Origin of the sequence: Achromobacter marplatensis (genome assembly GCF_002209535.1) — a bacterium.
GTDB lineage: Bacteria > Pseudomonadota > Gammaproteobacteria > Burkholderiales > Burkholderiaceae_B > Achromobacter > Achromobacter marplatensis.
In genome coordinates, this window is sequence record NZ_NJIG01000003.1 from 450,700 (window position 1) to 564,668 (window position 113,969).

Annotated in this window: 98 protein-coding genes, 1 tRNA gene, 1 pseudogene and 1 riboswitch (2 of these 101 only partly in view); of the genes and pseudogenes, 46 read left to right on the top strand and 54 right to left on the bottom strand. The window is 66.2% G+C overall.

All coding sequences use genetic code 11. The features are described from left to right. Both aceF and aceE read right to left on the bottom strand, forming a co-directional pair. Positions 1-646, bottom strand: partial view of a dihydrolipoyllysine-residue acetyltransferase gene (gene aceF, locus CEY09_RS09085; RefSeq protein ID WP_088588380.1) — the beginning only. Its footprint begins 1,028 nt before the window's first position; only the first 646 of its 1,674 coding nucleotides appear in the window; it begins with the start codon at positions 644-646; its stop codon lies beyond the left edge, outside the window. Positions 647-658: 12 nt separating this feature from the next. Next, the gene (gene aceE, locus CEY09_RS09090) at positions 659-3,367 is read right to left on the bottom strand and encodes a pyruvate dehydrogenase (acetyl-transferring), homodimeric type (protein ID WP_088588381.1); all 2,709 of its coding nucleotides are present in this window, start codon (positions 3,365-3,367) and stop codon (positions 659-661) included. 436 nt (positions 3,368-3,803) lie between these two features. On the opposite strand from aceE, the gene CEY09_RS09095 reads away from it, so the two are divergent. The 4 genes from CEY09_RS09095 to CEY09_RS09110 all read left to right on the top strand — a co-directional run bounded on the left by CEY09_RS09095 (position 3,804) and on the right by CEY09_RS09110 (position 9,269). Further along, entirely contained in the window at positions 3,804-5,558 is a 1,755-nt protein-coding gene (locus CEY09_RS09095; RefSeq protein WP_006227407.1) for a PAS domain-containing sensor histidine kinase, read from the top strand. Then, positions 5,555-6,181 (top strand): response regulator transcription factor, encoded by a 627-nt coding sequence (locus CEY09_RS09100; protein ID WP_006219003.1) that lies wholly within the window; start codon positions 5,555-5,557, stop codon positions 6,179-6,181. Before CEY09_RS09095 ends, CEY09_RS09100 begins: the two co-directional genes overlap by 4 nt. Continuing rightward, positions 6,178-7,029: a bifunctional methylenetetrahydrofolate dehydrogenase/methenyltetrahydrofolate cyclohydrolase FolD gene (gene folD, locus CEY09_RS09105; RefSeq protein WP_006227406.1), complete on the top strand. Its 852-nt coding sequence runs from the start codon at positions 6,178-6,180 to the stop codon at positions 7,027-7,029. Before CEY09_RS09100 ends, folD begins: the two co-directional genes overlap by 4 nt. Before the next feature lie 173 nt (positions 7,030-7,202). Further along, the gene (locus tag CEY09_RS09110; RefSeq protein WP_088588382.1) at positions 7,203-9,269 is read left to right on the top strand and encodes a M3 family metallopeptidase; all 2,067 of its coding nucleotides are present in this window, start codon (positions 7,203-7,205) and stop codon (positions 9,267-9,269) included. 42 nt (positions 9,270-9,311) lie between these two features. Here the strand turns inward: CEY09_RS09110 and CEY09_RS09115 are convergent, their stop codons facing one another. Further along, entirely contained in the window at positions 9,312-10,052 is a 741-nt protein-coding gene (locus CEY09_RS09115) for a methyltransferase domain-containing protein (RefSeq protein ID WP_175216725.1), read from the bottom strand. A 285-nt stretch (positions 10,053-10,337) separates the two neighbouring features. Between CEY09_RS09115 and CEY09_RS09120 the strand changes: the two genes are divergently transcribed. Both CEY09_RS09120 and CEY09_RS09125 read left to right on the top strand, forming a co-directional pair. Continuing rightward, on the top strand, positions 10,338-10,952 hold the full coding sequence (locus tag CEY09_RS09120) for an SCO family protein (RefSeq protein ID WP_088588383.1): 615 nt from the start codon (positions 10,338-10,340) through the stop codon (positions 10,950-10,952). Positions 10,953-11,088: 136 nt separating this feature from the next. Continuing rightward, positions 11,089-11,340 (top strand): GlsB/YeaQ/YmgE family stress response membrane protein, encoded by a 252-nt coding sequence (locus tag CEY09_RS09125; RefSeq protein ID WP_088588384.1) that lies wholly within the window; start codon positions 11,089-11,091, stop codon positions 11,338-11,340. Between the two features lie 175 nt (positions 11,341-11,515). Here the strand turns inward: CEY09_RS09125 and adeC are convergent, their stop codons facing one another. From adeC to CEY09_RS09140, 3 genes and pseudogenes are all read right to left on the bottom strand, one after another. Further along, complete coding sequence (gene adeC / locus CEY09_RS09130) at positions 11,516-12,991, bottom strand: AdeC/AdeK/OprM family multidrug efflux complex outer membrane factor (protein WP_088588385.1); 1,476 nt, start codon at positions 12,989-12,991, stop codon at positions 11,516-11,518. Beyond that, positions 12,991-16,170 carry an efflux RND transporter permease subunit gene (locus CEY09_RS09135; RefSeq protein ID WP_088588386.1) on the bottom strand — a complete coding sequence of 1,060 codons (3,180 nt, stop codon included), beginning with the start codon at positions 16,168-16,170 and terminating at the stop codon, positions 12,991-12,993. The genes adeC and CEY09_RS09135 overlap by 1 nt, the downstream gene beginning before the upstream one ends. 14 nt (positions 16,171-16,184) lie before the next feature. After that, positions 16,185-17,360 (bottom strand): annotated as a pseudogene (locus CEY09_RS09140) (efflux RND transporter periplasmic adaptor subunit). A gap of 285 nt (positions 17,361-17,645) precedes the next feature. Between CEY09_RS09140 and CEY09_RS09145 the strand changes: the two are divergent. Beyond that, positions 17,646-18,551: a LysR family transcriptional regulator gene (locus CEY09_RS09145; RefSeq protein WP_006227398.1), complete on the top strand. Its 906-nt coding sequence runs from the start codon at positions 17,646-17,648 to the stop codon at positions 18,549-18,551. An 87-nt stretch (positions 18,552-18,638) separates the two neighbouring features. On the opposite strand, the gene CEY09_RS09150 is transcribed toward CEY09_RS09145, so the two are convergent. The 9 genes from CEY09_RS09150 to CEY09_RS09190 all read right to left on the bottom strand — a co-directional run bounded on the left by CEY09_RS09150 (position 18,639) and on the right by CEY09_RS09190 (position 28,298). Next, complete coding sequence (locus CEY09_RS09150; RefSeq protein WP_088588387.1) at positions 18,639-19,370, bottom strand: pseudouridine synthase; 732 nt, start codon at positions 19,368-19,370, stop codon at positions 18,639-18,641. Between the two features lie 37 nt (positions 19,371-19,407). Further along, entirely contained in the window at positions 19,408-20,907 is a 1,500-nt protein-coding gene (locus CEY09_RS09155; protein WP_088588388.1) for a M81 family metallopeptidase, read from the bottom strand. 25 nt (positions 20,908-20,932) lie between these two features. Beyond that, a complete protein-coding gene (locus tag CEY09_RS09160; protein ID WP_035214086.1) occupies positions 20,933-21,568 on the bottom strand; it encodes an ANTAR domain-containing response regulator in 636 nt (211 codons plus the stop codon). Between the two features lie 2 nt (positions 21,569-21,570). After that, the gene (locus CEY09_RS09165) at positions 21,571-22,734 is read right to left on the bottom strand and encodes a transporter substrate-binding domain-containing protein (protein ID WP_088588389.1); all 1,164 of its coding nucleotides are present in this window, start codon (positions 22,732-22,734) and stop codon (positions 21,571-21,573) included. 61 nt (positions 22,735-22,795) lie between these two features. Next, entirely contained in the window at positions 22,796-23,509 is a 714-nt protein-coding gene (locus CEY09_RS09170) for an ABC transporter ATP-binding protein (protein WP_088588390.1), read from the bottom strand. After that, the gene (locus CEY09_RS09175) at positions 23,506-25,323 is read right to left on the bottom strand and encodes a branched-chain amino acid ABC transporter ATP-binding protein/permease (protein ID WP_088588391.1); all 1,818 of its coding nucleotides are present in this window, start codon (positions 25,321-25,323) and stop codon (positions 23,506-23,508) included. Before CEY09_RS09175 ends, CEY09_RS09170 begins: the two co-directional genes overlap by 4 nt. Continuing rightward, positions 25,316-26,149, bottom strand: coding sequence for a branched-chain amino acid ABC transporter permease (locus CEY09_RS09180; protein ID WP_088588392.1), 834 nt, complete (start codon positions 26,147-26,149; stop codon positions 25,316-25,318). Before CEY09_RS09180 ends, CEY09_RS09175 begins: the two co-directional genes overlap by 8 nt. Positions 26,150-26,204: 55 nt before the next feature. Beyond that, on the bottom strand, positions 26,205-27,371 hold the full coding sequence (locus tag CEY09_RS09185) for a substrate-binding protein (protein WP_088588393.1): 1,167 nt from the start codon (positions 27,369-27,371) through the stop codon (positions 26,205-26,207). A 36-nt stretch (positions 27,372-27,407) separates the two neighbouring features. Continuing rightward, positions 27,408-28,298: a nitrilase family protein gene (locus CEY09_RS09190; protein ID WP_088588394.1), complete on the bottom strand. Its 891-nt coding sequence runs from the start codon at positions 28,296-28,298 to the stop codon at positions 27,408-27,410. A 365-nt stretch (positions 28,299-28,663) separates the two neighbouring features. On the opposite strand from CEY09_RS09190, the gene CEY09_RS09195 reads away from it, so the two are divergent. The 4 genes from CEY09_RS09195 (at position 28,664) to CEY09_RS09210 (ending at position 31,714) form a co-directional block, all read left to right on the top strand. Next, a complete protein-coding gene (locus CEY09_RS09195) occupies positions 28,664-29,284 on the top strand; it encodes a chorismate--pyruvate lyase family protein (RefSeq protein WP_088588395.1) in 621 nt (206 codons plus the stop codon). Between the two features lie 75 nt (positions 29,285-29,359). Then, the gene (locus CEY09_RS09200; RefSeq protein ID WP_088588396.1) at positions 29,360-29,908 is read left to right on the top strand and encodes a hypothetical protein; all 549 of its coding nucleotides are present in this window, start codon (positions 29,360-29,362) and stop codon (positions 29,906-29,908) included. 50 nt (positions 29,909-29,958) lie between these two features. Further along, positions 29,959-30,594 (top strand): hypothetical protein, encoded by a 636-nt coding sequence (locus CEY09_RS09205; protein ID WP_234818256.1) that lies wholly within the window; start codon positions 29,959-29,961, stop codon positions 30,592-30,594. Next, complete coding sequence (locus CEY09_RS09210) at positions 30,587-31,714, top strand: hypothetical protein (protein WP_088588398.1); 1,128 nt, start codon at positions 30,587-30,589, stop codon at positions 31,712-31,714. The genes CEY09_RS09205 and CEY09_RS09210 overlap by 8 nt, the downstream gene beginning before the upstream one ends. Before the next feature lie 3 nt (positions 31,715-31,717). Here the strand turns inward: CEY09_RS09210 and CEY09_RS09215 are convergent, their stop codons facing one another. From CEY09_RS09215 to CEY09_RS09230, 4 genes are all read right to left on the bottom strand, one after another. Beyond that, a complete protein-coding gene (locus CEY09_RS09215; RefSeq protein WP_006227384.1) occupies positions 31,718-33,169 on the bottom strand; it encodes an MFS transporter in 1,452 nt (483 codons plus the stop codon). Between the two features lie 7 nt (positions 33,170-33,176). Next, positions 33,177-33,881: an SDR family oxidoreductase gene (locus CEY09_RS09220; protein WP_088588399.1), complete on the bottom strand. Its 705-nt coding sequence runs from the start codon at positions 33,879-33,881 to the stop codon at positions 33,177-33,179. A gap of 114 nt (positions 33,882-33,995) precedes the next feature. Beyond that, positions 33,996-34,595 (bottom strand): TetR/AcrR family transcriptional regulator, encoded by a 600-nt coding sequence (locus tag CEY09_RS09225; protein ID WP_088588400.1) that lies wholly within the window; start codon positions 34,593-34,595, stop codon positions 33,996-33,998. A 105-nt stretch (positions 34,596-34,700) separates the two neighbouring features. After that, entirely contained in the window at positions 34,701-35,237 is a 537-nt protein-coding gene (locus tag CEY09_RS09230; protein WP_006227381.1) for a YaeQ family protein, read from the bottom strand. A gap of 646 nt (positions 35,238-35,883) precedes the next feature. Here CEY09_RS09230 and CEY09_RS09235 point away from each other — a divergent pair. Next, complete coding sequence (locus tag CEY09_RS09235; protein WP_088588401.1) at positions 35,884-36,546, top strand: LysE family translocator; 663 nt, start codon at positions 35,884-35,886, stop codon at positions 36,544-36,546. Positions 36,547-36,999: 453 nt separating this feature from the next. Here CEY09_RS09235 and CEY09_RS09240 read toward each other — a convergent pair whose 3' ends face one another. The 5 genes from CEY09_RS09240 to ggt form a co-directional block, all read right to left on the bottom strand. After that, on the bottom strand, positions 37,000-38,868 hold the full coding sequence (locus CEY09_RS09240) for a dipeptide ABC transporter ATP-binding protein (RefSeq protein ID WP_088588550.1): 1,869 nt from the start codon (positions 38,866-38,868) through the stop codon (positions 37,000-37,002). Positions 38,869-38,882: 14 nt separating this feature from the next. Further along, complete coding sequence (gene nikC / locus CEY09_RS09245) at positions 38,883-39,761, bottom strand: nickel transporter permease (protein WP_006227378.1); 879 nt, start codon at positions 39,759-39,761, stop codon at positions 38,883-38,885. Then, positions 39,758-40,702: an ABC transporter permease gene (locus tag CEY09_RS09250; protein ID WP_006227377.1), complete on the bottom strand. Its 945-nt coding sequence runs from the start codon at positions 40,700-40,702 to the stop codon at positions 39,758-39,760. Before CEY09_RS09250 ends, nikC begins: the two co-directional genes overlap by 4 nt. Before the next feature lie 138 nt (positions 40,703-40,840). Continuing rightward, positions 40,841-42,355 carry an ABC transporter substrate-binding protein gene (locus CEY09_RS09255; RefSeq protein WP_088588402.1) on the bottom strand — a complete coding sequence of 505 codons (1,515 nt, stop codon included), beginning with the start codon at positions 42,353-42,355 and terminating at the stop codon, positions 40,841-40,843. 35 nt (positions 42,356-42,390) lie between these two features. Next, positions 42,391-44,019 (bottom strand): gamma-glutamyltransferase, encoded by a 1,629-nt coding sequence (gene ggt / locus CEY09_RS09260; protein WP_088588403.1) that lies wholly within the window; start codon positions 44,017-44,019, stop codon positions 42,391-42,393. Between the two features lie 101 nt (positions 44,020-44,120). Here ggt and CEY09_RS09265 point away from each other — a divergent pair, with 101 nt between their 5' ends. Further along, a complete protein-coding gene (locus CEY09_RS09265) occupies positions 44,121-45,023 on the top strand; it encodes a LysR family transcriptional regulator (protein ID WP_088588404.1) in 903 nt (300 codons plus the stop codon). 3 nt (positions 45,024-45,026) lie between these two features. Here CEY09_RS09265 and CEY09_RS09270 read toward each other — a convergent pair whose 3' ends face one another. The 4 genes from CEY09_RS09270 to CEY09_RS09285 form a co-directional block, all read right to left on the bottom strand. After that, positions 45,027-47,198, bottom strand: coding sequence for a phosphocholine-specific phospholipase C (locus tag CEY09_RS09270; protein WP_088588405.1), 2,172 nt, complete (start codon positions 47,196-47,198; stop codon positions 45,027-45,029). Positions 47,199-47,233: 35 nt separating this feature from the next. Beyond that, entirely contained in the window at positions 47,234-47,419 is a 186-nt protein-coding gene (locus CEY09_RS09275) for a hypothetical protein (RefSeq protein WP_006227372.1), read from the bottom strand. Between the two features lie 20 nt (positions 47,420-47,439). Then, positions 47,440-49,413, bottom strand: a complete 1,974-nt coding sequence (locus tag CEY09_RS32385; protein ID WP_175216726.1) for a LamG-like jellyroll fold domain-containing protein — start codon at positions 49,411-49,413, stop codon at positions 47,440-47,442. Positions 49,414-49,675: 262 nt separating this feature from the next. Beyond that, positions 49,676-51,643, bottom strand: a complete 1,968-nt coding sequence (locus CEY09_RS09285; protein WP_006227370.1) for a PhoX family protein — start codon at positions 51,641-51,643, stop codon at positions 49,676-49,678. A gap of 196 nt (positions 51,644-51,839) precedes the next feature. Between CEY09_RS09285 and CEY09_RS09290 the strand changes: the two genes are divergently transcribed. Then, complete coding sequence (locus tag CEY09_RS09290; RefSeq protein ID WP_088588406.1) at positions 51,840-52,283, top strand: general secretion pathway protein GspC; 444 nt, start codon at positions 51,840-51,842, stop codon at positions 52,281-52,283. Between the two features lie 61 nt (positions 52,284-52,344). Here the strand turns inward: CEY09_RS09290 and CEY09_RS31905 are convergent, their stop codons facing one another. Then, positions 52,345-52,575 (bottom strand): hypothetical protein, encoded by a 231-nt coding sequence (locus tag CEY09_RS31905; protein ID WP_143219547.1) that lies wholly within the window; start codon positions 52,573-52,575, stop codon positions 52,345-52,347. A gap of 42 nt (positions 52,576-52,617) precedes the next feature. Between CEY09_RS31905 and gspG the strand changes: the two genes are divergently transcribed. From gspG to gspN, 8 genes are read left to right on the top strand one after another with little or no spacing between them, the layout of a single operon-like run. Then, the gene (gspG, locus tag CEY09_RS09295) at positions 52,618-53,046 is read left to right on the top strand and encodes a type II secretion system major pseudopilin GspG (protein ID WP_035214085.1); all 429 of its coding nucleotides are present in this window, start codon (positions 52,618-52,620) and stop codon (positions 53,044-53,046) included. Next, a complete protein-coding gene (gene gspH, locus CEY09_RS09300; protein WP_088588407.1) occupies positions 53,018-53,506 on the top strand; it encodes a type II secretion system minor pseudopilin GspH in 489 nt (162 codons plus the stop codon). Before gspG ends, gspH begins: the two co-directional genes overlap by 29 nt. Further along, complete coding sequence (gene gspI, locus CEY09_RS09305; RefSeq protein WP_006227366.1) at positions 53,493-53,894, top strand: type II secretion system minor pseudopilin GspI; 402 nt, start codon at positions 53,493-53,495, stop codon at positions 53,892-53,894. The genes gspH and gspI overlap by 14 nt, the downstream gene beginning before the upstream one ends. After that, a complete protein-coding gene (locus CEY09_RS09310; RefSeq protein WP_088588408.1) occupies positions 53,891-54,523 on the top strand; it encodes a PulJ/GspJ family protein in 633 nt (210 codons plus the stop codon). The genes gspI and CEY09_RS09310 overlap by 4 nt, the downstream gene beginning before the upstream one ends. Next, positions 54,520-55,473 (top strand): type II secretion system minor pseudopilin GspK, encoded by a 954-nt coding sequence (gene gspK, locus CEY09_RS09315; protein ID WP_088588409.1) that lies wholly within the window; start codon positions 54,520-54,522, stop codon positions 55,471-55,473. Before CEY09_RS09310 ends, gspK begins: the two co-directional genes overlap by 4 nt. Further along, positions 55,470-56,471, top strand: a complete 1,002-nt coding sequence (gene gspL / locus CEY09_RS09320) for a type II secretion system protein GspL (RefSeq protein ID WP_234818257.1) — start codon at positions 55,470-55,472, stop codon at positions 56,469-56,471. The genes gspK and gspL overlap by 4 nt, the downstream gene beginning before the upstream one ends. Continuing rightward, a complete protein-coding gene (gspM, locus tag CEY09_RS09325; protein WP_088588411.1) occupies positions 56,468-57,055 on the top strand; it encodes a type II secretion system protein GspM in 588 nt (195 codons plus the stop codon). Before gspL ends, gspM begins: the two co-directional genes overlap by 4 nt. After that, positions 57,055-57,813 (top strand): type II secretion system protein N, encoded by a 759-nt coding sequence (gene gspN, locus CEY09_RS09330; protein WP_088588412.1) that lies wholly within the window; start codon positions 57,055-57,057, stop codon positions 57,811-57,813. Before gspM ends, gspN begins: the two co-directional genes overlap by 1 nt. A 27-nt stretch (positions 57,814-57,840) precedes the next feature. Here gspN and gspE read toward each other — a convergent pair whose 3' ends face one another. Together gspE and gspD are read right to left on the bottom strand one after the other, a co-directional pair. Further along, positions 57,841-59,268, bottom strand: a complete 1,428-nt coding sequence (gene gspE, locus CEY09_RS09335; protein ID WP_088588413.1) for a type II secretion system ATPase GspE — start codon at positions 59,266-59,268, stop codon at positions 57,841-57,843. Further along, the gene (gene gspD, locus CEY09_RS09340; RefSeq protein ID WP_088588414.1) at positions 59,265-61,652 is read right to left on the bottom strand and encodes a type II secretion system secretin GspD; all 2,388 of its coding nucleotides are present in this window, start codon (positions 61,650-61,652) and stop codon (positions 59,265-59,267) included. The genes gspE and gspD overlap by 4 nt, the downstream gene beginning before the upstream one ends. Before the next feature lie 177 nt (positions 61,653-61,829). Here gspD and gspF point away from each other — a divergent pair, with 177 nt between their 5' ends. The 11 genes from gspF to CEY09_RS09395 all read left to right on the top strand — a co-directional run bounded on the left by gspF (position 61,830) and on the right by CEY09_RS09395 (position 72,091). After that, the gene (gspF, locus tag CEY09_RS09345; RefSeq protein WP_006227358.1) at positions 61,830-63,035 is read left to right on the top strand and encodes a type II secretion system inner membrane protein GspF; all 1,206 of its coding nucleotides are present in this window, start codon (positions 61,830-61,832) and stop codon (positions 63,033-63,035) included. A gap of 156 nt (positions 63,036-63,191) precedes the next feature. After that, positions 63,192-63,737, top strand: coding sequence for an RNA polymerase sigma factor (locus CEY09_RS09350; RefSeq protein ID WP_006227357.1), 546 nt, complete (start codon positions 63,192-63,194; stop codon positions 63,735-63,737). Continuing rightward, positions 63,734-64,405: an anti-sigma factor gene (locus tag CEY09_RS09355; protein ID WP_006227356.1), complete on the top strand. Its 672-nt coding sequence runs from the start codon at positions 63,734-63,736 to the stop codon at positions 64,403-64,405. Before CEY09_RS09350 ends, CEY09_RS09355 begins: the two co-directional genes overlap by 4 nt. A gap of 59 nt (positions 64,406-64,464) precedes the next feature. Next, positions 64,465-65,397 carry an alpha/beta hydrolase gene (locus CEY09_RS09360; RefSeq protein WP_088588415.1) on the top strand — a complete coding sequence of 311 codons (933 nt, stop codon included), beginning with the start codon at positions 64,465-64,467 and terminating at the stop codon, positions 65,395-65,397. 67 nt (positions 65,398-65,464) lie between these two features. Then, the gene (locus CEY09_RS09365) at positions 65,465-66,397 is read left to right on the top strand and encodes an acyl-CoA desaturase (RefSeq protein WP_088588416.1); all 933 of its coding nucleotides are present in this window, start codon (positions 65,465-65,467) and stop codon (positions 66,395-66,397) included. A gap of 2 nt (positions 66,398-66,399) precedes the next feature. Beyond that, the gene (locus CEY09_RS09370) at positions 66,400-67,665 is read left to right on the top strand and encodes an NAD(P)/FAD-dependent oxidoreductase (RefSeq protein WP_088588417.1); all 1,266 of its coding nucleotides are present in this window, start codon (positions 66,400-66,402) and stop codon (positions 67,663-67,665) included. Further along, positions 67,662-68,438: a DUF1365 domain-containing protein gene (locus tag CEY09_RS09375; RefSeq protein ID WP_208625056.1), complete on the top strand. Its 777-nt coding sequence runs from the start codon at positions 67,662-67,664 to the stop codon at positions 68,436-68,438. Before CEY09_RS09370 ends, CEY09_RS09375 begins: the two co-directional genes overlap by 4 nt. Then, on the top strand, positions 68,435-69,709 hold the full coding sequence (locus CEY09_RS09380; RefSeq protein WP_088588418.1) for an SAM-dependent methyltransferase: 1,275 nt from the start codon (positions 68,435-68,437) through the stop codon (positions 69,707-69,709). Before CEY09_RS09375 ends, CEY09_RS09380 begins: the two co-directional genes overlap by 4 nt. Then, positions 69,706-70,473, top strand: coding sequence for a DUF1295 domain-containing protein (locus CEY09_RS09385; protein WP_175216727.1), 768 nt, complete (start codon positions 69,706-69,708; stop codon positions 70,471-70,473). Before CEY09_RS09380 ends, CEY09_RS09385 begins: the two co-directional genes overlap by 4 nt. A gap of 11 nt (positions 70,474-70,484) precedes the next feature. Further along, complete coding sequence (locus CEY09_RS09390) at positions 70,485-71,567, top strand: SAM-dependent methyltransferase (RefSeq protein ID WP_088588419.1); 1,083 nt, start codon at positions 70,485-70,487, stop codon at positions 71,565-71,567. Then, positions 71,564-72,091 carry a lipocalin family protein gene (locus CEY09_RS09395; protein WP_088588420.1) on the top strand — a complete coding sequence of 176 codons (528 nt, stop codon included), beginning with the start codon at positions 71,564-71,566 and terminating at the stop codon, positions 72,089-72,091. Before CEY09_RS09390 ends, CEY09_RS09395 begins: the two co-directional genes overlap by 4 nt. A gap of 51 nt (positions 72,092-72,142) precedes the next feature. On the opposite strand, the gene CEY09_RS09400 is transcribed toward CEY09_RS09395, so the two are convergent. From CEY09_RS09400 to CEY09_RS09410, 3 genes are all read right to left on the bottom strand, one after another. Next, positions 72,143-72,481: a P-II family nitrogen regulator gene (locus CEY09_RS09400; RefSeq protein ID WP_006227347.1), complete on the bottom strand. Its 339-nt coding sequence runs from the start codon at positions 72,479-72,481 to the stop codon at positions 72,143-72,145. Between the two features lie 118 nt (positions 72,482-72,599). Further along, positions 72,600-74,666: an NAD(+) synthase gene (locus CEY09_RS09405; protein ID WP_088588421.1), complete on the bottom strand. Its 2,067-nt coding sequence runs from the start codon at positions 74,664-74,666 to the stop codon at positions 72,600-72,602. Positions 74,667-74,741: 75 nt separating this feature from the next. Next, positions 74,742-76,106, bottom strand: a complete 1,365-nt coding sequence (locus CEY09_RS09410) for a mechanosensitive ion channel family protein (RefSeq protein WP_006227345.1) — start codon at positions 76,104-76,106, stop codon at positions 74,742-74,744. 148 nt (positions 76,107-76,254) lie between these two features. Between CEY09_RS09410 and argH the strand changes: the two genes are divergently transcribed. Both argH and CEY09_RS09420 read left to right on the top strand, forming a co-directional pair. Next, positions 76,255-77,670 carry an argininosuccinate lyase gene (gene argH, locus CEY09_RS09415; protein WP_088588422.1) on the top strand — a complete coding sequence of 472 codons (1,416 nt, stop codon included), beginning with the start codon at positions 76,255-76,257 and terminating at the stop codon, positions 77,668-77,670. A 375-nt stretch (positions 77,671-78,045) separates the two neighbouring features. Beyond that, positions 78,046-80,064, top strand: coding sequence for a PEP/pyruvate-binding domain-containing protein (locus CEY09_RS09420; RefSeq protein WP_088588423.1), 2,019 nt, complete (start codon positions 78,046-78,048; stop codon positions 80,062-80,064). A 114-nt stretch (positions 80,065-80,178) separates the two neighbouring features. On the opposite strand, the gene lpdA is transcribed toward CEY09_RS09420, so the two are convergent. The 9 genes from lpdA to cadR all read right to left on the bottom strand — a co-directional run bounded on the left by lpdA (position 80,179) and on the right by cadR (position 90,566). Next, a complete protein-coding gene (gene lpdA, locus CEY09_RS09425) occupies positions 80,179-81,582 on the bottom strand; it encodes a dihydrolipoyl dehydrogenase (protein WP_006227342.1) in 1,404 nt (467 codons plus the stop codon). 2 nt (positions 81,583-81,584) lie between these two features. Beyond that, entirely contained in the window at positions 81,585-82,928 is a 1,344-nt protein-coding gene (locus tag CEY09_RS09430) for a dihydrolipoamide acetyltransferase family protein (RefSeq protein ID WP_088588424.1), read from the bottom strand. A 1-nt stretch (position 82,929) separates the two neighbouring features. Then, positions 82,930-83,973, bottom strand: coding sequence for an alpha-ketoacid dehydrogenase subunit beta (locus CEY09_RS09435; RefSeq protein ID WP_006227340.1), 1,044 nt, complete (start codon positions 83,971-83,973; stop codon positions 82,930-82,932). 2 nt (positions 83,974-83,975) lie between these two features. Further along, positions 83,976-85,208, bottom strand: a complete 1,233-nt coding sequence (locus CEY09_RS09440; protein ID WP_006227339.1) for a 3-methyl-2-oxobutanoate dehydrogenase (2-methylpropanoyl-transferring) subunit alpha — start codon at positions 85,206-85,208, stop codon at positions 83,976-83,978. 204 nt (positions 85,209-85,412) lie between these two features. Next, positions 85,413-87,806 (bottom strand): TonB-dependent siderophore receptor, encoded by a 2,394-nt coding sequence (locus CEY09_RS09445; RefSeq protein ID WP_088588425.1) that lies wholly within the window; start codon positions 87,804-87,806, stop codon positions 85,413-85,415. Between the two features lie 61 nt (positions 87,807-87,867). Continuing rightward, complete coding sequence (locus CEY09_RS09450) at positions 87,868-88,839, bottom strand: FecR family protein (RefSeq protein ID WP_088588426.1); 972 nt, start codon at positions 88,837-88,839, stop codon at positions 87,868-87,870. Continuing rightward, the gene (locus tag CEY09_RS09455; RefSeq protein ID WP_088588427.1) at positions 88,836-89,348 is read right to left on the bottom strand and encodes a sigma-70 family RNA polymerase sigma factor; all 513 of its coding nucleotides are present in this window, start codon (positions 89,346-89,348) and stop codon (positions 88,836-88,838) included. The genes CEY09_RS09450 and CEY09_RS09455 overlap by 4 nt, the downstream gene beginning before the upstream one ends. 99 nt (positions 89,349-89,447) lie before the next feature. Further along, complete coding sequence (locus CEY09_RS09460; RefSeq protein WP_088588428.1) at positions 89,448-90,041, bottom strand: nitroreductase family protein; 594 nt, start codon at positions 90,039-90,041, stop codon at positions 89,448-89,450. A gap of 90 nt (positions 90,042-90,131) precedes the next feature. Continuing rightward, the gene (cadR, locus tag CEY09_RS09465; protein ID WP_006224078.1) at positions 90,132-90,566 is read right to left on the bottom strand and encodes a Cd(II)/Pb(II)-responsive transcriptional regulator; all 435 of its coding nucleotides are present in this window, start codon (positions 90,564-90,566) and stop codon (positions 90,132-90,134) included. A gap of 131 nt (positions 90,567-90,697) precedes the next feature. Between cadR and CEY09_RS09470 the strand changes: the two genes are divergently transcribed. After that, positions 90,698-93,043, top strand: coding sequence for a heavy metal translocating P-type ATPase (locus tag CEY09_RS09470; protein ID WP_377785545.1), 2,346 nt, complete (start codon positions 90,698-90,700; stop codon positions 93,041-93,043). Between the two features lie 49 nt (positions 93,044-93,092). Here CEY09_RS09470 and speG read toward each other — a convergent pair whose 3' ends face one another. Together speG and CEY09_RS31910 are read right to left on the bottom strand one after the other, a co-directional pair. Further along, a complete protein-coding gene (gene speG / locus CEY09_RS09475) occupies positions 93,093-93,677 on the bottom strand; it encodes a spermidine N1-acetyltransferase (protein ID WP_006224082.1) in 585 nt (194 codons plus the stop codon). 20 nt (positions 93,678-93,697) lie between these two features. Beyond that, on the bottom strand, positions 93,698-93,994 hold the full coding sequence (locus CEY09_RS31910; protein WP_143219548.1) for a hypothetical protein: 297 nt from the start codon (positions 93,992-93,994) through the stop codon (positions 93,698-93,700). Between CEY09_RS31910 and CEY09_RS09480 the strand changes: the two genes are divergently transcribed. Next, positions 93,993-95,489, top strand: a complete 1,497-nt coding sequence (locus CEY09_RS09480) for a M81 family metallopeptidase (protein ID WP_088588430.1) — start codon at positions 93,993-93,995, stop codon at positions 95,487-95,489. The genes CEY09_RS31910 and CEY09_RS09480 overlap by 2 nt on opposite strands. Before the next feature lie 32 nt (positions 95,490-95,521). Here CEY09_RS09480 and CEY09_RS09485 read toward each other — a convergent pair whose 3' ends face one another. Further along, positions 95,522-96,226, bottom strand: coding sequence for a riboflavin synthase (locus CEY09_RS09485; protein ID WP_006224085.1), 705 nt, complete (start codon positions 96,224-96,226; stop codon positions 95,522-95,524). A gap of 112 nt (positions 96,227-96,338) precedes the next feature. Further along, positions 96,339-97,775: an aldehyde dehydrogenase family protein gene (locus CEY09_RS09490; RefSeq protein ID WP_167390054.1), complete on the bottom strand. Its 1,437-nt coding sequence runs from the start codon at positions 97,773-97,775 to the stop codon at positions 96,339-96,341. A gap of 272 nt (positions 97,776-98,047) precedes the next feature. Between CEY09_RS09490 and CEY09_RS09495 the strand changes: the two genes are divergently transcribed. After that, complete coding sequence (locus CEY09_RS09495; RefSeq protein ID WP_088588431.1) at positions 98,048-98,851, top strand: FadR/GntR family transcriptional regulator; 804 nt, start codon at positions 98,048-98,050, stop codon at positions 98,849-98,851. 27 nt (positions 98,852-98,878) lie between these two features. Here the strand turns inward: CEY09_RS09495 and CEY09_RS09500 are convergent, their stop codons facing one another. Next, positions 98,879-99,088: a hypothetical protein gene (locus CEY09_RS09500; RefSeq protein ID WP_006224088.1), complete on the bottom strand. Its 210-nt coding sequence runs from the start codon at positions 99,086-99,088 to the stop codon at positions 98,879-98,881. Positions 99,089-99,368: 280 nt separating this feature from the next. Here CEY09_RS09500 and xth point away from each other — a divergent pair, with 280 nt between their 5' ends. Both xth and CEY09_RS09510 read left to right on the top strand, forming a co-directional pair. Then, complete coding sequence (gene xth / locus CEY09_RS09505; RefSeq protein WP_006224089.1) at positions 99,369-100,151, top strand: exodeoxyribonuclease III; 783 nt, start codon at positions 99,369-99,371, stop codon at positions 100,149-100,151. Positions 100,152-100,218: 67 nt separating this feature from the next. Beyond that, positions 100,219-100,294 (top strand) — tRNA-Ala (locus tag CEY09_RS09510). A gap of 70 nt (positions 100,295-100,364) precedes the next feature. Here CEY09_RS09510 and CEY09_RS09515 read toward each other — a convergent pair. Then, positions 100,365-101,816, bottom strand: coding sequence for a sodium:solute symporter family protein (locus CEY09_RS09515; RefSeq protein WP_088588432.1), 1,452 nt, complete (start codon positions 101,814-101,816; stop codon positions 100,365-100,367). Between the two features lie 104 nt (positions 101,817-101,920). Then, a riboswitch (TPP riboswitch) is annotated at positions 101,921-102,028 on the bottom strand. Between the two features lie 108 nt (positions 102,029-102,136). Here CEY09_RS09515 and CEY09_RS09520 point away from each other — a divergent pair. The 3 genes from CEY09_RS09520 (at position 102,137) to CEY09_RS09530 (ending at position 105,835) form a co-directional block, all read left to right on the top strand. Then, on the top strand, positions 102,137-102,919 hold the full coding sequence (locus tag CEY09_RS09520) for a 3-oxoacyl-ACP reductase (RefSeq protein ID WP_088588553.1): 783 nt from the start codon (positions 102,137-102,139) through the stop codon (positions 102,917-102,919). 5 nt (positions 102,920-102,924) lie between these two features. Beyond that, entirely contained in the window at positions 102,925-104,211 is a 1,287-nt protein-coding gene (locus tag CEY09_RS09525) for an LLM class flavin-dependent oxidoreductase (protein WP_088588433.1), read from the top strand. A 487-nt stretch (positions 104,212-104,698) separates the two neighbouring features. Then, entirely contained in the window at positions 104,699-105,835 is a 1,137-nt protein-coding gene (locus CEY09_RS09530; protein WP_167390040.1) for a porin, read from the top strand. Between the two features lie 125 nt (positions 105,836-105,960). On the opposite strand, the gene CEY09_RS09535 is transcribed toward CEY09_RS09530, so the two are convergent. Beyond that, the gene (locus tag CEY09_RS09535) at positions 105,961-106,158 is read right to left on the bottom strand and encodes a hypothetical protein (protein ID WP_088588435.1); all 198 of its coding nucleotides are present in this window, start codon (positions 106,156-106,158) and stop codon (positions 105,961-105,963) included. A gap of 162 nt (positions 106,159-106,320) precedes the next feature. On the opposite strand from CEY09_RS09535, the gene CEY09_RS09540 reads away from it, so the two are divergent. Further along, positions 106,321-106,959: a TetR/AcrR family transcriptional regulator gene (locus CEY09_RS09540; RefSeq protein ID WP_088588436.1), complete on the top strand. Its 639-nt coding sequence runs from the start codon at positions 106,321-106,323 to the stop codon at positions 106,957-106,959. A gap of 12 nt (positions 106,960-106,971) precedes the next feature. On the opposite strand, the gene CEY09_RS09545 is transcribed toward CEY09_RS09540, so the two are convergent. After that, positions 106,972-108,024, bottom strand: coding sequence for an Lnb N-terminal periplasmic domain-containing protein (locus CEY09_RS09545; RefSeq protein ID WP_088588437.1), 1,053 nt, complete (start codon positions 108,022-108,024; stop codon positions 106,972-106,974). Continuing rightward, entirely contained in the window at positions 108,011-108,694 is a 684-nt protein-coding gene (locus CEY09_RS09550) for a MarC family NAAT transporter (RefSeq protein ID WP_088588438.1), read from the bottom strand. Before CEY09_RS09550 ends, CEY09_RS09545 begins: the two co-directional genes overlap by 14 nt. Before the next feature lie 102 nt (positions 108,695-108,796). Here CEY09_RS09550 and CEY09_RS09555 point away from each other — a divergent pair, with 102 nt between their 5' ends. Further along, positions 108,797-110,179 (top strand): lysozyme inhibitor LprI family protein, encoded by a 1,383-nt coding sequence (locus tag CEY09_RS09555; protein ID WP_088588439.1) that lies wholly within the window; start codon positions 108,797-108,799, stop codon positions 110,177-110,179. Here the strand turns inward: CEY09_RS09555 and CEY09_RS09560 are convergent. Together CEY09_RS09560 and CEY09_RS09565 are read right to left on the bottom strand one after the other, a co-directional pair. Continuing rightward, positions 110,176-111,561 (bottom strand): amidase, encoded by a 1,386-nt coding sequence (locus tag CEY09_RS09560; protein WP_088588440.1) that lies wholly within the window; start codon positions 111,559-111,561, stop codon positions 110,176-110,178. The two genes, CEY09_RS09555 and CEY09_RS09560, sit on opposite strands and share 4 nt — an antisense overlap. Further along, on the bottom strand, positions 111,558-112,907 hold the full coding sequence (locus CEY09_RS09565) for an MFS transporter (RefSeq protein ID WP_088588441.1): 1,350 nt from the start codon (positions 112,905-112,907) through the stop codon (positions 111,558-111,560). Before CEY09_RS09565 ends, CEY09_RS09560 begins: the two co-directional genes overlap by 4 nt. 141 nt (positions 112,908-113,048) lie before the next feature. Between CEY09_RS09565 and CEY09_RS09570 the strand changes: the two genes are divergently transcribed. Beyond that, positions 113,049-113,969: the 5' portion of a LacI family DNA-binding transcriptional regulator gene (locus CEY09_RS09570; protein ID WP_035212922.1), read on the top strand. The gene runs 123 nt beyond the window's last position; only the first 921 of its 1,044 coding nucleotides appear in the window; it begins with the start codon at positions 113,049-113,051; its stop codon lies off the right edge, out of view.

A 113,969-nucleotide genomic window follows, 5' to 3' on the forward strand; every position in this document is an offset into this window, starting at 1 on the left:
CCGCAGCTTCGGTCTTGGCGGCCGGAGCCGCCGCGGCGGCAGCGCCTTCCACCACGACCACGACCGAGCCCTTGGCGACCTTGTCGCCGACCTTGACCTTCACTTCCTTGACCACGCCGCCTTGCGAGGCCGGGATCTCCATCGAGGCCTTGTCGGACTCGACGGTGATCAGGCTTTGCTCGGCCTTGATCGTGTCGCCGACCGCGACCATGACTTCGATGACTTCCACTTCCTTGAAGTCGCCGATGTCCGGCACTTCGATCTCGATCGGGCCGCTGGCGGCAGCCGGCGCGGCGGCTTCGGCACGGGCGGCCGGCGCGGCAGCAGCGGCTTGCTTCGGCGCTTCCTTGGCCTCGGCCTTGGGCGCTTCCTTGGCGTCCGCCTTGGGCGCCTCGGCAGCGGCGTCAGCCGCTTCCACTTCCAGCACGACCGCGCCTTCGGCGACCTTGTCGCCGACCTTCACGGTAATGGACTTCACCACGCCGCCTTGCGACGCGGGGATCTCCATCGAGGCCTTGTCGGATTCGACGGTGATCAGGCTCTGTTCGGCCTTGATCGTGTCGCCCACCGCCACCAGCACTTCAATGACTTCCACTTCCTTGAAGTCGCCGATGTCGGGAACCTTGATTTGCACGATGTTGCTCATGTCTCTTTACCCTCAGGCGTATTGCGGGTTGGCTTTGTTCGGATTGATGCCGTACTTCTTGATGGCTTCAGCCACCTTGGCAACCGGCACCTTGCCCTCGTCGGCCAACGCGCGCAGCGCGGCGACGACGACGAAGTGGCGGTCCACTTCGAAGTGCTCGCGCAGCTTCGAGCGGAAATCCGAGCGACCGAAACCATCGGTGCCCAGCACCTTGTATTCGCGGCCCTTGGGCACGAACGGACGGATCTGGTCGGCAAAGAGCTTCATATAGTCGGTCGACGCGATGATCGGGCCTTCCGTCTTGGCCAGCTGTTCCGTGACGTAAGCGACTTGCGGCTTCTTCTCGTCGGGGTGCAGCATGTTGTGGCGTTCGACGTCCAGGCCGTTGCGGCGCAGTTCGGTGAAGCTGGTGACGCTCCACAGATCCGAGGCCACGCCCCAGTCGGCTTCCAGCAGCTCTTGCGCAGCCATGACTTCGCGCAGGATCGTGCCCGAACCCATCAGTTGCACGCGGTTCTTGCCCTTGCCATGCGACTTCAGCTTGTACATGCCCTTGATGATGCCTTCCTCGTCGCCCTGGGTCAGACCGGGCTGCGGGTAGTTTTCGTTCATCACCGTCAGGTAGTAATAGACGTTTTCCTGGTCTTCCACCATGCGCTTCAACCCATGCTGGATGATCACGGCCAACTCATGGCCGAACGTCGGGTCGTAGGACACGCAGTTCGGGATGGTGGACGCCAGGATGTGGCTGTGGCCGTCCTCGTGCTGCAGGCCTTCGCCGTTGAGCGTCGTGCGGCCGGCGGTGCCGCCCAGGAGGAAGCCGCGCGCCTGCATGTCGCCCGCTGCCCAAGCCAGGTCGCCGATGCGCTGGAACCCGAACATCGAGTAGTAGATGAAGAACGGGATCATGATGCGGTTGTTCGAGGAGTACGACGTGGCCGCCGCAATCCACGAGCTCATCGCGCCCGCTTCGTTGATGCCTTCCTGCAGAAGCTGGCCGTCGGCCGCTTCCTTGTAGTACATCACCTGGTCCTTATCGACCGGGGTGTACTTCTGGCCTTCCGGCGCGTAGATGCCGATCTGGCGGAACAGGCCTTCCATACCGAAGGTGCGCGATTCGTCGGCCAGGATCGGCACGACGCGCGGGCCCAGTTCCTTGTCACGCAGCACCTGGTTCAGGATGCGCACAAAGGCTTGGGTGGTCGAGATCTCGCGGCCTTCGGCGGTGGGCTCGAGCACGGCCTTGAAAGCATCCAGCGCGGGCGCCTTGAGTTGCTCGTCAGCGCGGGCGCGACGGCGCGGCAGGTAGCCGCCCAGCTCGGCGCGGCGCTCGTGCAGGTACTTCATTTCCGGCGAATCTTCGGCCGGCTTGAAGTACGGCAGGTCCGCCAGTTGGTCGTCGGGGATCGGGATGCCGAAACGGTCGCGGAATTCACGGATCGACTCCAGTTCCAGCTTCTTTTGCTGGTGAGTCGGGTTCTTGGCCTGGCCCACGTGGCCCATGCCGTAACCCTTGATGGTCTTGGCCAGGATGACGGTGGGTTGACCGGTGTGGCTGGTCGCGGCGTCGAACGCGGCATACACCTTGTGGGGGTCATGACCGCCACGGTTCAGGCGCCAGATGTCCTCGTCGCTCATGCGCGACACGGCTTCCAGCAGCTTGGGGTGCTTGCCGAAGAAGTGTTCGCGGACGAACTTGCCGTCGTTGGCCTTGTACGCCTGGTACTCGCCGTCCACGGTGTCTTCCATGATCTTGCGCAGGATGCCTTCCTTGTCGTGCGCAAGCAGCGGATCCCAGTAGCCGCCCCAGATCAGCTTGATCACGTTCCAGCCCGAACCGCGGAAGTCGCCTTCCAGTTCCTGGATGATCTTGCCGTTGCCGCGCACCGGACCGTCCAGGCGCTGCAGGTTGCAGTTCACCACGAAGATCAGGTTGTCGAGCTTTTCACGGGCCGCCAGGGCGATGGCGCCCAGCGATTCGGGTTCGTCCATTTCGCCGTCGCCGCAGAACACCCAGACCTTGCGGTTGCTGGTGTCGGCGATGCCGCGGGCGTGCAGGTACTTCAGGAAGCGGGCCTGGTAAATGGCCATCAGCGGGCCCAGGCCCATCGACACCGTCGGGAACTGCCAGAAATCCGGCATCAGCTTCGGGTGGGGATAGGACGACAGGCCCTTGCCGTCCACTTCCTGGCGGAAGTGGTTCAGCTGGTCTTCGGTCAGGCGGCCTTCAAGGTAGGCGCGGCCATACATGCCGGGCGAGGTGTGGCCCTGGAAGTAGACCAGGTCGCCGCCGTGGTTTTCGTCTTCAGCGTGCCAGAAATGGTTCTGGCCGCAACCGATCATGGTGGCCAGCGAGGCGAACGACGCGATGTGGCCGCCCAGGTCGCCGCCGTCCGGCGGATTGTGCTTGTTGGCCTTGACGACCATGGCCATGGCGTTCCAGCGCACGTACGAACGGATGCGCGATTCCAGCTCCAGGTTGCCCGGGTGCGCGGGCTCCAGGCCCGGGGGAATCGTGTTGACGTAAGCGGTATTCGGCGAGAACGGGATGTGGGCGCCGGAGCGACGGGCTTCGTCGATCAGGCGTTCCAGCAGGTAGTGCGCGCGCTGCGGCCCTTCGCGATCAAGGACTGCCGCCAGGGCTTCGAGCCACTCCTGGGTTTCAAGGGTGTCTTCGTCGTTGGCAGCCTGCGGGGCGCCAGCCTGGGCGAAAGAGGACATCGTGTGTCTCCTGTTGGGGTTCGTTCGTGACCACACCCGCTTATCTACTCGCGGACTCTGCATGGTAGCCGGGATCATCCGGGCTACCATGTCAGGCATGGGTCGGGGTGTTTTTCTAGAGACCTGCTTTGGGTCGGTTCCCTATCAGCCGGCATTCTAAGAAAGAAGATTAACCGCTCGCAAGGAAAATTTCATGTTGCGGTACGGCATTTCATAATGCGAAATGTTGACCACAAGCTGAATGTATCCTGACTGCAAGCCGATTTTCTCGCCTCGGCCGCGCCAAGGGAAAAATATGCCCGCCCGCGGCACCAAAAGCGCCCAACGAGCGCCGTGTAGGGGTAATTTTTATGCCTTACACCAAAAGCCGGGGTTGATTCCCGGCAATTCCATGCCAACCCGCACTAAAATGCGCGGTCTATCTGGCCCGAATTCCATGTCCAGCGCGCCCAAGTCCAATATACCTACGCCGTTCCACGATCACGCCCGCACCCGCCGCCGCGGCGTGTATTGGGTCACGCCTGCCATGGTGCTGATCCTGTACATCTGTGTGATGGGGGTGTTCTTCTGGCTGCAACGCATCCATGACGATAGCGTCATGTTTGTGACGATCGACCAGGAAATGCGTCAGCAACGCCTGATCTGGGTGGTGCTTGCCCTGTCCTGCGTGATCGTCATCAGCCTGCTGATGCTGTGGCGCTATACCCGCTTCCGTTCCTCCGCAGAGGCCGCGCTGATCGCCGAAACGGGCTTTCGCCGCGCCATGGAGAACTCGATGTCCACCGGCATGCGCGTGCTCGACATGGAAGGCCGCATCGCCTACGTGAACCCGGCGTTCTGCCGCATGATCGGCTGGAACGAGGCCGACCTGATCGGCCGCAGCCCGCCCTTCCCCTACTGGGTGCCCGGCCGCCACGAACAGCACCAGCACACGCTGGACGTGCTGATGTCGGGCAAGACGCCCAGCAGCGGCCTGGAAGTCGAAGCGCAGCGCCGCGATGGTTCGCGCTTCACCGCCCGCATGTATGTGTCGCCGCTGCTGGACCCCAACGGCAACCAGATCGGCTGGATGACGTCCATGACGGACATCACCGAACCCAAGCGCATCCGCGAGGCGCTCACCGCCGCGCACGAGCGCTTCATGACGGTGCTGGAAGGCCTGGATGACGCCATTTCGGTGACGGCCGACACCCATGACGGCCTGGAGCTGCTGTTCGCCAACCGCACCTACCGCCGCGTGTTCGGCGCGCAGACGGGCGGCCACGACGAATTGCTGGCCGGCCGCCGCGGCCGCTTCACCGACGAATCGGTGGAAGTGTTCGCGCCCTCCGTGCAGCGCTGGTTCGAAGTGCACCACCGGATGCTGGCCTGGACCGACGGCCGCCGGGTGCGCATGCAGGTCGCGCGCGACATCACCGAGCGCCGCGGCCACGAAGAGGCGTCCCGCGTGCAGCAAGAGAAGATCCAGCTGACCAGCCGCCTGACGACGATGGGCGAAATGGCCTCATCGCTGGCGCACGAACTGAACCAGCCGCTGACCGCCATCGCGAACTACAGCATGGGCGCCGTCGCCCTGGTCAAGGCAGGCCACACCAGCCCCAACATGCTGCTGCCGGCGCTGGAAAAAGCCGCCTCCCAGGCCGAGCGCGCCGGCAAGATCATCAGCCGCATCCGCGAATTCGTGAAGCGCAGCGAACCGCGCCGCCAGCGCGTGGCCATCGGCCGCATTGTCGACAATGCCATCGGTTTTGCCGAAATCGACGCCCGCAAGCGCCGCATCCGCATCGACAGCTTCGTGCCCTCGAACGCCCCGGATGTGCTGGCCGACCCGATCCTGATTGAGCAGGTGCTGCTGAACCTGCTGAAGAACGGGCTGGAAGCCATGGAAAAGAGCGAGTCCGACGAGCTCAAGGTGGCGGTCATCCTGCACGATCAGCACATCGAAGTCGCCGTGGTGGACCGCGGCCATGGCCTGGCCGAGCCCGAGCGCCTGTTCGAACCTTTCTTCAGCACCAAATCCCAGGGCCTGGGCATGGGGCTGAATATCTGCCGTACCATTATCGAATCGCACCACGGCCGCCTGTGGGCGGACCCCAACCCCGCCGGCGGTACTATTTTCCGCTTTACCCTGCCCTGCGCTGCGTCCCAGACGCAGGCCCAGAATGATCAGTCCGAGGAGTTGCACGCATGAACACGCCCCACCTGTCGAGCACGGTATTCATTGTTGACGACGACGAAGCGGTCCGCGATTCGTTGCGCTGGCTGCTGGAAGCCAATGGCTACCGCGTTCGCGCCTATGCCAGCGGCGAATCCTTCCTGGAAGACTACGACGCCAGCCAGATCGGCGTGCTGATCGCCGACGTGCGCATGCCGGGCATGAGCGGCCTGGAACTCCAGGAACAACTGATCGCCCGCAACGCGCCTCTGCCCATCGTGTTCATCACCGGCCACGGCGACGTGCCCATGGCTGTGTCCACGATGAAGAAAGGCGCGGTCGACTTCCTGGAAAAGCCCTTCAACGAGTCCGACCTGCGCGAGATCGTCGCACGCATGCTGGAACAGGCCACGCAACGCGTCAGCAAGCACCAGGCCCAGAAGGATCACGAAGCCATGCTGGCGCGCCTGACCGCGCGCGAGCAGCAGGTGTTGGAGCGCATTGTCGCCGGCCGCTTGAACAAGCAGATCGCCGACGACCTGGGCATCAGCATCAAGACCGTCGAGGCGCATCGCGCCAACATTATGGAAAAACTGGAAGTGACTACCGTTGCTGATTTGATGAAAGTGGCCTTGGCCAAACCCGAGGCCCACGCATGACCGCTAGGATTATCGATGGCGCAGCACTGTCGCTGCGCATTCGCGAAGAAGTCGCCCAGCGCGTCGCCGCCCTGGCCGCCAAGGGCACCCGCCCCGGCCTGGCCGTGGTGCTGGTGGGTGCGGACCCCGCGTCCCAGGTGTACGTGCGCAACAAGGTTGCCGCCTGCGAGAAGGCCGGCCTGCATTCCGTCAAGGAACAGTACCCCGCCGAGATGACCGAGGCCGAACTGCTGGCCCGCATCGCCGTCCTGAACCAGGACCCGACGATCCACGGCATCCTGGTGCAATTGCCCCTGCCCAAGCACATGGATTCGCACAAGGTCATCGAAGCCATCGCGGCCGAGAAGGATGTGGACGGGTTCCATATCAGCAACGCCGGCCTGCTCATGACCGGCCAGCCGCTGTTCCGCCCCTGCACGCCGTACGGCGTGATGAAGATGCTGGAATCGGAAGGCGTGACGCTGCGCGGCGCTGAAGCCGTGATCGTCGGCGCCAGCAACATCGTCGGCAAGCCGATGGCCATGCTGCTGTTGCAAGCCGGCGCCACCATCACGATCTGCAATTCCAAGACGCGCGACCTGGCGGCCCAGACCCGCCGCGCCGACGTCCTGGTGGTTGCCACGGGCAAGCCCGGCATGATCGACGGCTCCATGATCAAGCCCGGCGCGGTCGTCATCGACGTGGGCATCAACCGCGGTGACGACGGCAAGCTGTGCGGCGACGTGGACTTTGCTTCCGCCCGCGAAGTGGCCGGCGCCATCACCCCCGTCCCCGGCGGCGTGGGCCCCATGACCATCGCCATGCTGCTGGTCAATACGGTTGAAGCCGCGGAACGGGCTGCCGCCTGATCCCCGCCGGGCTGTCCGGGCGGCTCCCGCCCGGACGCGCCCCTGCCGCCCCCTTGGGGCGCCCTTGCGCCCTTGCATTCGGGCGGATCGCCCCTACCTGATCCCTATGACCTCCGTCGGCGCCCGGGTGCATGCCCCGCGCGCCGCCCGCTATTGCTCACGCCGGTAACACCATGACCCAGAACCCCCTGCTCGCTCCCGTCTCCGATCTGGTCGACTATGCGGCCGTCAAGCCCGGGCATATCGTGCCCGCCATCGAGGAATTGCTGGGCATCGCCCGCCAGGCCGTCGACCACGCCGCCGATGCCGCGCTGGCGCCCACCTGGGAAGCCGTGGTGGAACCGCTGGACACCGCCTCTGAGCGCCTGTGGCGCGCCTGGTCGGTGGCGGGCCACCTGAACGCCGTCGTCAACACGCCAGAGCTGCGCGAAGCCTATAACGCCGCCCTGCCGCTGATCACCGAGTTCTCGACCTGGGTCGGCCTGCACGAAGGCCTGTACCAGCAATACCAGCGCCTGGCCGCCGCCCCCGATTTCGCGTCGTGGTCGCCGGTGCGCCGCCGCATCGTCGAGATGGCGCTGCGCGACTTCCGCTTGAGCGGCGTCGAACTGCAGGGCGCCGACCGCGAGCGCTACGCCCAGATCTCTGACCGCGAAGCGCAGGCCTCGCAGAAGTTCTCGGAAAACGTGCTGGATTCCATCGACGCCTGGTCGCTGCTGGTCGAAGACGAAGCCCGTCTGGCCGGCATCCCGGCCGATGTCCTGTCCGCGGCCCGCGCCGCCGCCGAGGAAGACGGCAAGCCGGGCTGGAAGCTGACGCTGAAGATGCCGTGCTACCTGCCCGTCATGCAGTACGCGCAAGACCGCTCGCTGCGTGAAGCGCTGTACCGCGGCTATGGCACCGTGGCGTCCGAACATGGCGACGGCCAGTTCGACAATTCTCCGCTGATCGAAGAACTGCTGTCGCTGCGCGCCGAAGAATCCGGCCTGCTGGGCCTGGGCACTTTCGCCGCGCTGCGCCTGCAGACCCGCATGGCCCGCGACGCCCGCGAAGTGACCGTCTTCCTGCGCGACCTGGCCGCCCGCGCCAAGCCTTACGCCCAACGCGACCTGTCCGAACTGACCGCCTACGCCACCGGCGAACTGGGCCTGGACGGGCTGCAGCCCTGGGACGTGGCCTTCGCCTCGGAGCGCCTGCGCGAATCGCGCTACGCCTATTCCGAAGACGAGGTGAAGCAGTACTTCACCGAGCCGCGCGTGCTGGCAGGCCTGTACGAAGTCATCGAAAAACTATTCGACGTGCGCCTGACGGAAACGCCGGTGTCCACCTGGCACAGCGATGCCCGCGGCGTGCGCGTGGAAAGCCCCACGGGCGATCTGATCGGCTACCTGTACCTGGACCTGTATGCGCGCTCCGGCAAGCAAAGCGGCGCCTGGGTCGACAGCGAGCGCACGCGCCGCGTCGTGGCTGGCCGCGTGCAGACGCCGGTGGTCTACCTGACCTGCAATTTCTCGCGCCCCAATGGCGACCGCGCCGCCGTGCTGACGCATGACGACGTCATCACCCTGTTCCACGAAACCGGCCACGCCTTGCACGCACTGCTGTCCGAAGTGGACGAACCGGGCGCCGCGGCGTTCGCCAGCGTGGAATGGGACGCCATCGAACTACCGTCGCAGTTCATGGAGAACTTCTGCTGGGAATGGGCGGTGGTGCAAAAGCTGTCGGCCCATGTGGACACGGGCGAAGCGCTGCCGCGCGCGCTCTACGACCGCCTGGTGGCTGCCCGCAACTACCAGAGCGGCATGCAGACGGTGCGCCAGATCGAGTTCGCCTTGTTCGACATGCTGATGCACGACCGCGCGAAGGGCGCCACCATCGCCGAAGTGCTGGCGCTGCTGCAAGAAGTGCGCCAGGAAGTGGCGGTGCTGTTCCCGCCGGCATGGCATCGCTTGCCGCACGCCTTCTCGCACCTGTTCGCAGGCGGCTACGGCGCGGGCTACTACAGCTACAAGTGGGCGGAAGTGTTGTCCGCCGACGCGTACGAAGCCTTCGAGGAAGCGGCAGCCAAGCAGGCCGGCAACGCCCTGGGCACGCTGGATCCGGAAACCGGCGCGCGCTTCCGCCGCGAAGTGCTGGCCGTGGGCGGCTCGCGTCCGGCAGCGGAATCGTTTGCGGCCTTCCGCGGCCGCGCGCCGCGCATTGACGCCCTGCTGCGCCATAGCGGCATGAGCGGCAACTAGAGCCCGCGTCTTTCCCTGGAACGGCCCGCCGAGTGGGGGCCGTTATTTTTCGTCCGCCGGCTTGCGCGCCGATACAACCAGCCAGCGTCCGTGCACCGACTGCCTGGACGCCGCCTGCTTCCAGAAATCACGGATTTCCTCGGTTTCCGCGCGCTTGATCCGCTGCCGGTAGTACAACTGCGACGGCACGGCCAGCAAGTGCTCGATCCTCCGCTTGGGCTTGACCTCGTCGACCTCGTGCAGCGTGATGTCCACGAAACCATAGTGCGACAGCAGCAGATGCAGTTGCGGAAAGCTCCAAGGGAAATACGTGATGTAGTCCGCACCGCGCTGGCGGCCCACCATGGGGCGGAAGCCCGAATGGAACCCGCGTATCAGGAACTGAAAGCGCGAGCGCAGATTCCAGGTGTTCGGCGTGGTGAGGATCAACGTGCCGCCAGGACGCAGCGCACGGTGCAGGCTCTGGACCAGCACGCCCGGATTGGTCAGCAGGTGGATGGCCTCGCAGCAGACGGCTGCGTCGTACTCCTGGGCGACAGCCAGCGGCGTTTCCAGGTCGTGTTCGGTCACGGAACGATAGCCCGCGCTTGCCGGCGGAAACTCCCACAGCCCCACGCCGTCCAGCACCACCTGCCGGCCACTGGCGCCCGGCAGCGTGTCGCCCAGCCAGCCCAGCCCGCAAGGCGCGTCCAGCACCCGATCGGCGACCCGGCTACGCAGGATGTCCACCACCACCGGGTAATACGGATAGTACGGATAACGAAGGGCGGTGCCCACGGCCATGTCCACGTTCGAAGCTTCCCTGAAACACTGCACTGACAAGGCCCTGAATGTAGTGCGCCGGTATGGCCCGGCGGGGCGAATTTGCCAGTTCTCCAACAATATTCAGACAAAGCTTCACAAGTCGGCGCGTGCCCTTTCTCGCACCAGAAGTTTGCGCCAGGACAAGAAGCGTGCTGGCGGCACCGCGCCAGCGGCTGGGGGGGGCGCCGCCCTGCCCGGGGCTTGCGGGTAGAATCGACAGGTTTGCCGGGCTTTCCCCTTCCAACCCTTTCGGCCCCTGGACTTATGCGACACCTCATTACCGGCCGCGCCTGGCGTGGCTTGCTGCTGGCCTTGTGCGTATTGCTTGCCGCGTGCGGCGACCGGAATGTCGACTGGACCCTCTACAACGTCAAGGGCCACTTGCCCGACCTGAAATTCTCGTTGCCCGGCGCGGGCGGCAAGACGGTCAGCAGCGACGACCTAAAGGGCAAGACAGTGCTGCTGTTCTTCGGCTACGCCAGTTGCCCGGACATCTGCCCCACCACCATGGCGCAGTTGACGGCCGTGCTGCAGAACCTGGGCGACAAGGCCCGCGACGTGCGCATCCTGTTCGTCAGCGTGGACCCGCACCGCGACACGCCCGACATCCTGCAGGCCTACGTCAATGCGTTCAACAACAACGCCATCGGCGTGACCGGTGACGAAAAACAGATCGCCGACCTGGCCCGCCGCTACCGCGTCGCCTACCAGATCGAAAAGCCCCGCCCCGGCGACGACGCCGACATGTACGAAGTGACGCACAGCCGCGGCGTGTACATTTTCGACAAAGAGGGCCGCGCGCGCCTGCTGGCCTCGGACACCGACAGCATCGAAGCCCTGACCAAGGATGTACGCCAACTGATCGACCTGACCTCCTGACCCAGGGCGGGCTGCAACAATGCGCCGCAACATGTTGCGGGCGTGCGCCACATACCAGTTGTTACAGCGGGGCGATTCGGAGCGTGAGTATCATCAGTGCACATTGCCCCTTTTCCCCCTAGTAAGGAGTACGCGCATGAGCTTCATCATCATGATCATCGTCGGGTTCATCGTGGGCCTGATCGCCCGGGCCATCATGCCCGGAGACCAGAACATGGGCATCATCATGACCACCATCCTGGGCATCGTGGGCGCTGTGGTCGCCGGATTCCTGGGCCAGACGATGGGCTGGTACGCGGAAGGCGAACCCGCCGGCTGGATCGCATCGGTCGTGGGCGCCATCATCGTGCTGTTCGTGGTTGGCATGATCGCCAAAAAGCGAGCCTGACGTTCCGCTAGGCAAGCATCAAAGAAAACGGGCCGATCTTTCGATCGGCCCGTTTTTTCTTGGCTATGCGGCGGTGGGTTCCTAGCCAATTCGGCCATTGCGCCATCGCCGTTTGATGGGTTGCGCGCGCTGGGCAAGCGAGTGCTTCGCCATGGGCTCTCGCGCTTCACCCATCCTACGAACCGGTGGCCGGTGTAGCTTGCGCGGTGGCCGTACGCTCAGTCCAGCCGCCGCCCAGCACCTTGTACAAGGTCACCAGGTTCGACAGGCGGGCCAGGCGCGTGTCCACCAGCGCCTGCTGCGCGCTGTACAGCGAACGTTGCGAGTCCAGCACGCTCAGGTAGTCGTCGATGCCTTGGCGGAAACGCTGATCGGACACGTCGTAGGCGCGCTGGTTGGCGTCCACCAGCAGGCGTTGCGCCTGGATCTGGTCGTCCAGCGTGCCGCGGCCGGCCAAGGCGTCCGCCACTTCGCGAAAGCCCGTCTGGATGGACTTTTCGTACTGCGCGACCTGGATGTTCTTCTGCACCTTCGCCAAGTCCAGCCCCGCCAGCAGCGAGCCGCCCGCGAAGATCGGCACCGTGATCTGGGGCACGAAGCTCCAGGCGCCCGAACCGCCTTCGAACAGGCCGCCCAGGCTGGCGCTGGCGGTGCCCGCCTGGCCCGTCAGGCTGATCGTCGGGAAGAACGCGGCACGCGCCGCGCCGATGTTGGCGTTGGCGCCCTTCAACTGGTGCTCGGCGGCGCGGATGTCCGGGCGGCGGGCCAAGAGGTCTGACGGCAGGCCGGCTGGCAAGGTGGTCGGCAGCATGCTGTCGTCCAGCCTGGTGGCCTGATCCAGCGCGGCCGTGATCTCGGGCGACATGGGCTGGCCCACCAGCAGGGTCAGCGCATTACGGTCCTGCGCGGCCTGGCGCGTGTATTGCGACAGGTTGCGCTGGGCCGTGCGCAGCGACACTTCGGCCTGGCTCAGGTCCAGTGCGGTCGACAAACCTTGGTCATAGCTCTGCTGGGTGAGCTTGAAGGAATCTTCCTGGCTCTTCAACGTGTCGCGCGTCAGGCTCAGCAGCTCCTGGTCGGCGCGCAGCGTCAGATAGGCATTGGCCACCTCGGCGATCAGCGTCAGCTGGGTCGCCGTGCGGGTTTCGTCCAGCGCCAGATAGGATTCCAGCGCCTTGTCGCTCAGGCTGCGGATGCGGCCGAACAGGTCCAGCTCCCAGGCGGACATGGCGGCGCCCACCTGATAACTGTGGCTGGTCGTGGCCCGGCCGCTGGCGGACAGGTCCGCCGGCGTGCGCTGCGCCGACTCCTGGCCGGCGACGCCCACGCTGGGCATCAGATCGGCACGCTGGATGCGGTACTGCGCCCGCGCGGCTTCCACGTTCAGGGCCGCCACGCGCAAGTCGCGGTTGTTCGCCAGCGACAGCTCGATCAGCTGTTGCAGGAGCGGGTCGCCGAAGAAGTCGCGCCAGCCGATATCAGCCGTGGACATCCCTTGCGCCGCTTGCGAACCGTCCGCTTTATACGCCGGGCCGGTGGGATAGGCGGCGTCGACCGGCGCGTCCGGCCGCTCGTACGTCGGGGCCAGCGAGCAGCCCGCCAGGGCCGCCGCCAGGGAAACAGACAATAAGGTTCTCATCTGAAGTTTCATTACGGTTGTCCCTCGGCAGACACTTCCTGCGGGCCGTTGGCGCTGGTGTCGTGCTTATCGCGGTTTTCGCTCATGCGCTTGACCTTGAACATGCGCAGCATGATCACGAAGAACGCGGGGACAAAGAAAATGGCCAGGAACGTACCGGTCAGCATGCCGCCGATCACGCCCGTGCCGATGGCGTTCTGGCTGCCGGAACCGGCGCCCGACGAGATCGCCAGCGGCGTCACGCCCAGGATGAATGCCAGGGACGTCATCAGGATCGGACGCAGGCGCTGGCGGGCGGCGTGAATGGCCGATTCCGTCAGGCTGGCCCCAGCCTCGAAGTGCTCTTTGGCGAACTCCACGATCAGGATGGCGTTTTTGGCCGCCAGCCCCACTGTGGTGAGCAGCCCCACCTGGAAGTACACGTCGTTGGACAAGCCCCGCATCAAGGTCGCCAGCAGCACGCCGATGATCCCCAACGGCACCACCAGCATGACCGCGGTCGGGATAGACCAGCTTTCATACAGCGCCGCCAGGCACAGGAACACCACGATCAGCGAAATCGCGTATAGCGCCGGTGCTTGCGAACCCGAGAGGCGTTCTTCGAAGGACAGGCCCGTCCATTCGAAGCCCACACCCACGGGCAGCTTGGCCGCCAGCCGTTCCATCTCGTCCATGGCCGCGCCCGAGCTGTAGCCCGGCGCCGCCTGGCCCTGGATGTTGTAGGACGGCACGCCGTTATAGCGGTTCAGCTTTTGCGGGCCGAAGCTCCACGTCGCTTTCGAGAACGCTGAGAACGGCACCATGTCGCCCGCGTTGTTGCGCACGTACCATTTGTTCAGGTCTTCCGGCAGCATGCGCGACGACGCCTCGCCCTGCGCGAACACCTTCTTCACGCGGCCGCGGTCGATGAAGTCGTTGACATACGACGACCCCCAGGCGGTGGCAAGCGTGCTGTTGATGTCCGACACGGCCACGCCAAGCGCGCGCGCCTTCTCGCGGTCGATGTCCAGCTGGTACTGCGGCGCGTCTTCGATGCCGTTGGGGCGCACGCCGATCAGCACCGGGCTTTTCGCGGCCTCGCCCAGCAACTGGTTGCGCGCGGCAAGCAGCTTTTCATGGCCCACGCCGGCGCGGTCCATCAGCTGGAAGTCAAAGCCCGTCACGTTGCCCAGTTCCATCACGGAGGGCGGCGGCACCACGAACAATTGCGCGCGGCGTTCGGTCTTGGCGAAATGCGCGTTGGCGCGCGCCGCCACGGCACCGGCCTTCAGCTTCGCGTCGCCGCGTTCTTCCCAGTCGCGCAGCTTGATGAACAGGATGGACGCGTTCTGGCCGCGGCCGCCGAAGTTGAAGCCGTTGACCGCGAACACCGAGGTCACGGCGTCCTTTTCTTCGGTCAGCAGATACTTCGTGGCGTCGTCGATGACGGCCTTGGTGGCTTCCGCGGTAGCGCCGGCCGGCGTCTGGATCTGGGCAAACAGGATGCCCTGGTCTTCCGCCGGCAGGAACGCCGTCGGGATGCGCGTGAACAGCCAGCCCATGGCGATGACAAGCGCCAGGTACACCACCATCAGGCGCTTGGTGCGGTTCAGGCCGCGCGCCACGCTGTTGGCATAGCCGTTGCTGCTACGTTCGAACGTGCGGTTGAACCAGCCGAAAAAGCCCTTCTTCGTGCCGTGATGGCCTTTCGGGATGGGTTTGAGCAAGGTCGCGCACAAGGCCGGCGTGAAGACGATGGCCACCAGCACCGACAGCACCATCGAGGACACGATGGTGATCGAGAACTGGCGGTAGATCACGCCCGTGGAGCCGCCGAAGAACGCCATCGGGATGAACACGGCGGCCAGCACCATGGCGATGCCGATCAGCGCGCCTGTGATCTGGCCCATGGACTTGCGAGTGGCCTGCTTGGGTGTCAGCCCCTCTTCGGCCATCACCCGCTCAACGTTCTCGACCACCACGATCGCGTCGTCCACCAGCAGGCCGATGGCCAGCACCATGCCGAACATCGTCAAGGTGTTGATGGAATAGCCGAAGGCGGCCAGCACGCCGAAGGTGCCCAGCAGCACCACCGGCACGGCCAGCGTGGGAATGATGGTGGCGCGGAAGTTCTGCAGGAACAGGTACATCACCAGGAAGACCAGGATGATGGCTTCCACCAGCGTCTTGAACACTTCATGGATCGACAGGCTGACGAACGGCGTCGTGTCGTACGGATAGACGACGTCCATGCCCGGCGGGAAATACGGCTTCAGGTTGTTGATGGTGTCGCGCACCGCCTGCGCCGTATCCAGCGCGTTGGCACCCGGCGCCAGCTTGATTGCCAGGCCCGAGGCGGGCTTGCCGTTGTAGAAGCTGTCGATGGCGTAGGTCTGGCCGCCGAGTTCGATGCGCGAGACATCGCCCAGGCGCACTTGCGACCCGTCGGCATTGACCTTCAAGAGGATGCGGCCGAAGTCTTCGGCCTTCTCCAGACGCGACGGCCCGATGATGGTGGCATTCAACTGCTGCCCGCGCACGGACGGCAGGCCGCCCAGCTGGCCGGACGACACCTGCACGTTCTGTTCCTTGATCGCCGCCACCACGTCGACCGTGGTCAACCCGTAGTTGACGAGCTTGGCGGGATCCAGCCAGATGCGCATCGCGTACTGCGAGCCGAACAGCTGGAAGTCCCCCACGCCCTGCGTGCGGCTGATCGGATCCTGGACGTAGGACGCGACGTAGTCGGCCAGGTCGTCCTTGGTCATCGTGCCGTCGGTGGACACGAAGCCCGCCACGATCAGGAAGTTCTTCGTGGCCTTGGTGACGCGGATACCCTGCTGCTGCACTTCCTGCGGCAAGAGCGGCTGCGCCAGCGCCAGTTTGTTCTGCACCTGCACCTGCGCCGTGTCCGGGTTGGTGCCTTGCTTGAAGGTCAGCGTGATGGACATGCTGCCGTCGGAGTTGCTTTCCGACGAGATGTACTGCAAGCCGTCCAGCCCGTTCATCTGCTGTTCGATCACCTGCACCACGGTGTCCTGCACCGTCTGCGCGGACGCGCCCGGGTAGGTCACCGCGATGCCGATGGCCGGCGGCGCGATGTTGGGGTATTGGGAGACCGGCAATTGCAGGATGGACAGCGCGCCGGCCATCATCAGCACGATCGCGATCACCCAGGCGAAAACCGGCCTATCGATAAAAAACTTTGCCATGCATGGCTCCCTGATTACTGCTTGGCCGGCGCGGCGTTCGCCGCCTGCGGCTGCTGCGCGTTGGCGCCGGCTTCGGTGGCGACGACTTCGACGCCCGGCCGCACCATTTGCAGACCTTCCACAATGACCTTGTCGCCGGCGGCCAGGCCGTCGGTGACCAGCCACTTGTCGCCAATGGCGCGGTCGGTCTTCAATTCACGCAATTCGACCTGGTTCTTGGCATTGACCACCAGCGCCGTCGGCAGGCCGCGCTGGTTGCGCGTCACGCCGCGTTGCGGGACCAGCAGGCCGTCGGCGGCCACGCCGTCAGCCAGGCGGGCGCGCACGAACATGCCCGGCAGCAGGCGGCGGTCCGGGTTCGGGAACACCGCGCGCAGCGTGATCGAGCCTGTGCCCTGGTCCACCGTCACTTCCGAGAACTGGAGCTTGCCGGTCTACTTGTATTGCGAGCCGTCTTCCAGCGTCAGCGTCACCAGCGCAGCCTGTTCGCCATCGGCCTTCTTCAGCTGGCCGCTGGCCAACGCGTCTTGCAAACGCAGCAGCTGGACGCTGGACTGGGTCACGTCGACATAGATCGGGTCAATTTGCTGCACTGCAGCCAACGCGCCGGTCTGGTTGGCCGTAACGAGCGCACCTTCGGTCACGGACGACCGGCCGATGATGCCGTCGATCGGTGACAACACCTTGGTGTAGACCAGGTTGATGCGCGCCGTGTCCAGCGCAGCCTTGGCCGACATCACGTCGGCGGCGGCTTGGTCACGCGAGGCGACGGCGTTGTCATAGGTCTGCTGGCTGACGGCGCGCGTGGCCACCAGCGGCTTGTAACGTTCGGCCAGCAAGGCGGCGGTTTTCTGCTGCGCCTGGGCGCGGGCAAGCGCCGCCTTCTGGCTGTCGACGCTGGCCTGGTAGAGCGCAGGGTCGATCTGATAGAGCTGTTCGCCCGCCTTGACCTCGCCGCCCTCGGTGAACAGGCGCTTCTGGACAATGCCGTTGACCTGTGGCCGGACTTCGGCAACGCGGAATGCGGACGTGCGGCCCGGCAATTCGGTGGTCAGGGAAACGGGCTGCGTGGTCAGGGTCACGACCGAGACTTGCGGCTTGCCCGCCTGCGGCGCGTCTTGCTTCTTGCCGCAAGCGGCCAAGGTGAGAGCCGATGCCGTCAGCGTGACAACCGCCGCGCTGCGCCACATAGCGCTTTTCTTATTCATAGATTGCATTCCCGAATTCTGACAAAAAAGTTATGCCCCCACGCCATGCTCGCTTTCGCGGCTAGGGCGGGTCATGCGCATCGACTGGGTGGATTCGCGTTGAATACGCAAGGTGGGCTTTATCGCATTGCTGCATTGCAGAACACGCATTCTGCGTTATCCCGCCCTGGAAACAAAGGGGCGCATTAAGAAAACATCATTCCATTTATGGGACAATTCCAAGACCCTCGCATGTGACAGAATCTCGCCATGAAACGCTTACAAGGCATGGAACTCTTCGTAGAAGTGGCCAAGACGCACAGTTTTAGCCGCGCGGCGGCGACGCTGGGTGTCCCCAAGTCGACCTTGTCTCGCCAGGTGGCCGAACTGGAACGATCCGTTGGCCTGCGGCTGCTCAGCCGCACGACGCGCAAGGTAGAGTTGACCGACGCCGGACGGCTGTACTTCGAGCGCTGCCAGCGCATCGTGGCCGAAGCGCAGATCGCCCACGAAGAACTGCAGAAACTCGTCGATACCCCAACCGGGCCGCTGCGGGTGAACATGCCTGCGGATTTCGGCACGGACTTCCTGGCTGAATCGTTCATGGAGTTCTCCCGCCGCTATCCCGACGTCACATTTTTCCTGGATCTGGCCAATCCGGACCACGCGTCCCGCGTGTTCCAGACCTGCGACATCTCCATCGAAATCGGCGATCTGCCCGACTCGACGCAAATCGCAAGGCTGCTGGGCATGCTGCCGGCCCACCTCTATGCCTCGCACGACTACCTGGACAAGCACGGCGAACCCCGGCACCCCAGTGACTTGACCCGCCACGAGTGCATCGAGTTCCGCGCCGAAGGCGCTGGCCGCGTGACCCGCTGGCCATTGTCCAACGGCGACCAGCACATCGAATTCACCCCGGGCAACCGGTTTTCGGTCAATGGCGTGGCCATGGCGCGCCGACTGGCCATGCTGGGCGCGGGCATCGCGGTGCTAGTCGGCGGCCAGACGGCAGAACAGCAGTCCGGCCAGTTACGGCGGGTGCTGCCGGATTGGCAACTGGGGCCCTTCCCTGTCTACGCGGTCACCGAAACCCGGCTCCTGCCCGCCAAGACCCGGATCTTTATCGAATTCCTGATGGAGCGCCTGGGCAGCGACGGGCAAGCGAAGGATACCCCCGCTTTCATGACTTAGCGGGGTCGCGGAAACAGATTGAAAAATCTGTCGCCATCCACCGGGTCTGCAAGCCGAAACGGCCGCAGCGTTAACAATAAATAGGGGTCAAAACCCTTCGTCGTCACGCAGATAGCGCCATTGGCCCAGGGGCAGATCCCCCAGCGACACGCGGCCGATGCGCACGCGCTTCAAGCCCACGACCTTCAGACCCACCAGTTCGCACATGCGGCGGATCTGGCGCTTCTTTCCCTCGCGCAGCACGAACCGCAACTGGTCGTGGTTCTGCCAGCGCACATGGGCGGGCTTGAGCGCGCGGCCGTCCAGCGACAGGCCGTGATTCAGGAGTTCCAGCCCGTGGTCCGTCAGGTCGCCCTGCACGCGCACCAGGTATTCCTTGTCGACGCTGGAATCTTCGCCGATCAGGTGCTTGGCGATGCGGCCGTCTTGCGTCAGCACCAGCAGGCCTTGGGAATCGATGTCCAGCCGGCCGGCCACGGCCAGACCGTCCAGATGGGCGCGTTCGAAACGCTGCGGCGACCGGTCGCCCGCAAAGCGCGAGCGCGAATCGATCAGCGCCACGGCGGGCGTGTAGCCCTTTTCGGCCTGGCCGGACACGTAACCGACCGGCTTGTTGATCAGGATCGTGACGCGCGAGGTCTGGCGCGCCTGCGCGGCGCGCTCCAGCGTGATCACCTGGTCGGGATAGGCCCGGGCGCCCAGTTCGGACACCACGGCGCCGTCCACGCGGACCCAGCCGCGTTCGATATAGCTGTCGGCCTCGCGGCGCGAGCAGAGTCCGCGCTCGGACATGAGCTTGGAGATGCGTACTTTTTCCATGGCCGGTATTGTATGCGGACGCCAACCGGCCTGCCGCTCAAGCCGCCGGATCGTAGTCGGACGGCGCCATGGATTCCAGCGGATAGAGCGGACGGCGCCGGCGCTCGTAGGGAAAGAGCGAGAAGTCCGAACTGGTGACGCCCGCGCTACCGCATTCCACCAGCGCCTGCGAGATCGGTTCGAAGACCGGGCGGCAGTACATCCGGGACTTCACCAGGACGAAGTGGGCCTGGCGCGGGTCCAGCCCCATGCTTTCGAACACGCCCAGATCCCAGGGTTCGTGCGTGCGCTCCGTGATCACCAATTTGGCGGCGCCGATGTCCAGCACCGCGCTACGGCCCATGCAGGCGGTCTGGCCGGTATACGTCGGCCCCGTGATGACGTACTGGCCGTCCGTCACCGCCCCGACCACGCCCCGCAGCCGTACCGGCGCCGCGGGGCGGCCGATCGCCGGGATGGGCCGCTTGTTGCCTATCAGGATCTCGACCCGCGCGCCCTCGCCCGCCGTCGTCAGCGCCGCCACCGCCTCGGGGTCGCAATACAGGCCGGCGACGATGCCCGTCAGTCCGGCATCGACCGCGGCCATCAGGACCTCCATGGTGTCGCACGTGCCCCCGGACATGCAGTTGTCGCCATGGTCCAGCAACAGCACCGGCTTGGTGGCGCCGCCCGCCAGTTCGGCGGCCCGGGCCAGGGAATCGGCCAGGGGTTCGCTGTCGTAGAAGAAGCCGTCACGCGCCGCCCAGATGCTCTGCGCCATCTCGGTAGCCGCCTGCTCGGCCTGCGCCTGTTCGCCCGCGCCCACTACTACGACGCTCAGGCATGGCGCGGGAATGTCGGCCAGGGCGAACCCGGCCAGCACCGACACGCCCAGCATGCCGGCGGCCTCGGCACGCCGGGCCGCCTCTACGGCCTCGCGCATGGCGCCTTCGGCCGTGGCGCTGCGCAGCGTGTGGGTCATCAGGGGCAGGCGGCGCCACGCCATCACCGGGCGCGGTCCGCCGTTGAGCCAGTCGAACAGGATGCGGCCCGCGTGTTCGCCGGTCTCGTACATGTCCACGTGGGGATAGGTCTTGAAGCTTACGATCACGTCGGCGTTGGCCATCATCTTGGGCGTAACGTTGCCATGCAGGTCCAGCGCCACCGCGATCGGCACGTCGGGCGTCTGCTGGCGCAGTCGCTCCAGCAGGTCGCCTTCGCCGTCATCGGTGCTTTCGACCGCCATGGCGCCGTGCAGATCCAGCAGGATCGCGCCGCACCCTCGCGCGCCGGCCACGATCGCATCGCAAAGCGTGCGATAGGCGGCCGCATCCACCCGGCCGCTGGGATAGGCGGTGGCCGATACCGGCGTGACCAGCGACGCCCCGTTCGCCTCCGCGAGATCCATGAAAGCGGACATGGCCGTGCGCTTGCCCTTGTTGTCCTCGTAGGCCTGCGCGCCAAATGCGGGTCCGTCGTTGCCGAACGCGGCCAGCGGCGTGGGCACGGGCGAGAACGTATTGGTCTCGTGGTTCAGGCGGGCGATCATGACTTTCATTGTTTTCCTCTTTGCTGGCCGGCACTTAGCCGTTTTGCCCCGGCCCCGGGCGCGAGCCGCCCAGGCCAAGCTTTTCCATGGCCTCGCTGGCCTCGATGATCATGGCGGCGACTTCCGCCACACTGACCCGCAACCCGGTGGCGCGGGTCCGCATGTGTTCATAGGCCGCACGCTCGTCCAGCCGCTGATGGTCCATCAGCACGCGGATCGCCTTTTCAATGACGCGCCGCGCCTTGATGGTGTTTTCCAACTTGTCGATCTTGACCTGCTGCCGGCTTTGGAACTGCTTGGCCGAGCGCGCCAGCACCAGCGTGCTCAAGATGCCGGCCGAGCGGAACGGCCGCGTCAGCACGCCGTGCGCGTTGGTCTTCAGCAATTGCTTGAGCGTCGTGGGAGTTTCGTATTCGGACAGCGCGATCAAGGTGGCCTCGACTTCGCTGGCCGACCAGGCGGAGCTGTTCTGCACGCACTGCGACACCTGGAAGAAAATCACGTCCGCACCGGCGGGCGCGGCGTCCGGGAATGGCCAATGCAAATGGATGCGGCAACCGATGCGCTTGAGTTGCTCGACCAGCACGTCGCGGTCCTCGCCGGGCGGGTACACCACCGCGACGGCCACACTGCGCAGGTCCTCATAGAGGCGGCGTAGGCTATGGTCCATGCTCATTTCAACCAGAATTCGTCCAGACCGAACGCCGTCAGATAGGGGTCGGGCTTCACCGGCTGGTCGCTCTCCCAGACGATGTCGAACCGCCCATCCGCCCGGCATACGCCGATGCGCGGCGTCAGCACGCAGTGGTTGTTTTCGGCCAGGATGGACATCTGTCCGTCCGGCGCGTCGAACTGGACTTGATGCACCGCCCGCACGAGCTTGCGCGTGTCCATGCTGCCCACCCGTTGCAGGGCGCGGGCGAACAGGTGCACCTGGCTATAGCAGGTTTCGGCATAGACGCTGGCGGGATGCTCGCCGAAGCGCTCGCGCCAGCGCGCAAGGAAATGCTGGTTGGCGGGCGTATCGACGGTATTGAAATAGGTGGCGGCGGTGATGTGGCCCACGCAACGTTGCGGGCCGATCTCAGCAACCTCGGACTCCGCCATGGTCAGGCTGGCGATGGGAATGTGGGCCGTCTGCGCCCCCGCCTGCTGGCAGGCCTCGTGGTAGCGCTGGTAGAAGCGCTGCGCGTCCGCGCCGATCAGCGTGGAGAAGACCACATCGGGCTGGATGCGGCGGATGTCCGCCACGACGTCGATGATGTCGCTTTCGTCGCAGCCCAAGGGCAGATAGGTTTCGTCCAGGATCTCGCCGCCGTGCTCCTCCACGGTCTCGCGCATGATGCGGTTGGTTTCGCGTGGATAGATATAGTCCGCCCCCACCAGGAAAATGCGCGATCCGCAGTTCTGGATGAGGTAGGCGGCCAGTTGCATGCTGCCCTGATTGGGCGCCGCGCCGGTGTAGATGACGTTGGGCGAATACTCGAAGCCCTCGTACACCGAGCCGTACCACAGCAAGGAATTGGTGCGCTCCACGACGGGCAGCATCGCCTTGCGGCAATGCGAGGTGCAACCGCCGAAGATGACGCTGACTTCGTCGTCCAGCAGCAGGCGGGCCGCCAGGCGCCGGTATTCCTCGGCATCGCTGCGCGGGTCGTATACCACGGGTTCCAGCGGCCGGCCCAGCACGCCGCCCAAGGCGTTGATCTCTTCCACGGCCAGCACCGTCCCGAAGAAATGCTGCGACTCGGTCGTGCCCGTCACGCCGCTGCGCGAATAGAGCACGCCGATGCGCCAGCCGGGCCGTTCTGCGTCCTTGTCCTGGAGCGAGGTCATGATGACGTCCTTGAGCGTGAATCCAGCGTGCCGGCCAGGGAGGAAACCGAAATGGCGGCGTTCATACCTTGAGATGGTCAATGATATTGCCGATGGCCTGGGGCGCACCAGCGTCGCCTGCGTCCACGATGGCACCCTGCTTGAGCACCAGATAGCGGTCGGCCACGCCCAGCGCGAAAGCCACGTTCTGCTCGACGATGAACATCGACGTGCCGCGCCGTTCGCGCTCCCAGTTCAGGGCGCGGGCCAGCCGTTCGATCACCGAGGGCTGCAGCCCTTCGGTGATTTCATCCAGCAACAGCAGTTCGGGCCGCTGCATCAGTCCGCGCGCCACCAGCAGCATCTTCTGCTCGCCGCCCGACAAGGTGCCGGCGTGCTGGCGCAGCCGCGCCCCGAACACCGGGAACAGCTCGGTGATGTCGGCGAAGCGCTCGTCGAAGAGTTTCTCGTTCGGCAGGCCCAGCCGCAGGTTGTCGCGGATGCTCAGGTCGGGAAACAGAGGCTGTTCCTGCGCCGCGTAGGCGACGCCGCAGCGCGCCACCTCGTGCGGGCGCAAGCGCGTAGCGTCCACCCCGCCCACACTGACGCGCCCCCGCCACTTGGGCAGGTAGCCCATGATGGTCTTGAGCAGCGTGCTTTTGCCCATGCCGTTCTTGCCCAGCAGCGCCACGCAGGCGCCGCGCTCGACCGACAGGGAAACATCGTTCAGCACCACCGAGCCCTTGTAGCCGCTGGACACGCCGTCCAGGCGTAATGCCGGCGCAGTACCCGTCATTGCCCTGCTCCTTGCGCAGCCTGCGCGCTGCCCGAGTAGATGGTACGCACCAGTTCGGATTCCACGACGTCGCGGAAGCTCCCGTCCATGACGATCCGCCCCTGATGCAGGACGACGATCCGCGTCGCCACTTCCTTCACGAAGTCCAGATCATGCTCCACCAGCAGGCAGCACAGCCCGTACTTGTGCGCCAGCGACGACAGCATCTGGCCGATCTGCGCCCGTTCAGCCTTCGACAGGCCCGCCGTAGGCTCGTCCAGCAGCACGATGCGCGGCTCCAGCGCCAGCACCATCGCCAGTTCCAGCGCCTGTTGCTGCCCGTGTGACAGGTCGCGGGCCACGCTGCCCAGGCATTGGTCCAGCCCCGTCACGCGCAGCACTTCCAGCGCGTAAGGCGGCAGATCCAAGGTGGACGCGCGGCGCCACCACGAGGGCTGCTCGCGCAGCGTCGTGGCGATGCGCAGGCTTTCGGCCACCGTCATCGTGTCGAACACGTTGGCATTCTGGAACTTGCGCCCCAGGCCGTAGCGCACGCATTGCTCCGGACCATCCCGCAGGACGCGGTGGCCGTACAGCTCCAGTTCGCCCTCGGACCGTTCGGCGCCGTCGGCAATGCAGCGCATCAGCGTGGTCTTGCCCGCGCCGTTGGGGCCGATCAGGCCCACCAGCTCACCGCCTTTGGCCCGCAGGTCGATGCCCTCCAGCACCTTCAGGCTACCGAAGCGCTTGGCCACGCCAGACAGGTTCAAGGCCCACGATGCCCCGCTGGCCGGTTGCGGCTGCCCGGTGCGCACACCAAGCGTGGGCACGGGAGCTGCCGCGCCGCGCCCCCGGAACGGCGCCGTCAGCAACGGCAACAGCCCGCGCGGCAACAGCAGGATCACCAGGATGAACGTCACGCCCAGCAACAATTGCCACAGGAACGGCAGATTCCCGCTCAGGTAAGAACCCGCCACATTGATGAGGATGGCGCCCAGTACAGGGCCCCAGATGGTGCCGCGTCCGCCCAGGGCCACCCAGATGATCAACTCCGTGCCGAACACGAATCCTGTCAGCTCCGGCGCCACCACGCCGCTGAACGCGCCATAGCCGAAGCCCGCCAGGCTGGCCACGGCGCCACACACCACCAGCAGCACGATGCGCCAGTGGGCGGTGTTCAGGCCCAGGTAGCTGCAACGCGATTCGTTGTCGCGTAGCGCCACCAGGATGCGCCCGCCGTCGCTGCGCACCACGACCCACGCCAACAAGGCCACCACCGACAGCGTTCCCGCCGCAATTACATACCAGGCCTCAAGAGACAGGTCGAACGTCTCGTAGCCCGTCAGGCCGGACGACGACCCGGTATAGGTGCCGCCGGCCAACACCAGCTGCATCAGCACGATGGGCAGCACCAGCGAGATGACCGTCGCGAAAAATGGCGACGCCCCCCGATAGAACGACAGCCACCCCGTCACCAGCGCAAGCAACGCCGCGGTACCCACTGCCGCCAATGCGGCCAGCGCAGCGGTGCCAGGCGAAAACCCATAATGCGTGAAGGCCAGGCCGGCAGCATAGGCGCCCACGCCAAAAAAGGCAGACTGGCCGAACGTCAGATGGCCGGTGTAGCCCCACAGCACATCCACCGTCACGGCCGCCATCGCAAAAAACAGCGCCTTGATCAGCACGTTGAGCAAGTAGGTGTCGAACAGCCAGGGGCCGGCCACGGTCAGGACCAGGCACATGGCCGCCAGCAACGGCAGCGCGTGGCCGCGCGGCGAGCGCGAGGCCGGCACGGAGGCCGCCTGCGCGTCTTGGGCAAGCGTATGGTCAGTCATGGGCGAATCCTTGGGGACGCAGGCGCAGCGTCAGCGCGGCCAATACGGCGATGGTGACGCCGCCCAGGATCGGGCTGACGAAAATGCTCACCAGCACCTGGCAAGCGCCATAGACCAGGCAGGTCAGGAGCAATGCAGTGATCGAATGGCCAGACACCATGACCAGCATGAAGGCGCTGACCAGCCACGGCAGGCCCATGTTCGGATCGACGCTGGACAACGGCGTGATCAGCGCGCCGGCCAGCGCGCCCAGCCCCGCCCCCAGGCCAAAGGTCGTGAAGCGTATGCGCTCGGCGTTGATGCCCAGGCCACGCGCCAGGTCCTCGTTCATGATCACGGCGCGGGTCCGCACGCCGAAGCGGGTGCCGTTCAGCAGCAGCGTCATGGCGGCGTAGATCAGCAGCGCCCCGGGCACCAGGAACAGGCGGTACGCCGAGTACTCCGTGCCCAGGAAGGACACGGCGCCCTGGATCGGCGAATCCACGAACTGCACTTCGCGCCCGAATGCCACGGTGATGAGCTGGCCAATCACGATGCCCAGCCCCCACGTGGCCAGGATCGCGTCCAGCGGCCGCTTGTACAGCGGCTGCACGATCAGGCGTTCAACGCCCATGCCCACCAGCACGCCGACCGCCAACGCGAACGGCAGGGCCACCCAGGGGTTCAGGCCCAACTGCGTCACGACCAGGCTGGCATAGCTTCCCAGCGTAAGAATCGCCCCGTGCGCGAAATTGACGATCTTCATCACGCCGAAGATGATCATCAGCCCCGACGTCACGATGAACAGCATGGCGGCCGTGCTCAAGATGTCCAGCAGCAAACCCATATCGATCTCCGGCGCCGCCGAACGGGCCGGCGGCGCGTATCACGTTACTGCGGCGTCACTTCAGATCCGGGCATTGCGCACCCGGGTCCACCTGATTGAACGTCTGCAGGATCTTGATGGAACCGTCCTGCTGCACCTGGCCCAGGCGCATGGTCAGCGCCGCGTGCCGTTGGCGGTCCATCTTGACGGGGCCGCGGGGGCCGTCGAACGACACCTCGCTCAAGGCCTGCACCACCTTCTGCGGATCCATGCCGCCCGCCTTCTCGACCGCCGCCTTGTACAGATAGAAGGCTTCGTACTGCGGGCCCGAGAATTCATTCGCGGTCTTGGCGTCGTTGCCGAATTTCGCCTTCAGGCCGTCCAGGAATTTGCGGTTCTGCGGCGTATCGATGCTGGTCAGGTACGACGCCGACATGTACATGCCCACCGCCGTGTCGCCCATGGTCTTGGCCGTGCCTTCGTCGATCGCCAGGTTGCCGTAGGGCATGGACAGCCCCGCCGCCTTGACCTGCTTGGCCAGGCTGACGTTCGGGCCGCCCCCCGCCGTCGAGCTGATCAGCGCATCCGGGTTGGCCGAACGAATCTTCGACACCACGGGCGTCCAGTCCGAACCGTCGATGGGCAGGTATTCCTCGCCCACGACGCGTCCGCCCTGCTTCTCGATGTATTCCCGCGTGAACTTCAGCATGCCGCGGCCGAAGGCGTAGTCGCTGCCGACCAGGAAGAAGGTCTTGGCGCCGCGCTCCTTCATGAAGTGGTCCACCACCGGCGCCACCTGCTGCTCCGGCACCCAGCCGTTCACGTGCATCCAGCGGTTGCACGAACGGCCTTCATAGAACGAGGTGTAGATATAGGGCACTTTGCCGCGCGACACGATGGGCAGCGCGGCATTGCGCGCCGCGCTGGTTTCCATGGCGATGATGGCATCGACCTTCTTCTGGAAGACCAGCGTGTCATAGGCCTTTTGCGCGCCCACGGCGCCCGAGGCGTCGTCGGCGATCTCCAGCACGATCTGGCGGCCCAATATGCCGCCAGCCGCGTTGATCTCGTCGGCCGCCAGTTGGGACGCCTGCACCACGCCGGGCGCCACGACACTGTTGGCACCCGACAGGCCGACCGGGACGCCGATGCGCAAAGGTTCTGCCGCGTGCGCGCTGGCGACACCCGCCAGTAACGCGACGATCGACAGGCGGAGGCGGAAGCTGCTGAACAGGGGTTTCATGAGGTTGCTCCTTGGGAGTCGGCCATGGGCCATCGCTTAACGTTGCCGCGGGGCGCCATCAGCGCCCAGTTGCTCGTCGTAGATATCGCAGCGCCTGTCGCGCAGCACGTGGTTGAAATCGTTCAATTGGCGCGCCCGGCGCGAGGCCTGCACGTCGATGGACGCCAGCAGCACTTCTTCCTGATCGACGCTGGCGGGGCCCGCGGCCGTCCAGCCCTGCGATCCCACGATCAGGCTGCGGCCCACGAAAGGCTGGCCGCGTTCGGTGCCCACGCGGTCGGCGCACACCACGGTCAAGCCGTTGCTGTGCGCCCCCCCGATGGTCAGCGCATGCGCCATCACCGGCCCGTCGAGCGTCTGCCCCGGCATCGGCACCCAGTTGGTCGGCACCGCCACGATGTCCGCGCCGCGCACCGCCAGCAGCCGGTAGACCTCGGGGAACCAGCCGTCATAGCAAATGGCCACGCCCAGGCGGCCCAGCTCGGTATGGAACACCGGCAGGCCCAGGTCTCCGGCCTCGAAATACAAGTTTTCGTCGCCCCACAGATGCAGCTTGCGATACGTGCCGATGTAGCCGGAAGGGCCCGCGATCAGGGCGGCGTTGTACAGGCGGTCGCCGCTGCGTTCGGCAATGCCCGCCACCAGGTAGATGCCCAGGCGCTGCGCCAGCGCGATCCAGGCCTGCGAACTGGGGCCGTCGGGCACCGCTTCGGCCAGTGCATAAGCCTCTTCGCGGCTCTCGAACACGTAACCCGTGTTCGCCAATTCGGGCAGCACCACCAGCCGCGCGCCTTTTGCGGCGGCCTGCTCCACCAGCTCGGTCGAACGGGCCACATTGGCGGCGACGTCGCCGATCACGGGGGCCATCTGCACACTGGCTACCCAGATGGCCGTGGCCGGGGAACTCTGCGTGTCCGACGCTTGCATGCGATCTCCCAATTTGAAAATTGAAAACGAAAAAGCCCCCGACCACGCATCGCGTGCAAGTCGGGGGCTTCTATAGCCATACCAAATGTTCAAGCAGCAATTATTGCTGCGGGGTACTGCATGCCTTGCTCGAAACGGCCAAAGCCGATTGCGGGTCCCGTCAACGGGAGGGAAGGCATTCCGGTCAATCTTGACCGTGGGCAGATAATAGAGATCGCGCCGATCCCGGGACAATAAGTGCTTTCCCGGACGCAGGAATCGCGGGCCGGCCGCTAGCCGCGCAGTCCTTTTTACGGCGTCGCCCTTGCCGCTGCGTCATTGCGACGCATTGGGGCCGTCAGCCGAGCTTGGCATAATACGCAGCCATGATGAAACCCGCAGCACATCACCCTCCCCTTGCCGCTGGCTGGCTCCCCGTCGCCCCGCCCATCCTGTCGCCGGCCGTGCGCCACTGGCTGTTCCGCCCCGGCGCGCTGACCGCCGGCCTGCGCCAAGTCGGCCAGGTCCGCCTGCGCGTGCTGGCCGAATACGCCGACGGCGCCCCGCTGGATGAGGCCCGCGCCATGGGCATCGCCCCCGGCACGCCCGTGTGGATCCGGGAAGTGCTGATGTCGGTGAACGGCGTGGACAGCGTGCCGGCCCGCAGCCTCACGCCCCTGGGCGCGTCGCACGGCGCCTGGCAAGGCATGCGCCGGCTGCTGACCCGGCCGCTGGCCGACATGCTGTATCACGACAGCACCGTCATCCGGTCGCCCTTCGCCTGCCGCCGCCTGGCGCGCCCGGTGCCGTTTCACGCCACGGCACGTGACGTCCTGCCGCCTGAACAGCGGGACCACGACGCGGCCCGCATCTGGGCGCGCCGATCCGTGTTCTGGCGCCAGGGCCAGCCGCTGTTGGTGGCCGAGTGCTTCCTGCCCGGCTTCTGGGAACTGATCGCGGACCGGCCCGTGCCGCCGCTGGTCCCGCATCAGCGCACGCCGCGCTAAGGCGCGGAAGGCTGGCTCCCGCCCGGCGCCAAGGAGGCTCGCGCCGCGCGGGGCCGCTTATGCCAGAATAAGGTAATGAGACCCTACCTCGTTCTCGGCCTGCTCCTTCTTGGCACCCTGGCTGCCGTGGCCTACCGCTTCCGGCACCCCAAGCCCGACGACACCCGGCGCCGCATCGTCAGCGACCTTGTCGCCGGTGGCCTCATGTACGCCTTCATCGCGCCGGCCATCGGCGGCGCCGCGCTCATGCTGGCCCTCTCGGCGGTGACCCGGGATCCCCAGAACCTGGTCGTGGCCGTCCTTGGCCTGCCGTGGTTCTACGTCTTCGGCATCGTGCCGGCGCTGCTGTGCGGCATCGTGGCGGGCGCGCTCAAACCCGTTCTTCCGACCTGGCCCGCCTTAGGCATGATGACGGTGGCGGGCGGCCTGTACGGATTCCTGTTCCTGGCCGCCTTCGGCAGCCAAGACTTCAGATGGACGGACCTGTTGTTCCCCTTGAGCGTGGGCGCCCTGCCCGGCATCGTGGGCTCGCTGCTTTGCACCTATTGGTTCTTCGGCAGGCCCGGCCGCCCACGCGCGCCGGCAACGGATGCGACGCCAGAGGCGGCGGATCCCCCACAATGATCGCCTTCACGCGTCCCCTTCCCCCTTTCCTTGGCAGCCCGGTCACCGACATGTCCCCTCCCATGCTTACCCTTTGGTTCCGACGCTTCTGGCTGCTGGCAATCACCAGCCTGATCACTCTGCATGCCGGCGCCAGCTTTGCGCAGACGTTCGACCGGCAGGCGGAAAACCAGCGCTACCAGCAATGGCTGCAGGATTTCCGTCGGGATTTCCAACAGTTCCGCCAAACGCCCGATCGGGAAAATGCGGACGTGGATAAACTTTTTGCCGATACGCTGGTGCCTGGTTCACGCGCCTCGCAGGTGGTCAAGGAACTGGCCCGCGCCCAAGGCGACAGCACCCACGGTGAAATCCGGTTTGTGGGCATCCAGCGCGTGTTCATGGCGGCGCTGTCCAATTCGGTGGTCGCGGGCGATGGCGGCGTCTACCCCGAAACCCAGGCGGCGTTCAAACAGCACACTTTGCGCGTGCGCTACATGCATGTAGATGGCGGCGGGCGGCTGGAGAACTACTTCAATAACCCGGAAATCTTCAAGCCTTACCGGCTGCCGGACCCCGGCGTGTTGACGCGCGACGCCTACCCCTTCCTGCTGTTCGAAGACGCACAGGGCAAGCTGCGCCTGGGCGGGGTATCGAAGGAATTCTGGGATCTGGTGAAGTACATGGACGCGCAACAATATGCGTAAGCTGCCGATCGTCCTTGCCCTGGCCGCCGCCCAGGCGCTGCTTGCCCCCCCCGCCTTTGCCGATTGCGGCCCGGCCGTTACCGATTTTTCCGAGCCCTCCACACTGCCCGCCGTGCCGGTGTCCGTCGACCTGGCGAACGACCGCGTGCTGCTCGGCAAACACGGGGAACGCGTGCCGACGAACCGCAAACTTGCCTGGACCAACGAGCGCGGCGACCCGGATCCGCACACCTGGACGGACAAGGTCGATTGGTCGGCCTACCGGACCCGGGAAACGCCGGGCACGGTCGCCCCGACCCGGCTTTACTTCAGCCCGGACGGCAGGCTGTGCCGCGTGGAACGGTATGGCAAGATCCGCGGCAGGACGGTGCTGGAAGGCGGGTATGTCCTGGCCTACGACACGGCGGGTGCGCTGGCGGCCTACACCGAATACGACCTGTCGGGCTCGTCCGATGCGCAGCCCTATGCCGCAACCCGGCGCGCGTGCCTGCAACGCGATGCGCGGGGCGTCCTGAGCACCTTCATCGATGACGGCTGCGGCGACGCCAAAGGCCCCGGCGCCAGCCGGCATTACGTGCGCGACGCCTCGGGCCGCTTGTTGCGCGTGATCGACACGTTATCGCCGGGCCAGCCTTTGGCCGTCCAGATCCTGGACGCGCAGGGCAAGCCGGCGCAGCGCTACGTACGCCAGTACTCCGCGTTTGTCGCACCGAACGACAGCCAGGGGCCTTACGCCTATCCGGAACCCGCCGCGCGCCCGGACCGCCTGTATCCGCGCCTGCGCGAACACCTGGCCGCATTCCCAGGTGAAATTCCCGGTGTGGAATGGCGCATCGTGCGTATCGCCGACGAGGTGCCGATGGACGGCGACGACCAGTCGTCCTGGGACCCCGCCGTGCAGACCGTGCTGGCCAAGGGCGAAACCGACGCACAAGGCGCGGCGCACGTCACGCCGCAGGCCCAGGAGCAGATCTGGCAGGCCATGCAAAAACACCCTGGCCGCGTCCTTTTCTATTTCGACCCGATGGGGCGCGTCGCGCTGGTGCCCGCCATGACGCCCGCGCAATGGAATGCCTGCGGCGATCCGGCCAACCTTGCGCCGGACGCCTGCACGCAATGACGGTCAGCGCTTGCCTGGCCGGGTGTCCACCGCCAGGCACAGCAACGCCGTCACCAAGGCCAGCGCCACGTGCGCCACATACAGCGGCGAGAAGGCGGCGTGGCTGACCGCGCCATGGCCCAGCATCAGCACCGTGATCGCCACACCCATCACCCCGCCGATCTGCCGCGTCGCCTGATTGACGGCGCTGCCCACAGCATAGTGCTGCGCGGGTAGCTTGCTGACGGCCGCGCCCGACAAGGACGGCAACACCATGCCGACGCCGATCCCGCTGAGCAGCAGGCCCGGCAGCCATTGCGTCAGATACGCGGGCTGCTCGCCCGGCACCAGCAGGAACCACAATCCGCTGGCCGCGTAGATCAAGGAGCCGCCCACCAGGAACGGACGGTGGCCCATCCGCGCGGCCAGGCGCCCGGTCAGGATCGCCGTCGGCATGACCAGCAGCGGCCCCGGCGTCACGGCCAGGCCGGCGCGCGGCAGGCTGTAATGCCAAACGCCCGTCATGTAGAAAAAGAACGCGAAGAACATCATCGCGAACGCAATGCCGAAGCTCAGCGTGGCCAGGTTCACATAGCGATAGGTGCGATGCTTGAACAGCGACAGATCCACCAGCGGGTGCGGCGTGGCACGCGCCCAGGCCACGAATGCCCCCAGCGACACGACACCCACGGCGGCCACCACGCCCAACTCCAGTCGGCTCCAGGACGGCGATTCCGACTGCACGATCGCCAGCGCCAACGCGCCCACGGCCACCATCAGCAACGCCATGCCGACGCCGTCCACGCGGCGGCGCGCATCAGCCTTCACGGATTCCTTCAGCAAACCTGCGCCGTACCAAAGCGACAAGGCGCCCAACGGCAGGTTGATGTAGAAGGCCCAGGGCCAGCCCGCCATGTCCACGACGAACGCCCCCAGGCTGGGGCCGACCGCCGCAGCCAAGCCGCCCACGGCGCCCCACAGGCTGACCGCCACGGCGCGCTGGGAGGCCGGAAAGGCGGCAAGCACGATCGACAACGACGCCGGCGTCAGCAGCGCCGCGCCCACGGCCTGCAGCACCCGGGCGGCGATCAGCCACCCCACGCTGCCTGCCAGGCCGCACGCGGCCGAGGCGGCCAGGAACAGCACCACCCCGACCATGAACATGCGCTTGCGGCCATGCGTATCGGCCAGGCCGCCGGAAGGGATCAGCATGGCGGCGAACACGACCGTGTAGGCGTTGAGCACCCACGACATGTCCGCGGCCGATGCCTCGGGAAAGCCGGCGCGCAAGGCGCCGAACGCCGCGTACAGCATGGTGCTATCCAGCGACACGAGGAACACGGCGATGCTGGCAACCCAGAAGATCGGCCACGGAGAGGCCGCGGCGGGCGCGATGGCGGGGTCGTTCGCGGAGTCGGGTTCGTTTGCAGAGATGGCCGGCGGAGATGCCGGCGCGGAGCGGGCGGTAGCGTGCATGATGGATTTATCCCAGCGCCTTCAGATACACCGCCGGTTCGGCGGACAGACCCTGCTTGACTTGACGGGTCCGGTCGTCGGCCAGCACTTCTTCAGCGCCCGCCTCCAGCCCGTCGAACGCCTGGCTGACGATGGATTCCGGCGTGGACTTGGGGCCGTCGATGCCCTTGGTCAGATCCGTATCGACAAAGCCCATGTGCAGGCCCAGCACCTGCGTCTTCTGCGCCCGCAAGTCGTTACGCAGCCCGTTGGTCATGGCCCATGCGGCCGACTTGCTCATGGCGTAGACGCCCAGCAGCGGGCCGTTGATCCAGCTGGCGATCGACAGCACATTCAGCAGCGCCCCGCCGCCATTGGCGGCAAGCACCGGCGCGAACGCCTGCGCCACACGCAACGAGCCGAAGAGGTTGGTGTCCAGATGACGCTGCGCGGATTCAATGCTGCCCTCCGCCATGAATCCGCCGATGGCTGCGATGCCGGCGTTGTTGATGACGAGCGTCACGTCCGACGCATGCGCCGCGGCGGCCGCCACGTCTTGCGGATTCGTCACGTCCAGCTTGATCGCTTCGACGCCCGCCAAGGTGACGGTCGACGGATCGCGTGCACCGGCATAGACCTTGCGCGCACCGCGGGCCAGCGCCTCGCGGGCAAAGGCCAACCCTAAACCGCGGTTGGCGCCGGTAATCAAAACCACTGCATTCTTGAGATCCATGATGGGATGTCCTTGGGGGGTAGATAGAGCAACTGGTGTTGGCTAAATATGATGATCATCATATTTACGGCCGGTAAAAAGACCGCGCAATGCGGCCTTGGGATGCGGTTCGGGTCAGGCAGACGGGGCGTTGGCCTCGCGGTCGTATTGGTCCAGGATGGCGTGGCGGGCAGAAGCCAGCACCGCGCGCCCTTCGGGGTTGTCGCCCAGCGCCCGGGCCAGCTGCAACGCGCCCACGAGCGTACTGGTCACCGCGGCGGCGGCATGCTTGCCTGCTGTTGCCGGCAGCGCCTGCCGCACGGCTTCCATCAAGCGTTGCACACGCAAGGCCGAGGCTTCACGCACTTCGGACGACTGGCGCGGGATCTCGGAAGCCAGTGCCGACACCGGGCAGCCCCCTTCACAACCTTTCAGATGCGCCTCGCCCAGATACGCTTCAACCCAGGCGCGCAAGGGGCTTGCCCCGTCGGCCCGGCGTTGCTCCATGCTCTTGGACATGCGCGCCGCGCCATCGCGACCGGCGCGTTCCATCGCGGCGGCCAGCAAGGCATCCCGCGACGGGAAATGCGCGTAAAAGCCGCCGTGGGTCAGCCCAGCCTCTTTCATGACGTCGGCCACGCCGACGCCCGCATAGCCCTCGCGACGAATCGCGCGCGCCGCGGCGTCGACGATGCGTTCGTGAGAAAGCGCTTTACGGGAGGACGGGCCAGGCATGGTCGGCAATCCGAAATATGATGATCATCATATTAATCCCGCAAAAAGACCCCGTGCAAGAAAAATACGGGGTGAATTTGTAACGCGGCGATGCAGGCACGGCGCCTAGCGCCAGGCCTCCGGCTCGACACTGACTTCGCCCTTGTCGGCCGAAAAGTACACGATGCCGTCCGATATGTTGGCGTTGAGCTGCATCGTGCGCTCGGCCAGCTTGGCGAGCGCGCGGGTCTGGTCCGACGGCAGGTTGATGACCTTCAAGTTACGGGTGCGCTCGAGCTTGTTGCGCACGCCGTCCCACCAGATCTTGCTGGCCGACCCGCCATAGCAGTACACGATGACTTCATCGGCGCGGCCACAGGCGCGCAAGATGCGGCGTTCTTCGGGCTGACCCACTTCGATCCACAGCTTGACCGCGCCGGTCAGGTCCTTGACCCACAAGTCGGGCTCGTCGGTGTCGCTCAGGCCCTTGGTGAACGCCAGTTCTTCCTGCGCATGCAGGGCATAGGCGACCAGGCGAACCATCAGGCGCTCGTCGGTTTCCGAAGGATGGCGGGCGACCGTCAGCGAATGGCTGCCGTAGTAGTGGCGGTCCGTATCGGCGACGTTGAGTTCGGCCTTGTAGATGGTGGCGCGCAGGGCCATGGTGAAAAATCCGTTGAAATCGTGCAGATTGCGTGAAGGCCGCCATGATAACGCTTGGCGACGGTGGTGGTGCTTTGGGGGGATCCTCGGGGCCTCATTGGAGCTGCGGTTCTTGGTGGCCGCCGGTAAGGACTTCGTAGGTCGCTTGTCGGCGTGGGTGGCATGGGCACTCGCGCCCACGATTGCGGTCCGGCGCGCAGGCGCCGGACTGCCCCGTCGTCATCGTCGTCCGCCTGCGGCTCCCTTCCGATTCCCTCGGGCGCATCGAGGTTGCTCGCGCCCATGCCACCCACGCCGACAAGCTGGATCCGTCCGGGCCTGATGCGCTGCTGGAGCCGTGGTCGGTGTCGAGGCTTGCGGGGCCCGCCGATTGCGGCCGCCCGGGCGGCCGTAATCGGCATACGCATCGTGCGTCGTCGGCAAGGTGGACGCTTCGCGAATGCGGGGGCTGGATTGCTAGGGGTGCCGCCATCGGGGGGGTGGTAGAGATGGCCGGCGCGCGGCACGCGGCGGCTTGCGCATGGGGACTTTGCGCGCGCGCCGCCCATCCGGCGTCGGAGCTAAATGGCGGGTGGCAGCGTTACACTTCTCGTAGGATTTGCCCGCATCGACATCCCCTTTTCCTCTGCGCCCTCGTCTTCCGACCATGACCGCCACCGCCGCTCTACTCGCCTTCACGCTGGCCGCCGCTATCCTCACAATTACCCCGGGTCTCGATACGGCGCTTGTCTTGCGCACCGCCGCCGTCGAAGGCGGACGCCGGGCGCTGATGGCGGGGCTGGGTATTTGTGCGGGATGCCTGCTTTGGGGCGCCATCGCGGCATTCGGCCTGGGTTCCCTGCTGGCCGTCTCCGCACTGGCGTATGACACGCTGCGCATCTGCGCCGCCGCCTACCTCTTCTACCTGGGCGCCAAGCTTCTCTGGCGCACCCTGCCTGGCCGCCCGGCCACGCAGGTGGCGGCAAACGAAAGTGCCGCCCCCGCATCCGCCTTGTCATCCGCCTCGACCAGCGCCACGGGCTGGTTCCTGCGTGGCTGCCTGACCAATGCCTTGAATCCGAAGGTCGGCATCTTCTACATCACGTTCCTGCCGCAGTTCATCCCCGCGGGCGCGGACGTGCTGACCTTCAGCCTGTTGCTGGCCGCAATCCACGCCGTCCTGGGCGTACTCTGGTTCACCTTGCTGGTCGCCGCCACCCGCCCCTTGGCAAGATGGCTATCCCGCCCCGCCGTGATGCGCGGCCTGGACCGCATAACGGGCGCGGTGTTCATTGCGTTCGGATTGAAGCTGGCGCTGGAGAAGCGCTAGAGCGAAAGAGGAAGATTGCGCGCGCTTGACGAGTCACCAGTAAACACGGCCCTGCCGCGCTCCACTCATCCTAAAAGTACGATCATCCAGCGCACCGCCGTATTCGCGAAGCGCCATCGCCCCGACGCAGGACTCTCGAATGCCAAAAAAGGCCGCCCGCGCGGCCGTCTTTGGCGACCCCGCAAGCCCTTCCAACTCACCTCGTCCGAGGCAAAAACGCCAAGCACACCGCCCGTCCCGCAGGCCGGCACCGGCAACTGACGGAGCATCTGGCGGCTGGGCGGGGCTGAGCGCGGGGAGTCGAGGCGCCCGAGGGAATCTGAAGGAACCGCCAAAGGCGGTGACGAAGATGACGACGGGGCAGTCCGGAGCGAAGGCTCCGGACCGCAATCGTTGACCCGCGATCAGCCCCGCCCAGCCGCCAGATGCGTCTCAAGAACAACCGATCAAGCCTCAATAAACCCCAATGGCATGCCGCGCCACAAAATGCCCGTCACCTACGGCCACCAAAGGCTCGACTAACGGATCATCCCCCAACTTACGCATCGGGCTGGGAATCTCATCCACCAGCAGTGAACGCTCGCGATGCCGCCGCTGCGGATCCGCAATCGGCACTGCCGCCATCAGCTTCTTCGTATAGGGATGCTGCGGGTTCTCGAAGATCGCTCGGCGCGGTCCGATCTCGACGATCTGCCCGAGGTACATCACCGCCACCCGGTGGCTCACGCGCTCCACCACCGCCATATCGTGCGAGATGAACAGGAACGACACGCCAAGCTCACGTTGCAGATCCAGCAGCAGGTTCACGATCTGCGCCTGGATCGACACGTCCAGCGCCGACACCGACTCGTCCGCGATCACGACCTTGGGATTCAACGCCAGCGCCCGCGCAATGCAGATACGCTGACGCTGGCCGCCCGAGAACTCGTGCGGATAGCGGTCGATCATTTCAGGCAGCAAGCCGCACTTGTCCATCAGCCAGCGCACGCGATCCTGCGCGGCCTTGCCTCGGGCCACGCCGTGGATCAACAGCGGCTCCATGATGGAATAGCCCACCGTCATCCGCGGGTCCAGCGACGCGAACGGATCCTGGAAGATGAACTGAATGTGCTGACGCAAGGTCTGCATCGCGCTGCCGCGCAGCGCCCCGATGTTCTTGCCGTCGAACTCGATCGTGCCGCTCTTGCTCTTGACCAGTTGCAGCAGCGACCGGCCCGTCGTGGTCTTGCCGCAACCGGACTCGCCCACTAGCGACAGCGTCTCGCCGGGGTACAGGTCAAAGCTGACTCTTTCGACCGCATGCACACGCTTCTGCACCCGGCCCAGGATGCCCCCGGTGATATCGAAACTGGTCGTCAGGTCACGCACCTTCAGCACCGGCCCGTTTTCGCGGCGAACGGTGCTCGGCGCCGCCACGGGCGCGTCCACCAGCGCGGCCGGATTGGCGACGTGGGCGGCTTCCTCCACTTTCAGAAGCGGGAACGGCGCCGGCTCGTCGGTGCCGTGCATGGCGCCCAGGCGCGGCACGGCCGACAGCAAGGCGCGTGTATAGGCGTGCTGCGGACGCGCGAAGATCTCGTCCGAACCGCCCTCTTCCACCTTGTCGCCGCGATACATCACCAACACGCGGTCGGCCACTTCAGCCACCACGCCCATATCGTGCGTGATGAAGATCACGCCCATGTCCATCTCTTCCTGCAACTGGCGGATCAGTTGCAGGATCTGGGCCTGGATGGTGACGTCCAGCGCCGTCGTCGGCTCATCGGCGATCAGCAGCTGGGGCTTGCACGACAAGGCCATCGCGATCATCACGCGCTGGCGCATGCCGCCCGACAACTGGTGCGGATAGCGGTCCAGGATGGCGCGGGCCTCGGGTATGCGCACGCGTTCCAGCATGCGCAGCGTTTCGGCGCGCGCGCCGGCCGCGTCCAGCCCCTGGTGCAGCTGCAGGGCTTCGGCAATCTGGTTGCCGGCAGTGAAGCTGGGGTTCAGCGACGTCATCGGTTCCTGGAAGATCATCGCCACGTCGGCGCCGCGCACGCGTTGCAGCGTGGAATCGGGTGCGTGGGCCAGGTCCAGCACCTCGCCGTTGCGGCGGCGCAGGAACATGTCGCCGTTGACGATCTTGCCGCCGCCGTACTCCACCAGGCGCATCAGCGCCAGCGAAGTCACGGACTTGCCCGAACCGGACTCGCCCACGATGGCCAGGGTTTCGCCGCGATCGACGTGGAACGACACGTTGCGCACGGCTTCGACCGTACGCTCGGGGGTCTTGAAGCGCACGGTCAGGTCATTGACCTGCACGACGCGTTTGGGATCCATGGTTGCCATAGTGATTACTTTTCCTGACGCGGATCGAGCGCGTCGCGCAGCCCGTCGCCCAGCAGATTGAAGCCCAGCACCACCAGGAAAATGGCCGATCCGGGGAAGATCGACATCCAGGGCGCCTGGGTCATGAAGTTCTTGGCCGTGTTCAGCATCGAGCCCCACGACGGCGTCGGCGGCTGCAGCCCCAGGCCCAGGAAGGACAGACTGGCCTCGGCGATGATGGCCGTGGCGATGGTGATCGTGGCCTGCACGATCAGCGGCGGCATGACGTTGGGGAACACGTGCCGGCCGATGATGCGCAAGTCGGATGCGCCCAGCGCGCGGGCGCTTTGCACATAGTCTTCGTTTTTCACCGCCAGCACCTGCCCACGCGTCAAGCGCACGAACTTGGGCGCCGCCGACACGCCGATGGCGATCATGGCGTTGGTCAGGCTGGGCCCCAGGAAGGCGGCCAGCGCGATGGCCAGGATCAGGAACGGAATGGCCAACAGCGCCTCGGTGGCGCGCGAGATGAAACTATCGGTCCAGCCGCCGAAGTAACCGGCCGCCAGCCCGAACGGCACGCCCACGACCAGCGCGATAAGCACGGACACCAGGCCCGCCATCAGGGAGGCGCGGGCGCCATAGACCATGCGGCTGAAAATATCGCGGCCCAGTTCGTCCGTGCCCAGCCAATAGGACGCCGACGGCGCCTTGCGGATGGTGGTGAAACTGGTCTGCAGGGGGTCGTGATTGGCGATGAACGGCGCCAGGACGGCCAGCAGGACGAAGAACGCCACGATGCCCAGACCCAGCATCGCAATGTGGTTGCGTTTGAATTTGCCCCAGGCGCGGTTGCGGCTGCGGGGCGGCGTGACGGCTGCGGCCGTTGCAGGAAGTGCGCTCATGAGTGCCTCAGGCGGGGGTTGACCAGGATGTACAGAATGTCGGCCAGCAGGTTCATCAGGATAAAGCCCACCGCCACGCAGAGCACCACGCCCTGCACCACCGCGTAGTCGCGCGTGAACACCGCGTCCACCACCAGCTTGCCGAAACCGGGAATCGTGAAGACCTGCTCGGTCAGCACGGCGCCGGCCAGCAATTCGCCGAACAGCAAGGTCACCAGCGTGACGATCGGCATCAGCGCATTGCGCAAGGCGTGGCGCAGCACCACGCGGCGCGGCGACACGCCCTTGGCGCGCGCGGTGCGCACGTAGTCGGCGGACAGCGCCTCCAGCATGGAAGAACGCGTGTGCCGCATCAGGTAGGCCGCGATCGCCGTGGAGAGCACCAGCGAGGGCATCAGCATCGTCTTGATCGACAGCCAGAAATCTTCCGCCGGCGACACGTAGCCCGAGGCCGGCAGCAGCTTCCACTGCACCGACACCACCATGATCAGGATGATCCCCAGCCAGAAGTTGGGGATCGACATGCCGGATAGCGCCGCGATGTTGGCCCCCATTTCGATGGGCTTGCCTTTGCGCACCGCTGCGATGATCCCCATCGGGATGCCGATCAGCAGCGCAAAGAACATCGCCATCGCAGCCAGTTGCAGGGTGACGGGCAGCTTTTGCGCGATCAGCGTCGTGACGGGCACGTCGGTGCGGAGCGACTTGCCCAGATCGCCTTGCAGCACCTGGCCGGCCCAGGCCGCGTATTGCACGGGTAAGGGATCGTTCAGGCGGTATTTGTCGCGCAGGTAGTCCAGGACAGCCGGGTCGCGCTCTTCGCCGGCCAGTGTCAGCACCGGATCGCCAGGCAGGATTTTTTGCAGCATGAAGACGATCATCGACACCAGTATCAGTGTCGGTATCGCGACGACCACGCGGCGCAAGATGAGTTTAAGCATGTGGGAAAAACCGTAGAACAGGAACGGCGGACGGCGTCAGGCCAACATCACCTGGCGCGCGGCCGCCGCAAAGAACCGTTGGACGCGTCGCCGCCTCCAACGTGCGCGGCGCCCCCGGGAGGACGCCGCGCCTCGTCGTCACTTCTGCGCGAACGTCACACCCTTCAGGCGGATCATGCCGTCAGGATACGGCGTAAAGCCCTTGACCTTCTTGCCCATGGCGAACGGCCACGGCTGGTAGTAGTTGTACACGCCCGGCAGCTCGTCCTGGATGATGGTCTGCGCCTGGTCGTAGATTTCCTTGCGGCGCGCTTCGTCGGGCACCGTGCGGGCCTCGTTCAGCAGCTTGTCCACTTCCGGGTTGCAGTAATGGCCATCGTTCAGCGCGCCCTTGCACGTCACGAAGGCGTGCACGTTGCCGTCGGGATCGACCCGGCCGGACCAGCCCAGCATCACGATCTGGAAATTGCCCGCCGACGATTCCTTCTGCAAGGCCGCGTACTCGGTCGGGCGCAAGGACAGGTCGAAGCCCGCTTCGGAGGCCATCGCCTGGACGATCTCGGCAATCGACGAAGTCGTGGTGTTGTTGCCGAACACGAGTTCAGCCTTCACGCGGTCGAATCCGGCTTGTTTGAGCAACGCCTTGGCCTTGGCCACGTCGCGCTTGGTGACCGGGAACTTGTCGCTGTGATAGGGGCTGGCCGGGGGGAACGGCTGCTGGGCCGGTTCGAAGATGCCGCCGCCTGCCACGTCGTTGATGGCGTTGCGGTCCAGCGCGTACTGGAACGCCTGGCGCACCAGCTTGTTCTTGAACGGGTTGTCTTCGGCCCGCTTGCCGTTGCCCACGTTGAACATGAACTGCTGGAAACCCAGGCCTGCCACCGGCGCAAACGTCAGGCTGGCGTCGTTCTTGACCTGCGGCGCGTCCGACGGATTCAGGCGCTCCAGCATGTCCAGGTCGCCCGCACGCAGATTCGACAGACGAACCGTGGTGTCGGGGATGGGCAGGAAGGTCACGCGCTTGAAGGCGTAGTCCTTGGCGTCGTAGTACTGGTCGAATTTCTCCAGCACGATGCGGTCGTTCTGGATGCGTTCGACGAACTTGTACGGGCCGGAGCACACGGGCTTGCGGCCCACCGACGCCACGTCGGCGTCGGCGAAGGTCTTGGGCGACAGCATCATGCCGGCGCGGTCGGACAGCTGGGCCAGCAAGGTGGCGTCCGGCTTCTTCAAGGTCAGGACCAGCGTGGACGCATCCGGCGCGTCCACTTTCTCGACCGAAGCCAGTTCACCCTTGCGCAGGCTGTCCGGCAGGCTCATAGCGCGTTCCAGGTTGGCCTTGGCCGCCGGCGCGTCGAACTTCGTGCCGTCATGGAACAGCGCGTCTTCGCGCAGCTTGAAGGTCAGCACCTTGTTGTCGGGGCTGAACGACCACGACGTGGCCAGTTGCGGCACGAAATGCAGCTTGGGATCGATGTCCACCAGCTTGTCGCACAGCGACGTGAACACGATGCGGCCGACGTAGGTGCGGGCGCGGTGCGGGTCCAGGACGTCCGGGTCTTCCTGCAGGCCGATCCGGATGTTCTGGGCGCACGCCGCCCCCGCAGCCAGCGCCAGCAAGCTGGCGCCGAAGGTCATGGTCAAGCGTTTCATTGTGTTTTTCCCCTTGTTGCTTGCGAGCTTAACGTTTAGAAGCCGACCGCCTGGCCGTCGCGGCGGCTGTCGCTGGCGGCGACATAACCCAGTTCGTTGTCGGTCTCGGACATGCGCCAGATGAACTGGCCGGCGCCGAAGTCCATGTAGGGATCGTCAACGGACTTCAAAGCATGCCCGAGGTCTTTCAGGCCCGCAATGGTGGAAGCCTTCATGTTGGTCTCGATGTCCAGCGTGAAGTCGCGGTTGACCTTCCAGCGCGGCGCGCAGCACGCGGCCTGCGGGTTCTGGTGGTAGTCGATCATGCGAACGACCGTCTGCATGTGACCCTGCGGCTGCATGTCGCCGCCCATCACGCCGAAGCTCATGACCGGCTTGCCGCCGCGCGTCAGGAAACCCGGGATGATGGTGTGGAACGGGCGCTTGCCGCCTTCGACCACGTTGGCGGACTTGGGGTCCATCGAGAAACCCACGCCGCGGTTCTGCATGCTGATGCCGGTGCCCGGCACGACCACGCCCGACCCGAAGCCCATGTAGTTGGACTGGATGAACGAGATCATCATGCCGTTTTCGTCGGCAGCGGTCAGGTAAATGGTGCCGCCAGCATGCGGGCGGCCAGCTTCGAAGTGCGTGGCTTGATCCAGGCGGATCAGCTTGGCGCGGCTGTCCAGATAGGCGTCCGACAGCATCTGCTCGGGCGTGACCTGCATGGCGCGCGGGTCGGCCACATACTTGTACAGGTCGGCAAACGCCAGTTTCATGGCTTCGATCTGGATGTGCTGCGACTGCACGGAATCCACGGGGATGTCCGACATATCGAAGCGTTCGACGATGCCCAGCGCGATCAGCGCAGCGATGCCCTGCCCGTTCGGCGGGATCTCGTGCAGCTCGTAGCCGCGGTACGACTTGGAAATCGGCTTGACCCAGTCCGGGCGATAGTTGCGCAGGTCTTCCAGCGTCATCGCGCCACCGCATTCCTTGCTGAAGGCGGCAATGCGTTCGGCCAGTTCGCCTTCATAGAAGTCGCGGCCCTTGGATTCGGCGATGCGGCGCAGCGTGTTGGCGGCGTCCGGGAACCGGAAGTGTTCGCCGACTTTGGGTGCGCGGCCTTCCGGCATGAACGCCTGGGCGTAGCCCGGCTGCGACTTCAGTTCTTCGGCGGCGGCGCCCCACTTGTGCGCCACCACCGGCGGCACGGCATAGCCGCGCTCGGCGATTTCAATGGCAGGTTCGAACAGTTGTTCGAACGGCAGCTTGCCCAGCTTTTCGTGCAGCGCGGCCCAGCCGGCCACCACGCCCGGCACCGTCACCGCGTCCCAGCCGCGTTTGGGCTGGATGGCCAGGCCGTCCGGCCCCGTGCCGTACTTGGCCTTGAAGTATTCGGTGTTCCAGGCGGCGGGTGCCACGCCCGACGAGTTCAAGCCATGCAGTTCCTTGCCATCCCAGACGATGGCGAAGCAGTCGCCGCCCAGGCCGCAGGAAACCGGTTCAACCAGCACGATCGTGGCGGCAGCCGCAATGGCGGCATCCACGGCGTTGCCGCCCTTGAGCAGCATGCGCAACCCGGCTTGGGCTGCCAGCGGATGCGACGTGGACACCACGTTGCGCGCAAACAGCGGGATGCGTACGGAAGGATACGGGTTGACCCAGTCAAAGGTTTTCATCGGCTTGTCTCTAAACGGTCTGAACGGTTAAGCAGGCGAAGGTACTCTCGTGATCTAATTAAATCAATTTGATTTTTTGTTCCGTCATAAAAGAAAATTTTATGAGTACGATCCGGTTTTTGCGCACTTTCCTGGCCGTCGCCCACCACGGTTCCTTTTCCGAAGCCGCCGAGCAAGTGGCGCTGACCCAGGCCGCCGTCAGCTTCCAGATGCGTTCACTGGAGGCGGAGCTGGGCCGCGAACTGTTCGACCGCAGCGGGCGTCTTGCCATTCTTAACGCAGCCGGCCGGGAATTGCTACCTGAAATCAAGCATTTACTGGATTTATACGACCGAATGCGCTTGCCTCGCACCGTCCCTGGCGAACTGGCCGGCGCGGTATCGGTCGGCAGCATCGTGTCCTGCATGGGGACCCTGTCCAAGGTGGTGTCAGGCCTGAAGAAGGCCCACCCGAAGCTGGACGTGCGCATCCTGTCGGGCAAGGCCAGCGAACTGGCCGGCAAGGTCGAAGACGGCGAATTGGACGCGGCCTTCCTCGTGGAAGCCGGCCGCAAGATGGCCAGCACGCGCTGGACGCCGCTATATGAAGAGCAACTGGTGGTGATCGCCCCGGCGTCCGCCGCGGGCAAGGACGCCCGTCAGGTATTGGCGAACAACCCCTTCCTGCGCTTTGACCGCACCCAGCGCACGGGGCTGCAGATCGACCGCCTGCTGCGGCGCCTGGCGGTACCGCTCAATGAATTCCTGGAACTCAACGCCATCGAGACGCTGGTGGAGCTGGTGCGCCAGGAGGTGGGTGTGACCCTGCTGCCCCTGATCAACGGGGCCAACTGGCAGCACAGCCCGGAACTGCGGATTTTGACGCTGCCCCAAGACTTAGGCCCGCTTTCGCGGGCCATCGGCATGCTCGAACGGCGCGAGCATGCGCGCCAGGGCATCACAGCGGCGATCTGCGAAGCGTGCGCCACGGCCTTCCGGGCGCGCGAACCGCAGACCGCTGCCTGACCCTTAGGTCGCCATCGCCGGGTCGGTCACCGACGGTTTGCCGGTTTCGACGCGGCCTGCGAAGCGGCGCAGGTAGGACGGGTCTTCGGCCAGGCGGACCGTGAAGTCGTACCAATGGCCGCTGGCCTCCAGCGCCCAGTGCTGCTCGACCTTGCTGCCGGCGGGCACGGTCAGCGTCCAACGCTCATTGTTGCTGTAGTACGCGTTGGGCGTGACTTCGAAGGTGCAGGCGTCTTTGCCGCTGTTGATGAAGCTGACGTAGACGTCGCCGTTGGCGATGTCGTAGCAGACGCGGATTTCCGGATCCAGCTGCGCCGTGCGCGCCAAGGCCAGGTCGCCCGCGAACTGGCGGTGATAGCCGTTGGGGCCCAGCACCCACAGGTCGTACTTGCCGCCGTCGACCGCCGTATCCCAGCTGCCTTCCAGCTGCTTGCCGGCTTCCACCGTATAGCGGCGCGGCAGGCGGTCCAGGTGCAGGCGGTCATAGACGTGGAACACTGCCGCCTGCTTGCCCGTGTTGGAGAACACCAGCCACATGTTGCCCGTGCTGGGCTGGCTGCGGCCGCTGGTGTGCAGTTCATACGGCAAGGCGCGCGAGTAGCGTATGCCCTTTTCCTGCACCGGCTTGGCCTGGGTGCTGGGGTCGGGCAGCGGCACCGCCGTCAGCGCCTGCTGCGCGTCCCGCTCCTGGTCCGCGCCCGAGCGGGTCAGGATGTTCAGGTCCGGCAGCTTCTCGTCATTGGGCGTGGCAAAGTTGAAGGTCGACGTCATGTCGCCCAGCACGGCGCGGCGCCACGGGCTGATGTTCTCTTCCTTCACGCCGAAGCGGGCTTCCAGGAAACGCAGTACGGACGTGTGGTCGAACGCCTGGGAATTGACCCAGCCGCCGCGGCTCCACGGCGACACCACGTACATCGGCACGCGCGGACCGGGGCCGTAGACGCGGTTGTCGGCCGCGTCCTGGGCCGAGGCGTGCGTGTGGCGTTCCAGGTCGGTGTTGACGGTGGACGCGCCGGCCATCGAACCGTCCGGGTTCAGCGACGGGGCGGCGGGCGGCGGCACGTGGTCGAAGTACCCGTCGTTCTCGTCGAAGTTGATCAGCAGGACGGTCTTGCTCCATACGTCCGGGTTCGACGTCAGCGCATCCAGCGTTTCCTGGATGTACCACGCGCCCTGGACGGGGCTGGACGGGCCGGGGTGTTCGGAATACGTGGCGGGCGCGACGATCCACGACACCTGCGGCAGCCTGCCGTTGTTGACGTCGTCGCGCAAGGCTTGCAGGAAGCCGCCGTCGGGCATGGTGTTGGCCGTGCCCTTGTACAGCGGATTGGCCGCATCCATGCTGGGGGTCCAGGCCGGGTACGGCGCGCCGTTGGCGGAATTGCCGGCCTGCTCATTGGCGCGGCGATATTGCTGGAAGCCGGCCAAGGGGTTGTCGCCGAAGTTCTCGGGCAGGTTCTGGTAGACCGTCCAGCTGACGCCGGCCTTCTGGAGCCGTTCCGGATAGGTCGTCCAGGTCCAGCCGGTGGTGGACGCGCCCAGGCTGTCCCACTGGTTGCGGGTCGACGGGCCATTGCCCTGCGCCAGCGGATCGTTGGTGCCGGTCCAGTGGAACAGGCGGTTCGTGTTGGTGCCGCCGTGCGTGGAGCAGTGGTAGGCGTCGCACAGCGTGAACGCTTCAGCCAGCGCGAACTGGAACTCCACCTCTTTCTGGCGGTAGTAGCCCATCGACTGGTTCTGCTTGTAGCGCGGCCACTGGTTCATGCGGCCGCCGTCCCAGGCCATCTGCGCGTCCACGTAGTCGTGCGGCGTGCCCGACACGCGCTGGGCGTTGCCCTGCGTGCTGTCCAGGTGATATGGCATGACCACGCGCGTGCCATTGGTCTGTTCCCAGACCGAACGGTTCTGCGCCAGCGGGATCGTGATGCGGTCGCCAAAGCCGCGCACGCCCTTGAACGTGCCGAAGTACATGTCGAACGAGCGGTTTTCCTGCATCAGGATAACCACGTGCTCGACGTCGTTGATCGTGCCGGTGCGGTTGTTGGCCGGAATGGCCAGCGCGCGGCGGATGGCGGGCGGGAACATCGACAGCGCGGTCAGGCCGGCGGTGGACGCCGCGGCGTTGCGCAGGAAGCGGCGCTTGCCGGCGTGGATCGGGTCTTTTTCGGACTTCACGGTTTCGTTTCCTATGACTCGGTAGGGAGCGCGGCTCAAGGCGCGCAACGCAGTTCGGGCTTGGCCGGCGTGGGCGGCACGGGCGTCGGGGTTTCGGTTCCGCCGCCGTTGTCGGGCTTGCTGTCGTCGCCGTCATCGCCGCCGCAGGCGGCCAGCGTGGCGGTCAGCATCAGCACCGCGCCGACGCGCAGCAAACCGCGCAAGATCAAGGAGTTGCTCATGGTTTTCTATCCTAGGAACATCAGGGAAACAGTTCGGAAACGGACTTGCCGGACATGGCGAGCGACTTCACTTCGGCCTCGGTCAAGGCACGCGACCAGAAAGCCAAATCGTCGAAATTCATCGTGTACGGGCCCTTCGTGCCGGCGCAGCAGATGCCGTAGGTGCCGCGGCCGTCTTCGTTCAAGCCGATGTGGGGGCCGAAGACGCCGGCCACTTGCGCCAGGTTCACCGAACCCGTGGCGGTAGAGCGGCGCGTGAATCCCAGTTCGCTGTCGTAGACGGAGGCCGTCATGGTCTTGGCGGTCTTGTCGACGGTCATGGCGATGTAGACCGGCTTGTTGGCCGTGAACTTCACACCGTTGATGTCGACGCGCGATCCGCCGCCCGCCAGGTTGAAGCGCAGCTCGGGGCCGGCCCACTGCGCGATGGTGATGCCGGGGTTGCCGCCGGAGTTGTAGTCCTTGTTGCCCAGGATCGAGCGGTCGTTGGCCGTGCCGTCGGACTGGAACCAGAAGCCGATCGTGAAGACCTGCAGGCTGTCGAGCAGGCCCGCCGGGTAGTCCAGCTTGAAGGCGCCCAGGGCGGCCGAACCGCGCTCGTTCTTGAACATCTTGCCGAACACGCCCGCATCGGCGAAGGCTGGGGCTTGCACGCCGTCGTACGGCGTGATCACGCCTCCGCCCGCCGCGATGTCGGTCACGTTGCCTTCAAACGGGAACAGCATCGTCAGACCGGTGCGCAACGACGGCAACAGCACCACGGGTTTGGCATAGACCACCGTGGCGCGCGTGGCGCTGACGGCGCGCCCTGCGGACACGCTGTAGTTCAACGTGTGCACGCCTTCGGTATCGAACGTGAAGCCCGTATCCGCGTATTCCGTGGCCGTGCCGGGCAGCCGCGCCACTTCGGCGCCGTCGCGGCTGACGACGATCTCGCCGTCGGGTTCGCCAACGCGCACCCAGGACAGCGTCACGGTCTTGTTGTCCATCGAAGTGCGGGTCGCCAGCCGCCGCAGCGCCAGCGGCTCGGACAACGGCGTGCCCGCCATGTCGTACTGGCCGTCGGCCGGCAGCGCGCCCAGATGCGCCAGCATCGTCGGCGCAACGTCGGCAGCGCTGGGCAGCGCGTACCAGTTGCTGTCCCAGACGCCGTCAAACGACGCATCGTCGGCGGTGCCGCCCAGCATCGCCGGCTGGTTCGTCGCCAGCATGATGGTCTTGTTGGACGACAGCGGCAGGCCGTCGACGGTGCCCGTCTTGCCCAGGCCGTGGCTCGTCGCCACGACGATCAGCCAGTTCTCGTTGGGGTTCGCCGCACGGCGGTCGGCGATCTGCTTGGCCAGGACGCCCACGGCGGTGTCCGTCTTGCGGATCACGGCCTGGTAATTGGCGCCGAAGCCACTGTCGGACGCGGCGCGCTCGGCGGCGCCGAACTGGGCCACGACCACGTCGTAGCCTTCCGTGATGCGGTCACGCGCCTGCGTGGCGACGCAGTCGTCAACGCCCGCGCAGTCGGTCACCGCTTGCACGTAGCCTGCGTCGCGATCGCTGCCGACCAGGCCAGCCAGCAATGTCGAATTGAAGGCGCCCGCCAGGCGGGCATCGGGGCGCGCTGCCTTGACGCGCTGGAACAGGCTGGGCGCTTTCATCGCTTGACCCGCCGCGTCGGACCGCACGCCGTGCACGTCGGCCCATTGGCCGGTCAGCAAGGTGGCCCAGCCCGGTGCGGCCAGCGTAGGCTGCTGGGTCACACCGCCCGTCACGCCGCCCGTCCAGGCGCGCGTGACCGTCAACTGCCCGATGTTGGACAAGGTCTTGTCCGCAACGCCGCTGCGCATGGCGTCATACGTCAAGCCATCGACGCCGATGAACAGCACCTTCTCGACGGCCGGCTTGCCCGGCTCGGTCACTGGCGGCGTCGTGGGAGGCGCCTCGGTGTCGTCGTCATCGTCGCTGCCCCCACGGCCAGCCAATGCGCTGGTAGCCAGCAACATGGCGCACCATCTTCTCCAATTCAATGCTTGCATGCTTATCTTCTCGTTTCATGAACAGGGTTTTACGCTGCGCACATAGTGGCGGTTCAACGTGAAGGCCCCATGAAACAAAGGGCAGAAAGCTTGATCGACGGATCAGGATTCTTTTGCGAAAAAAAGCGGTTGCGACGCCCATGAAAAAGGACCGGCGTACCGGTCCTTTGGAACTGCAGCGGAAGCGGCGCCTGCGCCGCCCCGTCCCGCATGCGCAGACGCGCGCGGTTTACGCGCCGATCTTCACGCCGGTCAGATAACCGACCGCCGCGCCGAAGCCGTCCTTGTAGTTGGCCTTGACCAGCGGTTCCAACGTCGGACGTACCACCGCGTGGATGGCGCCCCAGTCGGCCGCGTGCTGGAAGTTGCTGGTGATGTAGGTCCAGCCGTTGATCTCGTCCACGGCCTGCAGGCCCGTGGATTCCGCCGCCACCGGGCAGGACAGCAAGCGCGACAATGCCTTGGTGTCGACGTTGTAGGCCCACATGAAGTTGTTGACGTGGCCGCCGCTGTCTTCGCCCACGAACAGCGTGCGCAGCTTTTCGGAGAACTTCAGGTTGTCGGGGTTCGAGATGAAATCGGCGTCATGCGTGTTGCCCAACGCGTCCGGTGTGGCCAGCGGCTTGCCGATCAGCTCAGTCACGGCGCCCATGTCCACCGGCACCCATTCGCTGTCGATCGTGCTGCCGTCGGTATCCACCTGCCCCGCCTTCATGTGCAGCTGGTACACGGCGCCGGCCGAATTGCCTTCGACCTTCAGGCCCGGGACTTTGCCGTCGATCATCGACGATTCCACGCGCGACATGGCGCTGTAGGCGATCTTGTCGCGGGCATTGACGGTCGTGCCTTCCATCTTGGTGAAGGCCAGCGTACCCCCCACCATCGCCGCGTAGCGATGCGTTTCCAGGAAAGCGGCGGCCTGGCGGCGGCCCGGCTGCAGCTTGACCCAGTTGTCCTTGCCGCTGTAGCGGATCTTGGTGAACGACGCGTCGGTCGGGTCAACGGTGCGCACGTCCATGATGTCGGCGGCCACCAGCTGGTCGGCCAGCTCCTTGACTTCGGCGCTGGTGGCGTGGCCCAGCTTGATCCACTTGAGCGTGCCGGCGCCCGGGCCCGTGCCCGAGGTCTGCGTCCATTGCGCTACATACAGCGTGCCCGCCGACAGGTCCGCCTTGCGGTCGGCCACGAACATGAACAGGCCGCCGTTGGTGGCGTCGTCGCCCATCAGCGCGGTGCGCTGGTCGGGCATCATCTGCACCAGTTCGTGCGAGATGCGGCCCATGCAGTAGTGCTTCTTGACCGTGCCCGTGCCGTCCGGATGCACGGTCACTTCCGGCATGTGGCCGTAGTGGTAGGGATTCGCCTTGGCGGGGTCGCCGTAGACATTCTGGCTGTAGGTCTGGAAGGCCGCCTGCGTGCGGGCGACCGTCGCGTCCGGCTCGTACTCTTCGCTGGACAGGTGGGTGCCCCAGGGCGACAGGCTGGCGCCACAGGTGATCCACAGGCCATGCACCGACGACGTGTCGACGTTGCTGTACTTCACCAGGCTGAGCTTGCCGGTGTTCGGGTCTTGCGACAGGGTCAGCACGGCGATCGGCGACGGCAGCAGGCCATACATGTCGTTGCCGGCCTGATCCATCGACTGGTATTCGAACTGCACCACGGCGTAGACCGCGTTGCCAGCGACGCCGGCAACCTGCGTCGGCTCCGACAACGCCAGCAGCGACGTGCCGTCCGGACAGTTCGAGAAGAACTGGCGCGCCTTCGCAGGCACCGAGTTGTCCATGATGGGCGCGCCGGCCAGGTTGAAGTAACCGCCGGCCACCATCGTGCCGCCCTTGCCGTCCGGCACCGCGTCGCCCGTCATGAAGAACGGCTCGTAGCCCAGTTCGACGGTGCGCTTGGAACCGTCGCTGAAAGTCAGCGCCAGCGCCGAGCTGACGGTCGTGCGCGCCATCAGTTGCGGCGTGGCCAGCGTGGGCGCGGGCATCGACGTGAATGCGGCGGACGTGAACGTCACCGGCGTGACGGGCGGGTTGGGATTCGGATTCGTCGAGCCATCGCTGTCGTCATCGTCGTCGCTCGAATTACAGCCGGCCAGCAGCGCAGCCATGCTGACGCCGCCGATCGGCAGCATCGGCGCGCCTCCCAGCATTTTCAGGAGTCGGCGGCGATTGGCTTGATTCGTATCTTGCATGCGGGTGTCCCAGTTGGATCGGATGAATGCTCGCCCCGAAGGGTTGAGCGTTGCCGGCATGCTAGACAGGCGCCGTGTAAGCGCAATGACAGAAAGCTGTACGGAAGCTGAATCGAAGGCGGTTTTTTGATATCGGCATTGTCATGAACGACCGCTATAGTCGGGCGCGTCGCTTTTCGAATCCTTTGTCGTCCTCATGCCTCTTTCCTTGCGCCCCTCCCTGCCCTCCGCGCCTGCCGCGCTGCGCGTCCTTGCCGTGCTGGCGCTGGCCGCCGGCGTGGGGGTATGGGCCGCCGTGCTGCTTGCGCCGCGCCCGGGCCCGCTGCCTCCCGCCGTATCCGCCGCCGCGCCACGCGCAGCCGACAACACGCCGGTGGCGCTGTGGTTCGGAAAAGATGAGGTGATGCGCACGCAGATCAGCGTGCTGGGCCTGATCGCGGCCGGTCCGGATGGCGCAGTGGTGCTAAGCGTGGATGGGGGTCCGCCCCTGGCTTACCGCGCGGGCGGCGAAGTGGCTCCAGGCATCGTGTTGCGCGATATCGCCGTGGATGCCGTGACGGTGGAGCAAGGGGGGAGATTGAACCGCTTGGCAACGCCCGCCGCGCTGGCGGCGCCAGCGGGGATCGCACAGGTGAATTGAACGTGGGGAATTGGTCGAATGCTTGCGGGTCAGGCGGCGCTTCCTTTCCAGCGCCCGCCGATCAGCGCTTGCGGCCCGCGGGGCGGCCCATTTGCTTGCGGCCTGCCAGGTTCGACAGGGAAGACCCTGCCGGTTTCTGTGTGGCGGCAGCCTGCTTCTTCTGTTGAAGCGCCTTTTCCACTAACGCCGCCAATCCAGTCGAAGACTTCTCTTTTGTAGCCATTACCGCTCCTTGTAGAAGGGCCATGGTAGCAGGCGGGCGGCCCGGCAACGCATTACTGTCATATTTCATGTCCACAATCCCGTGCTTCTAGCAAAAGACCGGAGTTGCAAAGTGCGTCAGTTACCGCGTGGGCTAGCCCGCCAGCAAGGTTTCACCCTGATCGAGATCATGGTGGTAATTGTGATCATGGGGATCCTGGCGGCCCTGATCGTGCCGCGCGTGCTGGACCGCCCCGACCAGGCCCGGCAAGTCGCCGCGCGCCAGGACATCGCGGGCATCATGCAGGCCTTGAAGCTGTACCGGCTGGACAACGGCCGCTATCCCACCACGGCGCAAGGCCTGCGCGCGCTGGCCGAAAAGCCCGACGGCGCCAACAACTGGCGCGGCTATCTGGACAAGTTGCCCAATGACCCCTGGGGTCACCCGTATCAATACCTGAGCCCCGGCGTCAAGGGCGACATCGATGTCTTCTCGTTCGGCGCCGACAACAAGCCCGGGGGAGAAAACGGCGATGCCGACATCGGTTCCTGGGAGCTCTGAACGCGGCTTCACGCTGGTTGAAGTGCTGGTGGTGCTGGTGATCGTGGCCATCGCGGCCAGCATGGTCAGCCTGTCCATCGGCAAGCGCGACAACGGCCTGCGCAGCGACGCCCATCGCCTGGCGGACGCCTTCACGGTGGCGCAAAGCGAAGCCCGCAGCGACGGCCGCCCCATCCGCTGGCTGGCCAACGGCCAAGGCTGGTCATTCGAGCGCCAGGGGCGCCTGCCGGGCCCCAGCGCGGAAGAAGACACACCCGTGCCCGTCGACCACCTGGAACACGACGATATGCTGCACCCGCAAACCTGGGCGGCCGGTGCGGTCCAGCTGCGGCTGGATCCCGACCGACCGCTTGTCTTCAACACCGAATGGGTCGCCGCCCCAATGACGCTTACGCTTCACGCGGGGGATGCCAGCATCACCCTGCAACGCGACGCCTCCGGCCGTTATGACATCCGCTGAACTGCCCCGCCCCGCCGACCGCCAGCGCGGCTTCACCCTGATCGAAGTGCTGGTGGCGCTGGCCATCATCGCCGTGGCGATGGCCGCCGCCCTGCGCGCGACCGGCGTCATGTCGGCCAACAACCGCGCCTTGCAGGACAAGACGCTGGCGCTGCTGGCCGCGCAGAACGCCTTGACCCAGCTTCGGCTGGATCAGGTGCTGCCGCGTGCCGGTTCGCAAACCGTGCCCTGCCCGCAAGGCGGCCGCGCGCTGCAATGCGAACTGGTCTTCACCAATTCCATGAACCGCAGCTTCCGGCAGGTTTCCGTCAATGTCCATGACACGCGCTCCGCGCGTCCGGACGCCGTGCTGCTGCAACTGGACGGGCTGTTGTCCAGCCTGCGATGACCATGCGCCGCGCCGCTACCCCGCCCGCCCGCGCCCGCGCCGCCCAGGCCGGCTTTACGCTGATCGAAGTGCTGGTGGCCCTGGCGCTGATGGCGCTGGTCAGCCTGATGGCGTGGCGCGGCCTGGCCAGCGTGTCCAGCGCGCGGGACTGGATCGAGCAGGAGGCCGAGGACACGGACGCCATCGCGCGCACCCTGGGGCAGATGGGGCGCGACGTCGAGTTGTCCTACACCGGACCGGGCTTTGATGCCGCCGGCAAGGACGCGCTGGTATTGACGAGCGGCCTGCGCCTGTTGCGCCGGGCGAGCGGCGGCAACACCCTGGAGCTGCTGCGCCCCGATCCCGACGGCAACGGCCTGTGGCAGCGCGTGCAATGGCAAGTGCGGGCGGACGGCCTGTGGCGCGCCAGCGGCCCGTCGGCGCCGCGCAGCCCGCTGCCGGCCGCGACCGACGGCGTGCGGCTCCTGCCCGGCGTGCGGGTAATGAGCGTGCGCGCCTGGATCCCGGGCACGGGCTGGGTCGACGCCAATGCCAGCTTCGCCACCGCGCCCACCGGCATCGAGATCATGCTGGAACGCGGCGCGGCCAACGCGCCGCAGCGTTACACCCGTATCCTGGAGCTGCCATGACGGTGCTTCCCCCGGCCCGCGAACGCGGCGCGGCAGTCATCAGCGCGTTGATCATCGTCGCGATCGTGGCGGCACTGACCACCAGCCTCTTCCAGCGCCAGACCGCCAGCACCCGCCGCGTGGAAAACGAGTTGGCCCGCGTACAGGCCCGCGTAATGCTGGCCGGCGGCATCGACTGGGCGCGCCTGGTCATCCGCGATCACGGCAAGCGCGAGTCCACCACACGCGGCGACCAGATCTGGGCGACGCCCGTGCTGGACACCCGCATCGAACGGCCGGGCGACGACCGCGTGGCCGTGTTCTCGGGCCGCGTGCAGGACGAGCAAGGCAAATACAACCTGAGCAATCTTGCCCGCAACGGCGTGCCGCAACCCGAACAGGAAAAGGTGCTGCGCCGGCTGCTGAACGTGCAGCAGTTGCCCGACACCCTGGCCGGACACCTCATTGACATCGTGGCTGCCGCGCAACCGCCGGCGCTGGCGGCGGATTCCCCCGCCTCGTCGAACGGCCAGCCCGTCCCCGCACCCGACGCGCGCGCGCCGCTGCCGCGTGGCGTGGACGAGATCGCCGCCCAGCTCGGGCTGGAACCGCCCGTGCGCAATGCGCTGCGCCGCACGATGACCGTGCTGCCGGTCGCCACCAGCGTCAACGTCAACACCGCGCCCGCCGAGGTCATCGCCGCGCTGGTGCCGGGCCTGTCGCTCAGCCAGGCGCGCGCGATGACCGGCGAACGCGACCGCGGCAACTGGTTCAACAACGCGGGCGACTTCGCCAACCGGCTTGCCGGCACCGGCGTGGAAGGGCCCGCGCCCACTGTCACGACTGCCAGCGGCTGGTTCCTGGCCAGCGGCACGGTGGTCTATGAGCGGGCCCGGGTATCCATGCAGGCGCTGGTGCGCAGCGCCCCGCCCGCCGCGCCCGACACGATATGGACACGAGAAATCCCATGAATTGCCCCAAAAACTCCCTGAGAATCGCGCTGCCGCCCCTGGATGAGTTCAGCGCCAGCTCGCCCTTGCCCTATGCCTGGTTCGACCGGCGCGGACGCTGCGCGCAGCAGGGCGAACTGACCTTGCAGGCCATGGGCAATGCCTATCCCAACGCCGCGTGCGAGGCCGTGCTGCATCCGGCCGACGTCATCGCCACCACGGTGCAGATTCCTGCCGTTGCCCGTGCACGCTTCGCCGCCGCGGTGCACAGCGCGCTGGAACCGCTGGTGCTGAGCGACCTGGACGCGCTGGCGATCGGCTACGGTGCGCGCGGCGCCGACGGCAAGGTGCCCTTGGCCTGGGCGCCGCGTGAACCCGTGCGGCGGGCGTGGAGCCTGCTGAATGCGCAGGGTTTGCGCGCGCATGCGCTCATCGCGCCGCAGACCCTGGCGCCCGAATCCGACGCGCCGTTGCGCGACCCGGCCGATCCGCGCTGGCGCGCGCCCTCGCCGTCCTGGTCGCTGGCCATGCCGCAATTAGCTCCGGCGCGCGTATCGCGCTGGCGCCCGGTCTGGCGCTGGAGCGCGGCCGCGGCCGCCGTGTGGATCGCCGGCCTGAACATCCATGCCGCGCAATTGGGCGCCGAAGCCGACGCGCTGAAAAACGGGATGCGCCAGCAAGTGCTGGCCGCGTTCCCCGATCTGCCCGTGGTGCTGGACCCCGCACGCCAGGCCCAGCAGGGCCTGGACGCGCTGCAGGCCAACCGGGGCGCGGCCAGCGCCGCGGACTTCCTGCCGCTGGCGCGCGCCGCCGCGCAGACCCTGCCCTTCGCGGCCGACAAGGTCGCGCGCCTGACGTACGCCGACCAGGCGCTGACCCTGCAACTGGCCGATGCCGGCGAACAAGCGCAACGCGTTGCGGAAACGCCGGCGCTGATCCAGCAGGCGGCCGCCTTGGGCCTGAAACTCGAACGCGGCGATACCGACAACACCTGGCGCATCCTGCGCAAGCAACCATGACACTGAACCAACGCCTGCAACACGCCTGGCAATCCCTCCGCAAGCCTGTGGACCCGGCACTGGCCCGGGCACGGCAACGCTACGAAGCGCTGGCGCCGCGCGAACGCCGGCTGGTCACGGGTGCGGCCGCGCTGCTGGGTTCGGCCCTGGTCTTCGTCACCTTGATCGAACCGCCCTTGAATGCGATGCGCAAGCTCCAGGCTGAATTGCCGGCCTTGCGCACCCAGGCCGCCAGCGTCGCCGACCTGACGGCCCAAGCCCTATCCCTGCGCCAGCGGTCCGCCACCCCAGCCACGGCCATGCCCACCTCGGCGGAACTGGGCGCCAGCCTGGAACGCGCCGGCCTGCCGGCGGGCATGTGGACATTGAGTCAGCCGGAATCCGGCGCCGGCGTGCAACTGGCCCTGAATCAGGCCCCGTCGTCCGCGCTACTGCGCTGGCTGGACGGCGCGGGCCGCGATTGGGGGCTGGCCACGCACAAGGTCGACCTGACCCGCGCCGCCAACCCCAATGGCCGGCCGCTGCCTGGTTTGGTGAACGGCCAGGTAACCCTGGCCCTGCCGGACAAGGCGGGAGCCCGCTGATGCCGCTACCCCGGATCAACAAGCGCGCGGCCGCCCTGCTGCTGGCCAGCGGCGCCTGTGCGCTGGCCGCCGGCGTCAGCGTGCTCCCTGCGCGGTGGCTGCTGGCGCTGCAGCCGGAGCAATCGCTGGTGGCGCTGGCCGACGCCAGCGGCACCGTGTGGCAGGGCAGCGCCTGGATCGCATTGGGGCCCAAGGGGTCGCAGCGCGTGCTGCCGCAGCCGGTGCAATGGCAATGGCGCTGGAATGCGATGGCGCTGGAAATCACTCACCCCTGGCTGCAAGGGCCGCTGCGCGCCCGTGTCGGCTGGACGGGCCTGTCGCTGCCGGCGCAGTCCCTGCGCGTCCCTGCCTCGGTCTTGCCCGCGCTGGGCGCGCCCTGGAACACGCTGGCGCCCGAAGGCATGCTGGAGATCAGCTGGCAGGCCCTGCGGCTGGGCGGGCCCCTGCCGACCGGCCCGATCGCCGATCTGCGCTGGCGCAATGCCGGCACGGCACTGACCTCCGTCGCGCCTGTCGGCACCTACCTGCTGCGGGTACAAGGCACCGGCAAACCGGGCGCCGCGCTGGCGCTCAGTACGGAAAGCGGCGTGCTGGCGGTGTCCGGCCAGGGCAATGTGACGGCTCGGGGGGTGAATTTCGAGGGCCAGGCCACGTTTGCCGCGTCGGCCACCGACGCCCAGCGCGCCGCGCTGGACGGATTGATGTCGACCCTTGGCCGGCGTTCGAACGATACGGTGCTGTTCGGCACCGGTAAGTGAACCTTGCCGGTGCCCGCGCGCGCGACGTCAGGCGTCGCGCGTGACGCGCACGATTTCTTCCGGCGACGTCTGGCCGCCGTCCACCCAGCGCTGGCCGTCCTGCCGCATCGTCCGCATCCCTGCCGCCACGGCGGCCAGGCGCAGCTCGCGTTCGTCGCGGCCCTCATGGATCAGCCGCCGCGCGTCGTCATCCACCGTGAACAGCTCGTGGATACCCGAACGTCCGCTATAGCCGGTGTGATTGCAGGTCGGACATCCCACCGGGTGGAACACCTGCCTGCCGTCCAGCATGGCGGGCTTCTTGCATTCCGGACACAGCTTGCGCACCAGGCGTTGCGCCAGCACGCCAAGCAACGATGAGGCCAACAGGAAAGGCTCGACCCCCATGTCCGTCAAGCGCGTCACGGCGGACACGGCGTCATTGGTGTGCAGCGTGGCCAGCACCAGGTGGCCCGTCAGCGAGGCCTGCACGGCGATCTGCGCGGTTTCAAGGTCGCGGATTTCGCCGATCATGATCACGTCCGGGTCCTGGCGCAGGATGGCGCGCAGGGCCAGCGCGAAGCTCATGTCGATCTTGGCGTTGACCTGGGTCTGGCTGATGCCCGACAGGTCGTATTCAATCGGGTCTTCGACCGTCAGGATATTGCTGGTGGCCGCGTCCAGCCGGCTCAGCGCGGCATAGAGCGTGGTGGTCTTGCCGCTGCCGGTCGGCCCCGTCACCAGCACGATGCCGTGCGGCTGCCGGATCAGGCGATCCAGCTGCGTCAACACCTCCGGGCACATGCCCAGGCGTTCCAGCTGCAGGCGCCCTGCCTCCTTGTCCAGCAGGCGCAGCACGGCGCGTTCGCCATGCCCGGTCGGCAAGGTGGACACGCGCACGTCGATCGGCCGTCCGCCCACGCGCAGCGCAATGCGGCCGTCCTGCGGCAGGCGCTTTTCCGCGATGTCCAGATGCGCCATGATCTTGATGCGCGAAATCAACGCGGCATGCAGGGCCTTGCGCGGCGACACCACATCGCGCAAGGTGCCGTCCACGCGGTAGCGCACCACGGAATGCGTCTCGAAGGGCTCGATGTGGATATCGCTGGCGCCGTCGCGCGCCGCCTGCGCGAAGAGCGCATTGATCATGCGGATGACGGGCGCGTCGTCCTGCGCCTCCAGCAGGTCCGCCACCTCGGGCATGTCCTGCAGCAGCCGGTCCAGATCGATCTCGTTTTCGGCCACGCCCATGACGGACGCCGCGTCCTCGGAATGGCTGTAGGCGGCCGTCAGCAAGGTCTCCAGCACCTCGTCGTCGACATGCGCCAGCGCGATATCGCCGTGGCAGCGCCGGATCTCGCGCACCGCCCAATCGGGGGTGCGCGGGCTGACCGTCAACTGCACCTGCCCCGCACGCAGCGACAGCACGGCGCGCTGCGCGCGCGCCCAGGCATAGGGCAAGGGGTGCGCGCTCATAGCAGCGACTCGGGGTCCACCGCGACGCCCATGGTGACCGACTGCGACACGCGCATCGGCATCGACGCGTCGCGCTGCGGCGCCATGCCCGGATACTGGCGCACCGCGAAGGATTCCACGGTGGCGGGCGGCGGACGGCGCATCGTGGCCGCCTGCTGTTCCGGCCGCAGGTCATAGGCGTTGTTCGACACGGACGGCGCGGAACCCGGCGGCGGCAGCATCGGCGCCTGCATGTCGGGAAGCACCCAATGTTCGCCGGGCTGCGTGGCGGCTTGCGCGCGGCGCATGTAGTCGTAGCGGTCCATGGTGACGCTGGCGCTGCGGTTCGCGTCGCGCACGACGTACGGGCGCAGGAAGACCATCAGGTTGGTCTTGGTGCGCTTGCGTGAATCGTAGCGGAACAGCGACCCGATCAGCGGCAGCGAACTCAGGCCCGGCACGGCGTTGGTGGTCAGTGTCACGTTGTCTTCCAGCAGGCCGCCCAGCACGATGATCTGGCCGTCGTCGATCAGCACACTGGTGTCGATGGCGCGCTTGTTGGTCACGATGCCGGTGGTGGCGTTGGAGCGGCTTTCGTCGATGCTGCTGACTTCCTGGTAGATGTCCAGCTTGACCGCGCCGCCTTCCGAAATCTGCGGACGGATGTTCAGCTTCAAGCCCACGTCCTCGCGCTCGATCGTCTGGAACGGATTGGAGCTGCCGTTGCTGCCCGAGGTCACGTACTGCCCCGTCACGAAGGGCACGGTCTTGCCGACCAGGATGCTGGCAGACTGGTTGTCCAGCGTCAGCAGGTTCGGCGTGGACAGGATGTTGGCTTCGCCCGAGTTCTGCATGGCGCGCGCCAGCACGCCCAGGTTGATGACCTTGTTGCCCAGCACGTCCACCGTGCCCTTGACCACGCCCAGGCTCAAGCCGCCGCCTAGCGCGTCGATCGACGTCGGGCCCGTGCCGGTGATGCCGCTGCCGCCCAGGTTGGTGCCACCGATGAAGCTGGTGCCGCCGCTGTTGATGTTGCCCGCGCCCGTCATCCACTGGATGCCGAATTCCGCAGCCTTCTGCTCGCTGACTTCCACGATCAGGCTTTCCACCAGCACCTGTGCGCGGCGCTGGTCCAGCTGGTCAATCACTTCGCGCAGGCTGCGGTACAGCGGCTCCGGCGCCGAGATGATCAGCGAGTTGGTCGCCGGGTCTGCCTGGATGGTGGCGCCGCCTGCCGAATACGACACGGCCTGGGTGCTGTTGTCTTCGCGCGAGATGCGTTCCTGTTCACCCGACAGGCCGCCCTTGGACGAGCCCGACATGCCCTGCCCCATCTGGCCGCCGGTGTTGGACGCGGTGTTCTGCGGGCGGGCGCCGCCTGTGGGGCCTGAAGCGCCGCCTGTGGGGCCTGAAGCGCCGGCGGCGCCACCGTTGGCGCCCGGCGCGGCGTTCGCCTGGCCGGTCAGCAGACCGCCCAGCACTTCGGCGATGCGCGTGGCTTGCGCGTTGCGCATGTACACCACATGCAGGTTGCCCGCACGGTTCTGCTGCGCATCCAGCTTCATGATCAGGTCGCGAGCCAGCCGCGTGCGCGCTGGGCTGCCGGAACGCACCAGCACGCTGTTGCTGCGCGGGTCGGCCACGACGGCGATGCGCTGGGTCGGATCACTGCTTTGCGTATCCAGCAGTTGCGAGGCCAGGATAGCAATGTCGGTCGCGATGCCGGACTGCACCGGCACCACGTCCGTGTCAATCGAGCTGGGCACGTCGATGCGCGCGATGACCTGCGCGATCCGTTCCAGGTTGTCCGCGTAGTCCGTCACCACCAGCGTGTTGTTGCCGGGGTAGGCATTGATGGGGTTGTTCGGCGGCACCATCGGCCGCAGCACCGGCACCAGGTTCGCGGCGTTCTCGTACTTCAGCGGGAACACGCGCGTCAGCATTTCACCGCTACTCCCGCCCTTTGCAAACGTCGACACCGGCACCGGCGCGCGCGCGGCGCCACCCGTCGGCGTGCCGGATGCAGGCGCTGCGGGCCGCGTATTGCCTACCACCGCGCTGCCTTGCAGCTTGGCATCGGCTTCGGGCACCACTCGTGTCACGCCGTCCACATCAACGATCGCAAATCCCTGCAGGCGCAATGCGCCGGTCAGCATGGCCAGCGCCTGTCCGCTATCGACGGGCCGGTCCGACACCAGCGTGAGTTTGCCCTTGACGCGGGGGTCGACCAGGAAGTTGCGCTGCGTGAACAGCGACAGCGCGCGCAACACGGCGGGGATATCGGTGTCGACGAAATTCAGGCTGACACGGTTGTCTGCCTGTTGGGCGTGGGCCGTGCTGAGTGCCGGTCCGATTTGGCTTGCTGCAAGCAAGACCGCAAGGCTGAACTGCGCGAGATGACGCATGACGAGATAGGTGCCTGAGACGTGAAATCGTGTGAAAAAACGTGAAAGCGCGTCGGAGTATACGGGGTGACAGTGCAACACTACGGTCATATTTGACATGCAACATACTGGCTGGAAACCCTTTAAATTCGGGGCTTTTTCACGTTTCGCATTTGCGTGCGCCCCCTTGCCTCAACCATGCCTTCCTTCCGTTACGAAGCGACCGACGCGCTTGGCAAAATCGTGCGCGGCACGATCGATGCCGACTCCGAGCGCGGTGCCCGCAACCAGTTGCGCGGCCGCGGACTGTTGCCGTTGTCCACCGCATTGGCGGCACGGGCGGAGGGGTTGGGCGCCAGCTTGCGCACCCGCTTGTCGGACGCCGACCTGGCCTGGTTGACGCGCCAGCTGGCCAGCCTGCTGGCCGCGCGCCTGCCGTTGGACGCCGCACTGTCCGCCACGCTGGAGCAAGCCGAAAAGAAGCACATCGCCGCCACCCTGGGCAGCGTGCGCGACGACGTGCGCGCCGGCCATCGCCTGTCCACCGCCTTGGCTGCGCGCCCGCGCGACTTTCCCGAGATCTACCGCGCGCTGATCGGCGCGGGCGAAGAATCCGGCGACCTGGCGCAGGTGATGGAAAAGCTGGCGGACTACATCGAAGAACGCAACACGCTGCGCAGCAAAGTGATGACGGCGTTCATCTACCCGGCGGTGGTGGCCAGCGTATCGGTCATCATCGTCATCTTCCTGCTGGGCTACGTGGTGCCGCAAGTGGTGTCCGCTTTCAACCACGCCAAGCAGCAGTTGCCGATGCTGACCCGCGTGATGCTGGCCCTGTCCGACTATGTCCGCGAATGGGGCATGGTGACGGGCGTTGCGCTGGTGCTGCTGATTGCGTTGTGGCGCTATACCTTGCGGGCGCCGGCGGCGCGGCGGGCCTGGCACGCGCGCGTGCTGCGGCTGCCACTGGCAGGGCGCTTCGTGCTGGGCGTGAATGCGGCGCGCTTCGCGTCCACGCTGGCGATCCTGTGCGGCAGCGGCGTGGCGCTGTTGACCGCCTTGGAAGCCGCCCGCCGCACGCTTGGCAACGATGTGCTGCGCCAGGCCGTGGACGAGGCGTCGGAGCGCGTACGCGAAGGCGCGGCGCTGTCCGCGTCGCTGGGCGCGCAGAAAGTCTTCCCCTCTCTGCTGGTGCATCTGATCGCCAGCGGCGAGAAGACGGGCCGCCTGCCCGAACTGCTGGACCGCGGCGCGCAAAACCTGTCGCGCGACCTGGAACGGCGCGCAATGGCGATGACGGCCTTGCTGGAGCCGGCGTTGATCCTGCTGATGGGCGGATTCGTACTGCTGATCGTGCTGGCGGTGATGATGCCGATCCTGGAAATGAATCAGCTTATCCGCTGACGGGCGTTCCCCCTTCCCCCGGGGGGCAGAGGCCGCGCAGCAGGACAAGGCCGCGCGTTTCTGTAATATTGCGCAATGGCCTGGCCGTTCGTTTTGCCGCTGCCTCGACCCCGTCGCCTTCCGCGACCGCACGCCATGTGACCCCGGATATTCGCCATGCCCGACCCGATTCGTCTGCAGGCCCTGATACAGGATTGCGCGCGCGGCCAGGAATCCGCGCTGGCCGAACTCTATCGCCAGACGTCCCCGCATCTGTTTGCGCTTGCCGTACGTATATTGCGACGAAGCGACTGGGCGGAGGAGGTCCTCCAGGACAGCTTCATCAATATCTGGCGCAACGCCGCCCGCTATTCTTCCGAGCAGAGCCAAGTCATGACCTGGATGACGCGCATCGTGCGCAACCGCTGTATCGACCTGCTGCGCAGGCCGGACCTGGAGCGCCCCGACGCCGACGGCGAATTGACGCTGGCATGGGCGGACGACGCGCCGGGCCCGTTCGAACGCCTGCAGACCGATCAGGATGCCCGGCGCCTGGCCGACTGCCTGAAGCAACTCGAGGGTCAGCAGCGCGCGGCCATCGCGCTGTCTTTCTTCGATGACCTGAGCCACAGCGAGATCGCCAGCCGTCTGCAGACGCCGCTGGGCACCATCAAAAGCTGGGTGCGCCGCGGCATGGAACGGCTCAAGAGGTGCCTGTCATGAACTACCGCGATCCGCAATTACGCGCCCGGCTGGCGGCCGACTATGTCGCCGGCGCCATGCGCGGCGGCGCGCGCCGCCGCTTCGAGGGGCTGATGGCCGCCGACGCCAACCTGCGACGGCAAGTGCGCGAGTGGGAGGGCGACATCTATCCCCTGCTCTGGTCGCTGCCGCCCAAGACGCCGCCCCGGCGCGTCTGGCGCGCCATCGAATCCGGCTTGCGGCCCGGGGCCGCCCCGTGGTGGCGGGGCCTGGCCTTCTGGCGCGTCGCCAGCGGCGCGCTGGCCGCCCTGCTGGTGGCCGGCGTCATCGTCTATCCCACGCAGGTCGACCGCGCCGCCCGGGCGCAACTGATGGCCGTGCTGCAAAGCCCCGAAGCGCAAGCCATGCTGGTGGTGCGCGCCGACGAAGCCGGCGGCCTGCACATCCACGCGCTGCAGAACCTGGCCACACGCGCCGGCGACAAGGCCTTGGAACTGTGGGTCATTCCTCCCGGCCAGGCGCCGCAATCGGTCGGCCTGGTGTCGCCCGAGGGCCAGACCGCACTGCGGCGCGCCCAGGGCCTGGATGGCATCCAGCAACTGGCCATCACGCTTGAGCCGCCGGGCGGTTCGCCCACCGGCGCGCCCACGGGCCCGGTCATCATGAGCGGCGACGTCCTGAAGATCTGACCTGCATCCAGCGCGGGCCCCGGCCCGTATAGAGGGGTGTCCCCATTGCGGAGCACCCCATGCCTTCCTGGACAGGCGCCGCCCCCCGCGGCCTGCTCGACATCCTGCTGGTCGCGAGCCTGGCGCTCGCCGTGCTGGTCTTGCTGGCCGCCTGCTCCCCCCTGACGCTGCTGAACGGCGCCGTGCCCGACGCCGCCAGCCGGGCTACACCCGACGTCGCCTACGGTCCGTTGCCGCGCCAGCGCCTGGACATCTATGCCCCGCCGGACGCGGACCGGGCGCCGGTGGTGGTGTTCTTCTATGGCGGCAGCTGGCGCAGCGGCGACCGGGCCGACTACCGGTTCGCGGGTGATGCGCTGGCCTCGCGCGGCATCGTCGCCGTCATCGCCGACTACCGCCTTTACCCGGAAGCCCGCTACCCAACCTTCCTGCAAGACGCCGCCCAGGTCGTGGCCTGGACGCAGCAGCACATCGCCGGCTACGGCGGCGACCCTGGCCGGGTCTTCGTGGCCGGGCACAGCGCGGGCGGCTATATCGCCGCCATGCTGGCGCTGGACCCGCGCTGGCTGCGAGGCGCCGGCACCGCCCCCGGCACGCTGGCCGGCTGGATCGGGCTGGCAGGCCCCTACGACTTCCTGCCCATCGTCGCACGCGACGTCCGGCCGGTGTTCCAGTTTCCCGATACGCCGGCGGATTCACAGCCCGTCCACCACGTCAGCGCCGCAGCGCCCCCGGGCCTGCTGCTGACTGGCGCGGCGGACACCACGGTCGACCCGCAGCGCAACAGCGCCAGCCTGGCGCGGGCGTTGCGCACAGCCGGCGCCTGCGCGCGCCTGGTCGAATACCCCGGGCTGGGCCACAAGCTGCTGGTCGGCGCATTGGCGCGGCCGCTGCGCTGGCGCGCGCCGGTACTGGACGACCTGAGCGCATTCGTCGCCGCGTCCCCCGCCCCGCATCTATCGACCCTGCCGCAGACCGACGGCTGCGACTAGGGTTTCCACCAGTGCATCCGATGCGCGTCCGCACCCGTATATCCCTGCACGTCTCGAACAGGACACGATGATGCGCCCCGAATTCACTGGTTGGACCGCCTCGATACGCCGTTGGGTAGACACCCAGGCCGACGGTGCGCCTGAGGGCGACCCTGGCCGCATCGACTGGGCGCGGGCGCTGCCCTTCGCCCTGCTGCACGCGGGTTGCCTGGGCGCCCTATGGACAGGCGTCTCGCCGGTGGCCCTGGCCGTCGCGGCGGCGTTGTACGCCGTGCGCATGTTCGCCTTGACCGGTTTCTATCACCGCTATTTCTCGCACCGCACCTTCCGCACCTCGCGCGGCGTGCAACTGGCCTTTGCGGTGCTGGGCGCCTCGTGCGCCCAGCGCGGTCCCTTGTGGTGGGCGGCCCACCACCGCCACCACCACCGCCACGCCGACGATGAACAGGATCTGCATTCGCCCGCCCGCCATGGCTTCTGGTGGAGCCACATGGGCTGGTTCCTGACGCCGCGCGCCTTCGCCACCGACATGGCGCGCGTTCCCGACCTGCGCCGCTACCCCGAACTGCTGTGGCTGGACCGCTTCGATGCCGCCGTGCCCGTCGCGTTGGCGCTCGCCTGCTATGCGCTGGGCGCGGTGCTGGAACGCCTGGCGCCCGGGCTGGGCACCAGCGGCCCGCAGATGCTGGTGTGGGGCTTTTTCATCTCGACCGTCGTGCTGTTCCATGCCACGGTCACCATCAATTCGCTGGCGCACCGCTACGGCAAACGCCGCTACGACACCTTGGACGACAGCCGCAACAACGCCTGGCTGGCGCTACTGACCTTTGGCGAAGGCTGGCACAACAACCACCATTTCTATCCCGGCTCGGCCCGCCAGGGTTTCCGCGCCCAGGAGATCGACATCACCTGGTATGGCCTGCGCCTGCTGGCGGCCGCCGGCCTGATCTGGGACTTGAAACCCGTGCCGGCCTGGGTGCTGGCGCGCGCCAAGAAATGACCATGCGCATCGCCATCATCGGTTCCGGCATCGCGGGTCTGGTCTGCGCCTGGAAACTGGGCCGCGACCATGACGTGACGCTGTACGAGGCCAACGACTATCTGGGCGGCCATACCCATACCCATTCGGTGGAGCAGGATGGCCGGCGCTATGCCGTGGACAGCGGCTTCATCGTGCACAACCCGGTCAACTATCCGCATTTCACGGCCTTGCTGGACGAGCTTGGCGTCCCGTCGCAACCCACCACCATGAGCTTCTCGGTGCACAAGCAGGCGAGCGGGCTGGAGTACAACGCGACCTCGCTCGACACCCTGTTCTGCCAGCGCCGCAATATGGTGTCACCGCGCTTTCTGGGCATGGTGCGCGACCTGCTGCGCTTTTACCGCGAGTCGCCCGCGCTGCTGGCCACCGAAGATCCCGGCCCGACGCTGGGCGACTACCTTGCCCTGCACCGCTATGGCAGCGCATTCCGGACCGATCACCTGATTCCCATGGCGTCTGCGCTGTGGTCGTCGCCCGCGGCGAGCATCCTGGATTTTCCCGCGCGCTATCTGGTGCGGTTCATGGCCAACCACCAGATGCTGCAGGTCAGCGAACGACCCGAATGGCGCGTCGTGCAAGGCGGATCCAGCACCTATATCCGTGCCATGCGCGAACGGTGGAACGTGCTTGAGCGCCTGAACTGCCCGGTGCACAAGGTCATGCGCCAGGCGACAGGCGTGGTGGTCAGCTCGCCCGACGGCCAGCCGCATTACGACGAAGTGGTCTTCGCCTGCCACAGCGATCAGGCCATCAAGCTGCTGGGGGACCCGACGCCTGCCGAATGCCAGGTGCTGGGCGCGATTCCCTACCAGGACAACGACGTGGTGCTGCACACCGACGCCCGCCTCCTGCCCCATCGACGCAAGGCCTGGGCCGCCTGGAACGCCTACGTACCGGCGGATCCGTCCGCGCCCTGTTCCGTCAGCTACTGCATGAACCTGCTGCAGGGCATGTCCTCACGCCTGCCCTTCATCGTGACGCTCAATCGCAGCGAGGCCATCGACCCCGCGCATGTGCTGGCCCGCATGCGCTACCACCACCCGGTCTACACCTTGGCGTCGGTCGCCGCGCAAGCGCGCCGCGCGGAGGTCTCCGGCCATCGCCACACCTGGTATGCGGGCGCGTACTGGGGCTGGGGGTTTCATGAAGACGGCGTGGCCAGCGCGCTGGACGTGGTGCGCGGCATCCAGTCGCGGGCCGCGCCATTGTCTCGGGCGGCGGCATGATTCCCCAAAGCGCCCTCTATGAAGGCCGCGTGACGCACAGGCGCCACGTGCCGCACCCGCACGGCTTCAGCTACCGCATGGCGCAGCTGTATCTGGATCTGGACGAAATCGATCAGGTCTTCCAGCACCGCTGGCTGTGGTCGGCCAATCGGCGCAACCTGGCCGAATGGCGGCGCAGCGATTATCTGGACGGCGCCTCGGGCCTGCCGCTGGCGCAGGCGGTCCGCGCGCGCCTGCGCGCCACGATGCGTGATGCGCCCGACGGGCCGATCCGGCTGCTGGCGCATCCGCGCTATGCAGGTTATGTCTTCAACCCGGTCAGCTTCTACTACTGCTACGAAGCCGACGGCGTGACCCTGGCCGCCATTCTGGCCGAAATCACCAACACCCCCTGGAAGCAGCGCCACTGCATCGTGCTGCCGGCCGATACCGCCGAACGGCAGGACGAATCCCTGATCTGGCGCTTCGACAAACGCTTTCATGTGTCGCCCTTCATGCCGATGGATTGCGCGTATGACTGGCGCTTCAGCCCGCCGGGCGAGGATCTTCGGGTTCACATGCGCGTCAGCCGGCAAGACCAGGCGCAATTCGACGCCCACCTGACCCTGCAGCGCCGCGAGCTGGACGGCGCGGCGCTGGCGCGCCTGCTGTGGCGCTTTCCCCTGATGACGCTGCAAGTGATTGGCGGCATCCATTGGCAAGCCCTGCGCCTCTGGCTCAAGCGCAACCCCATCCACGACCATCCCCGCACACCCAACGGAGAACCGCAATGAAAGCCATGACGCCATCCGAACTCGCCGCCGTCTCGGCAAGCCGCCCCGTCAGCGCGCTGGACCGCCTGCTGCGCAAGCGCCTGATTGCGGGCCTCTCGCAGTTGACCGGCGGCCGGCTGGCAATCGAAGACAGCCTGGGCAGCGAGACGCTGGGCGACGGCGCGGCGCTCGTGCGCCTGACCGTCAGGGACATGGGCTTCTACCGGCTCGTCGCCACGCAAGGCAGTGTCGGGGCCGGCGAGGCGTACGGTGACTGCATGTGGACCTGCGACGATCTGGTCGGCCTGGTGCGCCTGCTGGTGCGCAACCGCGATACGCTGGACGGCATGGAATCCGGGCTGGCGCGGCTGGCCGGGTGGGCGCTCAAGCGCTGGCATGCCGGCAACCGCAATACCCCTGAGGGCAGCCGCCGCAACATCGCCGCCCACTACGACCTGGGCAATGATTTCTTCTCGCTATTCCTGTCCCCGGACCTGATGTATTCGTCAGCGTTGTGGGCGGACGCGAACGACACGCTGGAAGACGCGTCACGGCGCAAACTGGACACCATCTGCCGCAAGCTGGCGTTGCGGCCAGGCGACCGCGTGGTAGAAATCGGCAGCGGCTGGGGCGGCTTCGCCATCCATGCCGCGCGCCACTACGGCTGCCACGTCACCACCGCCACCATCTCGCGCGAGCAGCATGACCTGGCCGCCGCGCGCGTCGGCGCCGCCGGCCTGGCGGACCGCGTCAGCGTCGTGCTGCAGGACTACCGGGACCTGCAAGGCCAGTACGACAAGGTGGTCTCCATCGAAATGATCGAGGCCATCGGCGCCCAGTATCTGGAGACCTACTTCCGCAAGGTCGCCAGCCTGCTCAACCCGCAAGGCCGCGCGCTGATCCAGGCCATCACCATCGAAGACCACCGCTACCGGCAGGCGCTGGGCTCGGTGGACTTCATCAAGCGCCATATCTTTCCCGGCAGCTTCATCCCCTCCATCGAGGCCATGCTGCGCGCCAAAACCCGCGCCTGCGACCTGGCCCTTGTGCACCTGGAAGATTTCGGCCAGTCGTATGCCCGCACCCTGCAGGCGTGGCGCGAGCGCTTCCTGGCGCACCTGGCCGAGGTCAAGGCGCAAGGTTTCGACGCCCGCTTCTGCCGCCTGTGGGAGTTCTATCTGGCGTACTGCGAGGGGGGCTTTCTCGAACGTTCGATCGGCGTCTCGCACCTGCTGCTGACACATCCCGGCGCCCGCAGCACGGGTGAACGCTGGGTACCGGAGGCGGCATGAGCCCCTTGCAACAATGGCTGACCATGGCGGTCTTCATGGTCGCCGCCATGGCGCTGGCCTGGCATTGGCAACGTCGCCATGCCAATGCGGGCATTGTCGACGTGGTCTGGGCGTTGGGCATGGGCGGCAGCGCGTTGCTGATCGCGGCCACCGGGCAAGGGGCCTGGGTGCCCCGGGCCTGTCTGGCCGTGATGGCCGGCGTGTGGTCCCTGCGCCTGGCCTCGCATGTGTGGCGGCGCGTGCGCCAGGAAGAAGACGGCCGATACCGCGCGCTGCGCGAGCGCTGGCACGGCCATCAAGGCAAATTCTTCGGCCTGTTCATGTTCCAGGCCGGTCTGGTGATGCTGTTCAGCCTGCCTTTTCTGGCGGTTGGCGCCAGCCCGGCGCAGGGCCTGCCCGTCTCGCTGGGCCTTGCCGTCTGGCTGGCGGCATTGACCGGCGAGGGGGTCGCCGATCGCCAACTGGATCGCTTTCGCGATGACCCGGCGCATCGCGGCCAGACCTGCCGCGATGGCCTGTGGCGCTACTCGCGGCATCCCAACTATTTCTTCGAATGGTGCCATTGGTTCGGCTACGTGGCGCTGGCCTGGGGTTCGCCCCTGGCCTGGCTGTCCTGGCTGGGGCCCGTGCTGATGTATGTGTTCCTGCGTTGGATCAGCGGCATCCCCTTTACCGAGCAGCAGGCCTTGCGCACACGCGGCGACGACTACCGCGAGTACCAGCGCCGCACATCGGCTTTCTTTCCGTGGTTTCCCAAATCCTGACGAGGCACGCCATGACGACCGCGACCCTGCACGACACTCCCCTCGCCGTTGACCGCCCCGCCCCCGGCCTGCTTGGCCTGGCCGAACGCGGCCTGGTGCCCGACGCGCTGCTGCGCCTGGGAATACGCCGCCTGTGCGCCGAGCGCCTGGCCGAGGAATACGCCGGCGGCATCGACGCCTGGACGGCGCGCGATCAGCAACTGATCGCCAGCTTGCGCGCCAGCGCGGTCGCGATCCATCCCGACGCCGCCAACGCGCAGCACTACGAACTGCCCACCGCGTTCTTCCAGCTTTGCCTGGGCGCGCGCATGAAGTATTCCAGCTGCTATTACCCGACGGGCGCCGAGACGCTGGATGCGGCCGAGGCGGCCATGCTGAGCCTGTATGCCGAACGCGCGGAACTGGCCGACGGCCAGGACATCCTGGAACTGGGCTGCGGCTGGGGCTCGCTGACGCTGTGGATGGCCGAACACTTTCCCAACGCCCGCATCACCGCAGTCTCGAACTCCGCAACCCAACGCCAGCACATCGAGGCACGCTGCCGCGAACGCGGCTGGCGGCATGTGCAGGTCATCACCTGCGACGTGAACGTGCTGTCGCTGCCCACCAGCGCCTACGACCGTTGCGTATCGGTCGAGATGTTCGAACACATGCGCAACTACCAGGACCTGATGGCGCGCATCGGCCGATGGCTGCGTCCCGGCGGCAAACTGTTCGTGCACATCTTCGCCCACCGCGAACGGGCTTATCCGTTCGAAACCGGCGGCGCCGGCAACTGGATGGGCAGGCATTTCTTCACGGGCGGTATCATGCCGGCGGCCGATACGCTGCTGCACTTCCAGCGGGATCTGCAGCTGGAAGCGAAATGGTTTCTCAACGGCACGCACTACGCGCGCACGGCCAACCACTGGCTGGCCAACCAGGACGCACGCCGCGAGCAGGCCAGGACGGTGCTGACTCAGGCCTATGGGCCGCACGCCGGCCTGTGGAACCAGCGCTGGCGCATGTTCTGGATGGCTTGCGCGGAACTCTTCGGCTATGACGACGGACAACAATGGGGAGTGGGCCACTACCGGTTCACGCGACCATCATGAGGCCCGCCCTGTTGCGCGCGCTGTGTGCCGGCGTGGTCGGCGTGTTGACGGGGTGCGCCGCGCCCGCGCCCATGCCGCCGGTCGAGCACGTGGACCTGCCCCGCTTCATGGGCGATTGGTATGTGATCGCGCATATTCCCAGCTGGCCCGAGCGCCATGCCTATGACGCCGTGGAAAGCTACCGGCTATTGCCGGACGGCAGGATCCAGACCGACTTCCGCTACCGCAAAGGCAGCTTCGACGCGAAGGAGGACACGATGCATCCCGTGGCGACGGTGCGGCCCGACACGGGCAACGCCGTCTGGGGCATGCAGTTTTTCTGGCCGATCGAAGCGGAATACGTCATCGCCTATCTGGATGACGCCTACCAGACCACCATTATTGGCAGGTCCAAGCGCGACTACGTGTGGATCATGGCGCGCGTGCCGTGCCTGAGCGACGCGGCCTATGCCAAGCTGGCGGAGCGCGTGGCGGCACTGGGATATACGGAAAACCTGCGCAAGGTGCCGCAGCGTTGCGGGTGAGCGCGGGCGGAGGAACCGCCGCCGCTCACCGCAAGGGAAGACAGGAGAGGCTCACAGGGCCTCTTCGTCGCTTTCGCCGGTGCGAATGCGGATGGCTTGTTCGACCGGGCTGACGAAGATCTTGCCGTCGCCGATCTTGCCGGTGCGCGCGGCCTTGACCACGGCTTCAATGGCGGCGTCGACCTGGTCGTCGGGCAGCACGACTTCAACGCGGATCTTGGGCAGAAAGTCCACCACGTATTCCGCACCGCGATAGAGCTCGGTATGGCCTTTCTGACGGCCGAAACCCTTGACCTCGGTCACGGTCAAGCCGCTAACGCCGACTTCGGCCAGCGCTTCGCGGACTTCGTCGAGCTTGAAGGGTTTGATGATGGCGGTGACTTGTTTCACGTTGGTCGTCCTGGGTTTTTGATCTGTTGCGGCGCCTTGCCATGCCGTCGCGGCAGGCAAGGCGCAATGAATAAGAGAATACCACCGGCATCGCAGCGCAGTAGCGGGAGAACCCGTATCAGGCGTCGGGCGCGGCGTCCGGAATGCGTTCGGCGTCGCGCATCCAAACCACCGATTCAGAGTCGCTGGGTGCGCGCCAATCGCCCCGCGGCGACAGCGAACCGCCCGACCCGACCTTCGGCGCGTTCGGCACGCAGGTGCGTTTGAACTGGCTCGTGCGGAAGAACCGGTCCAGGAAGATCTTCAGGTTGCGCTTGATGGCGGCCAGATCGTACTGGTTGCGCGCCACATGGCCGGCATCCGGCCACGCACCGGCCTCGCGGTCGCGCCAGGCCGCCAGCGCCAGGAAGGCGACCTTGGTCGGCGCAAAACCATAGCGCAGCGTGTAGTACAGGTTGAAATCCTGCAGCTCGTACGGGCCGATGGCGTCTTCGCTTTTCTGAACCGGCTTGTCGTCGGCGCCGCCTGGCACCAATTCGGGGCTGACGTCCGTGCCCAGCACGTCCAGCAACACCTCGGCGCCCTCCTTGCCCAGACGGCCGGATTCGGCCACCCAGCGCACCAGGTGCGTGATCAGCGTCTTGGGCACGCTGGCGTTGACGCTGTAGTGCGACATGTGGTCGCCCACGCCATACGTGCACCAGCCTAGTGCAAGCTCGCTCAGGTCGCCCGTGCCGATGACGATGGCGCCGCTGAAGTTCGCGATCCGGAACAGGTGATTGGTGCGCTCGCCCGCCTGCACGTTTTCGAACGTGATGTCGTAGACCGGCTTGCCTTCTGCATAGGGATGGCCCAGGTCCTTCAACATCTGCAGGCAGCTGGGGCGGATGTCGATCTCGGACGCCGTGCAGCCAACCACCGCCATCAAGCGGCGCGCCTGCTGCAACGTGCGGGTGCTGGTGGCAAAGCCCGGCATCGTGACGGCCAGGATGTTCGAACGCGGCAGGCCCAGCGTATCCATGGCCTGGGCGCAGACCAGCAGCGCGTGGGTGGAGTCCAGCCCGCCGGAAATGCCGATGACGACCTTGGCCATCTTGCTGGCGGACAGGCGCTGCACCAAGGCCTGCACCTGGATGTTGTAGACCTCTTTGCAACGGGCGTCGCGGCGCTGCGGGTCGGCCGGCACATAGGGAAAGCGCGCCACGCGCCGCTCAAGCGGCAGTTCGGCATCGTCCAGCGGCGGATTCACGGGCACCCCCACGGTGCGGAACTTGCGCACCTCGTCCTGGTGGCGGCGCACCGACTGGCCGAAGGTGGTCTGGCGCATGCGCTCGCGCGACAGGCGGTCCAGGTCCACGTCCGAGAACAGCAGGTGGGAATGGTTCAGGAAGCGCTCGGACTCGCCCAGCAGCTCGCCGTTTTCGTAGATCAGCGCCTGGCCGTCCCAGGCCAGGTCGGTGGACGACTCACCGCGCCCCGCCGACGTGTACATATAGGCCGACAGGCAGCGGGCCGACTGCTGCCCCACCAGTTGATGGCGGTATTCGGACTTGCCCACGACGATGTTCGAGGCAGACAGGTTCACCAGCACGGTCGCCCCGGCCAGCGCCGCGAACGAGGACGGCGGGATGGGCACCCAGACGTCTTCGCAGATTTCGACGTGGAACTGGAACAGCGGCAGCTTTTCCATCTGGAACAGCAGCTCGGGACCGAACGGCACCGTTTCGCCCAGCAGTCGGATCTCGGTCGCGGCGGCGCAATCGGCGGCGCTGAATTGGCGGGCTTCGTAGAATTCGCCGTAGTTGGGCAGGTAGCTCTTGGGCACCACGCCCAGCACGCGCCCGCCTGCGGCCACCACGGCGCAATTGAACAGCTGGTGCGACACGCGCAGCGGCGCACCGACGATGACGGCGATATCCAGCTCGGCCGTGGCTTGCACCACCTGGGCCAGCGCCGCCTCGCATTCGTCCAGCAAGGCCTTCTGGTGGAAAAGGTCGTCGCAGGTATAGGCCGACAGGCCCAATTCGGGAAACGCCACCAGCACGGCGCCGCCCTGGGCGGCCTGCTGCGCCAGCTCGATGGTCTGCGCGGCGTTGAACGCCGGGTCGGCGACCCGGCATTCGGGCACGCCGACCGCCACCCGGGCGAAGCCGTGGGAATACAGGTTGAAGAACGGGTTCGACATCGGGGTGATCGCCTGGGTCAATGAAGACTAAGTTCCAACCGCCGGATTATCTCACGCTACCCCGGGGCACACTGCCTAGCGGGGCATCTTGCCGTCGCTCATGCCCCGCTCGGCCGCCATGCCGTCCATGGGCGGGGCCAGCGCCTGCCGGTCGCGCTCGGCCGCCAAGGCGGCCTGGATGGCGCCTTCGCGCAGATGGGTGCCCATCGCGCCGATATCGGCGCCGGACGGCTGTTGGTACAGGCGCAGGCCCAGTTCCGGCAGGATGGCCAGCAGATGGTCGAAGATGTCGCCCTGGATGCGTTCGTACTCGACCCAGGCCGTCACCGCCGTAAAGCAATAGACCTCGACCGGGATGCCGTCCGCGGTGGGTTCCATCATTCGGACCATCATCGCCATGTCCTGGCGGACTTCCTTGTTCTGCTTCAGGAACGCCAGGCCGTAGGCCCGAAAGGTGCCGATGTTGGTCAGGCGCCGCCGGTTGGCCGGCACGCTGGCCAGCTCTCCCATCGTCTGGTTCGTCTGCGCGATGTCCTGGGTCTTGGCTTGCAGATAGTCGTGCAGCAGACGGAAACGCATCAGCCGTTGCGCTTCGTCGTCGGTCAAAAAGCGCACGGTGGAGGCGTCGATCCGCAGCGTGCGCTTGATGCGCCGGCCGCCGGATTCGAACATGTGGCGATAGTTGCGGTAGCTTTCCGAGAACAGCTTGTAGGTCGGCACCGTGGTGACGGTGTTGTCCCAGTTCTGCACCTTGACGGTATGCAAGGCGATGTCCTTGACGAAGCCGTCGGCGTTGGACTGCGGCATTTCGATCCAGTCGCCGATGCGCAGCATGTCGTTGCTGGTCAGCTGGGTGCTGGCCACCAGCGACAGCAGCGTGTCCTTGAACACCAGCAGCAACACCGCCGACAGCGCGCCCAGGCCCGAGATCATCCACAGCGGCGAGCGGTCAATCAGGATGGAAAGCACCAAAACGGTGCATACCGCCATCAGGATCAGCTTGCTGATCTGGATATAGCCCTTGATCGACCGGGTCTGCGCCCGCGTCGTGGCCGAATAGGTGTCTTGCCAGGCGCTCAACACCCCCGAGAACGCGATGAATACGCAGATCCACGCGCCTGCGTGCGCCAGCCGGCCCACGATGGTCACTGCTTTTTCCACGTGCGGCACCAGCCCGATGCCCAGCGACACCACCGCGAACGGCACCGCGTACCAAAGGTTCTGATAGGCGCGTCGGCGCTGCAAGGCTTGGTCCCAGTCCTTCCGCCCGCTCAACACCAGCACCCGATGCGCCAGCAACAGCACCACCCTGGCGACAACCCACTGTACGAACAGCGCCGTCAGGATCAGCACGCCGATGCCGACCAGCGTCTGCGCCCAGGCCTCGCGCGGCATGTGGGTATCAAGTTGGGTAACCAGTTCTTCCCATTCCAGGGGCATATCTCGTGTTCTCGTTCTAAGTTCTTGAAACTAACGGGGGATTATCCAACAAGTCGCGCCCGGCGGACGTTCCGCCGCGGCCCGATCCCGGCCCCGCAAGCCTGCCGCGTGCGCCGCGCCGGCGGCAGGCCCTATAATTCCGCCCATCATGGCAAACACTCCCTCCTCCGATCAAAACCAGTTCGCCAATAAGGCGCAGGCCTGGTCCGCCCGGTTCTCGGAACCGGTTTCCGAACTCGTCAAACGCTATACGGCGTCCGTGGATTTCGACAAGCGCCTGGCGCGCCACGACATCCAGGGCTCGCTCGCGCATGCGGACATGCTGGCCGCCCAGGGCATCATCGGTGCCCAGGACCTGGCCGACATCCAGCGCGGCATGACCCAGATCCTGTCTGAAATCGACGCTGGCAGCTTCCAATGGCTGCTGGATCTGGAAGACGTCCACCTGAACATCGAAAAGCGCCTGGTGGAACTGGTGGGCGATGCGGGCAAGCGCCTGCACACCGGCCGTTCCCGCAACGACCAGGTCGCTACCGACATCCGCCTGTGGCTGCGCGACGAAATCGACAACCTGCAGGACCTGCTGCGCCAGCTGCGCCACGCGCTGGCTGCGGTCGCTCTGGACAACGCCGGCACCATCATGCCGGGCTTCACCCACCTGCAAGTCGCCCAGCCCGTCACGTTCGGCCATCACCTGCTGGCCTACGCTGAAATGTTCGGCCGCGACGCCGAGCGCCTGGCCGACTGCCGCCGCCGCGTGAACCGCCTGCCGCTCGGCGCGGCCGCCCTGGCCGGCACGTCGTTCCCCATCGACCGCGAACGCGTCGCCAAGACGCTGGGCTTTGACGGCGTGTGCCGCAACTCGCTGGACGCCGTGTCCGACCGCGACTTCGCCATCGAATTCTGCGCCGCCGGCGCGCTCATCATGACGCACGTCTCGCGCCTGTCCGAAGAGCTGGTGCTCTGGATGAGCCCGCGCGTGGGCTTCATCGATCTGGCCGACCGCTTCTGCACCGGCAGCTCGATCATGCCGCAAAAGAAGAACCCCGACGTGCCCGAGCTGGCCCGCGGCAAGACCGGTCGCGTGAACGGCAACCTGGTCGCCCTCTTGACCCTGATGAAAGGCCAGCCCCTGGCCTACAACAAGGACAACCAGGAAGACAAGGAAGGCCTGTTCGACACCGTGGACACCGTGCGCGACACGCTGACCATCTTTGCCGACATGGCTGCCGGCATCAAGGTGAAGGCAGACAACATGCGCGCCGCCGCCCTGCAGGGTTTTGCCACCGCTACCGACCTGGCCGACTACCTGGTCAAGCGCGGCGTGCCGTTCCGCGACGCCCACGAAGTGGTGGCCCACGCCGTGCGCGACTGCGAACAGCGCGGTTGCGACCTGGCCGACCTGTCCACCGACGAACTGAAGGCCTATCACGCCCAGATCGGCGACGACGTGCACCAGGTGCTGACGCTGGAAGGCTCGGTTGCCGCCCGCAAGCACATTGGCGGCACGGCGCCCGAGCGCGTGGCTGAAGAAGCCAAGCGCATTCTGGACGAAACCGCCTAAGGCTGATTCCGGCCCACGCGGGCAATAAAGCAAGGCCCCCTTTTGGGGGCCTTGTTGCATCTGGCACAACGCCTGCGCCGGGCGGCAAAATCCGCCAAAAAAACAGGGACAGCATTTGCTGTCCCTGCGCAAAGGCCCTACAAGAACCCGTTCCGTCGGGCGTGTTTGACGGTCGGGTCCTCACGTCGCCGGCGCGACTTAAAGCCGAACCCGGATTACACGGCAATCGAGCCCGCCCGCGAATCACTGAAACTGGGTATTTGTAAGCCCGAAGGACGGTTAAGCAGTGACTGGATACATCCGGACACCTCCAACTACGGCGCCGCGCAGGTGCTCCGATATCATCGCAACTCCCTGCGTTCTGCCCGCCTTTTCATGCGCCTATCGCTTGCATCACGTTGTCTTGACCCGCTGCGCCGACCCAGCCTGATCGCCCTTACCGCACTTGGCCTGGCTGCCGTCGGCATCGGTTCCGCCGCCCAGGCGCAAACCGCCCGCAAGCCCTCCCCCTATGAAAACGCCCGGCCCTTGCGGCCGGACGAGATCGAAGCGCGCAAAGCCGAAGACGCCAAGCGCGGCGGCCCCGCGTTCCTGGGCCAAATCCGTACCCAGGCGGAATTCCAGCAGCTGGCCCGCGTGTACAACCCCGGCACGCCGCTTGAGATCCCGCATGTGCTGTTCGTGATCGACCGCAAGCACGCCGACCGCATCTATTACATCGACACGCCGCGCTATACGCTGCACGAGACCTTCGCCCGCGAACGCCGGCTGCTGCCCAGCACGGACAAGGCCACGCTGATCGCCCAGTACAAGGACCCGCAACGCCGCCTGCTGTTCGGCACCCTGAGCTGGCAACGCGATCTGCCGGGCTACACCTATGAATTCTGGGAAGGCGACCGGCTGACGCCCGAACTGCTGGCCCTGACCGGCGAGCGGCTGCGCGCGACCTTCTACGCGCCGCTGCGCTTCAAGGCCAACTCCACGATGCACGAACAGACCGCGCAACGCGCGGGCCTGGACTTCGTCACCCAGGAGGCCCTGCTGCGCGAACAGACCTTCCTGCCACTGAACACCGGGCACGCCCAAGGCCGCTTGCGCATCGTGGCCTCGGTGGATGACACCCACGATCTGGCGCCCACCGATATTCTGGTGCTGGACGAAGTGCCCGTCGCGCTGCCGCCCGTCGCGGGATTGGTCACGCAGCGGCCCTCCACCCTGCTGTCGCACGTGAACCTGCTGGCCAAGGGCTGGCGCATCCCCAACGCCTATGTGCGTGATGGCGTGGCCGCGCTACGCCAATACGACGGCCAATGGGTGGAGCTGGATGTCTCCAGCAATGGCTATCAGGTGCGCCCCGTGGCCAAACCCGGCGCGCCCGCGACGCCGCCTCCCAAGGCTGCCGGCCTGCCGCTGCCCAAGCCCGATCTGACCGTCAAAGCGCTCAAGCCATTGACCGGCATGGCCACCCGCGACAGCCGCCATTGCGGCGTAAAGGCCGCCAACCTGGGCGCGCTGAAATCCGCCCTGGCGCCGCTGGCCAGCGTGCCGGACGGTTTCTGCATTCCCTTCGCGCAATACGCGGCATTCATGCAGCAGCTGCATGTGCCCGAACGCATCGCCGCGCTGGAGAAACGGCCGGACTTCGCCAGCGACGCCAACGTTCGCCGCAGCGAGCTCGCCGCGCTGCGCCAGGACATCATCCAGGCGCAGCCCGACCCGGCGCTTGCGGCGGCATGGCGCGAACGCTGGCAACAGCAATTGCACGGCCGCGGCGTCTTCGTGCGCAGCTCGTCGAATTCCGAAGACCTGCCGGGTTTCAGCGGCGCGGGGCTCTACACCACCGTCCCCAACGTGACGCAAGCCGATGCGCTGCCCAAAGCCGTGCTGACGGTGTGGGCATCCATCTACAACTTCGAAGCTTACGAGGCCCGGCGCGCAGCCGGCATCGGTCAGGATGGCGTGGTGATGGGCGTGCTGGTGCAACAGGCCGCAGCCTCGGACAGCTCGGGCGTGATGATCACGCGTGATCCATTCGATGCCTCGCGCCGCTACGTCACGTACATCTCGGCCAAGCGCGGCCTGGGCATCAAGGTGGTGGAAGGCAAGCGCCAGGCCGAACAGCTGATGTATTCCAGCTGGTCCAAGGCGGTGCAGGTGCTGAGCCGGTCGGCCGAAGACACGCAACTGGTAGCGGATGCCGCGGGCGGCGTGCGCGAAGTGCCGATCGAAGGCTCACGCCAGGTGCTGAACGACGCGCTGGTCGCCAGGCTGGCTGCCGTGGGCAACCAGATCAAGGTGCGGCTGGGCAACGTGGACCAGGACATCGAATGGGCCGTGCAAGGCGACAAGATCCTGATCCTGCAGTCGCGGCCCTATATCGACGGCAGCAAGTAAGGACTGCACTGACGGCATGCCGGGCGTTTCATGCCCGGCATACCTGCCTCACCCCGCCGCGCCCGGGCAGACCAGGAACGCGGCGCTTCGAGACGGCCCGAAGCAGGCCAGGCGTCAGATATGCAGTGCGTGGCCCAGCGCCTTCAGCGCCGCTTCCTGCACCGCTTCACCCAAGGTCGGATGCGCGTGGATGGTGCCCGCCACGTCTTCCAGCGTGGCGCCCATTTCCAGCGACTGGCCAAACGCCGTCGACAGTTCCGACACGCCGCGCCCCACCGCCTGCCAGCCCACGATCAGGTGGTTGTCGCGGCGGGCCACCACACGGACGAAGCCGTCGGTGGACTCCAGCGTCATGGCACGGCCATTGGCGGCAAACGGGAAGGATGCCGTCAGGCAATCCAGCCCCGCGCTTTCGGCCTCGGCGGGCGACAGGCCCGCCACCACGACCTCGGGATCGGTGAAGCACACAGCAGGAATCGATGCCGGCTGGAAATGGCGGCGCTTGCCCGCCACCAGTTCGGCCACCATCTCGCCCTGCGCCATGGCGCGGTGCGCCAGCATAGGTTCGCCGGCAATATCGCCAATGGCCCAGACGTCGCGCATGGAGGTGCGGCACTGGTCGTCGATGCGCAGCGCATTGCCCTTGCGGTCCAGCTGCAGGCTTTCCAGCCCCCAGCCTTGCGTGCGCGGACGGCGTCCCACGGCGATCAACACCCGGTCGGCCGGCAACAGGGTTTCGGCGCCGGATGCGTCTTGAATGCGCACCGCGTCGCCCGCAGCGTTCAAGCCCAGCACCTTGCGGTTCACATGCAGCGCCACGCCCATCTTCGCCAGCGCGTTCGCCACGGGCTTGGTCAATTCCGCGTCGTAGGTCGGCAGGATGCGGTCCTGCGCTTCCACCACGGCGACTTCTGCGCCCAGCTTGCGGTACACGGTGCCCAGTTCCAGGCCGATGTAGCCACCGCCGACCACCACCAATTGCTTGGGGATGCTGGCAGGCGACAGCGCTTCGGTGGACGACACCACGATGCCGCCGAACGGCATGGACACGAGCGGCGTCGGCTCGGAGCCGGCCGCCAGCAGCAGGTGTTCGCACTGGATGCGCAGGCTGCCGCCGTCAGCGGTGGCCACTTCGGCGGTTTTGCCGTCCAGCAGGCTCGCCCAGCCCTGCACCACTTCCACGCCGTTCTTCTTCAACAGCGCGGCCACGCCGCCCGTCAGCTTGCCGACGATGCCGTCTTTCCACGCCACGGTCTGCGCAATGTCGATGGCCGGCGCCTGTACCGAAATGCCCAGCGGCGACTTGTCCGCGTAGTGGCGCGCCTTGTCGAATTCCTCGGCCGCGTGGATCAGCGCCTTGGAAGGAATGCAGCCGATGTTCAGGCAGGTGCCGCCCAACTGGCCGCCTTCGACCAGGATGGTCGGCACGCCCAATTGGCCGGCGCGGATGGCGGCCACATAGCCGCCGGGGCCGCCGCCGATCACCAGCAAGGTCGTTGTCTTTGTGATCTGGCTCATGCTTACTCCACGAAAAGCAGCGCGGGTTGTTCCAGCAGCGCGCGCACCGCCTGGATGAATCGCGCCGCGTCCATGCCGTCCACCACGCGGTGGTCAAACGACGACGACAGGTTCATCAGCTTGCGCGCCACCACGGCGCCATTGCGGAAAGCGGGCCGTTCGACGATGCGGTTCACTCCCACGATGCCGACCTCGGGATGGTTGATCACCGGCGTCGTGACGATGCCGCCCAAGGGCCCCAGGCTGGTGATGGTGATGGTCGAGCCCGACAGCTCATCGCGTCCGGCCGTACCGCTGCGCACCGCCTGCGCCAACCGGCCGATCTCGGCCGCCATGGACCAGAGGTCGCGCGCCTCGGCGTGGCGCATCACCGGCACCATCAGCCCGCCGTCGCTTTGCGTGGCGATGCCGATGTGCACGGCGCCGTAGCGCGTCACCACGCCGCCTTCGTCGTCATAGCGCGCATTGATCTGCGGGAAGTCCCGCAACGCCACGACCATGGCCCGCGCCAAGAGCGGCAGCAACGTCAGCTTGCCGCGCGACTCGCCCCACTTTTGGTTGAGCTGGACACGCAAGTCCTCCAGCTCGGTCACGTCGATTTCCTCGACGTAGCTGAAGTGCGGAATGCGGCGCTTGGACTCCGCCATCTTCTGCGCGATCTTCCTGCGCAGCCCGATGACGGGCACGGCTTCTTCGTCATTGCGCTGCACATAGGCCGAGCCGCCGCGTGCGGCGCTGCCCGATCCTTGCGAATGCAGATAGGCGTCCAAGTCTTCGTGCATGACGCGGCCGGCCGGGCCGCTGCCCTGCACGTAGCGCAGCTCCACACCCAGGTCCCACGCGCGCTTGCGCACGGCGGGCGACGCCAGCGGCTTGTCGCCCGCCGTGCGCGCCACGACCGGCGCTGCGGCGGCCGGACGCGACGCGGCCTGCGGCTTGGCCGGCGCCGGACTAGCCGGCTGCGACACAGATGCCGCGATCTGGCCGGCGATACCCCCTGCAGCCGCCTTCGCGGCCCCGTCCTGCTTGGCAAGCGCGGGGGTATCGGCAGCGGCAGGCGCCGCTTTCTGCGGCGCCGCCGAACCGGCGCGGACATTGCCTTCGCCTTCGACTTCCAGGCGGATCAGTTCTCCGCCCACGGCCATGACCTGCCCTACGTCGCCACCCAGCGCGACCACCTTGCCGACCACGGGCGACGGGATTTCCACCGTGGCCTTGTCGGTCATCACATCGGCCAGCGGCTGGTCCTCGGCGACGGTGTCGCCCACCTTGACGTGCCAGCCCACCAGTTCGACCTCGGCAATGCCTTCGCCGATGTCGGGCATCTTGATGATATGGATCCCCATCTCACACCTCCATCGCGCGTTTGAACGCTTCGCCGACCCGGCGCGGGCCGGGGAAGTACGCCCACTCCTGCGCATGCGGGTAGGGAGTATCCCAACCGGTCACGCGCTCGACGGGCGCCTCCAGGTGATGGAAGCAGTGTTCTTGCACCAGCGAAATCAGTTCCGCGCCATACCCGCAGGTGCGGGTCGCTTCGTGCACCACCACGCAGCGGCCGGTCTTCTTCACCGAATTCACAATGGTTTCCAGATCCAGTGGCCACAGGCTGCGCAGATCGATGACTTCGGCATCAATGCCGGTCTCTTCCGCGGCGGTCAGCGACACATACACCGTGGTGCCGTAGGTCAGCACCGTCAGCGCCTTGCCCGGCCGCACGATGGCGGCGGTGTCCAACGGCACGGTGTAGTAGCCGGTGGGCACCACACTGCCCGGACGCCCGGTCCACGGCGTCACCGGACGGTCGTGGTGGCCGTCGAACGGGCCGTTGTAGAGCCGCTTGGGCTCCAGGAAAATCACGGGATCATCGTTCTCGATTGAAGCAATCAGCAAGCCCTTGGCGTCATAGGGGTTGGACGGCATCACCGTGCGCAGCCCGCAGACCTGCGTGAACATGGCTTCGGGGCTCTGGCTGTGTGTCTGCCCGCCATAGATGCCGCCGCCGCAAGGCATGCGGATGGTCATCGGGGCGATGAACTCGCCCACCGAGCGGTAGCGCAGGCGTGCGGCCTCCGACACGATCTGGTCGGAGGCGGGATAGAAGTAGTCGGCGAACTGGATCTCGCACACGGGCCGCAAGCCATAGGCGCCCATGCCCACCGCCACGCCCACGATGCCGCCTTCCGAGATCGGCGTGTCGAACACGCGCGAGCTGCCGTATTTGGTCTGCAAGCCCTCGGTGCAACGGAACACGCCGCCGAAATATCCGACGTCCTGCCCGAACACCACCACGTTGTTGTCGCGCTCCAGCATCACATCCATCGCGGAGCGCAATGCCTGGATCATGGTCATCGGCGCAGAGGCCGGACCAGCGTTGTTATCAATTGCCATGATCAGACTCCGAGCTGCTGGCGCTGCCGGCGCAGATGCTCCGGCATGTCTTTGTAGACGTCTTCAAAGATGCTGGCCGCACTGGGGACGTGTCCGTCCACCAGCGTGCCGTAGCTTTCCGCTTCCTTCTGGGCTGCAACGATCTCGGCGTCGAGCTCGGCACGCACGGCCTCGTGTTCGGCGTCGGACCAGATGCCCAGCGAGATCAGGTGCTTCTTGAAGCGCTCGATCGGGTCGCCCAGCGGGAAATGCGCCCAGTCGTCGCCCGGGCGGTATTTGGAAGGGTCATCGGAAGTCGAGTGCGGACCGGCGCGGTACGTCACCCATTCGATCAGGGTCGGGCCCAGGTTGCGGCGGGCGCGTTCGGCGGCCCAGCGCGAGGCGGAATAGACCGCCAGGAAATCGTTGCCGTCCACCCGCAGCGACGCGATGCCGCAGCCCACGCCGCGGCCCGCGAAGGTCGCGCCTTCGCCGCCGGCAATCGCCTGGAAGGTGGAAATGGCCCACTGGTTGTTGACCACGTTCAGGATGACCGGCGCGCGGTACACATGCGCGAACGTCAGTGCGGTGTGGAAGTCGGCCTCGGCCGTCGCGCCGTCACCGATCCAGGCCGACGCGATGCGTGTGTCGCCCTTGATGGCGGATGCCATCGCCCAGCCCACCGCCTGGATGAACTGCGTGGCGAGGTTGCCGGAGATCGTGAAGAAGCCGTTTTGCCGGTCGGAATACATCACCGGCAGCTGACGCCCCTTGAGCGGGTCGCGTTCGTTGGACATCAGCTGGCACATCATGGTGACCAGCGAAACGTCGCGCGACAGCAGGATGCTTTGCTGGCGGTAGGTCGGGAAACACATGTCGCCCTGCTCCAGCGCCAGCGCATGGGCGGAGCCGATCGCTTCCTCGCCCAGGCTCTGCATGTAGAACGAGATTTTCTTCTTGCGCTGTGCGGTCAGCATGCGCCCGTCGAAGATGCGCGTTTTCAGCATGGCCCGCATGCCGGCGCGCAGCTGATCGTTGCTGATCTCGGGCGCCCACGGGCCCACCGCGCGGCCGTCGTCATCGATCACCCGGACCAGGCTGTACGCCAAGGCGCCGGTATCAACTGCGGCAACATCAATGGGGGGTTTGGGCACCTCGCCGGGCGGCGACAGATGCAGATAGGAAAAGTCGGTCTTGCAACCCGGACGCCCTGTAGGCTCGGGGACGTGCAACTTCAACGGCCCATATTGGCTCATATATTGTCTCCACGCTTGATCGTGTCATGCGTTTTCTTCCTACCAAGACATTGCCAAAGGCGTGTGACCTCAAGCGCTGCCATCGTCGGCCCGCGCATAGGGATAAATATGCGTGGCCGTCGACGAGATTAGCACAGGGGACGGGGTCGTTGAGGCGAGCCAGCATTCACGCGGGCCCGCATCCCACTAGGGGTTTTCCAGCGTTTACCAGCGGTAGCTCAGGGTGGCATATAGCGTGCGCGGATCGCCGTAGCGGCACCCGGTCGCACCCGCGCAAGCCAGGTAGCCGCGGTTGAACAGATTGCGCGCGTTCACCGTCAACGACAAACCGGACATGGCCGGGTCCAGCGCGCCGAAGTCATAGGCGGCCAGGGCGTCGACCAGGAACTGGCCGGGCACGTTCGCGGGATAGCCAGGAAGGTTCGTCGAGCTGGCATAACGCACCCCCGCGCCGAGGGTCAGGCCGGGCACGCCGGCGGCGGTCAGGTTGTAGTCGGCCCAGACAGAGGCGCTGTGCAGCGGCACCAGCGCAATGCGCTGGTCAACCAGCGAGGGGACTGTGCTGCGCGTGGTGCGAGCGTCGGTGTAGGCATAGCTGGCCGTCAGGTTCATGGCGCCCAGGCGCGCCTTGGCTTCCAGCTCCAGACCGCGCGACCGCGCCCGGCCGGTCTGCACGGAGTACGTCGCGTCGGCCGGATCGCTAGTCAGTGCATTGGTCTGGGTCAGGTCATAGACCGCCGCGCTGTACAGCATGTTGCCGCCCGGCGGCTCGTAGCGCAGGCCCAATTCGTACTGCGTGCCTTTGGTCGGTTTGAACGCGTTGCCCGCGCGATCCACGCCGATGGTCGGCGCAAACGACTGGCTGGCGCTGAGGTAAGGCGCCAGGCCGTTGTCGGCCAGGTACACCAGGCCCACGCGGCCGGTCGTGGCGCTGTCGCGAAGGCGTGTCGTGGCGCCGTTGGCGTAGTTCTTCTGGTCGGTGTCCGCCCAATCCTGGCGGCCGCCCAGCACCAGCACCCATTTGTCCTGGATCTTGATCTGGTCTTGCAGATACAGGCCCAGCGAATCGGAACGCGTATTGATGCCGTAGTCGGCGGCGGTGTTCAGCACCGGCACCGCGCCGTACACGGGGTGGTAGATGTCCGCCAACGCCGCCACCGTGCCGGAATGCCGATGCGAGTCATAGCCGCTGCGGTAGTAGTCCAGCCCCGCCAGCACGGTGTGCTGCAGGGGGCCGCCGTCCAGCTTCAGTTCCAGCGAGGTATCGGTTGCGACGCCATACGAGTGTTCGCTGCGGCTGACCACGCCGCGCCGCAAGGTCTGGCCGTTGGCCTGCAAGCCGCCAAAACTCAGATAGTCCCACGTGCCGTCCGCCGTGAAGTACCGGGCGCTCTGGCGCAGCTTCACCCGGTCGTTGAACGCGTGCTCGAACGCGTAGCCGACGGTGTAGGTATCGGTGTCGTATCGGTCGAAATCCGGTTCACCGATGAAGAGGTCGCGGGGGATCTGGCCATTCAAGGTATTGGCGGCCGGCATGGGCGCGGCAAAGCGCGTGCGGATGCGCTGATAGCTGGCCAACAGCGTCAGCGAAGTCGCCGCCGAGGGCTGCCACGTCAAGGCTGGCGCCAGATAGGTCCGGTCGTCCGGCACATGGTCCACCCAATTGTCGGCGTTGCGGGCAAGGCCCGTCAGGCGATACATCCAGGCGCCGTCCTCTGACAGGGCGCCGGTGAAGTCGCCCGACACCTGCCGGCGGCCATAGCTGCCGGTATCCAGGTTCAGCTCGCGCAGCGCGTCGGCCGAGGGGCGTTTGCTGACGGTGTTGACCACACCGCCCGGACTCAGTTGCCCATACAGCACCGACGACGCGCCGCGCAGCACTTCCACCCGTTCCAGCCCATACGGTTCCTGCCCGCCGTCGTAGACGCTGGACTGCAGTTTCAAGCCGTCGCGCAATTGCCCGGAGTTCCCCGCGGCCACATTGAAACCGCGCAGCATCAGGTCATCCACCATGCGGCTGAAGGCAGGAGACTGCGCCGATACGCCCGGCGTGTAGCCCAGCGCGTCCGCCACCGACCCTGCCTTGACCGCGCGGATCTGATCGCTGGTGACGACCGACACGGATTGCGGCGTTTCGATCAGCGGCGTGTCCGTCTTGGTGCCCGACAGCGCGCGCTGCGCCACGTAGCCGTCCACATGCCCGGTAGGCGATTCGATGGAACCGGTGACGCGGACCGGCTCAAGCAGCGTCGCATCTTGAGAGGCACGGCGCGCACTCAGCGTGCCATTGGCGGTGACGGCCAGTTCCAGGCCGCTGCCGGCAAGCGCGCGCCGCGCCGCGTCTTCGGCCGTGAAATCCCCGGCGATGGCCGGCGCAGTGCGCCCCGCCACCAGGGCGGGATCGACGGACACCGCGCGCCCGCTCTGGCGTGCGATGCGGGTCAGCGTATCGCCCAGGGCGCCTGCGGGCAGATCGAAGCGCAGCACGGCTCGGGCGGCGGCGGGACCACCCTGCTGGGTTTGGGCATGGACCGCGGGCACGGCCAAGGCGATGAACAGCGCGGCGGCTAAAGGCCGGAGCGGGCGACGATGAAACATGGATTCTCCTGCAACAGTTTGGTGTTTCAGGAGGGATGTCCAACGACGCGGACAAAAGTGATCATTTATTTTCAGCGCGGGGGTCGCGTACATCGATGCTGACGAGCCAGCCCCCCAGCGACGTGATGTCGATCGGCAAGGTCTGGCGCAGCGACTCCAGCGCGCGGCCGGTGTCGTCCAGCGGAAACGCCCCCAACACGCGCAGCCGCGCGGCGGCCGGCGTGATGCGGATGAGGCCCCGCCGATAGGGCCGCAGCGCTTGCACCACCGCGCCCAATGGCTCGTCATGCACGGCCAGCATGCCGCTTTGCCAGGCGGCAGCGTCAGCCAGTACGGTTTCCGGCTGGCCCAGGCCTTGCGCATCGAACCGCAAGCCCTCGCCTGCCTGCAGCACGCGGCGCTGGCCGGCGGCACGCACTTCGACGCGATGTTCAACCACGCTGGCGACGCAAGCCTCTTCCCCGCGCGCCACGCTGAACACCGTGCCCAGCGCCTGCACCTCGCCTTCGGCGGTCGAGACGATGAACGGTCTCTCGGCGTCAGGCGCCACACGTGCGTAAACCGCGCCCGCTTTCAGGCGCACACGCCGCACGCCAGCGCTGAAATCCAGATCGACGGCCGAGCGCGCATTCAGCGTCAATTCGCTGCCGTCCGGCAAGGTATAGGTGCGACGTTCGGCCGTGCCCGTGCGCAGGTCGGCGGACAGCGTACCGAGCGGGGTCTGGCGGTCGACCAGCGCGGCCAGGCCGCCCGCCGCCAGCGCCAGGCCCAGCGCGTTGCGCAGCATCCGCCGCCTGGCTGGCGGGGTCAGCAAGGCGCGGCCGGCCGCCTGGCGCTGCTCGCCCCCGCCCAGCGCCGCAAAGGAATCCTTGACGGCGGCATTGACCTGATCCCAGGCCGCGCCATGGCGGGGATCCGCCAGCCGCCACTGCTCGAACCGCGCACGGTCGGCCGCGGCCACGCTGCCCGAGGACAACAGCACCATCCAATCCACGGCCGATTCCAGATCGGCCGGCAGCAACGGCGCGGTCATTCAGCCAAGCGCGCCGCCACGCATAGCGTGATGGCCTGCTTCATGTAGCGCCGCACCGTGATGACGGATACGCCGACACGCACGGCGATCTCGGCATAGCCGAGTCCGTCGAGCTGGCTGTACAGGAAAGCCTGGCGCGCCTTGAGCGGCAGGCGTTGCAACGCGCGGTCGATATGCATCAGGGCCTCGACCACCAGCGCACGGCTTTCTTCGCTGGGCGCGGTGGCGGGCGGCAACGCGCCCAGGCTGTCGAGATACGCGCGCTCCAGTTCACGGCGGCGCCAGAAGGTGAACAGCGTACGCTGCGCCAATGTGGTCAGGAACGCGCGAGGTTCGCGGATGGTGTCGGCCTGTCGGCCGGCCAGGACACGCACGAACGTATCGTGCGCCAGATCGGCCGCATCATGGCGGCACCCCAGCCGGCGACGCAGCCACTCTTGCAACCAGGAGTGATGCGCTTCATACAGCTCGGCAGCGGAAGGCTCCGTGGGCTGTGCGGATGAGGACATGGAAAGGCGCCAGGCTAATTAACAATAAGAATTATTGTCATTTATTGCCCGGCACGCAAGCGCCCTGTCTCGGGCGCCCCCAACATGCCTGGCTTGCGGTCAGACCGGACCGGTCCACTCCGTGACGAAGTCGCGGTAGTCGGGCCGATTGGCCGGCGCTACCGCGCAAGCGGGCGTGCCGATCGCCAGATAGCCCAGGAAACGGTAGTCCAGCGAGTCCAGGCCCAGCGCGTTCTGCACGTCTTCGACGTAGGTGCCTACGCCCGTGCTCCAGAACGCGCCGTAGCCCAGCATGTGCACGGCGTTCAAGATGTTCATGACCGAGCAGCCCGTGGCCAGCAGTTGCTCGTGTTCGGGGATCTTGGTGTTGTCGTGCGCGATCTTCTGCGCCACGGCGACGAACAGCGGCACGCCGGCCATCCATTCGCGCACCGATTTTTCCTTTTCAGGCGTCATGCGCGGGTCGCCGCTGCGCTTGACCGCTTCCAGCGCGACATCAGCCAGCTTGCCGATGGCCTCGCCCTGGATGACGACAAAACGCCACGGACGCAGCGCGCCGTGATCGGGAGCCGACATGGCGGCTTGCAGGATTTGTTCGAGTTCGTCGGGCTTGGGCGCCGGACCCCGCAAGAACTTCACGGAACGGCGCGTGGTCAGGGCGTGCAGCGGAGTGGCGGTAGTGGTTACGGTCATTGATTCGGGCGCAAATGGGAAAGAAACAGATTCTCATATTAAGCGATGAGGGCGGCTTGAGCGGGTATCCCCCGCCCCGCAGCAAGGGCATCAGCCCAAGTGCGTATGCCGCTCCTGGCGCTCTTCGACCTGCATTTCGGACAAGCCGTGCAGGATGCCGCAGTCTTCCGCGTCGGGCCGCGCCGACAGGCAGCGCTGGCGCAATTCGGTCAGTTGCGTCTTCAATTGCGTCAGTTCGGCGATGCGTTCATCCACGTGGGAAATGTGTTCGTCGAACAGCTCATTAATAGGGCCGCATCCCGTTTGATGATTGTCGGCCAGGGACAGGATGGCGCGGATCTCGTCCTGTGTCATGTCCAGCGCCCGGCAGTTGCGGATCAGGCGCAGCCTTTCCAGATGGGGCTGCCCATAACTACGGTAGTTATTCAGGCCGCGCTCCGGCGCGGGCAGCAGCCCTTCTTTTTCGTAGTACCTGACGGTTTCGACCGTGGTACCGGCCGCCGTGGCCAATTCGCCAATACGCATCGCGCCTCCCTGGATCGCATCCGAGTGAATTAAGGGGTTGACCCTATAGTAACTCCAAGGTGTGGAATACCACCATCTGCTTACACAAGGCGAAGAAGATGTCCCTCCCACCAGTCAAATCCCTACCACCCCTGCCCGCCAAGCAAGAAGACGCCTGCTGCGCAGGCAGCGGACACGCGGGGGGCAAGGCGGGGCACGATCACGCCGACCACAAGCACGAGCACGCTCATGACCACAAGCATGACCATGCCCATGATCACGGCCATCGCCATGCGCAACCGGAAGCCGCCTGCTGCGGCCACGCCCACAGCATGGAGAACCTCTCACTGTCGAGCGACGGCGGCGCCACGCTTGCCGCCGGCCCCGGCCAGTTGCTGGCCCGCCTGCGCATCGGGCAGATGGACTGCCCCACCGAGGAAACACTGATTCGCAAGAAGCTCGACGGGCTGGACGGGGTGCATGCGCTGGACTTCAACCTGATGCAGCGCGTGCTGACGGTCGTCCATGCGGAGGGCGCGCTGGACCGCATCATGGCTGCCATCAAGTCGCTGGACATGACGCCGGAACCGCTGGCCGACGGGGTGCCCCGCACCCCTGCCCCCGCCGCCAAGCCCGTGAACTGGTGGCTGATCGGCGGTTCGGGCGTGCTGGCCGCCCTGTCCGAGTTTTCGCATTTCGCCGGCTGGCCGCTGGGCATCACGGCGGCATTTGCCGTGGCTGCCATTCTGGCTTGCGGGGTCACTACCTATCGCAAGGGCTGGATCGCCGTGCGCAACGGCAACCTCAACATCAACGCCTTGATGAGCATCGCCGTGACCGGCGCCGTGCTGATCGGCCAGTGGCCCGAAGCCGCCATGGTGATGTTCCTGTTCAACGTGGCCGAACTGATCGAAGCCCGGTCGCTGGACCGCGCGCGCAACGCCATCCGCGGCCTGCTGGACCTGGCGCCGGAAACGGCGACCGTGCGCCAGGCCGACGGCCGCTGGCTTGAAGTGCCTGCCGCGCAGCTGCAGGTGGACGATGTGGTGCGCGTGCGTCCGGGCGAACGCATCGCTGCCGATGGCATCATCGTCAGCGGCAGCTCGGCCGTGGACCAGTCGCCCATCACCGGCGAAAGCCTGCCCGTGGAAAAAGGGCAGGACGATCCCGTCTTCGCCGCCACCGTGAACGCGTCCGGCTCGTTCGAATACCGCGTAACCGCGGCCGCCGGCAACACGACGCTGGCCCGCATCATCCACGCGGTCGAGCAGGCCCAGGACGCGCGCGCCCCCACCCAGCGCTTCATCGACCGCTTCTCGCGCATCTACACGCCCGCCGTGGTGGGCGTGGCGCTGCTGGTCGCCGTAGTGCCTCCCCTGCTGTGGGACCAACCGTGGTTCGACGCGATCTATCGCGCCCTGGCGCTGCTGATCATCGCCTGCCCGTGCGCACTGGTGATCTCCACGCCGGTCAGCATCGTCAGCGGCCTGACCGCGGCATCGCGGCGCGGCATCCTGGTCAAGGGCGGCGTCTATCTGGAAGAAGGCCGCAACCTGAAGTGGCTGGCGCTGGACAAGACCGGCACCCTGACGCACGGCAAACCGGTACAGACCGACCTGCAGGATTGGGACGTGTCCGACCAGACCCGTCAGCCTGCGGCCCTGATCGCCGCCAGCCTGGCCGCCCGTTCCGACCACCCCGTCTCGTTGGCGGTGGCCAATGCGGCACGCGATGAAGGCAAGATCTTGCTGGACGTCGAGGCTTTCACGGCCCTGCCCGGGCGCGGCGTCAGCGCGCAGATCGACGGCGTGACCTATCAATTGGGCAACCGCCGCCTGATGCGCGAACTGGGCGTGTCCAGCCCCAAGCTGGAAGCGCGCCTGGATGAACTGGAACACCAAGGCAAAAGCGCGATCGCGCTGACCGACGGCCTTCGCGTCCTGGCGTTGGCCGCCGTGGCCGACACCGTCAAGCCGACCAGCGCGGCCGCCATTGCCGACCTGCATGCGCTGGGCGTGCGGACCCTGATGCTGACGGGCGACAACACCCCCACCGCGCAGGCCATCGCCAAGCAAGTGGGCATCGACGAAGCCCGGGGCGATCAACTGCCCGAAGACAAGCTGGCCGCCATCGAAAGCAAGCTGGCGCCCAGCGGGCGGGTGGGCATGGTGGGCGACGGCATCAACGACGCCCCCGCGCTGGCCCGCGCTGATATCGGCTTTGCCATGGGAGCGGCCGGCACGGGCACCGCCATCGAAACGGCCGACGTGGCCCTGATGGACGACGACCTGCGCAAGATCGGCACCTTCCTGCGCTTGTCGCGCGCCACGCATCGCGTGCTGATCCAGAACATCACGCTGGCGCTCGGCATCAAGGTGGTGTTCCTGACGCTTGCCATGACCGGCCAGGCGACGCTATGGATGGCGGTCTTCGCCGATGTAGGCGCCAGCCTGCTGGTGGTCGCCAATGGCCTGCGCCTGCTGCGCGCCGCGGCGTAAGCCGAAGCGCGAGAGGACGGGAAACAATAATACGGAAGACGGACGGGCCTCAGCCCGTCTGTTCTTCCTGAGGCCAGTCGCGCAGCACGGGCGCGTCCGGCGCGCCGGGGCCGACATCACGCAGGTGCTCGTGCTGCAGCAGCGCCATGCGATAGGCGTCGCGATAAGCGCCGTTGGAGAAGAACTCTTCCTTCAACAGGCCTTCGATCTGGAAGCCGCAGCGTTCGTACACGTGCACGGCCGCGATGTTGTCCTTGTCCACCACCAGGTAGACCTTGTGCAGGTTCAGCACGCGGAACGCGTAGCCCACCGCGATGCGGGTCGCCGCTTTGGCGTAGCCCCGGCCTTGATAGCTGGGCGCGATGATGATCTGAAATTCAGCGCGGCGGTGGATGTAGTCGATTTCCACCAGCTCCACCAGGCCGGCCGGTTGGCCGGTGTCGTGCTCGATGATGAAACGCCGCTCGTTCTGGTCGTGCAAGTGGCGGTCATAGAGGGCAACCAGTTCGTCATAGGCCTCGTAGGGCTCTTCGAACCAATAACGCATGATGACGTCGTTATTGTTGATCTTGTGCACGAAGTGCAGGTCGCCGCGCTCCAGGGGGCGTATTTTGATATCGGATATTACCGACATAGAAACCTCCGAAAGTGGCGTCATTGTAGTCGAATCCGCCTCAAGACGACCTTTTCATGGGTGTTTTGGTATTTTATCGGCATTTTATGCGGCTCCCAGCCCATAATTGGCTTAAAAGCATTGCCATTGCTTGATCTGAAAATAAATAACCATTGAAAAAGTAACGCCATGCGACGCGCCGAACCCGGCACGGAACGCGGGAATCGTCCGTCCACGCGGTCACGACCCTGGCCGTTTTTTTTCGGTGCTTGCCTGCCTCTCTCATGCCACACTGCCGGGTGTTGCGCGCTATCACAATGAACAAGAGGAAAAGACATGCATATCCTGGTGGCAGGCTTTCAGCACGAGACCAATACCTTTGCGCCCTCCAAGGCGGGCTACGACAACTTCGTCCGGGGTGAAGGCTTTCCCGCCATGGTGCGTGGCGAAGACGTGCTGGCGCTGCGCGCAGTCAATATTCCCGCGGGCGGCTTCATCAACGCCATCGAGTCGCAGGGCCACACCGTGAATCCCGTGATCTGGGCCGGGGCCAGCCCGTCCGCCCACGTCACCCGCGACGCCTACGAGCGCATCGCCGGCGAAATCGTGGATGCCGCGCGCAAGGGCCCTTACGACGCCGTCTACCTGGACCTGCACGGCGCCATGGTCACCGAACACCTGGATGACGGCGAAGGCGAGTTGCTGGCCCGCGTGCGCGGGATCGTGGGGCCGGACGTGCCGGTCATCGCCAGCCTGGACCTGCACGCCAACGTCACGGCGCAGATGCTGCACGAGGCCGACGGGCTGGCGGCCTTCCGCACGTACCCGCATGTGGACATGGCCGACACCGGCGAACACGCCGCGCGCTTGCTGTTGGCCCGTATCGCGGCCGGCAGCCAATGGGCTCGCAGCGAACGCCGCCTTCCCTTCCTGATCCCCATCAACGGCATGTGCACGATGCTGCAGCCGTCTCAGGGCGTGTACGAGGTGCTGGCGCAACTGGAACAGACGCCGGGCGTCGCCTCGATCTCGTTCGCGCCCGGCTTTCCGGCGGCGGACTTTCCGGAATGCGGCCCGGTGGTCTGGGCTTACGGCACGGATGCCGCGGCGGTGGAACAGGTCACCGAAGCGCTGTACCAGCGCGTGATGGAACTCGAACCGCAATGGTCGCCCGACTTCCTGGAACCGGCCGACGCGGTACGACGCGCGCAGGCCTTGACGGCGGGCGCATCGCGCCCCGTCGTCATTGCCGACACCCAGGACAATCCCGGCGCAGGCGGCGACGCCAACACGACGGGCATGCTGCGCGCGCTGGTCGAAGCGGATGCGCAGAACGCGGCGCTTGGCCTCTTCTATGATCCGGCAGCCGTGCAAGCCGCGACGGCCGCTGGCGTCGGCAAGACGGTGTCGCTACGCCTGGGCGGCCAATCGGGCGTCGCGGGCGACACGGCATTCGAAGGCGAATTCGTGGTGGAAACGCTATCGCCCGGCAAGCTGCGCTTTGACGGGCCGATGATGCATGGGATGGATGTGGACCTGGGAGCGGTCGCGGGCTTGCGGATCGGCGGCGTGCGCGTCGTGGTCAGCGCCAGCAAGGCGCAGATGCTGGACCGCAACCTGTTCCGCGTGGGCGGCGTGCAGCCCGAAGACATGGCGATCCTGGTAGTAAAGAGTTCCGTGCATTTCCGGGCCGACTTCCAGCCCATCGCGCACGAGGTGCTGGTGGCCAAGGCGCCGGGCCCGATGCAGGCCGACCCGGCGGACTTGCCCTGGACCCGCTTGCAGCCGGGCATCCGCGTCCGGCCGCTGGGGCAGCCCTTCGCCCGCCGGTAGCCAGCCGATAAACGGCGCCTGGCCCGGCAGGCTTACTTGAGCTTGCCCTGAGGGCTGACGAAATCTTCCAGCGTCAGCCCTTTCTCTTTCAGGATGGCCTCCAGCAGCGGTTGCAGCTTGCCCAGGCTTTCCTGCACCGTCTCGCGTACGGTATCCACCACCACCTGGGTGCTGCGTTCGATTTCGATATTGACGAAGTCGCCCACCTGCTTGTCTTCGAAGACCGTCATGCGGCGGGTTTCGGGAATCAGCCAGACCTCGAACCAGCCTTCGGCGCGGTTCACTTCCGACACGGTCAGGCTGGCGCCGTTGATGGCGATATAGCCCTTGGCGAACACGTACTTACGGAAGTCTTCAGGGATGCTGAAACGCATCAGGCGATTGGTGTCGGACGACTTCACCATGACCACTTCGGACGTGAAGTCCACATGGCCCGACAAGGGGTGGCCGCCGATCTCGGCCCCGTCGCGGGCGGCGCGCTCGACGTTGGCGCGATCGCCTTCGACGTAGCTGCCCAGCGTGGTGATGGCCAGGCTTTGCAGCATGACATCGAAGGTCGCCTGGTTATCTGACAGCAGTTCCGTGACGGTCAGGCAAACGCCGTCCGTCGAGACGCTGGCGCCAATGGCCAGGTCAACGCAGAAACCAGGGGGGAAATCCAGCGTGAAGGTGCGCAGGCCTTCGCGATCCGCGATCTTTGCGATCTTCGCGGTGCCTTGAACAATACCGGTGAACATACGGATCCTGAATACGGGGCGGCAGGCCCCTGAAGCAAAACATCAACGTTAACCGATATTTTGCCAGGAGCCGCCCCGCAAGGCCGGGTGGCGGACGCCACCCGCCGCGCGATCAATGACGGATCGCGATGGTCTTCAGCGTGGTGAAGCCGTACAGCGCTTCGAAGCCCTTTTCACGGCCATAGCCGGATTGGCGCGAACCGCCGAACGGCAGCTCCACGCCGCCGCCGGCGCCGTAGTTGTTGACGAACACCTGGCCGGCGCGCAGCTTGCGGGCCAGGCGCATCTGGCGCGCGCCATCGCGGGTCCACACGCCGGCCACCAGGCCGTACAGCGTGCCGTTGGCGATCTCCAGCGCTTCTTCCTCGGTGTCGAACACCATCGCGGCCAGCACCGGGCCGAACACTTCTTCCTGCGCCAGGCGGCTGTCGGGCGGCACGTCACGGAACAGCACGGGCGGCTGGTAGTAGCCGGATTCCGGCGTGCCGTCCTTCAGCTTGCCGCGCGCGGCAACCTTCAAGCCTTCGCTTTCTGCTTCGGCCAGGAACCCCCGCACGCGGTCATGCTGGCGAGCGCTGATCAGCGGGCCCACGTCCAGGTCTTGCGCGGCCGGGCCGGTGACGGTGGCCGAGAAGGCCTCCGACAGACGCTTGATCACGGTCTCATACACGCCGCGCTGAATCAGCACGCGGCTGCCGGCCGAGCAGGTCTGGCCGGCGTTCTGGATGATGGCGGCCAGCAGCACCGGCATGGCGGCATCCAGGTCGGCGTCGTCGAACACGACCTGCGGCGACTTGCCGCCCAGTTCCAGCGTGACCGGCACATGGTTTTCCGCGGCGGCGTGCGCCACCATCTTGCCCGTCTGCGGCGAACCGGTGAACGAGATGTGGTCGATGCCCGGATGCGCGGTCAACGCAGCGCCGGCTTCATGGCCGTAGCCGGTGACGATGTTCAACGCGCCGGCGGGCAGGCCCACTTCGGCGGCGATCTCGGCCAGCTTCAACAGCGACAGGCACGCGTCTTCGGCGGGCTTGACCACGCAGGCGTTGCCCGCGGCCAGCGCCGCGCCGACGCTGCGGCCGAAGATCTGCAGAGGGTAGTTCCAGGGCACGATGTGGCCCGTCACGCCATGCGCTTCGCGTACGGTCAGCACGGTGAAGCCCGGGGTGTAAGGAATGGTCTCGCCATGCAGCTTGTCGACCGCGCCGGCATAGAACTCGAAATAGCGTGCAACCGCCGCGGCGTCCGCGCGGGCCTGCTTGATGGGCTTGCCCGTATCGGCCGATTCCAGCTGCGCCAGTTCTTCCTGGCGGTCCAGCAGCGCAAACGCGATGCGCATCAGCAACCGGCTGCGCGCGGCGGGCGCCATCTGGCCCCACTCGCCTTCAAACGCCTGCCGGGCGGCCTGCACGGCGCGGTCGATATCTGCCTCGCCCGACCGGGCGATCGCCTCGAAGGCCTTGCCATCGGACGGGTTCAGGACGGGAATGGTTTCACCGGCAGCAGCAGCCACCCATTCATTGGCGATAAAGTTCTTCTGAGTCACGATGTGCGGAGTAAAGTAGCGGCCGAACGGCCGGTTGCGGAAAAGGCGCCGACGCGCGTGCAGCGTCTCGGGCAGGAATCCATGAGGTTTCAAGCAAGGTACGAGAGGCCGCCGTAACTTGTCAATTGAATTGACAGCTTTTGTCCCAAGCTTCAGGACATTTTCCTGAAGCCTCGGGTAATCCCTAATATTTCAGGGATTTAGACCGGAATCCCACCCCGCCGCGGCTTGTCATCACGAATGACAAACCCGGCATATTCATCAGGAGCGCGCCGATGAGCGACGTGCGTGACCCGCAGCTGGAATCGTTGTTGGAAGCCACCGCCCGCCCCCGTCCCGAACTGGACGTGCTGGCCGAAGTGGCCTCTGGCCTGGGCTATGTGCGCGCCGAGCGCTTTGCCGAACGCGTCTATGAAAGCCTGTTCTACGCCATCGCCACCGGCAAGATCGCGCCCGGCAACAAGCTGCCCACCGAACTGGAACTGGCGGCGTTGTTCGAGGTATCTCGCCCTGTGGTCCGGCAAGCACTCGACCGATTGCGCGAAGACCAGTTGGTCGACTCCATCCGCGGATCAGGCACCTATGTGCGCGCCAAGCCCGACCTGATGGGCGGCATGCCCGCCGTGGACCCTGCGCGCCGCGTCGGCCACATCCTGGAGGGCCTGGAGCTGCGCATGGTGATCGAGCCCGAATGCGCCTACCTGGCCGCCCTGCGCCGCACCACCGACGACCTGCGCGAGATGGACCGCATGCTGACGGGCTACGAAGAGGCCGACGCCTCAGGCGCCATCGCCCACCACCACGACTACGGCTTTCACCGTGCCATCGCGGCGGCCACCAGCAACCAGCGCTTCGTCCAGGTCCTGAAATCGCTGGAGTACGACGTCAGCCACGCCGTGAACGTCATGCGCCACCTGGTCCACAGCGAACCCTGGAAGCGCACGCGCGCCGCAATCGAAGAACACCGTCACATCTACCGCCTGATCCGGGACCAGGACGCCGACGGCGCCCGCAACGTCATGCGCGCGCATATCGAAAAGGCCAAAAGCCGGATGCTCAACAGCGGCTCGGAGCATTGACCCGCTTGCGCGGCGGGTTTGCGCCCCTCAATTCCGCGTCCACCCGGCCTTGGGGTCGCGCTTGTCGTGCAAGTAGTCCCATTCGGTATCGCAAACCCCGCAGACAAAAGCTTCGTGGTTCGCCTTGCGGGTGACGGCCGCCAGGCTGCGCACAGCCCCAAGGCTGATCAGCCCGGCATGGCCGGCCGCCCCGCGCGTTTGCTGCACGATGCCCTCGCAGTCACTGCAAATCGCCATTTTCTCCACCTTTCATTATTCTTTCAGTGGAGATACTACAAAATGATACCGGCGATAATGTTCAGCAATTCTCACTAGATTGTTGCTTCGGTGTTTGCCGCGCAGGCCCGGCAAACGGAGCGCGGCGCCCCGCTACACCCTGGGCCACGCAAGGTATCATTCGTCGTTCGCCCGGATGGCCCGCCACGGCCAGTCGCGCATGCTGCATCCAAGCCAGCGGCGTCTTTCCGGAACTTGCTGGCGCAAGCGCCACAGCACTCGTCAACGACCGATAAGAACCATGAAATTAGCCACCTGGAACGTGAACTCCCTGAACGTGCGCCTGCAGCAAGTGCTGGATTGGCTGGCCGCCAATCCGGTCGACGTGCTGTGCATCCAGGAACTGAAGCTCACTGACGACAAGTTCCCCGAGGCCGCCTTCAAGGAAGCCGGCTACCACGCGGTCTGGGCTGGCCAGAAAACGTACAACGGCGTCGCCATCATTTCGCGCGTGCCTGGCACCTCCATGGTGCGCAATATCCCCGGCTACGAAGACCCCCAGCAACGCGTCCTGGCCCTGACCTTTCCCAGCCCCGAAGGCGACGTGCGCGTCGTGTGCGCCTACTGCCCCAACGGCCAGTCGCTGGATTCGGACAAGTACGTCTACAAGCTGGCCTGGTACGAGGCCATGCACAACTGGTTGGCCGAAGAGATCAAGCAGTACCCGCGCCTGGCCGTGCTGGGCGACTACAACATCGCCCCCGCCGACGAAGACGTGCACAACCCCGAGAAATGGGAAGGCCAGGTCCTTGTGTCCGAACCGGAACGCGCCGCGCTGCGTGCTTTGCTCGACCTGGGCCTGACGGATTCCTTCCGCCTGTTCGAACAGCCGGAAAAGTCGTTTTCGTGGTGGGATTACCGCCAGTTCGCCTTCCGCCGCAACGCCGGCCTGCGGATCGACCACGTGCTCTTGTCGGCCCCGCTGGTCAAGCGCTGCGTCGCCTGCGTGATCGACAAGGAACCCCGCCGCAATGAGCAGCCGTCGGACCACGCACCGGTGATCGCCACCCTGGAATTCGTCTGAAAATTTTTGTCTGGCGGCGTGTTGCGCGCCGCCAGATTGTTCCTGTATAGTTTTGGTCTTGCTTCATGGGGCGGTAGCTCAGCTGGGAGAGCGTCGCGTTCGCAATGCGAAGGTCGGGAGTTCGATCCTCCTCCGCTCCACCAAATTCCAGACAAAAAAGCCTTGGACACGTCATGTGGTCCAAGGCTTTTTTGTTTTACCGCCGCGTTTGCCCTACACCGCGTCCTGATCCAGCCGGCGCACGGCCGCGCTCAGCGTCGCGAAATCGAATTCCTGGCGGCCGCGCCGCAACAAGCGCATCAGCACGGTCGTTGCGACTGGAACGAACGCCGCCAACAAGAAGGATTCCAACAGGAACGTCGGCTTGTCGCCGGGCGCGGGGAAGAAGAACAGGCCCGCCACCAGGCCAGAGACCGTCGCGGTGGTCGCGGTCAGGCCGTCATGCTTGCGGCTGAACAAGCCGTAGAACACCGGGAAGGCGGCAGCCGAGCACAGCAGGTCGGCCAACAGGAACAGGTACAGCACGCTGTATCCCTGGGACGCCACGATCATGACCGGGATGGCCAGCAGCAGCACCGCCCAGCGGGCCAGCCGCTTCATGTCCATGCCGTTCGCGTTGGGCATCAGGCGGCGCATGTCTACGGCGACGATGCTGGACACCGCGCTGATCGCCGTGTCGGCCGTGCTCATCACCAGCGACAGGCCCAGCGGAATCAGCGCGATGACAAACCACGCGGGTGCATGCGGCATGATGACGCTGAACAGCGCGATCGAACTGTCGCCCGCCGGGGCCAGCCCCACGAAGGCCAGGCCGAACAAACCCATCAAAAAGATGAACGGGGCAGCCAGGATGCCTCCCAACAGGAAGCCGTTGCGCATCGCCCGCGCGTCTTTCGCGGCATAGATGCGCTGCCAGTTGCCCTGGTGAAAAATGCCCGTCAGCAGGATCGCCACGAAAAACGTCAGCCCGGCCTTCACGCCACCCGGATCCGTCACGTCCAGCAATTGGGGCGCCTTGGCCTGCAACGCTTCGATCGTCGGCAACGCGCCGCCCGCCGCCTGCCAGCCGACCACGCACAGAATCACGAGCAAGGGCACGATGACCATCATCTGCACCTGGTCCGTGAAGATCGACGAACGCAACCCGCCGTACGTCGTGTACAGCAGGGTCGTGCCCATCACGATGGCCGCGGTCGCCCACAGCGGCACCGGCGCCAGCATGGTGACCAGTTTGGCGATCGCGGTCACTTCGGCCGACAAGGCGATGAAGAGATAGAACAGCATGATGAAGAGCGCCAGCCCGTACATGGGCCGCCCGTAACGCGCCATCAGGAATTCAGTCAGCGTGTGCCCGTGCGGGATCAGTTCGCGCATGCGCCGCCCCAGCGGAATCATCACCAGGCGCGGCGACATGGAACCCAGCGCATAGCCGATCACCGCGGCCAGGCCGCCCCACGTCGCGGCCTGTGCCGGCGAGAACAGGATCCAGGCGCCCAAGGTGGATGCCATCAGCGTCAGGATGGTGCCGAAGGCGCCCTGGCTGTTGCGGGCCACGATGTAGTCTTCCAGCGTGCCGCGCTTGCGCCGCGTGTAGAGCACGCTGGCCAGCGCGAAACCGCCTGAAAACAGCAGCAGCCACATCAAGGCGGTGGATTGGGTCAACATGGTGGTACAGCCCTCCCGCGACCGGCCGGCAGCCGGGCGCGCGACAAAGCGGCCCGACTGGATGCTGGGGCCGCAAGATGGATGAAAAGCTAGGGAGGGCGCACGAGTCGTGCGATGTCCTTCCCTTCGCCGGCATTACCCGGATCAGGTTCAAAGGGTTACCGCGACGACGCGGAGTCTCAGCCCGAAACAGGGCTCCCCCAGGAATTGCCGCAAGATTAGGAGAGCGGCGAGGCAATGTCAACGCATGGTTTCATGCTAAGTTCGCCCGCTTGCGGCACCCGTTTGCGTGCCTGCCGATGGAAACGACGAGCCCGATCATGTCACCTGCACACTCCGCCCCCGCCCTGAACGAACAACTGGTCATTGTCACGGGCGGCGCCCGCGGCCTGGGCGCGCACATCACGCGCGCCTTCCTGCGCGAAGGCGCCCGTGTGGTCATCAATTACCTGAACAGCGCCGACGCCGCGCAGGCGCTGGCCGCCACCGAGCCGGGTCGCGCGCTAGCCATCCAGGCCGACGTGCGCGATGCGCAGGCGGTGCAAGCCATGGTCGCGCAGGCGCAAAGCCACTTCGGCATGCCGGTCACGACCGTCGTCAACAATGCCTTGCCCGCCTTCCAGTTCAATGGCGACGCCCGCCCGCACGCCGACACGCTGACCTGGGACAACCTGAACCAGCAGATCGAAGGCAGCGTGCGCGGTGCGCTGAACACCACGCAGGCGGCCCTGCCCGGCATGCGCGGCGCCGGCGTCGGCCGCATCATCAATATCGGCACCAACCTGGTCCAGAACCCCGTGGTGCCCTACCACGACTACACGGCCGCCAAAGCCGCCCTGCTGTCGTTCACGCGCACGTTGTCGCAGGACCTTGGCCCCGACGGCATTACCGTCAACATGGTGTCGGGCGGTTTGCTGCGCACGACCGACGCGTCGGCCGCCACGCCCGAAGCGGTGTTCGACCTGATCGCCGCCAGCACGCCGCTGCGCACCGTCACCACGCCCGAGCAATTCGCCGACGCCGTGCTGTTCTTCGCCAGCCCCTGGTCGCGCAGCGTGACCGGCCAGAACCTGGTCGTGGACGGCGGGCTCGTCAAGAATTGACCGCCATGATGCACCTGAACCTGTTCATCTTCGGTTGCGGCCACCACCGCGCAGCGTGGCGCCACCCGGATTCCGCGGCCGAACGTCTGGGCGACATCAGCTATTACGAAGCCCTGGCCCGCACCGCCGAGCGCGGCAAGCTGGATGCCATTTTCTTCGCCGACGGACAGTCGATGGACAATATCGGCGATGGACCGCGCTGGTATCTGGAACCGCTGACCACCATGGCGGCCATCGCGCGGGCCACGACCCGCATCGGCCTGATCAGCACCGTCTCCAGCACCTTCTTCACGCCCTTCCACGCCGCCCGCATGGTCGCGTCCCTGGACCACATTTCAGGCGGCCGCATGGGCTGGAACGTGGTGACCTCCATGTTCGACGCCGAGGCGCGCAACCATGGCTACGAAGCCATGCCTGGACACGACTGGCGCTATGCCCGCGCCGAAGAATTCGTGGATGTCGCGCTGCGCCTGTTCGACTCGTGGGAAGACGAGGCGCTGGCGATCGACCGCGAGGGGGTGTACGGCGTGCCTGAACGGGTTCATCCGATTCACCATCACGGCGACCATTTCCTGGTCGACGGCCCGCTGACCGTCCCGCGCCCGCCGCAGGGCCACCCCGTGCTGTTCCAGGCCGGCGCCTCCGACCAGGGTCGCGATCTGGCCGCCCGGCGCGCCGAGGCCATTTACGCCGTGGCGTACGACCTGCCCGCGGCGCAGTCCTATTACCGCGACATCAAGCAGCGCGTGCGCGCCGCAGGCCGCGACGTCTTTGTCCCGATCATGCCAGGCCTGGTCACCTATGTCGGCGCTACCGAAGCCGAAGCCCGCGCCAAGCAACGCGAGCTTGACGTCCTGCTGCCCAGCGATGCGTCGCTGCGCCAATTAGGAACCTTCGTGCTGCAGGACTGCTCGGCGTGGGAACTGGACGCGCCGGTCCCCGCGCTTCCCCCCTTGTCCGATTTCAAGGGACCGAAAGGCCGCTACGCGACCATTCTGCGGATCATCGAGACCGAGCAGCCCACCGTGCGCCAGTTGCTGGGCCGGCTAGCCGCCGGCGGCGGCCATTGCACCATGGTCGGCACGCCCGAGCAGATCGCGGATCAGATGGAAACCTGGTTCAGAAACGAAGGAGCAGACGGCTTCAACTTGATGCCCCCAGCCTTGCCGGGCGGCATCGACGACTTTGTCGACCACGTCGTTCCCGTCCTGCAGAAGCGCGGGCTGTTTCGCACCGAGTATGAACACAGCACGCTGCGCGGCCATCTGGGACTGCAAAGACCGGGCCGCTGATCGGCAGCCAATCACCGCACACCGGGGCGAAATCTGGCCCTGTAACTGCGCATCCGCCGGACCGGCGCGATGCGCTTTTTCATGGCTGGACGAACATGAACGATCGCATACAGATGCGATGCCGTCTCAATCGCAACGAAATGATAGACACACTTTATCAATTTGTACGCAACAGCCTGACAAGTTTTTCTTGAACAATATCAATGCCTAGTCGTAGGATTCCGAATTCGGAATGAGCAGTTTCGTGGCAAGTGTTGTTCTTAAGCCATAAACACTCAGTTTTTAGATGTGAGCCAAGTAACTAATTCTTTTCAAGTCAGCCGAGCGTCAGAGAGAGCGCACTTAAATCTGACCCTGATTTGTATATTCCGAACCATTATGTAATTTTCAGTTTCATGTTTTCCCGCAGCGTTGCCTATTGTTGAGGCCTGGGCTGCTTTCACGGCGCTGAAAGCAGGCAATACAAGCCTTAGAACCGGATGTGGATATGAAACTAACAAAAACTTTGCTCGTAGGCGCGATTCTGGCTGGCATGGCCGGCGCAGCACAGGCTGAGACGTCTGTCACCCTGTACGGTATCGTCGACCTGGGTCTGACCTACCAACGCGGCAAGGTGGGCACCACCGATTCGAATCGCGGCGAGCATGGCGGTAGCTATCAATCCCAGATCGGTATGAATGACGGCATCCAGAACGGTTCCCGCTTCGGCCTGCGCGGCACCGAAGATCTGGGCGACGGCCTCTCGGCGGTCTTCACCTTGGAAAGCGGCTTCACGGCCAATAACGGCAACCGTTCGCAAGGCGACCGCCTGTTCGGCCGCCAAGCCACGATCGGCTTGAACAGCGACCAATGGGGTCTGCTCGAATTGGGTCGTCAGACCAACATCGCATCCAAGTACTTCGGCGACATCGACCCGTTCTCGCTGGACTATCTGAACGCGAACATGGGTATGGCATTCAGCGCGGCCAACACGGTCCGCTATGACAACATGGTCATGTACCAGACCCCGGTCTGGAGCGGTTTCCAGGGCGGCGTGGGCTACTCGTTCTCGACGGATGACGTCGAAGGCCCGACCGCTTTCAAAACCAAGGAAAACAACCGCGCCTGGACGGCCGGCGTGCGCTACGACAACGGCCCCCTGAAGCTGGCGCTGTCGTACGACGTGCAATACCGCAAGCCCAACCAGCCGAAGCCGCAACAATTCATCATCGGCGGCGCCTACGACTTCGAAGTGGTCAAGCTGTCGCTGGCTTATGGCCGTTCGGAAGACGGCGTGTTCGCTGGCCAGGATTTCGAACTGATGGGCGGCCGTCAGCACGTCGGCGGCTCCGCCACCGGCCAAGGCTTCACCAATGGCCGCTTCACGTGGGACGGCCTGCGCATCAACTCGTACATGGTCGGCGTGAGCGCGCCGATCGGCGGCGCCAGCAACGTCTTCGCGTCGTGGCAGCGTGCTGATCCGAACAAGAACCTGTACGCCATGGACATCTACAGCCTGGGTTACACGTACGACCTGTCCAAGCGGACCAACCTGTACGCCCTGGCGTCCTACGCCGATGGCGCCGCTTTCATCGACGGCAACAAGATGAGCACGGTTGGCGTCGGTATCCGCCATCGCTTCTAAGCAGGCGACGGGCCGCCCTAACTGAGCAGAGTCGGGGCGCCCTTTCTGACTTCAGGCCATCCCAAACGGGATGGCCTTTTTTTCGTCTTTGCGGGTAGTGGCCGCCAGGGAATAAGCTGCCAGAGCTATCCCGCCAGGGCGGCGGGTTCGGCGTGTTTGGCGGGGCGGGGCTGCGTCTGCGGGGCGCCCGTGGCAGGACGCGCGCGAGCGGCAGCTTGACGAGTGGCGATCCAGTCGTAAAGGACAACGCCGGGGTGGCGTAACAGGGTCGCACCGATGGCGACCGCGACAATCAGGGCAATACTCAGGGCCAACCACAACATCTTGGCGCCCTCCTTCAAAACAGCCCGGTTTCGATACCAGACCCAAAACCCACGTGAGAATGCGCACGCGTGAAGCGCTTAAGAATGTAATGTACTCTACATTACAAGCTCAAAGTCCAGTAAATTCGTCTGACATCACGCTTCGGAAACAGGGAGAAACAGGTGATCTGCGATTCGACCGATTCGACCTCACGCGCATTGACCAGCAAGGGCGAAGCCCGGCGGCTGCGGCTGCTTGAAGTCGCCAGCCAGTCCCTGCTGGAACACGGTTATGCGCAGACGTCCATCCAACGCATCGTGCAGCAAGCCGGTGGGTCCGCCGCGACCGCCTATCAGCTATTCGGCAACAAAGAAGGCATGCTGGCCGCGGTATTGCAGTACGAGTTGGACAATTTGCGGACCGCGGTGTTCCTGGCGACCCCCTGCGGTCAAGCCGTTGGCTCGGCCCTGCACGATCTGGCCGTGCGCCTGCTGGCCTACGCCGTCCAACCCAGGTCGGCCGCCCTGCATCGCCTGCTGGTGTCCGAATGCCACCGGATGCCGCAACTGGCCGCGGCTTTGCAGGAGGCGGTGGACCGCCAGGTCCATACGCCGCTGGAACAGTGCCTGCGGCACGCCTGCGAACGGGGCGAACTCAAGATCGACGATCCGCGCCAGGCCGCGCTGACCCTGGGCAACCTGATCAATGGCATTGCGTTCCATGCCCGGTTGGTTGGCGGTTATGCCGAGGGCCCGCACGCCGACCATCTGGCCACCTGTCATTACGGCGTCGAGACTCTGCTGCGCGCCTATCAGGCGTAGTTGCCATCGGCGCTATGGCGTGGCGCCCGGGGGGGCATCATGCCGGCGAATCTGACGGGAAAACGCCACGGCGTCACCACCCGGGGCGGCAAGCGGGCCGACTGCGGCCTGCCGGCGCAAGACCTCCAACGGCACGCTGGCATCCAGCCCACCCTGCTCGTACAGGTACTCAGGCAGATAGCCCGATAACAGGATGCGGGAGTCCAGCGGCAAGCCCGGTACGATGGCGCGCACCATTTGATAGACCAGCGTCGTGCAGTTGGCGGTCACCGTGTGATAGAAGCGGGGCGTATCGACCAGTGCGTTGGCGGTCGAGACGTACGACAGGAACAGCTCGCGCATGGCGGGCACGGGCATGCGCACCGGATACAGGTAGACGCTTTCGCCGCGTGGACCTGCGCGGACATACAGGATGTCGCGCTCTTCGGCGGCCACCACGCTTAGTTCAAACTGCTTGAAAAATCCGCCGATCTCCGAGAATTGCTCGCCGCGCTCTTTGCGGATCTCGACCGAGAACACCACGTGACGGCCGTCCGCGAAACCGAACGACACCAGCGTATGGGCGATCGCGGGGCCTGCCCAGTACGACAGCGCCATGTCTACCGACTCCAGTTGGTCCAGGTCGTATTGACGGGTTTCCCAGCGTACGGTGTAGTCGTTGTCCGAGCGCCAATCGAAATTGCGCACATTCTCCAGCGTGACGATCGGCCCATGGACCGTGCCCCGCAGCATCTTCGCCACATCATCGGCCCAGATGCGGTCATTGGACGGCGCAAGCGTCTGCCACCATCCGCACAGCGCAACCAAGCCGGCCACGTAAGCCCATGCGGCGCGCCGGCGCCATGGGCCCGCCCGCCACAAGGCAATCAGCGCCCCGATGCACAGCACCGCCCAGAGCAGGATGGCCGCCGCCTTGCCCCATCGTCCGCCCGGCGCCTGATAAACCAGCGCCAAGACGCCCCACACGGCGGATGCCGCGACCAGCAGGCTGCCGATGAGGCGGCCTGCGAAGGAGGCGCCACGGCGCAGCCAACCGCCGCCGGCCGACTGGCTAGCCGCCTGCATGCTGGCTCACGATTTCCAGAACGCCGTTGATCACGAATTGGACGCCCATGCAGACCAGCAGGAAGCCCATGACGCGCGAGATCGCTTCGACGCCGCTTTGGCCGATCACGGCCACGATGCGGCCTGCCGAACGCAGGCACACCCAGAAGAAGACACCGAGCAACGCGAACACGATGACGGGTGTCACCGCGATCACCCACGGCGCGTAGTCGGGCGTGATCGCGGTATCCACCGACGCAGCGCCGCTGATGATCATGGCGATGGTGCCCGGCCCCGCCGTGCCGGGCAGCGCCAGCGGTACGAACGCGATGTTCGGTGTTTGCCGCTGCTGCGCGTCGGCCGCCGCCTCGGATTCCAGCGTGCGCGACTCGGCAGGCGGAAACAGCATGCTGAACCCGATACTGACCACGATCAGGCCGCCGGCGATGCGCAAGCCCGGGATTGATATGCCGAAGGTGTGCATGATCCACGCGCCCGCGTAATAGGTCACCAGCATGATGCCGACGACATAGAAGGCGGCCTGGGTAACCTGGCGTTCACGCTCTTTGTAGGGGATCTGCTGGCCAAGGGACAACAGCAGCGTCATGGAAGTCAGCGGATTGGCCAGCGGCAGCATCAGCGCCAAACCAAGGCTGATCAGCTTGCCCAGTTGGATCAGGTCATCAATCATGGAACTCACAACAAAAATTGGCGCGCGCCGCAACGGGCGGCTTGCCGGATTCAACGGTTCAATCGTGTAATGCACTCTACCTTACACACTTCTCGCCGAACTTTGACGCTGATCCCCAAACCCCTGCTTGGCGCGCTACTCGCGCTGGCGCCGATTGCCCAGCCCGCGCTTGCCGCCGGCATGAATTGCGTGCAAGCCAAGACCCCAACCGAACTGGCCATCTGCGCCGACGCGGACCTGCTGCGCCAAGACAGCGAGCTGTCGGCGGCATACGGCAAACTGGGGGCTGCCCGCCCCGACGGACGCGAGGCCTTGCGCCAGGACCAGCGCGACTGGCTCCGCGCGCGCAACCGATGCGGCGCCCAGGCCAGCTGCATCCGCGACCAATATCTGTTGCGCCTGAGCGCGTTGCAGGACATGTTGCGCAGCGCCACCGCCTACGTGCCGGACGAGACCGACCGCCTGGCGCTGGAAGACTTGCGCCAGGCCATGGAAGCCGCCAGCCGGACGAACGCCGAGTTTCCCGTGGAAGACACGTTGGCGGCGCTATCCGTCAAGACCGGCGCGACGACCTTCGCCAATGTGCGCGAAAACGACGATGACGACTTGGCCAAATTCCCCATCAAGCGACCCGAGGGCGTCACGCCGGACGAATGGCAGGCCTTGCAGGCCTCCGGCATCGACGCCGGCGGCGAGAACGGCGTCGCGTCCTACACCTTGATGGATCTGGATGGCGATGGCCAGCGCGACCTGGTGGTGGATTCGTACACGGGCGGCACGGGCCTGTTCTCGGACATCAGCGCGCTGCGCCGCAATGGTGGGCGCTATACCGAGGCTGTCGGCGCACATGGCGAAGCCGCGTCCGGTCTGTACACACTGAACGGCCGCGGCTCGAACCAGGCGGGCGAGTGGATCCGCCTGCGCGGCCGCGTCTACGCGGCGTACCGCAACAGCACCTACGGCGTGGATCACATCCACCTGCTGCGCCCCTTCCACGCGGTGGGCGAGGTGCCCACGCTGACCGTGCAATACCGCTATCAACTGCAGGTGCCGAAGGAACAGAAGCGTTCCGACAAAGCCCAGGTCGTGGTGCTGGATGGCGCCATGCATGCCGGCCTGACGCAGGCATTGGCCCGGATCGACCCCGAATCCGCGCGTGGAGAAGGCTCGACCAGCCAGCCCGGCGCGCCGGCCCGGCCGCTGTGCCCCATTCCCGCGGGCGTGAAAGAGGACGAGCGGGACCGCTACTACCAATACGGCCCGGGACACTATTCCTACGAGACCGTGGCCGATGTCGCGGTGCACGTCGGCGCGCGCTGCTATGTTGGACGGCTGATCGATTGGTTCGGCAGCTACGACGCGAAATCCGGCCTGTCGGCCATGATGTGGGTGCGTTCTTCCGAAGCGGACGGCGCCGAAGAGGAATTCTCCGTGCAGGGCAAGCGCCGCGCCATCCGTTTCGGGACCTCGGTCGGGCCGATCTAGAACGACGGCGCTTGCCAGCGGCTGGCGGCCAGCGCCAGCAGGGCCTCGTCGGCGCCCGCCGCGGCCACCAGTTGCAAGCCCACCGGCATGCCGTTCACCCAGCCCGCAGGCAGGCTGATGGCGGGCAGGCCTAGCACGTTCCACGGGTTGGTCAAGCCCAGCAAGGTCTCGCGCACACCGGCGCTGCCGGGGCCCGCCACGCTGCGTTGCTGCAAGGCGGGCGCGGTGATGGCGACGGCGGGCAACGCCAGCACATCCACCTGCTGGAACAGCCGCGCGAATTCGGCTTGCAGGCGTGCCCTTTCCTTCAGGGCCCGCACATACTCCCACCCCAGCACCGGGCGCGAGGCCCGCAGGCGTTCCAGCACTTCCGGATCGAACTTGCCGGGTTCGGATTCGACGCGCTCGGCGTGCACCTCATAGGCTTCCGCGCGCTGAATGGCGCCCAGCGCGCTTTGCAAGGCACGCGCGTGCGGCGTGACCTCGGGCGCCGCTTGCACGGCACCGCCCGCAAAGCGTTCCGCTGCCGCCCGCACGCAGGCGGTGACGGCCGCGTCATCGATGGCGAAGGGGACGTTGACCACCCATCCCATCCGCAGGCTGGCCGTGGCGGCGATGGCGGGAGTGGGAGCAATCGCGCCGCCGCTCAAGGCCTGCATGAAAACCTGCGCGTCTTCCACGCAGTTGGCCAGCACGCCCGGGTCTTCCAGCGTAGGCGCCAAGGGGAACACGCCCGCATCCGAGACGCGGCCATGCGTCGGCTTGAAGCCCACCAGGCCGCATAGCGCGGAAGGGACGCGCACGGAACCGCCGGTATCCGTGCCCAGCGCCACCGGCACCATGCCGGCAGCCACTGCGGCGGCACTCCCGGCGCTGGAACCGCCCGTCATCTGAGTGGTGCGCCACGGGTTGCGCGCCGCGCCTTGCACGCTGCGGTCGCCGGTCGGACCGTAGGCGAATTCATGCGTCAGCGTCTTGCCGACGACGATGGCGCCGGCTTCGCGCAGCAGCGCCACGCAGCGCGCGTCCGCCTGCGGCCGGTGGCCGAGGAAATGGGCGGCGCCCATCGTCGTGGGCATGTCGGCCGTATCGACGTTGTCTTTGATGGCGACGGGAATGCCGTGCAACGGCCCCCTCACCTTGCCGCTTGCCCGTTCGGCGTCGCGTTCGCGGGCGATGGCCAGCGCGGCGGCGATGTCGACGTGGACAAAGGCGTTGAGCTGCGGGTTCAGCCGTTCAATGGCGGCGCCCGCATGGCGCACCAGATCCTCGGCGGTCAGGCTGCCGCTGGCCATGGCCTGTTGCAAGTCGGCGATGCGGCGCCCCCGGAAGAATCCGGGTTCGACGGCAAGCTGCGGGGAAGTCGGGTGGGATTGGGTCATTGGGAAGCTCCCGAAGGCTGGGCCGGACTGGCGGGCATGCGCGGGCCCACGCCCGGGCGCACCTGAAGCATAGCGACCATGCCGACGGCTGTCGCCACCGATGCGGCGATGAACATCACCGAATAGCCATGGCGCGCCGTCAGGTAGCCCGTCAGGGTCGGCGCCAGGATGGAGGCGATGTTGGCGAAGAAGTGCATCAGGCCGCTGAAGGTGCCCACGCGGTTGGAGGGCGCCGTGTCGATCACGACGGCCCAGTAGACCGAGTTGGGCAAGGCGTTCAGCGCATTGGCCAGGGTCATCAGCGCAATGACGGCAAACACCGATTGCGCCTGCGAGACCAGCAGGAAGCACAGGGTAGTGGCCAGCAGGCAGGCGGCGGCGAACCAGCTGCGGGCGATCTTCAGGCTACCCGTGCGCTTGAAGAGCAGGTCCGAAATGCGGCCGCCCAGCAGCACGGTGATGCAGGCGCCGGTCCAGGGAATCATGCCCATGTACCAGAGGGACGACAGGCTGTAGCCGAAGTTGTCCTGCAGGTACTTGGGTGTCCAGGTCAACAGCAGGAAGTTCACGTACATGAAGGCGAAATAGCCCAGCGTGTTCAGCATCAACGTCTTGCTGCGGAAGAAACTCCACCACGGCAGCACGGGTGCATCGGCGCCTTGGGCGCCAGTGGCCGATTGGGCGCGCGAGGACTGGATTTCGGCCAGTTCCTGCGGGGACACGCGCGGGTTCGTTTCGGGGCGATCGGTGAAGATGCGCATGAAGAACACCAGCACCAGCAACCCCGCGCCGCCCAGGATGAAGAACATGGCGCGCCAGCTGTCGGTCAGCGTCAGCAGGCCCACGGCCACCGGCGCCGTCAACAAGGCGCCCAGCGGCGTGCTGAGCAGGCCGAACCCGACCACAAAGCCGCGTTCGCGCGTGGTCGCCCAGTTGGCGATGGTCTTGTTGATGATGGAGTACGCCGGCCCTTCGGCCGCGCCGAACAGGATGCGAATGGTGGCGAAGCCGGCCAGCGCCGAGCCGCCCAGGAACGCCAGGCCGAAATCCCCCGCCCAGGCGGTGGCGATTTCGAACACGGACCAGGCGACACCGGCCACGATCCAGACTTTGCGCGGGCCGTAGCGGTCGGCCAGCATGCCGCCGAACAGCGCACCGACCATGTAGCCGTAGCCAAAGTAGCCCAGCACCGAGCCCCAGGCCCCGCGGTCCAGCCCGTACTCGCCGGTGATGTGCGCGGCTGCGTAGGACATGGCGCCGCGGTCGATGTAGTTGATCAGCGCCAGCAGCACGACCATGGTGAAGATCCGGTACCGGAACCGGGAATTCTGGCTTTCAGTTGTCATTGCGATTCGATCCAGTCGTTTTACCCAAACGTTTGGGTTAAGCAATGCTAAGGGGTCCAAACGCAAAAATCGATTCAGTGAAAACCCTAGGTTGCCGGGATATGCCCTGCTGCGCTATTTCCGCGTGTATCCTCCAGCCCCATGAATAGATCGCGCCCTGTCACGCTGCAAAGCCTGGCGCGGCAGCTCGGTTTGAACGTTTCCACCGTATCGCGCGTCCTGAACGGATCCGCAGACGATGCGCGCGGCGCCGCGGCGCCGGACACGGTGAAACGCATCCGGGCGCTGGCCGCCGAGTTGCACTACCAAACCAATCCCCACGCGGCCAGCCTGAAGACGCGGCGCAGCCGCACGATCGGCGTGCTGGTGCCGCGCTTGTCGGACATGGTGCTGGCCACCATTTACGAAGGCATCGACGAGGCCGCGGCCGAACACGGCTACCTGACTTTCGTGTCCAACACGCAGGACGAACCGGACAAGCAGCGCAAACTGATCGACATGGCGCTGGCGCGCCGCGTGGACGGCCTGATCCTGGGTGACGCGCACAGCGCGCCCGCGAACGCGACGCCCAATCCGCTCCTGGCCGAGCTGGCGCGGCGCGACGTGCCCTTCGTGCTGGTCAGCCGCCATGCCGACCACCATTGCGCGGTCACCTGCGACGACCTGGAAGGCGGCCGGCTGGCCGCCAAGCACCTGTTGGACATGGGCCACCGCCGCATCGCCGTGATGGTGGGCGAACCCTTCGCCAGCACCGGCCGCGACCGCTCCGAGGGTTTCTTCGGCTACTGCGCGCAGCACGGCGTGGAGGTGCCTGCGCACTGGCGCATTGAAAGCCCGTTCGACACGGACGCCGGCCGCGATATCGGCGCCAGGTTGCTGTCGCCCGCCGACCGCCCCACCGCCATCTTCGCCGTCAACGACTTCCTGGCCGTGGGCGTCATGGGCGCTGCCCGCGACCAGGGCCTGGAAGCCGGCCGCGACGTCGCCATCGTGGGCTACAACGACACGCCGCTTGCGGGGGCCCTGCCCATCGGCCTGACCACGATCCATTCGCCCATGCAC

What these genes read in the sequence shown, in the direction of transcription:
- CEY09_RS09390 (WP_088588419.1), top strand. Translation starts at nt 70,485, where the DNA reads ATGACGACCGCGACCCTGCACGACACTCCCCTCGCCGTTGACCGCCCC.
- CEY09_RS09395 (WP_088588420.1), top strand. Translation starts at nt 71,564, where the DNA reads ATGAGGCCCGCCCTGTTGCGCGCGCTGTGTGCCGGCGTGGTCGGCGTG.
- CEY09_RS09410 (WP_006227345.1), bottom strand. Translation starts at nt 76,106, where the DNA reads ATGCCCCTGGAATGGGAAGAACTGGTTACCCAACTTGATACCCACATG.
- CEY09_RS09495 (WP_088588431.1), top strand. Translation starts at nt 98,048, where the DNA reads ATGAGCGACGTGCGTGACCCGCAGCTGGAATCGTTGTTGGAAGCCACC.
- CEY09_RS09230 (WP_006227381.1), bottom strand. Translation starts at nt 35,237, where the DNA reads ATGGCCCTGCGCGCCACCATCTACAAGGCCGAACTCAACGTCGCCGAT.
- CEY09_RS09115 (WP_175216725.1), bottom strand. Translation starts at nt 10,052, where the DNA reads ATGGCCGTGGGCACCGCCCTTCGTTATCCGTACTATCCGTATTACCCG.
- CEY09_RS09430 (WP_088588424.1), bottom strand. Translation starts at nt 82,928, where the DNA reads ATGGGGATCCATATCATCAAGATGCCCGACATCGGCGAAGGCATTGCC.
- CEY09_RS09290 (WP_088588406.1), top strand. Translation starts at nt 51,840, where the DNA reads ATGCCTCTTTCCTTGCGCCCCTCCCTGCCCTCCGCGCCTGCCGCGCTG.
- nikC (WP_006227378.1), bottom strand. Translation starts at nt 39,761, where the DNA reads ATGAGCGCACTTCCTGCAACGGCCGCAGCCGTCACGCCGCCCCGCAGC.
- CEY09_RS09240 (WP_088588550.1), bottom strand. Translation starts at nt 38,868, where the DNA reads ATGGATCCCAAACGCGTCGTGCAGGTCAATGACCTGACCGTGCGCTTC.
- CEY09_RS09485 (WP_006224085.1), bottom strand. Translation starts at nt 96,226, where the DNA reads ATGTTCACCGGTATTGTTCAAGGCACCGCGAAGATCGCAAAGATCGCG.
- CEY09_RS09135 (WP_088588386.1), bottom strand. Translation starts at nt 16,170, where the DNA reads ATGGCAAAGTTTTTTATCGATAGGCCGGTTTTCGCCTGGGTGATCGCG.
- CEY09_RS09515 (WP_088588432.1), bottom strand. Translation starts at nt 101,816, where the DNA reads ATGTTGACCCAATCCACCGCCTTGATGTGGCTGCTGCTGTTTTCAGGC.
- gspN (WP_088588412.1), top strand. Translation starts at nt 57,055, where the DNA reads ATGCCGCTACCCCGGATCAACAAGCGCGCGGCCGCCCTGCTGCTGGCC.
- gspL (WP_234818257.1), top strand. Translation starts at nt 55,470, where the DNA reads ATGAATTGCCCCAAAAACTCCCTGAGAATCGCGCTGCCGCCCCTGGAT.
- CEY09_RS09165 (WP_088588389.1), bottom strand. Translation starts at nt 22,734, where the DNA reads ATGACCTCGCTCCAGGACAAGGACGCAGAACGGCCCGGCTGGCGCATC.
- CEY09_RS31910 (WP_143219548.1), bottom strand. Translation starts at nt 93,994, where the DNA reads ATGTCTTTTCCTCTTGTTCATTGTGATAGCGCGCAACACCCGGCAGTG.
- CEY09_RS09355 (WP_006227356.1), top strand. Translation starts at nt 63,734, where the DNA reads ATGAACTACCGCGATCCGCAATTACGCGCCCGGCTGGCGGCCGACTAT.
- CEY09_RS09405 (WP_088588421.1), bottom strand. Translation starts at nt 74,666, where the DNA reads ATGTCGAACCCGTTCTTCAACCTGTATTCCCACGGCTTCGCCCGGGTG.
- CEY09_RS09385 (WP_175216727.1), top strand. Translation starts at nt 69,706, where the DNA reads ATGAGCCCCTTGCAACAATGGCTGACCATGGCGGTCTTCATGGTCGCC.
- CEY09_RS09200 (WP_088588396.1), top strand. Translation starts at nt 29,360, where the DNA reads ATGAGACCCTACCTCGTTCTCGGCCTGCTCCTTCTTGGCACCCTGGCT.
- CEY09_RS09175 (WP_088588391.1), bottom strand. Translation starts at nt 25,323, where the DNA reads ATGACTGACCATACGCTTGCCCAAGACGCGCAGGCGGCCTCCGTGCCG.
- CEY09_RS09520 (WP_088588553.1), top strand. Translation starts at nt 102,137, where the DNA reads ATGTCACCTGCACACTCCGCCCCCGCCCTGAACGAACAACTGGTCATT.
- adeC (WP_088588385.1), bottom strand. Translation starts at nt 12,991, where the DNA reads ATGAAACTTCAGATGAGAACCTTATTGTCTGTTTCCCTGGCGGCGGCC.
- CEY09_RS09275 (WP_006227372.1), bottom strand. Translation starts at nt 47,419, where the DNA reads ATGAGCAACTCCTTGATCTTGCGCGGTTTGCTGCGCGTCGGCGCGGTG.
- CEY09_RS09500 (WP_006224088.1), bottom strand. Translation starts at nt 99,088, where the DNA reads ATGGCGATTTGCAGTGACTGCGAGGGCATCGTGCAGCAAACGCGCGGG.
- CEY09_RS09440 (WP_006227339.1), bottom strand. Translation starts at nt 85,208, where the DNA reads ATGAGCCAATATGGGCCGTTGAAGTTGCACGTCCCCGAGCCTACAGGG.
- CEY09_RS09350 (WP_006227357.1), top strand. Translation starts at nt 63,192, where the DNA reads ATGCCCGACCCGATTCGTCTGCAGGCCCTGATACAGGATTGCGCGCGC.
- CEY09_RS09420 (WP_088588423.1), top strand. Translation starts at nt 78,046, where the DNA reads ATGCGCCTATCGCTTGCATCACGTTGTCTTGACCCGCTGCGCCGACCC.
- CEY09_RS09265 (WP_088588404.1), top strand. Translation starts at nt 44,121, where the DNA reads ATGAGTACGATCCGGTTTTTGCGCACTTTCCTGGCCGTCGCCCACCAC.
- gspI (WP_006227366.1), top strand. Translation starts at nt 53,493, where the DNA reads ATGACATCCGCTGAACTGCCCCGCCCCGCCGACCGCCAGCGCGGCTTC.
- CEY09_RS09435 (WP_006227340.1), bottom strand. Translation starts at nt 83,973, where the DNA reads ATGGCAATTGATAACAACGCTGGTCCGGCCTCTGCGCCGATGACCATG.
- CEY09_RS09095 (WP_006227407.1), top strand. Translation starts at nt 3,804, where the DNA reads ATGTCCAGCGCGCCCAAGTCCAATATACCTACGCCGTTCCACGATCAC.
- CEY09_RS09170 (WP_088588390.1), bottom strand. Translation starts at nt 23,509, where the DNA reads ATGACGGGTACTGCGCCGGCATTACGCCTGGACGGCGTGTCCAGCGGC.
- CEY09_RS09250 (WP_006227377.1), bottom strand. Translation starts at nt 40,702, where the DNA reads ATGCTTAAACTCATCTTGCGCCGCGTGGTCGTCGCGATACCGACACTG.
- cadR (WP_006224078.1), bottom strand. Translation starts at nt 90,566, where the DNA reads ATGCGTATTGGCGAATTGGCCACGGCGGCCGGTACCACGGTCGAAACC.
- CEY09_RS09560 (WP_088588440.1), bottom strand. Translation starts at nt 111,561, where the DNA reads ATGACCCAATCCCACCCGACTTCCCCGCAGCTTGCCGTCGAACCCGGA.
- aceE (WP_088588381.1), bottom strand. Translation starts at nt 3,367, where the DNA reads ATGTCCTCTTTCGCCCAGGCTGGCGCCCCGCAGGCTGCCAACGACGAA.
- CEY09_RS09125 (WP_088588384.1), top strand. Translation starts at nt 11,089, where the DNA reads ATGAGCTTCATCATCATGATCATCGTCGGGTTCATCGTGGGCCTGATC.
- CEY09_RS09310 (WP_088588408.1), top strand. Translation starts at nt 53,891, where the DNA reads ATGACCATGCGCCGCGCCGCTACCCCGCCCGCCCGCGCCCGCGCCGCC.
- CEY09_RS09120 (WP_088588383.1), top strand. Translation starts at nt 10,338, where the DNA reads ATGCGACACCTCATTACCGGCCGCGCCTGGCGTGGCTTGCTGCTGGCC.
- CEY09_RS09225 (WP_088588400.1), bottom strand. Translation starts at nt 34,595, where the DNA reads ATGCCTGGCCCGTCCTCCCGTAAAGCGCTTTCTCACGAACGCATCGTC.
- CEY09_RS09445 (WP_088588425.1), bottom strand. Translation starts at nt 87,806, where the DNA reads ATGTTTCATCGTCGCCCGCTCCGGCCTTTAGCCGCCGCGCTGTTCATC.
- lpdA (WP_006227342.1), bottom strand. Translation starts at nt 81,582, where the DNA reads ATGAGCCAGATCACAAAGACAACGACCTTGCTGGTGATCGGCGGCGGC.
- CEY09_RS09370 (WP_088588417.1), top strand. Translation starts at nt 66,400, where the DNA reads ATGCGCATCGCCATCATCGGTTCCGGCATCGCGGGTCTGGTCTGCGCC.
- CEY09_RS09285 (WP_006227370.1), bottom strand. Translation starts at nt 51,643, where the DNA reads ATGCAAGATACGAATCAAGCCAATCGCCGCCGACTCCTGAAAATGCTG.
- CEY09_RS09205 (WP_234818256.1), top strand. Translation starts at nt 29,959, where the DNA reads ATGTCCCCTCCCATGCTTACCCTTTGGTTCCGACGCTTCTGGCTGCTG.
- CEY09_RS09360 (WP_088588415.1), top strand. Translation starts at nt 64,465, where the DNA reads ATGCCTTCCTGGACAGGCGCCGCCCCCCGCGGCCTGCTCGACATCCTG.
- CEY09_RS09460 (WP_088588428.1), bottom strand. Translation starts at nt 90,041, where the DNA reads ATGACCGTAACCACTACCGCCACTCCGCTGCACGCCCTGACCACGCGC.
- CEY09_RS09535 (WP_088588435.1), bottom strand. Translation starts at nt 106,158, where the DNA reads ATGTTGTGGTTGGCCCTGAGTATTGCCCTGATTGTCGCGGTCGCCATC.
- argH (WP_088588422.1), top strand. Translation starts at nt 76,255, where the DNA reads ATGGCAAACACTCCCTCCTCCGATCAAAACCAGTTCGCCAATAAGGCG.
- gspH (WP_088588407.1), top strand. Translation starts at nt 53,018, where the DNA reads ATGCCGACATCGGTTCCTGGGAGCTCTGAACGCGGCTTCACGCTGGTT.
- CEY09_RS09565 (WP_088588441.1), bottom strand. Translation starts at nt 112,907, where the DNA reads ATGACAACTGAAAGCCAGAATTCCCGGTTCCGGTACCGGATCTTCACC.
- CEY09_RS09185 (WP_088588393.1), bottom strand. Translation starts at nt 27,371, where the DNA reads ATGAAACCCCTGTTCAGCAGCTTCCGCCTCCGCCTGTCGATCGTCGCG.
- CEY09_RS09375 (WP_208625056.1), top strand. Translation starts at nt 67,662, where the DNA reads ATGATTCCCCAAAGCGCCCTCTATGAAGGCCGCGTGACGCACAGGCGC.
- CEY09_RS09145 (WP_006227398.1), top strand. Translation starts at nt 17,646, where the DNA reads ATGGAACTCTTCGTAGAAGTGGCCAAGACGCACAGTTTTAGCCGCGCG.
- CEY09_RS09190 (WP_088588394.1), bottom strand. Translation starts at nt 28,298, where the DNA reads ATGCAAGCGTCGGACACGCAGAGTTCCCCGGCCACGGCCATCTGGGTA.
- CEY09_RS09545 (WP_088588437.1), bottom strand. Translation starts at nt 108,024, where the DNA reads ATGCAGGCGGCTAGCCAGTCGGCCGGCGGCGGTTGGCTGCGCCGTGGC.
- CEY09_RS09160 (WP_035214086.1), bottom strand. Translation starts at nt 21,568, where the DNA reads ATGGACCATAGCCTACGCCGCCTCTATGAGGACCTGCGCAGTGTGGCC.
- CEY09_RS09150 (WP_088588387.1), bottom strand. Translation starts at nt 19,370, where the DNA reads ATGGAAAAAGTACGCATCTCCAAGCTCATGTCCGAGCGCGGACTCTGC.
- CEY09_RS09110 (WP_088588382.1), top strand. Translation starts at nt 7,203, where the DNA reads ATGACCCAGAACCCCCTGCTCGCTCCCGTCTCCGATCTGGTCGACTAT.
- CEY09_RS09155 (WP_088588388.1), bottom strand. Translation starts at nt 20,907, where the DNA reads ATGAAAGTCATGATCGCCCGCCTGAACCACGAGACCAATACGTTCTCG.
- ggt (WP_088588403.1), bottom strand. Translation starts at nt 44,019, where the DNA reads ATGAAAACCTTTGACTGGGTCAACCCGTATCCTTCCGTACGCATCCCG.
- CEY09_RS31905 (WP_143219547.1), bottom strand. Translation starts at nt 52,575, where the DNA reads ATGAAATATGACAGTAATGCGTTGCCGGGCCGCCCGCCTGCTACCATG.
- CEY09_RS09255 (WP_088588402.1), bottom strand. Translation starts at nt 42,355, where the DNA reads ATGAAACGCTTGACCATGACCTTCGGCGCCAGCTTGCTGGCGCTGGCT.
- gspF (WP_006227358.1), top strand. Translation starts at nt 61,830, where the DNA reads ATGCCTTCCTTCCGTTACGAAGCGACCGACGCGCTTGGCAAAATCGTG.
- gspM (WP_088588411.1), top strand. Translation starts at nt 56,468, where the DNA reads ATGACACTGAACCAACGCCTGCAACACGCCTGGCAATCCCTCCGCAAG.
- gspD (WP_088588414.1), bottom strand. Translation starts at nt 61,652, where the DNA reads ATGCGTCATCTCGCGCAGTTCAGCCTTGCGGTCTTGCTTGCAGCAAGC.
- CEY09_RS09195 (WP_088588395.1), top strand. Translation starts at nt 28,664, where the DNA reads ATGATGAAACCCGCAGCACATCACCCTCCCCTTGCCGCTGGCTGGCTC.
- folD (WP_006227406.1), top strand. Translation starts at nt 6,178, where the DNA reads ATGACCGCTAGGATTATCGATGGCGCAGCACTGTCGCTGCGCATTCGC.
- CEY09_RS09235 (WP_088588401.1), top strand. Translation starts at nt 35,884, where the DNA reads ATGACCGCCACCGCCGCTCTACTCGCCTTCACGCTGGCCGCCGCTATC.
- CEY09_RS09215 (WP_006227384.1), bottom strand. Translation starts at nt 33,169, where the DNA reads ATGCACGCTACCGCCCGCTCCGCGCCGGCATCTCCGCCGGCCATCTCT.
- CEY09_RS09210 (WP_088588398.1), top strand. Translation starts at nt 30,587, where the DNA reads ATGCGTAAGCTGCCGATCGTCCTTGCCCTGGCCGCCGCCCAGGCGCTG.
- gspK (WP_088588409.1), top strand. Translation starts at nt 54,520, where the DNA reads ATGACGGTGCTTCCCCCGGCCCGCGAACGCGGCGCGGCAGTCATCAGC.
- speG (WP_006224082.1), bottom strand. Translation starts at nt 93,677, where the DNA reads ATGTCGGTAATATCCGATATCAAAATACGCCCCCTGGAGCGCGGCGAC.
- CEY09_RS09525 (WP_088588433.1), top strand. Translation starts at nt 102,925, where the DNA reads ATGATGCACCTGAACCTGTTCATCTTCGGTTGCGGCCACCACCGCGCA.
- CEY09_RS09480 (WP_088588430.1), top strand. Translation starts at nt 93,993, where the DNA reads ATGCATATCCTGGTGGCAGGCTTTCAGCACGAGACCAATACCTTTGCG.
- CEY09_RS09380 (WP_088588418.1), top strand. Translation starts at nt 68,435, where the DNA reads ATGAAAGCCATGACGCCATCCGAACTCGCCGCCGTCTCGGCAAGCCGC.
- CEY09_RS32385 (WP_175216726.1), bottom strand. Translation starts at nt 49,413, where the DNA reads ATGTTGCTGGCTACCAGCGCATTGGCTGGCCGTGGGGGCAGCGACGAT.
- CEY09_RS09100 (WP_006219003.1), top strand. Translation starts at nt 5,555, where the DNA reads ATGAACACGCCCCACCTGTCGAGCACGGTATTCATTGTTGACGACGAC.
- CEY09_RS09365 (WP_088588416.1), top strand. Translation starts at nt 65,465, where the DNA reads ATGATGCGCCCCGAATTCACTGGTTGGACCGCCTCGATACGCCGTTGG.
- CEY09_RS09530 (WP_167390040.1), top strand. Translation starts at nt 104,699, where the DNA reads ATGAAACTAACAAAAACTTTGCTCGTAGGCGCGATTCTGGCTGGCATG.
- gspE (WP_088588413.1), bottom strand. Translation starts at nt 59,268, where the DNA reads ATGAGCGCGCACCCCTTGCCCTATGCCTGGGCGCGCGCGCAGCGCGCC.
- CEY09_RS09455 (WP_088588427.1), bottom strand. Translation starts at nt 89,348, where the DNA reads ATGTCCTCATCCGCACAGCCCACGGAGCCTTCCGCTGCCGAGCTGTAT.
- CEY09_RS09450 (WP_088588426.1), bottom strand. Translation starts at nt 88,839, where the DNA reads ATGACCGCGCCGTTGCTGCCGGCCGATCTGGAATCGGCCGTGGATTGG.
- xth (WP_006224089.1), top strand. Translation starts at nt 99,369, where the DNA reads ATGAAATTAGCCACCTGGAACGTGAACTCCCTGAACGTGCGCCTGCAG.
- CEY09_RS09550 (WP_088588438.1), bottom strand. Translation starts at nt 108,694, where the DNA reads ATGATTGATGACCTGATCCAACTGGGCAAGCTGATCAGCCTTGGTTTG.
- CEY09_RS09220 (WP_088588399.1), bottom strand. Translation starts at nt 33,881, where the DNA reads ATGGATCTCAAGAATGCAGTGGTTTTGATTACCGGCGCCAACCGCGGT.
- CEY09_RS09180 (WP_088588392.1), bottom strand. Translation starts at nt 26,149, where the DNA reads ATGGGTTTGCTGCTGGACATCTTGAGCACGGCCGCCATGCTGTTCATC.